102 protein-coding genes, 1 other RNA gene and 1 pseudogene (2 of these 104 running past the window's edge) are annotated in these 114,451 nt (G+C 62.1%); 55 read left to right on the top strand and 49 right to left on the bottom strand.

Annotation, left to right across the window (positions count from 1 at the left end; translation table 11 throughout):
- From OW493_RS07935 to argC, 9 genes are all read right to left on the bottom strand, one after another.
- A protein-coding gene (locus tag OW493_RS07935) for a ParB/RepB/Spo0J family partition protein (protein WP_084209564.1) crosses the window boundary here: on the bottom strand, window positions 1–800 show its 5' portion. It extends 166 nt beyond the left edge of the window; 800 of the gene's 966 nt are visible here — the first part of the coding sequence; the start codon lies at window positions 798–800; its stop codon lies beyond the left edge, outside the window.
- An 18-nt stretch (window positions 801–818) separates the two neighbouring features.
- Window positions 819–1,586: a ParA family protein gene (locus OW493_RS07930; protein WP_289863787.1), complete on the bottom strand. Its 768-nt coding sequence runs from the start codon at window positions 1,584–1,586 to the stop codon at window positions 819–821.
- A 148-nt stretch (window positions 1,587–1,734) separates the two neighbouring features.
- Complete coding sequence (gene rsmG, locus OW493_RS07925) at window positions 1,735–2,385, bottom strand: 16S rRNA (guanine(527)-N(7))-methyltransferase RsmG (protein WP_077379797.1); 651 nt, start codon at window positions 2,383–2,385, stop codon at window positions 1,735–1,737.
- Window positions 2,382–4,304, bottom strand: coding sequence for a tRNA uridine-5-carboxymethylaminomethyl(34) synthesis enzyme MnmG (gene mnmG, locus OW493_RS07920; RefSeq protein WP_077379795.1), 1,923 nt, complete (start codon window positions 4,302–4,304; stop codon window positions 2,382–2,384). Before mnmG ends, rsmG begins: the two co-directional genes overlap by 4 nt.
- A gap of 1,390 nt (window positions 4,305–5,694) precedes the next feature.
- Window positions 5,695–6,441 (bottom strand): amino acid ABC transporter ATP-binding protein, encoded by a 747-nt coding sequence (locus OW493_RS07915; protein ID WP_077379793.1) that lies wholly within the window; start codon window positions 6,439–6,441, stop codon window positions 5,695–5,697.
- Between the two features lie 94 nt (window positions 6,442–6,535).
- Window positions 6,536–7,207 (bottom strand): amino acid ABC transporter permease, encoded by a 672-nt coding sequence (locus OW493_RS07910; protein ID WP_077379791.1) that lies wholly within the window; start codon window positions 7,205–7,207, stop codon window positions 6,536–6,538.
- A gap of 157 nt (window positions 7,208–7,364) precedes the next feature.
- Window positions 7,365–8,072, bottom strand: coding sequence for a transporter substrate-binding domain-containing protein (locus OW493_RS07905; RefSeq protein ID WP_289863831.1), 708 nt, complete (start codon window positions 8,070–8,072; stop codon window positions 7,365–7,367).
- Window positions 8,073–8,332: 260 nt separating this feature from the next.
- Window positions 8,333–8,686 (bottom strand): iron-sulfur cluster insertion protein ErpA, encoded by a 354-nt coding sequence (gene erpA, locus OW493_RS07900; RefSeq protein ID WP_077379786.1) that lies wholly within the window; start codon window positions 8,684–8,686, stop codon window positions 8,333–8,335.
- Between the two features lie 146 nt (window positions 8,687–8,832).
- Window positions 8,833–9,876 carry an N-acetyl-gamma-glutamyl-phosphate reductase gene (argC, locus tag OW493_RS07895; protein WP_077379784.1) on the bottom strand — a complete coding sequence of 348 codons (1,044 nt, stop codon included), beginning with the start codon at window positions 9,874–9,876 and terminating at the stop codon, window positions 8,833–8,835.
- Window positions 9,877–10,130: 254 nt separating this feature from the next.
- Here argC and OW493_RS07890 point away from each other — a divergent pair, with 254 nt between their 5' ends.
- The 6 genes from OW493_RS07890 to OW493_RS07865 all read left to right on the top strand — a co-directional run bounded on the left by OW493_RS07890 (window position 10,131) and on the right by OW493_RS07865 (window position 17,138).
- Window positions 10,131–11,882, top strand: coding sequence for a chloride channel protein (locus OW493_RS07890; RefSeq protein WP_103751499.1), 1,752 nt, complete (start codon window positions 10,131–10,133; stop codon window positions 11,880–11,882).
- Between the two features lie 189 nt (window positions 11,883–12,071).
- On the top strand, window positions 12,072–12,503 hold the full coding sequence (gene hemJ, locus OW493_RS07885; protein ID WP_084209561.1) for a protoporphyrinogen oxidase HemJ: 432 nt from the start codon (window positions 12,072–12,074) through the stop codon (window positions 12,501–12,503).
- 14 nt (window positions 12,504–12,517) lie between these two features.
- Complete coding sequence (locus tag OW493_RS07880; protein ID WP_289863786.1) at window positions 12,518–13,357, top strand: hydroxymethylpyrimidine/phosphomethylpyrimidine kinase; 840 nt, start codon at window positions 12,518–12,520, stop codon at window positions 13,355–13,357.
- A 251-nt stretch (window positions 13,358–13,608) separates the two neighbouring features.
- Entirely contained in the window at window positions 13,609–14,901 is a 1,293-nt protein-coding gene (gene hemL, locus OW493_RS07875) for a glutamate-1-semialdehyde 2,1-aminomutase (protein ID WP_077379776.1), read from the top strand.
- Window positions 14,902–15,029: 128 nt separating this feature from the next.
- On the top strand, window positions 15,030–16,607 hold the full coding sequence (locus OW493_RS07870) for a bifunctional aminoglycoside phosphotransferase/ATP-binding protein (RefSeq protein ID WP_240499628.1): 1,578 nt from the start codon (window positions 15,030–15,032) through the stop codon (window positions 16,605–16,607).
- A 120-nt stretch (window positions 16,608–16,727) separates the two neighbouring features.
- Window positions 16,728–17,138: a hypothetical protein gene (locus OW493_RS07865; RefSeq protein ID WP_077379774.1), complete on the top strand. Its 411-nt coding sequence runs from the start codon at window positions 16,728–16,730 to the stop codon at window positions 17,136–17,138.
- A 149-nt stretch (window positions 17,139–17,287) separates the two neighbouring features.
- Here OW493_RS07865 and OW493_RS07860 read toward each other — a convergent pair whose 3' ends face one another.
- The 7 genes from OW493_RS07860 to OW493_RS07830 all read right to left on the bottom strand — a co-directional run bounded on the left by OW493_RS07860 (window position 17,288) and on the right by OW493_RS07830 (window position 23,293).
- Entirely contained in the window at window positions 17,288–18,394 is a 1,107-nt protein-coding gene (locus OW493_RS07860) for a hypothetical protein (protein ID WP_084209559.1), read from the bottom strand.
- Between the two features lie 266 nt (window positions 18,395–18,660).
- A complete protein-coding gene (locus OW493_RS07855) occupies window positions 18,661–19,149 on the bottom strand; it encodes a hypothetical protein (RefSeq protein WP_136939501.1) in 489 nt (162 codons plus the stop codon).
- A gap of 356 nt (window positions 19,150–19,505) precedes the next feature.
- Window positions 19,506–20,342, bottom strand: a complete 837-nt coding sequence (locus tag OW493_RS07850; RefSeq protein WP_077379767.1) for a CsgG/HfaB family protein — start codon at window positions 20,340–20,342, stop codon at window positions 19,506–19,508.
- Window positions 20,343–20,369: 27 nt separating this feature from the next.
- A complete protein-coding gene (locus OW493_RS07845) occupies window positions 20,370–20,783 on the bottom strand; it encodes a curli assembly protein CsgF (protein ID WP_077379765.1) in 414 nt (137 codons plus the stop codon).
- A 78-nt stretch (window positions 20,784–20,861) separates the two neighbouring features.
- Window positions 20,862–21,365: a CsgE family curli-type amyloid fiber assembly protein gene (locus OW493_RS07840; protein ID WP_077379763.1), complete on the bottom strand. Its 504-nt coding sequence runs from the start codon at window positions 21,363–21,365 to the stop codon at window positions 20,862–20,864.
- 11 nt (window positions 21,366–21,376) lie between these two features.
- Window positions 21,377–22,060, bottom strand: a complete 684-nt coding sequence (locus tag OW493_RS07835; protein ID WP_077379761.1) for a LuxR C-terminal-related transcriptional regulator — start codon at window positions 22,058–22,060, stop codon at window positions 21,377–21,379.
- A 588-nt stretch (window positions 22,061–22,648) separates the two neighbouring features.
- A complete protein-coding gene (locus OW493_RS07830; RefSeq protein WP_289863785.1) occupies window positions 22,649–23,293 on the bottom strand; it encodes a LuxR C-terminal-related transcriptional regulator in 645 nt (214 codons plus the stop codon).
- A gap of 483 nt (window positions 23,294–23,776) precedes the next feature.
- Between OW493_RS07830 and rdgB the strand changes: the two genes are divergently transcribed.
- The 4 genes from rdgB to rlmJ all read left to right on the top strand — a co-directional run bounded on the left by rdgB (window position 23,777) and on the right by rlmJ (window position 28,218).
- A complete protein-coding gene (gene rdgB / locus OW493_RS07825) occupies window positions 23,777–24,397 on the top strand; it encodes an RdgB/HAM1 family non-canonical purine NTP pyrophosphatase (RefSeq protein WP_077380010.1) in 621 nt (206 codons plus the stop codon).
- Window positions 24,397–25,596, top strand: a complete 1,200-nt coding sequence (gene hemW / locus OW493_RS07820; RefSeq protein ID WP_077379757.1) for a radical SAM family heme chaperone HemW — start codon at window positions 24,397–24,399, stop codon at window positions 25,594–25,596. Before rdgB ends, hemW begins: the two co-directional genes overlap by 1 nt.
- An 84-nt stretch (window positions 25,597–25,680) precedes the next feature.
- Window positions 25,681–26,343, top strand: a complete 663-nt coding sequence (locus OW493_RS07815; RefSeq protein WP_077379755.1) for an OmpA family protein — start codon at window positions 25,681–25,683, stop codon at window positions 26,341–26,343.
- A gap of 240 nt (window positions 26,344–26,583) precedes the next feature.
- Complete coding sequence (gene rlmJ, locus OW493_RS07810) at window positions 26,584–28,218, top strand: 23S rRNA (adenine(2030)-N(6))-methyltransferase RlmJ (protein WP_289863784.1); 1,635 nt, start codon at window positions 26,584–26,586, stop codon at window positions 28,216–28,218.
- Between the two features lie 136 nt (window positions 28,219–28,354).
- On the opposite strand, the gene OW493_RS07805 is transcribed toward rlmJ, so the two are convergent.
- From OW493_RS07805 to rpmH, 6 genes are all read right to left on the bottom strand, one after another.
- Entirely contained in the window at window positions 28,355–30,199 is a 1,845-nt protein-coding gene (locus OW493_RS07805; RefSeq protein ID WP_289863783.1) for an ABC transporter transmembrane domain-containing protein, read from the bottom strand.
- Window positions 30,196–32,094, bottom strand: a complete 1,899-nt coding sequence (locus OW493_RS07800) for an ABC transporter transmembrane domain-containing protein (protein ID WP_289863782.1) — start codon at window positions 32,092–32,094, stop codon at window positions 30,196–30,198. Before OW493_RS07800 ends, OW493_RS07805 begins: the two co-directional genes overlap by 4 nt.
- Before the next feature lie 136 nt (window positions 32,095–32,230).
- Complete coding sequence (gene mnmE / locus OW493_RS07795; protein ID WP_084209553.1) at window positions 32,231–33,649, bottom strand: tRNA uridine-5-carboxymethylaminomethyl(34) synthesis GTPase MnmE; 1,419 nt, start codon at window positions 33,647–33,649, stop codon at window positions 32,231–32,233.
- Window positions 33,650–33,864: 215 nt separating this feature from the next.
- Window positions 33,865–35,529, bottom strand: a complete 1,665-nt coding sequence (gene yidC / locus OW493_RS07790; protein WP_077379744.1) for a membrane protein insertase YidC — start codon at window positions 35,527–35,529, stop codon at window positions 33,865–33,867.
- A 118-nt stretch (window positions 35,530–35,647) separates the two neighbouring features.
- Complete coding sequence (gene rnpA / locus OW493_RS07785; RefSeq protein WP_077379742.1) at window positions 35,648–36,037, bottom strand: ribonuclease P protein component; 390 nt, start codon at window positions 36,035–36,037, stop codon at window positions 35,648–35,650.
- An 11-nt stretch (window positions 36,038–36,048) separates the two neighbouring features.
- A complete protein-coding gene (gene rpmH / locus OW493_RS07780) occupies window positions 36,049–36,183 on the bottom strand; it encodes a 50S ribosomal protein L34 (protein ID WP_043331656.1) in 135 nt (44 codons plus the stop codon).
- An 839-nt stretch (window positions 36,184–37,022) separates the two neighbouring features.
- On the opposite strand from rpmH, the gene dnaA reads away from it, so the two are divergent.
- From dnaA to gyrB, 4 genes are all read left to right on the top strand, one after another.
- Window positions 37,023–38,510, top strand: a complete 1,488-nt coding sequence (dnaA, locus tag OW493_RS07775) for a chromosomal replication initiator protein DnaA (protein ID WP_077379738.1) — start codon at window positions 37,023–37,025, stop codon at window positions 38,508–38,510.
- A 148-nt stretch (window positions 38,511–38,658) separates the two neighbouring features.
- Window positions 38,659–39,762, top strand: coding sequence for a DNA polymerase III subunit beta (gene dnaN, locus OW493_RS07770; protein ID WP_077379736.1), 1,104 nt, complete (start codon window positions 38,659–38,661; stop codon window positions 39,760–39,762).
- Window positions 39,763–39,986: 224 nt separating this feature from the next.
- Complete coding sequence (gene recF, locus OW493_RS07765; protein ID WP_077379734.1) at window positions 39,987–41,072, top strand: DNA replication/repair protein RecF; 1,086 nt, start codon at window positions 39,987–39,989, stop codon at window positions 41,070–41,072.
- Window positions 41,073–41,091: 19 nt separating this feature from the next.
- Window positions 41,092–43,509, top strand: coding sequence for a DNA topoisomerase (ATP-hydrolyzing) subunit B (gyrB, locus tag OW493_RS07760; protein ID WP_084209549.1), 2,418 nt, complete (start codon window positions 41,092–41,094; stop codon window positions 43,507–43,509).
- A gap of 150 nt (window positions 43,510–43,659) precedes the next feature.
- Here gyrB and OW493_RS07755 read toward each other — a convergent pair whose 3' ends face one another.
- The 5 genes from OW493_RS07755 to glyQ form a co-directional block, all read right to left on the bottom strand.
- Window positions 43,660–44,589 carry an alpha/beta fold hydrolase gene (locus tag OW493_RS07755; RefSeq protein WP_289863779.1) on the bottom strand — a complete coding sequence of 310 codons (930 nt, stop codon included), beginning with the start codon at window positions 44,587–44,589 and terminating at the stop codon, window positions 43,660–43,662.
- A 156-nt stretch (window positions 44,590–44,745) separates the two neighbouring features.
- Window positions 44,746–45,258, bottom strand: a complete 513-nt coding sequence (gene luxS, locus OW493_RS07750; RefSeq protein ID WP_077379728.1) for an S-ribosylhomocysteine lyase — start codon at window positions 45,256–45,258, stop codon at window positions 44,746–44,748.
- A 138-nt stretch (window positions 45,259–45,396) separates the two neighbouring features.
- Window positions 45,397–46,026 carry a D-glycero-beta-D-manno-heptose 1,7-bisphosphate 7-phosphatase gene (gmhB, locus tag OW493_RS07745; protein ID WP_077379725.1) on the bottom strand — a complete coding sequence of 210 codons (630 nt, stop codon included), beginning with the start codon at window positions 46,024–46,026 and terminating at the stop codon, window positions 45,397–45,399.
- 377 nt (window positions 46,027–46,403) lie between these two features.
- A complete protein-coding gene (glyS, locus tag OW493_RS07740; RefSeq protein ID WP_289863778.1) occupies window positions 46,404–48,473 on the bottom strand; it encodes a glycine--tRNA ligase subunit beta in 2,070 nt (689 codons plus the stop codon).
- The gene (glyQ, locus tag OW493_RS07735) at window positions 48,470–49,432 is read right to left on the bottom strand and encodes a glycine--tRNA ligase subunit alpha (RefSeq protein ID WP_103751491.1); all 963 of its coding nucleotides are present in this window, start codon (window positions 49,430–49,432) and stop codon (window positions 48,470–48,472) included. Before glyQ ends, glyS begins: the two co-directional genes overlap by 4 nt.
- A gap of 170 nt (window positions 49,433–49,602) precedes the next feature.
- Between glyQ and rfaD the strand changes: the two genes are divergently transcribed.
- The 3 genes from rfaD (at window position 49,603) to OW493_RS07720 (ending at window position 52,640) form a co-directional block, all read left to right on the top strand.
- Window positions 49,603–50,559, top strand: a complete 957-nt coding sequence (rfaD, locus tag OW493_RS07730; protein ID WP_077379721.1) for an ADP-glyceromanno-heptose 6-epimerase — start codon at window positions 49,603–49,605, stop codon at window positions 50,557–50,559.
- Window positions 50,560–50,712: 153 nt separating this feature from the next.
- Window positions 50,713–51,732, top strand: a complete 1,020-nt coding sequence (gene waaF, locus OW493_RS07725) for a lipopolysaccharide heptosyltransferase II (protein ID WP_084209545.1) — start codon at window positions 50,713–50,715, stop codon at window positions 51,730–51,732.
- Between the two features lie 2 nt (window positions 51,733–51,734).
- Window positions 51,735–52,640, top strand: a complete 906-nt coding sequence (locus tag OW493_RS07720) for a hypothetical protein (RefSeq protein WP_289863776.1) — start codon at window positions 51,735–51,737, stop codon at window positions 52,638–52,640.
- Between the two features lie 167 nt (window positions 52,641–52,807).
- Here the strand turns inward: OW493_RS07720 and OW493_RS07715 are convergent, their stop codons facing one another.
- From OW493_RS07715 to OW493_RS07705, 3 genes are all read right to left on the bottom strand, one after another.
- Window positions 52,808–53,941: a glycosyltransferase family 4 protein gene (locus OW493_RS07715; protein WP_289863775.1), complete on the bottom strand. Its 1,134-nt coding sequence runs from the start codon at window positions 53,939–53,941 to the stop codon at window positions 52,808–52,810.
- 2 nt (window positions 53,942–53,943) lie between these two features.
- Entirely contained in the window at window positions 53,944–54,801 is an 858-nt protein-coding gene (locus tag OW493_RS07710; protein WP_136939488.1) for a glycosyltransferase family 2 protein, read from the bottom strand.
- Window positions 54,802–54,957: 156 nt separating this feature from the next.
- A complete protein-coding gene (locus OW493_RS07705) occupies window positions 54,958–55,740 on the bottom strand; it encodes a 3-deoxy-D-manno-octulosonic acid kinase (RefSeq protein ID WP_354670136.1) in 783 nt (260 codons plus the stop codon).
- 4 nt (window positions 55,741–55,744) lie between these two features.
- Between OW493_RS07705 and OW493_RS07700 the strand changes: the two genes are divergently transcribed.
- The 3 genes from OW493_RS07700 to waaA are packed head-to-tail and all read left to right on the top strand — an operon-like array spanning window position 55,745 to window position 59,663.
- The gene (locus OW493_RS07700; protein WP_279855752.1) at window positions 55,745–56,908 is read left to right on the top strand and encodes a glycosyltransferase family 9 protein; all 1,164 of its coding nucleotides are present in this window, start codon (window positions 55,745–55,747) and stop codon (window positions 56,906–56,908) included.
- Window positions 56,908–58,338: a bifunctional D-glycero-beta-D-manno-heptose-7-phosphate kinase/D-glycero-beta-D-manno-heptose 1-phosphate adenylyltransferase HldE gene (gene hldE, locus OW493_RS07695; RefSeq protein ID WP_289863773.1), complete on the top strand. Its 1,431-nt coding sequence runs from the start codon at window positions 56,908–56,910 to the stop codon at window positions 58,336–58,338. Before OW493_RS07700 ends, hldE begins: the two co-directional genes overlap by 1 nt.
- A 2-nt stretch (window positions 58,339–58,340) precedes the next feature.
- Entirely contained in the window at window positions 58,341–59,663 is a 1,323-nt protein-coding gene (gene waaA, locus OW493_RS07690) for a lipid IV(A) 3-deoxy-D-manno-octulosonic acid transferase (RefSeq protein ID WP_289863772.1), read from the top strand.
- 177 nt (window positions 59,664–59,840) lie between these two features.
- Here the strand turns inward: waaA and OW493_RS07685 are convergent, their stop codons facing one another.
- Window positions 59,841–60,617 (bottom strand): DeoR/GlpR family DNA-binding transcription regulator, encoded by a 777-nt coding sequence (locus tag OW493_RS07685; protein WP_077379702.1) that lies wholly within the window; start codon window positions 60,615–60,617, stop codon window positions 59,841–59,843.
- A gap of 307 nt (window positions 60,618–60,924) precedes the next feature.
- Here OW493_RS07685 and OW493_RS07680 point away from each other — a divergent pair, with 307 nt between their 5' ends.
- Window positions 60,925–62,193 (top strand): NupC/NupG family nucleoside CNT transporter, encoded by a 1,269-nt coding sequence (locus tag OW493_RS07680; RefSeq protein ID WP_289863771.1) that lies wholly within the window; start codon window positions 60,925–60,927, stop codon window positions 62,191–62,193.
- A gap of 279 nt (window positions 62,194–62,472) precedes the next feature.
- Window positions 62,473–63,327, top strand: coding sequence for an outer membrane protein OmpK (locus OW493_RS07675; RefSeq protein ID WP_077379697.1), 855 nt, complete (start codon window positions 62,473–62,475; stop codon window positions 63,325–63,327).
- Between the two features lie 119 nt (window positions 63,328–63,446).
- On the opposite strand, the gene OW493_RS07670 is transcribed toward OW493_RS07675, so the two are convergent.
- A complete protein-coding gene (locus OW493_RS07670) occupies window positions 63,447–64,154 on the bottom strand; it encodes a DUF3157 family protein (protein ID WP_289863770.1) in 708 nt (235 codons plus the stop codon).
- A gap of 13 nt (window positions 64,155–64,167) precedes the next feature.
- Window positions 64,168–64,839: a ribose-5-phosphate isomerase RpiA gene (gene rpiA / locus OW493_RS07665; protein ID WP_077379692.1), complete on the bottom strand. Its 672-nt coding sequence runs from the start codon at window positions 64,837–64,839 to the stop codon at window positions 64,168–64,170.
- A 256-nt stretch (window positions 64,840–65,095) separates the two neighbouring features.
- Here rpiA and ilvA point away from each other — a divergent pair.
- A pseudogene (gene ilvA / locus OW493_RS07660) lies at window positions 65,096–66,631 on the top strand (threonine ammonia-lyase, biosynthetic); the annotation flags it as partial.
- A 671-nt stretch (window positions 66,632–67,302) separates the two neighbouring features.
- Here ilvA and OW493_RS07655 read toward each other — a convergent pair.
- The 3 genes from OW493_RS07655 to OW493_RS07645 all read right to left on the bottom strand — a co-directional run bounded on the left by OW493_RS07655 (window position 67,303) and on the right by OW493_RS07645 (window position 68,687).
- The gene (locus OW493_RS07655; RefSeq protein ID WP_136939481.1) at window positions 67,303–68,031 is read right to left on the bottom strand and encodes a 5-formyltetrahydrofolate cyclo-ligase; all 729 of its coding nucleotides are present in this window, start codon (window positions 68,029–68,031) and stop codon (window positions 67,303–67,305) included.
- A 22-nt stretch (window positions 68,032–68,053) separates the two neighbouring features.
- Window positions 68,054–68,236: non-coding RNA, 6S RNA (ssrS, locus tag OW493_RS07650), on the bottom strand.
- A gap of 88 nt (window positions 68,237–68,324) precedes the next feature.
- Window positions 68,325–68,687, bottom strand: a complete 363-nt coding sequence (locus OW493_RS07645; RefSeq protein WP_077379686.1) for a cell division protein ZapA — start codon at window positions 68,685–68,687, stop codon at window positions 68,325–68,327.
- 259 nt (window positions 68,688–68,946) lie between these two features.
- On the opposite strand from OW493_RS07645, the gene OW493_RS07640 reads away from it, so the two are divergent.
- The 4 genes from OW493_RS07640 (at window position 68,947) to OW493_RS07625 (ending at window position 73,822) form a co-directional block, all read left to right on the top strand.
- Entirely contained in the window at window positions 68,947–69,588 is a 642-nt protein-coding gene (locus OW493_RS07640; protein ID WP_289863769.1) for a UPF0149 family protein, read from the top strand.
- Window positions 69,589–69,743: 155 nt separating this feature from the next.
- The gene (pepP, locus tag OW493_RS07635) at window positions 69,744–71,084 is read left to right on the top strand and encodes a Xaa-Pro aminopeptidase (protein ID WP_176493868.1); all 1,341 of its coding nucleotides are present in this window, start codon (window positions 69,744–69,746) and stop codon (window positions 71,082–71,084) included.
- Between the two features lie 4 nt (window positions 71,085–71,088).
- On the top strand, window positions 71,089–72,336 hold the full coding sequence (gene ubiH / locus OW493_RS07630; RefSeq protein ID WP_289863768.1) for a 2-octaprenyl-6-methoxyphenyl hydroxylase: 1,248 nt from the start codon (window positions 71,089–71,091) through the stop codon (window positions 72,334–72,336).
- Between the two features lie 157 nt (window positions 72,337–72,493).
- Complete coding sequence (locus tag OW493_RS07625; RefSeq protein WP_271302737.1) at window positions 72,494–73,822, top strand: UbiH/UbiF/VisC/COQ6 family ubiquinone biosynthesis hydroxylase; 1,329 nt, start codon at window positions 72,494–72,496, stop codon at window positions 73,820–73,822.
- A 139-nt stretch (window positions 73,823–73,961) separates the two neighbouring features.
- On the opposite strand, the gene OW493_RS07620 is transcribed toward OW493_RS07625, so the two are convergent.
- The 3 genes from OW493_RS07620 to gpmI all read right to left on the bottom strand — a co-directional run bounded on the left by OW493_RS07620 (window position 73,962) and on the right by gpmI (window position 78,373).
- Window positions 73,962–75,359, bottom strand: a complete 1,398-nt coding sequence (locus OW493_RS07620) for a S41 family peptidase (RefSeq protein ID WP_289863767.1) — start codon at window positions 75,357–75,359, stop codon at window positions 73,962–73,964.
- A gap of 169 nt (window positions 75,360–75,528) precedes the next feature.
- On the bottom strand, window positions 75,529–76,818 hold the full coding sequence (locus OW493_RS07615) for a peptidoglycan DD-metalloendopeptidase family protein (protein ID WP_167593070.1): 1,290 nt from the start codon (window positions 76,816–76,818) through the stop codon (window positions 75,529–75,531).
- A complete protein-coding gene (gpmI, locus tag OW493_RS07610) occupies window positions 76,811–78,373 on the bottom strand; it encodes a 2,3-bisphosphoglycerate-independent phosphoglycerate mutase (protein WP_289863766.1) in 1,563 nt (520 codons plus the stop codon). Before gpmI ends, OW493_RS07615 begins: the two co-directional genes overlap by 8 nt.
- A gap of 457 nt (window positions 78,374–78,830) precedes the next feature.
- Between gpmI and OW493_RS07605 the strand changes: the two genes are divergently transcribed.
- From OW493_RS07605 to OW493_RS07555, 11 genes are all read left to right on the top strand, one after another.
- Window positions 78,831–79,250 (top strand): rhodanese-like domain-containing protein, encoded by a 420-nt coding sequence (locus OW493_RS07605; RefSeq protein WP_077379673.1) that lies wholly within the window; start codon window positions 78,831–78,833, stop codon window positions 79,248–79,250.
- Window positions 79,251–79,314: 64 nt separating this feature from the next.
- The gene (gene secB, locus OW493_RS07600; RefSeq protein WP_077379671.1) at window positions 79,315–79,818 is read left to right on the top strand and encodes a protein-export chaperone SecB; all 504 of its coding nucleotides are present in this window, start codon (window positions 79,315–79,317) and stop codon (window positions 79,816–79,818) included.
- A 194-nt stretch (window positions 79,819–80,012) separates the two neighbouring features.
- Window positions 80,013–80,759 carry a 16S rRNA (uracil(1498)-N(3))-methyltransferase gene (locus tag OW493_RS07595; RefSeq protein ID WP_141391831.1) on the top strand — a complete coding sequence of 249 codons (747 nt, stop codon included), beginning with the start codon at window positions 80,013–80,015 and terminating at the stop codon, window positions 80,757–80,759.
- Window positions 80,760–80,962: 203 nt separating this feature from the next.
- Entirely contained in the window at window positions 80,963–81,934 is a 972-nt protein-coding gene (gene gshB, locus OW493_RS07590; protein WP_289863764.1) for a glutathione synthase, read from the top strand.
- 111 nt (window positions 81,935–82,045) lie between these two features.
- Window positions 82,046–82,951 (top strand): TonB family protein, encoded by a 906-nt coding sequence (locus OW493_RS07585; protein WP_176503527.1) that lies wholly within the window; start codon window positions 82,046–82,048, stop codon window positions 82,949–82,951.
- A 15-nt stretch (window positions 82,952–82,966) separates the two neighbouring features.
- The gene (locus OW493_RS07580) at window positions 82,967–83,524 is read left to right on the top strand and encodes a YqgE/AlgH family protein (protein ID WP_077379662.1); all 558 of its coding nucleotides are present in this window, start codon (window positions 82,967–82,969) and stop codon (window positions 83,522–83,524) included.
- Window positions 83,517–83,972: a Holliday junction resolvase RuvX gene (gene ruvX, locus OW493_RS07575; protein WP_077379660.1), complete on the top strand. Its 456-nt coding sequence runs from the start codon at window positions 83,517–83,519 to the stop codon at window positions 83,970–83,972. Before OW493_RS07580 ends, ruvX begins: the two co-directional genes overlap by 8 nt.
- 82 nt (window positions 83,973–84,054) lie before the next feature.
- A complete protein-coding gene (gene pyrR / locus OW493_RS07570; protein WP_127736567.1) occupies window positions 84,055–84,603 on the top strand; it encodes a bifunctional pyr operon transcriptional regulator/uracil phosphoribosyltransferase PyrR in 549 nt (182 codons plus the stop codon).
- Entirely contained in the window at window positions 84,600–85,652 is a 1,053-nt protein-coding gene (locus OW493_RS07565) for an aspartate carbamoyltransferase catalytic subunit (RefSeq protein ID WP_077379658.1), read from the top strand. The genes pyrR and OW493_RS07565 overlap by 4 nt, the downstream gene beginning before the upstream one ends.
- Window positions 85,649–86,914, top strand: coding sequence for a dihydroorotase (locus tag OW493_RS07560; RefSeq protein WP_289863761.1), 1,266 nt, complete (start codon window positions 85,649–85,651; stop codon window positions 86,912–86,914). The genes OW493_RS07565 and OW493_RS07560 overlap by 4 nt, the downstream gene beginning before the upstream one ends.
- A 297-nt stretch (window positions 86,915–87,211) precedes the next feature.
- Window positions 87,212–87,397: a 4-oxalocrotonate tautomerase family protein gene (locus OW493_RS07555; protein WP_289863760.1), complete on the top strand. Its 186-nt coding sequence runs from the start codon at window positions 87,212–87,214 to the stop codon at window positions 87,395–87,397.
- Window positions 87,398–87,634: 237 nt separating this feature from the next.
- Here OW493_RS07555 and serA read toward each other — a convergent pair whose 3' ends face one another.
- Window positions 87,635–88,885 (bottom strand): phosphoglycerate dehydrogenase, encoded by a 1,251-nt coding sequence (gene serA / locus OW493_RS07550; RefSeq protein WP_077379652.1) that lies wholly within the window; start codon window positions 88,883–88,885, stop codon window positions 87,635–87,637.
- A gap of 312 nt (window positions 88,886–89,197) precedes the next feature.
- On the opposite strand from serA, the gene xseB reads away from it, so the two are divergent.
- From xseB to OW493_RS07525, 5 genes are all read left to right on the top strand, one after another.
- Window positions 89,198–89,482 (top strand): exodeoxyribonuclease VII small subunit, encoded by a 285-nt coding sequence (gene xseB, locus OW493_RS07545; protein WP_077379650.1) that lies wholly within the window; start codon window positions 89,198–89,200, stop codon window positions 89,480–89,482.
- The gene (locus OW493_RS07540; protein WP_289863758.1) at window positions 89,482–90,408 is read left to right on the top strand and encodes a farnesyl diphosphate synthase; all 927 of its coding nucleotides are present in this window, start codon (window positions 89,482–89,484) and stop codon (window positions 90,406–90,408) included. Before xseB ends, OW493_RS07540 begins: the two co-directional genes overlap by 1 nt.
- Window positions 90,409–90,420: 12 nt before the next feature.
- Window positions 90,421–92,343: a 1-deoxy-D-xylulose-5-phosphate synthase gene (dxs, locus tag OW493_RS07535; RefSeq protein ID WP_084209526.1), complete on the top strand. Its 1,923-nt coding sequence runs from the start codon at window positions 90,421–90,423 to the stop codon at window positions 92,341–92,343.
- Window positions 92,344–92,531: 188 nt separating this feature from the next.
- Window positions 92,532–93,155, top strand: a complete 624-nt coding sequence (locus OW493_RS07530) for a glutathione S-transferase family protein (RefSeq protein ID WP_289863757.1) — start codon at window positions 92,532–92,534, stop codon at window positions 93,153–93,155.
- 608 nt (window positions 93,156–93,763) lie between these two features.
- Window positions 93,764–95,068 (top strand): DUF4172 domain-containing protein, encoded by a 1,305-nt coding sequence (locus OW493_RS07525; RefSeq protein WP_136939470.1) that lies wholly within the window; start codon window positions 93,764–93,766, stop codon window positions 95,066–95,068.
- Between the two features lie 192 nt (window positions 95,069–95,260).
- Here the strand turns inward: OW493_RS07525 and OW493_RS07520 are convergent, their stop codons facing one another.
- Entirely contained in the window at window positions 95,261–95,959 is a 699-nt protein-coding gene (locus OW493_RS07520; protein WP_077379642.1) for a hemolysin III family protein, read from the bottom strand.
- 135 nt (window positions 95,960–96,094) lie between these two features.
- Window positions 96,095–96,730 (bottom strand): GTP cyclohydrolase II, encoded by a 636-nt coding sequence (gene ribA, locus OW493_RS07515; RefSeq protein WP_077379640.1) that lies wholly within the window; start codon window positions 96,728–96,730, stop codon window positions 96,095–96,097.
- Window positions 96,731–97,069: 339 nt separating this feature from the next.
- Between ribA and hemE the strand changes: the two genes are divergently transcribed.
- The 7 genes from hemE to OW493_RS07480 all read left to right on the top strand — a co-directional run bounded on the left by hemE (window position 97,070) and on the right by OW493_RS07480 (window position 104,531).
- Window positions 97,070–98,167 (top strand): uroporphyrinogen decarboxylase, encoded by a 1,098-nt coding sequence (gene hemE, locus OW493_RS07510; RefSeq protein ID WP_077380000.1) that lies wholly within the window; start codon window positions 97,070–97,072, stop codon window positions 98,165–98,167.
- A gap of 56 nt (window positions 98,168–98,223) precedes the next feature.
- Window positions 98,224–98,595 carry a VanZ family protein gene (locus OW493_RS07505; RefSeq protein WP_289863756.1) on the top strand — a complete coding sequence of 124 codons (372 nt, stop codon included), beginning with the start codon at window positions 98,224–98,226 and terminating at the stop codon, window positions 98,593–98,595.
- Window positions 98,596–98,866: 271 nt separating this feature from the next.
- On the top strand, window positions 98,867–99,730 hold the full coding sequence (gene speE / locus OW493_RS07500; RefSeq protein ID WP_077379636.1) for a polyamine aminopropyltransferase: 864 nt from the start codon (window positions 98,867–98,869) through the stop codon (window positions 99,728–99,730).
- A 413-nt stretch (window positions 99,731–100,143) separates the two neighbouring features.
- Window positions 100,144–101,169, top strand: coding sequence for an amino acid ABC transporter substrate-binding protein (locus OW493_RS07495; protein ID WP_289863755.1), 1,026 nt, complete (start codon window positions 100,144–100,146; stop codon window positions 101,167–101,169).
- Between the two features lie 229 nt (window positions 101,170–101,398).
- The gene (locus OW493_RS07490; protein ID WP_136939467.1) at window positions 101,399–102,589 is read left to right on the top strand and encodes an amino acid ABC transporter permease; all 1,191 of its coding nucleotides are present in this window, start codon (window positions 101,399–101,401) and stop codon (window positions 102,587–102,589) included.
- Between the two features lie 10 nt (window positions 102,590–102,599).
- Window positions 102,600–103,724 (top strand): amino acid ABC transporter permease, encoded by a 1,125-nt coding sequence (locus OW493_RS07485; protein WP_191236440.1) that lies wholly within the window; start codon window positions 102,600–102,602, stop codon window positions 103,722–103,724.
- A gap of 78 nt (window positions 103,725–103,802) precedes the next feature.
- A complete protein-coding gene (locus OW493_RS07480; protein WP_043331784.1) occupies window positions 103,803–104,531 on the top strand; it encodes an amino acid ABC transporter ATP-binding protein in 729 nt (242 codons plus the stop codon).
- Window positions 104,532–104,675: 144 nt separating this feature from the next.
- Here the strand turns inward: OW493_RS07480 and OW493_RS07475 are convergent, their stop codons facing one another.
- The gene (locus OW493_RS07475) at window positions 104,676–105,209 is read right to left on the bottom strand and encodes a hypothetical protein (protein WP_289863754.1); all 534 of its coding nucleotides are present in this window, start codon (window positions 105,207–105,209) and stop codon (window positions 104,676–104,678) included.
- 290 nt (window positions 105,210–105,499) lie between these two features.
- Here OW493_RS07475 and OW493_RS07470 point away from each other — a divergent pair, with 290 nt between their 5' ends.
- Window positions 105,500–105,928, top strand: a complete 429-nt coding sequence (locus OW493_RS07470; protein WP_077379624.1) for a host attachment protein — start codon at window positions 105,500–105,502, stop codon at window positions 105,926–105,928.
- Between the two features lie 147 nt (window positions 105,929–106,075).
- Here OW493_RS07470 and OW493_RS07465 read toward each other — a convergent pair whose 3' ends face one another.
- Window positions 106,076–107,023 carry a LysR family transcriptional regulator gene (locus OW493_RS07465; protein ID WP_077379622.1) on the bottom strand — a complete coding sequence of 316 codons (948 nt, stop codon included), beginning with the start codon at window positions 107,021–107,023 and terminating at the stop codon, window positions 106,076–106,078.
- 281 nt (window positions 107,024–107,304) lie between these two features.
- Here OW493_RS07465 and OW493_RS07460 point away from each other — a divergent pair, with 281 nt between their 5' ends.
- Window positions 107,305–108,081, top strand: a complete 777-nt coding sequence (locus OW493_RS07460; protein ID WP_077379620.1) for a ferredoxin--NADP reductase — start codon at window positions 107,305–107,307, stop codon at window positions 108,079–108,081.
- Between the two features lie 191 nt (window positions 108,082–108,272).
- On the opposite strand, the gene glnK is transcribed toward OW493_RS07460, so the two are convergent.
- The 3 genes from glnK to OW493_RS07445 all read right to left on the bottom strand — a co-directional run bounded on the left by glnK (window position 108,273) and on the right by OW493_RS07445 (window position 110,380).
- Window positions 108,273–108,611 carry a P-II family nitrogen regulator gene (gene glnK, locus OW493_RS07455; RefSeq protein ID WP_024951507.1) on the bottom strand — a complete coding sequence of 113 codons (339 nt, stop codon included), beginning with the start codon at window positions 108,609–108,611 and terminating at the stop codon, window positions 108,273–108,275.
- Between the two features lie 150 nt (window positions 108,612–108,761).
- The gene (locus OW493_RS07450) at window positions 108,762–110,009 is read right to left on the bottom strand and encodes an ammonium transporter (protein ID WP_077379618.1); all 1,248 of its coding nucleotides are present in this window, start codon (window positions 110,007–110,009) and stop codon (window positions 108,762–108,764) included.
- Window positions 110,010–110,041: 32 nt separating this feature from the next.
- Window positions 110,042–110,380, bottom strand: coding sequence for a P-II family nitrogen regulator (locus tag OW493_RS07445; protein ID WP_065392452.1), 339 nt, complete (start codon window positions 110,378–110,380; stop codon window positions 110,042–110,044).
- Between the two features lie 437 nt (window positions 110,381–110,817).
- Between OW493_RS07445 and OW493_RS07440 the strand changes: the two genes are divergently transcribed.
- The gene (locus tag OW493_RS07440; RefSeq protein WP_077379616.1) at window positions 110,818–111,192 is read left to right on the top strand and encodes an accessory factor UbiK family protein; all 375 of its coding nucleotides are present in this window, start codon (window positions 110,818–110,820) and stop codon (window positions 111,190–111,192) included.
- Between the two features lie 87 nt (window positions 111,193–111,279).
- Here OW493_RS07440 and OW493_RS07435 read toward each other — a convergent pair whose 3' ends face one another.
- Window positions 111,280–111,558 carry a hypothetical protein gene (locus tag OW493_RS07435; protein ID WP_205632716.1) on the bottom strand — a complete coding sequence of 93 codons (279 nt, stop codon included), beginning with the start codon at window positions 111,556–111,558 and terminating at the stop codon, window positions 111,280–111,282.
- A gap of 526 nt (window positions 111,559–112,084) precedes the next feature.
- On the opposite strand from OW493_RS07435, the gene OW493_RS07430 reads away from it, so the two are divergent.
- Together OW493_RS07430 and OW493_RS07425 are read left to right on the top strand one after the other, a co-directional pair.
- Window positions 112,085–112,366: a hypothetical protein gene (locus tag OW493_RS07430; protein WP_289863751.1), complete on the top strand. Its 282-nt coding sequence runs from the start codon at window positions 112,085–112,087 to the stop codon at window positions 112,364–112,366.
- 352 nt (window positions 112,367–112,718) lie between these two features.
- Window positions 112,719–114,257, top strand: a complete 1,539-nt coding sequence (locus OW493_RS07425) for a YifB family Mg chelatase-like AAA ATPase (RefSeq protein ID WP_084209516.1) — start codon at window positions 112,719–112,721, stop codon at window positions 114,255–114,257.
- A 28-nt stretch (window positions 114,258–114,285) separates the two neighbouring features.
- Here the strand turns inward: OW493_RS07425 and OW493_RS07420 are convergent, their stop codons facing one another.
- Window positions 114,286–114,451, bottom strand: the 3' portion of a protein-coding gene (locus OW493_RS07420) for a DUF4105 domain-containing protein (protein ID WP_077379608.1). It continues 866 nt past the right edge of the window; only the last 166 of its 1,032 coding nucleotides appear in the window; the start codon falls outside the window, past its right edge; it ends in the stop codon at window positions 114,286–114,288.

Below are 114,451 nucleotides of genomic sequence, written 5' to 3'. Positions count from 1 at the left end.
GGCTTGGTCTGCTCCCCTTTCTGCACGCTTTTCACCAGCGCTTCCGTCTGGCGCACGGTCAGCTCACGCTCGACCACCTCATGAGCCAGCTTGCGCTGACGTGCAGGACTGAGCCCGATCAGGGTACGGGCATGGCCCATGTCCAGCTCACCGCGTTCCAGCAGTGTCTGCACTTCCTGGTCCAGCGTCAGCAGACGCAACAGGTTGGCCACTTGCGCACGTGAGCGACCGACGGCATCCCCGACCTGCTGCTGAGTCAGTTCGAACTCGTCGAGCAGGCGCTTGAGCGCCATGGCCTCTTCGACCGGATTGAGATTCTCGCGCTGGATGTTCTCGATCAGCGCCAGAGCCAGCGCGATCTCGTCACTGATGCCTTCCCGGATGACGGCCGGAATGGTGTCCAGCTCCGCCAGCTGGGACGCCCGCCACCGCCGTTCACCCGCGATGATCTCGTAACGTCCTTCCGCGATGGGCCGCACCACGATGGGCTGCATGACCCCCTGGGCGCGAATGGAATCCGCCAGTTCTTCCAGCGCTTCCGGCTGGATGTCACGCCGCGGCTGGTACTTGCCACGTTGCAACTGCCCCAGTGGCAGGCGCTCGAGGCGCTCGCCGGACAGCACGGCTGCCTCGGCCCCGGTATCCGTCGCACCACCAGCGGCATTCCCGCCGTCGGGCGACAAGGCGTCAGTCGTGGCCGCCGGCAGGGCGCCTTCGGCATCAGATTCGGCATGGCGGCGGCGATTGCCAGCGCCGATCAGGGCATCCAGGCCCCTTCCCAGGGCACGCTTACGCGTCATGGACCTTCCTCGGTGAAGTTACAGCGAGAGACGACGAATCAATTCCTTGGCGAGCACGCGATAGGCCTGGCTGCCACGCGACAGACGCGCGTACTTGGTGACCGGCAGACCATGGCTCGGCGCTTCGGCCACCCGCACGTTGCGTGGAATGGTGGCCTTGATCAGGGTATCGCCAAAGTAATCGGAAAGTTGCTTGCTGACATCGCGGGTCAGACTGTTGCGGGCGTCGTACATGGTGCGCACGATCCCGAACACGTCGAGGGCCGGATTCACGTTGCCCTGTATCTGCTCGACGGTATCCAGCAGCGCTGACAGGCCTTCCAGAGCATAGAACTCGCACTGAAGGGGAATCAGGACACCATGGGCGGCGGTCAGGGCATTGACGGTCAGCATGTTGAGCGAGGGCGGGCAGTCGATCAGCACCACGTCGTATTCCGAGGCGATCGGGGCGAGTGCCTCGGCAAGACGCCGCTCGCGCCCTTCGACATCCAGCAGGTCGACTTCGGCGGCCGTGAGATCGCCATTGCCCGGCAACAGGGCATAGCCGGCATCCGGGCAGTCGAGAATCACGTCGCTGGCCCGCAGTTCACCCAGCAGCACGTCCAGCACGCTGCCTTCCAGGTCATGCTTGTCGATGCCACTGCCCATGGTGGCGTGGCCCTGGGGGTCGAGGTCGATCAGCAATATGCGGCGATCGAGCGCCGCCAGCGAAGCGGCGAGATTGACGGCTGTCGTGGTCTTGCCGACACCACCTTTCTGGTTGGTCAGCGCGATGATCTTGGTCACGAGCGACTTCCTTGGTTCCTTGAGAAGCGGGGCCTTTGGCACCAGCCGCATGCTCACGAGGGCAGATCATGGATCTGCCCTCCCAGAGCCTCAGGCTGCCTGCCTTTTGCGCCCGGCACAATCCCTGCACGCGCCGCGAGACGAGCGGTCAGTCGCGTTTCAAGCGCAGAAGGTGACGTTCACCTTCTTCTCCCGGGACACACAGTCTGAGCGTCTCGACCAGCGAGACACCCGCCGGCAACCGTGCGATCTCGTCATTGGGGATGCGACCTTTCATCGCCAGCCATTCGCCGCCTTCTGCCAGTACGGCGCCTGACAGATTGACGAAGGCGTCAGTATCGGCGAAGGCCCGCGAGATGATCTGCTCGAAGGGCGCGCCATCATAGGCTTCGATACGCACCTGAGTCGGGCTCAGGTTGTTCAGGCCCAGCTCGTGGCCGGCCTGAATCTGGAAACGCACCTTCTTGCCATTGGAATCCAGCGGTACGACAGCGATGTCGGGACGCATGATCGCGATCACGAGACTCGGCAGGCCCGGGCCGGCACCGACGTCCAGCAGGCGTGGCCCGCTGATGTGGGGCAGCACGCTGAGGCTATCCAGCAGATGGCGCGTCACCATCGCCTCCGGCTCACGTACCGCGGTGAGGTTATAGGCGCGATTCCACTTGTGCAACAGCACCAGCAGCGTCATCAGCTGCGCATGCTGCTCATCACTCAGCGCCACTCCCATGGCGCTGGCACCGCGACTGAGCAACTGGGCGCAACGCGCACGCTGCGTCTCGTTGAGCGTCTGACTCATTGCGCGACTCCCGTGTCAGCCGTATCGGTATCTGCTGGAGTCTCCGCCTTGATCAACTGCCGTTTCTTCAAGTGAATCAACAGGATGGAAACCGCTGCTGGCGTGACACCGGAAATGCGGCCTGCTTGGGCAAGCGTCGCCGGGCGCGCTTCATTGAGCTTCTGCTTGATCTCGTTGGACAGGCCATCGACGGAGTCGTAATCGAGACTGGCCGGCAATTCGGTGTGCTCATGACGACGCAGGCGGTCGATCTCTTCCTGCTGACGCTGGATGTAGCCCGCGTACTTGGCGGTGATCTGCACCTGCTCGGCGATGCGCCAGTCGTCGACTCCTTCCCCTTTCAGGCCTGCCACATCCGGATACTCGAGCTCCGGACGCTTGAGCAGCTCCATCAGGCTGGCTTCACGCTTGAGCGGTGAGCTGAGCTTGTCGCTCAGCGGGGCCAGCTCCGGGCTCTTCGGCGTCAGCCAGGTGCTTTGCAGACGAGCGGTCTCGCGCTCGATCGCTTCGCGCTTCTGTTCGAACGCCGCCCAGCGCGCGTCATCGATCAAGCCGAGTTCGCGGCCCTTGGCAGTCAGACGCAGATCCGCATTGTCCTCGCGCAGCAGCAGACGATATTCGGCACGTGAGGTGAACATGCGATACGGCTCGCGAGTGCCGAGGGTGATCAGGTCATCGACCATCACGCCGGTGTAGGCCTCGTCGCGCAGTGGATGCCAGGCCTCGTCGTCAGTGGCGCGCAAGGCGGCGTTGACGCCTGCCAGCAGGCCCTGGGCACCGGCTTCTTCATAGCCGGTGGTGCCGTTGATCTGACCGGCGAAGTACAGATTCTTGATGAAACGCGTCTCCAGGGAGTGATGCAGATCCTGGGGATTGAAGAAATCGTATTCGATGGCGTAGCCGGGACGCGTGATGTGCGCGTTTTCCATGCCACGAATCGAGCGTACCACCTCGAGCTGCGTATCGAAGGGCAGCGAGGTGGAGATGCCATTGGGGTACAGCTCGTGGGTATTCAGGCCTTCCGGCTCGATGAAGACCTGGTGGCTGTTCTTGTCGGCGAAGCGATGCACCTTGTCCTCGATGGACGGGCAGTAACGCGGCCCGATGCCATCGATGACGCCGGAGTACATCGGCGAGCGATCGAGATTGGCGAAGATGATCTCGTGAGTGCGCTCGTTGGTATGCGTGATGAAGCAGTTGACCTGCTCCGGATGCATTTCCCGACTGCCCATGTAGGACATCACCGGGCGCGGTGCGTCACCCGGCTGAGCTTCCATCTTGCTGAAATCGACGCTCTTGGCATCGATGCGCGGCGGGGTACCGGTCTTGAGCCGATCAACCCGGAATGGCAGCTCGCGCAGACGTGACGCCAGGCCATTGGCGGGCGGATCCCCGGCACGTCCACCGGCATGGTGATCCAGGCCGATATGAATCACGCCACCGAGGAAGGTCCCGGTCGCCAGCACCACCGTGGTGGCGTGGAAACGGATGCCGGTCTGGGTGACGACACCCCGTACGGTCTCGCCTTCGACGATCAGGTCTTCCGCACCCTGCTGGAACAGCGTCAGGTTCGGCTGGTTCTCCAGCACGTTGCGAATCGCCGCCTTGTACAGCGCCCGGTCGGCCTGTGCTCGAGTGGCACGTACCGCCGGGCCCTTGCGGGCATTCAGCGTGCGGAACTGGATACCCGCCATGTCGGTTGCCAGGCCCATGGCACCGCCCAGCGCATCGATCTCCTTGACCAGATGGCTCTTGCCGATCCCACCGATGGCGGGATTGCAGGACATCTGCCCCAGGGTCTCGATGTTATGGGTCAGCAGCAGGGTCTGACGGCCCATGCGGGCAGCCGCCAGTGCGGCTTCCGTACCGGCATGACCGCCGCCGATGACGATCACGTCAAAGCGGTTCGGGTAATCCACGTTGGCACCTCGGGGTATCACGAAACTTGGATGAAGCGCTGTTCGCATGGTGGCGAATCAGGCAAATCGGCCAGACACGACGATGACTCGATGTCTGGATGAATCCGGGACTGACGAACGTCATGGCGAAGACAAGGCGCCGCAGACGGCATGAGCTCGACCCGATGGGGAGCCTGCAAGCCAATCGAATGACGTTCGGGCCGCACAGTATAAACCGCCTGTGGGTAAGCGTCAGGAGTTTTCCACAGTGCCATGGCAGGACGTGCCATGCAGTGGACTCGCGGATGTTTCTCTCAGGGCATCAATCACGACAGTGAGTCGAGCCCGTGTCGAGTGTGTGTGGCGTAGGGGATTTTCCCGAGGACTGGGTCGGATCGTCTTGCCGTTCGTTATCCCGAACACCTCGGGAAGTGAGCTTCCTCGAACCCGGTCTTTCGGGGTGTCCGAACGTCCTTCGGGTTTCCGGATAACAAGATTATATAAAAAAAAGAAAAAGGGGTTCTGTTGATGTTGTAACTACTGTTGTGGACAAAATCAGTGGGAAATCGACTTTATTTCTTAAAAATCAGTATCTTACGATGTTGATATAGTTGGGGAGAAAATGCGTGCTACCTGAGGACGCCACCGGTGGCTTCCTGTGGATGAAACACCGCCTTGTCCACAAGCCCAGTTATCCTCGTTTTCATACCGTGCTGGTACCGGACTTTTCTGCCCTGCTGTGCACAAGTGGCCAGTTTACCCACAACCCCTAGTGCTGCAAGGGCTAACGTACAGAAGGCCGCGGATGATGCCGCAAAATGTCCACAGAGGCAAATCGTCTTCACCTCGACACGCCAACTCTGTAGATAGTACGGGGATAAGCCGTGAGTGGATGGCTACGCTGCCCAGCAGTGGTGCCCTGAGAGATACGATGATACTGCTGTGGATAGTTGTTGGCGTGATTGAGGCTTGCATACCGGTGCCTGGCCGGCCAGACGACTCATGGGCTGATATCAGGCGTGTGTTATCACCAGCCACGGCCCCTTGCAGGCGATGTCTCGAGCGCCTTTCGCGTCAGGACATGCGGTGTGAAAGACGGGTCCTTCGGCGACTGATGAAGTGAATCGAGAGCCACAGCGAGGCTGGGGGCGTGACGTGAGAGGCAGCCAAGGCGGGGCGAATCATCTGATTTCATTGCATGAAAAAAGCGCGAAATCGTCAGTCGAGATCGAAAAACTTCATTTCGAATGCCAGAAATCCCGTCATTCGGGCCACAACAGACACGTCTATCGCCAGGTGATGCTCTGGACTGGCCAGGAATTGCCTCTTCACTGCGTGGCATTCGGGCAAAAAAAAGCCCCGACCTGACGGTCGGGGCTTGGCCTCTCTCAAGAGGTGGTAGCGGGGGGAGTCAGTGCTTGAGGACGCGTGCCAGGAAGCTCTGGGTGCGCGGATGACGAGGGGTGTCGAAGACCTCGCTCGGAGTGCCTTCCTCGACGATGCTGCCCTGGTGGACGAAGACGACGCGATCCGCGACTTCACGCGCGAAGCTCATCTCATGCGTGACGATCATCATCGTCATGCCGTCGCGTGCCAGCTCACGCATCACGTCCAGCACCTCCCCGATCATCTCGGGGTCCAGTGCGGAGGTGGGCTCATCGAACAGCATCAAGCGGGGTTCCATCGCCAGTGAGCGGGCGATGGCGACGCGTTGCTGCTGGCCGCCTGACAGCTGGCCGGGGTACTTGTCGGCCTGCTCGAGAATATTGACCCGCTCGAGCAGCGTGTCGGCCTGTCGCTCGGCGGTCGCCCGGTCACTGCCGCGCACCTTGATGGGGGCCAGGCTGACGTTGTCACGTACCTTCATGTGCGGAAAGAGATTGAACTGCTGGAAGACCATGCCGACTTCGGTGCGAATCGTCTTCAGCGCTCGGTGGCTCTTGCCGTGGGGGATCAAGGACTGTCCGTCCACTTCGATGCTGCCGCCCTGGAACTCCTCGAGGCCATTCACGCAGCGGATCAGCGTCGACTTGCCGGAACCACTGGCGCCGATGATCACCACCACTTCCCCCTGGGCGACCTCGAGATCGATGTCCTTGAGCACATGCAGGCTGCCGAAGTGCTTGTTGATCTTTTGCATGTTCACGATGGCGGTCATCAGGCGCTCCTGGCCGGCGCGAAGGGCTGGCTGATCGGGAAAGAGGAAGAGGGTGTCAGCGCGGTTGTCGCCTGGTGGGAAAGCACGGTAGAGATCATTGGCCCACCAGTCCGCGACGCTCCAGCATCCGTAGCCCGAAGGACAGGCTCAGCGTGATGACGAGGTAGAGCATGGCGACCATGAAGTAGGTTTCCAGCGCGTTGAAGGTGGTGGCAATGTAGATCTGGCCCTGACGGACCAGCTCACCGACACCGATCACCGAGAACAGCGAGGTGTCCTTGATGGACACGATCCCCTGATTGCCGAGCGCCGGGATCATGCGACGCAGTGCCTGTGGCCAGATGATGTAGCGGAAGGTCTGGGGGGTGGAAAGGCCCAGTGACAGTCCGGCCTCGCGTTGCCCGCGGGCGATGGACTGCACGCCACCACGCACGATCTCGGAGATATAGGCCGCGGAATTGAGCGCGATGGCAGCGATACCGGCGGTCAGGGCATCGATGGGACCCCCGATGATCTGCGGCAGACCATAGAAGATGAACAGGACCTGCACCAGCACGGGCGTGCCGCGGAAGATCTCGATGTAGGCGGTGGCGACCCAGCGCAGTATCCGGCTGGGGGAGAGGCTCAGCAGGCCGAACAGGATGCCGAGCACGAAGCCGATGGCCAGGCCACCGAAGGAAATGGCGAGGGTCCAGGGGATCCCCTCGAGCAGGTACGGCACGGAGGAAATCGCCGCCTGCCAGTCAAACTGGAATTGAACGTCCACGTGGGGCTCCTTGGCACCATCATCTCGCGCCTCAGGACATGGTGAGGGGGAGCTCGTCAGGACAGACGCCACGGCCATTGGCATGCCGTGGCGTCCGGATGGCAGAAATCATGGTTCGTGGTGAAGAAGGCGTCAGAGAACTCTGGCGAGGATGGCGTTATTCGCTGTCGCTCGGCAGGGCGCCGAACCACTTCTGATAGATCTCGGCGTAGCTGCCATCGGACTTCATCTCGGCCAGTGCCTTGTTGGCGGCGTCGGTCCACTCACTGCCCTCGGTGAAGGCGATGCCGTACTGCTGACCTTCATAGAGCGGGCCCACTGTCTTCACGCGACCGTTGCCCTTGGTCTTGGCGAAGTAGCCGACATTGGGAGCGTCATAGAAGACGGCATCGACGCTGCCGGACATCAGTGCCATGTACATGTCGGCGCTGCCGGGATAGGGCGTGATGGTGGAGTCTTCCAGATTGGCGGTGAGGTAGTCATAGCTGGTGGAGCCGATCTTGGTGCCGATCTTCTTGCCTTCCAGCCCCTCGAAGCCCTCGATGTCGCCATTGTTGGCCGCGGTCAGGATCCGCAGGCCGGAGTCGTAATAAGGGTCGGTGAAGTCGACGATCTTCTCGCGGGCCTCGGTGATGGTGATGCCGGCGATGGCGACATCGACGCTGCCGGTCTGTACGGCCGGGATGATGCCATTGAAGTCCATGGTCTTGAGGTCGATATCGAAACCGGCGCGCTCACCGATGGCGTTGAGGATGTCGATATCGAAGCCGACCATCTTGCCGCTTTCCTGATCGAGCATCTCGAAAGGCACGAAGCTCGGGTCAGTCGCGGCCTTGAGGGTGACGGCATGGGCGGCACTGGCCATCAGGGTGGCGGCCGCGAGACCGGACAGCGAGGCCAGCAGGTGGGATCTACGCATTTTACATGCCTCTTTATATTTAGATTTTAGGATGTAGTGCGTTTTTAGAGTGACGAGAGCACAAGATCCCGTCAAGTCTGCGAGCGCCGCCGTGCGGCGGGTTGGCATTCGCAACCTGCTGAGATGGCGAAAAAAAATCGCCCCCTATCGGAAACCGATAGGGGGCGATCAGGTGGCGGCATCGCGCCGGATGTCATGCTGCGCCGTCAGACCATGAAGGACGAACCACAGCCACAGGTGCTGGTGGCATTCGGGTTCTGGATCAGGAAACGCGCCCCGGCCAGACCTTCCTCGTAGTCGATCGTCGAGCCGACCAGATACTGGTAGGACAGCGGGTCGATCACGACCGCGGCTTCGCCCAGCTCGACCACGGTGTCGTCCTCAGCCATGTCGGTGGCGATATCGAAACCGTACTGGAAGCCGGAACAACCACCGCCAGTGACGTAGACCCTGAGACGCAGCTCCGGGTTGGCTTCTTCCGCGCGCAGCGCAGCGATCCGGGCCTTGGCGCTCTCGGATAGATACAGCGGCGTGGGGATGAAGCTTTGTGCTTCGCTCATGCGGGCCTCCTCGAAGGAGTCGGAGGCCGGGCGCTGAAAACAGCGCCCGGCACGGTATAGAGAACGGAATGCTGCCTATTATCCCTATATCCGAGCAAAAGGGTCAACTTTGTCTGACGTGCTGCCTTGCTGGCGACGCTGGCGGCTCAGGGCATCATCGCCGGCGCCCCGATGCCGGTCATCTCATCCAGGCCGAACATCAGGTTGAGGTTCTGGATGGCCTGACCTGATGCGCCCTTGACCAGATTGTCGATCACCGACAGCACGACCAGGGTGTCGCCATTGCCCGGACGATGCAGGGCGATGCGGCACAGGTTGGTGCCACGCACGCTGCGCGTCTCCGGATGGCTGCCCAGCGGCATGACATCGACGGCGGGGTGATCGGCGTAACGCTGCTCGAACAGCGCCTGCAGATCTTCCAGCGTACCGCTGAAGCCGCTCAGGCGCGGATAGAGAGTGGAGTGGATGCCACGGATCATCGGCGTCAGGTGCGGGACGAAGGTGAGGCCGACCGCGCTGCCTGCTGCCATGTCCAGCCCCTGGGTGATTTCCGGCAGGTGACGGTGACCGGAGGCGCCGTAGGCCTTCATGGATTCGCCGGCTTCACACAGCAGCGAGCCGACCTTGGCACCGCGACCGGCCCCGGAAACGGCGGACTTGCAGTCGGCGATGATGTTGTCGGTCTCGATCAGGCCGGCTTCCAGCAGCGGAATGAGTCCCAGTTGCACGGAGGTCGGGTAGCAGCCCGGCACCGCGATCAGACGGGCTTCACGGATGGCGTCGCGATTGACTTCCGGCAGGCCGTAGACGGCTTCGCCGAGCAGTTCCGGTGCACCATGCGGCTGGCCATACCATTCGGCCCAGACGTCGGCGTCCTTGATGCGGAAGTCCGCGGACAGGTCGATCACACGAGTGCCACGGGCCAGAAGGTCGCCGGCCAGCGCATGAGCGACGCCATGCGGCGTGGCGAAGAACACGGCGTCACAGGCTGCCAGCACCTCGGCATCCGGCTCGCTGAACGCGAGGGTGTCATAGTGGCCGCGCAGATTGGGGTACATCTCGTCGACACGCACGCCCTTCTCGCTGCGTGAGGTGATCACGGTCACTTCCACCTGCGGGTGGCTGGCCAGCAACCTGAGGAGCTCCACTCCGGTGTAACCGGTGCCGCCGACGATACCTACCTTGATCATGCTGCCTCCCCGCTTTCGAGCGGTGTCCTGTTGATACGAATGTGACTCGTGTGTCCGGCTTGCTGATGCGACCTTTTGCGGCCTGTGCGCGAGACAGGCGTTGCGCCATGCTGTGCCGAGGTTGTCGGATTGTGCACGGTCGCGACGGTGCGCAATCGATATGATACACAGGTGTCAGGCGGGCAGTAATGTGCTGCCGACATGGATGTTCATCGTCATCGTCAGTGCCTTTCAAGGAGTCGTGAGTGTCACGCCTGTCGCGCCCGCATCTGCCTCGTCCCAGTCTCGACAATTTCCGGCGCAAGCTGGCGGCGGTCGATGCCCTTCCCCAGCTGTGTCTGCTGGGACTGATCGCTGGCCTGCTGACCGGCTCGTTGATGGTCGGTTTCCGACTGTTGCTGAGCGCGGGGGCACTCGGCTTCATGCCGGATGACAGCCCGGAAAACTTCGAGGGCCTGGCGCCCTGGGTGCGCGCGTCATTGCCCTTGCTGGCCGTGCTGGTGATCGGCATCGTGCTCGGTCGTCAGCATCCTGCTCAGCGCAAGCTTGGCATCGGTCATGTCATCGAACGCCTGACCTACCATCAGGGCAAGATGCCGCTGCGTGCCTGGCTCAACCAGATCGTGGTCGGGGTCGTGAGCGTGCTGGGTGGCCTGTCCGCCGGACGTGAAGGACCGGCCATCCACCTCGGGGCTGGCGCTTCCAGCTGGGTCGGGGAGCGTCTCAAGCTGCCCAACAACAGTCTGCGAGTGCTGGTTGCCTGTGGCACGGCAGCGGGAATTTCCGCCTCATTCAATACGCCGATCGCCGGTGTCATCTTCGCCATGGAAGTGGTGATGATGGAGTACACCCTGACAGGCTTCATGCCGGTGATTCTGGCTTCGACCGCGGGTGCGGTCGTCTCGCAGCTCGTCTATGGCGCCGAACCGGCGTTCGCGGTGCCTTCTCTGCTATTGCACTCGCTGCTGGATCTCCCCTGGGTCGTGATCACGGCACTGGTGATCGGGCTGCTGGCGGGAGGTTTCGTTCACCTGGCCCGGCAGCAGGAGCGTGCCGCGCGTCTGACATGGTCAGGACGGATGGCACTGGTGGGGCTCTCGACGGCCGCCGTGGCCTGGTGGTACCCGCAGGTGCAGGGAATCGGCTATGACAGCCTCGCCCAGCTGCTCGACGGTCAGCTGGCGCTGGATGTGCTGCTGGCGCTGGTCATCGGCAAGCTGATGCTGTCGGCGATATGCGTCGCCTGTGGAGTGCCCATCGGCATCATCGGCCCCGTCGTGGTGGCCGGTGCTGCCGCGGGTGCCCTGATGGGCATGCTGGGCGGCTGGATCTTGCCGGACCAGGCCTCGGACATCGCGCTCTACGCCCTGCTCGGCATGGCGGCGATGATGGGGGCAGTGCTTCAGGCTCCGCTGGCGGCGCTGATGGCACTGCTCGAACTGACGCATTCTCCCAATATCATCCTGCCCGGCATGCTGGCCGTGGTAGTGGCGGGGCTGACCTGCCGCCAGCTGTGCCATTGCCAGGGATTCTTCATCTCGACGCTGACGGCGCAGGGCTTGCACCCGCTTCAGCAACCCTTGATGCAGGCGCTTTCCCGAGTCGCGGTGCCGGCGGTGATGGAGCGCTCCGTGGTCAGCGTGCCGCGGCGCATCACTCGTGAGCGTGCCCGCGCCCTGCTCGAGAGCAAGCCTGTCTGGCTGGTGGTCACGCGTTCGACGCCGGAAAAGCCGATGGTGGCGCTGCCGGCGGCGGATCTGGTGAGGGTGTTGATGGATGAGCACTGGCGAGAGCAGGAAGCGCTCGACCTGCTCGAGATTCCAGCCCAGCGTCTGGATCTCGCCCCGATCCATCTGCAGGCAACGCTGTCGGAAGCCTATGAGCGGCTGCTGCCGAGTAATGTCGATGCGCTCTATGTGGAGCACACCACGGCCCCGATGATTCGCAAGATTTCAGGTATCATCACGCGTGATGCAATAGAGAGCTACTATCGATACAAGCCGTGAAAGGGGCGATCTCGACCCGAGCGTGGTTCAGGTCGTCGGTATCGGCGCTCGACATCCGGCAGGGCTTCGGGATGTGACCGGATACCGCATGTGCCCGGCGCTGCGAACATGGCACCTTGTCGGCCTGTCGAGTTGAGTGACACTGCCCCTTTCCTTGTATCTTCCGCCCCTGACTGACGGAGTTTCCCCATGTATCTGTGGATCAAGGCGTTCCATCTGATTGCCGTGGTGTGCTGGTTTGCCGCCCTGTTCTATCTTCCGCGTCTTTACGTCTATCACGCCCAGGCGCGTGATGCCGGCGACATCAAGGCCATCGAGTACTTCAAGACCATGGAGCGCAAGCTCTACCGCGGCATCATGATGCCGTCGATGATCGCGACCCTGGTGCTGGGCATCTGGCTGCTGGCACTGGTGCCGAGCTTCATGAGCATGGGCTGGATGCACCTCAAGCTGGCCATGGTCGTGCTGCTGGTCGGCTATCACCATGCCTGTGGGCTGTACCTGAAGCAGTTCGCTGCCGATACCTGCAAGCGAACCTCACGCTACTTCCGCTTCTTCAATGAAGTGCCGGTACTGATGCTGGTGGTGATCGTCATCTGCGTCATCGTCAAACCGTTCTGAGAGCCAGCGCTGCCATGACTGAGTGCCCAGCAAGACTGCCCTGTGTTCTGGTGCTGGCGGGCCATGATCCCAGCGGCGGCGCGGGTCTGATCGCCGACAGTGAGGCGATTCGGGCCGGTGGTGGCTGGGCGCTGACGGTGCCGACGGCGCTGACGGTACAGAATTCCTGCAATGTCAGCGCCGTGATCCCACAGTCGGGCGAGTCGATTCTGGCGATGGCACATGCCCTGCTCGATGATTTTCGGCCTCGGGCGCTCAAGATCGGGCTTCTCGCCAGTCACGAAGCGCTGATGGCGACGGTCACGCTGATCGATGAACTTCGCCAGCACTGGCCCGGGCTTCCGGTGGTATGGGACCCGGTGCTCAAGGCCGGCGGAGGTCATGAGCTCTCCAGTGAAGCGCTGATCCAGCAGGCGCGCGAAACGCTGCTGGCGCGGGTGGATGTCATCACGCCCAATCGTGGCGAGCTTGCGCGTCTGGCAGCCTGTCCTGCGGGTGCCGGCGAGAATGAGCTCGCCGAGCGCTTGCTGATGGAAGGTGCAGGCGCCGTGCTGGTCACCGGGACTGACCCCCTGGATCACGATGACGCCTCGCTCTCTGAGCCATCCGTCACCCATCGTCTCTATCGTCGCGAGCATCGCAGGCTGTCTCTGGACTGTCCGCGGCTGCCGGGCAGCTTCCATGGCAGTGGCTGCACTCTCGCCTCGCATCTGGCCGTGCGCCTGGCTCGTGGCATGTCGCTGGAACCGGCATGGCGTGAGGCACAGCAGGCGACCTGGCAGAGTCTGGTCGCTGGCCGGGAGCGCGAGCTCAAAGGCCTTGCGCCCGGAGCCCAGCAGCTGCCCTGGCGCTAGCGGTCCTGCTCCTTTCATGCCGGCTTCCAGGCACTGCCGCGGCTGCATCCTGCCCGTGAGTCGCGTTAAGCTGTCGCCATCAAGCGCATCAGGTTATCCACAACGGCTGATGTCTCGCGGCTGGGTGCTCCCATCCTCGGCAGTTGTGGATAACGCGATGTCTCGTTTATCCACACCGTCTTGAGTCATCAACGACTCTTTCCCATTTTTCGCGGCCGTCGTGCCGCACCGTGTCCCTCAAGAGGTATGTCATGACCACGTCCGCTGCCCAGTTCGAACGCGCCAGCCGTCACATTCCCGGTGGCGTCAATTCGCCGGTTCGCGCCTTCAAGGGACTGCATCGTCCGCCGGTGTTCATCGATCATGCCAAGGCCGCCTATCTCTTCGATGTCGAAGACAAGCGCTATATCGATTACGTCGGTTCCTGGGGACCGATGATCACCGGCCATGCCGATGAAGACGTGCTCAACGCCGTGCGTGAGCGACTCGAGAGCGGTCTGTCCTTCGGTGCGCCCACCGAGATCGAATCCGAGATGGCCGAGCTGATCTGCGAGATGCTGCCAAGTCTCGACATGGTGCGCATGACCAACTCCGGCACCGAAGCCACCATGTCGGCGATCCGCCTGGCGCGTGGTTTCACCGGTCGCGACAAGATCGTCAAGTTCGAAGGCAACTACCATGGCCACTCGGACTCGCTGCTGGTCAAGGCCGGCTCAGGTGCATTGACCCATGGCGAGCCCAGCTCCCCGGGCGTGCCGGCCTCGCTCGCCGAGCACACCATCACGCTGGACTACAACGATGCCGAAGGTGTGCGTCGCTGCTTCGCCGAGCTGGGTGATCAGATCGCCTGCATCATCGTGGAGCCGGTGGCCGGCAACATGAATTGCATTCCGCCGGTGCCGGGCTTCCTGGAGAGCCTGCGTGAAGTGTGTGATGCCCATGGCAGCGTGCTGATCCTCGATGAGGTGATGACGGGCTTCCGTGTCGCGCTGGGTGGCGCTCAGGCGCATTACAACATCACGCCGGACCTGACCTGCCTGGGCAAGATCGTCGGCGGCGGCATGCCGGTGGGCGCCTTCGGTGGCAAGCGCGAGATCATGCATCATCTCTCGCCGCTGGGCCCCGTCTACCAGGCGGGCACCCTGGCCGGCAATCCGCTGGCGATGGCTGCCGGGGTCGCGCTGCTGCGCAAGCTCCAGGCACCGGGCTTCCATGCCGAGCTGACCCGCAAGGTCGAGATGCTGTGTGACGGCCTGGAGAGTCGTGCCAAGGCCGCCGGCATCGCCGCGATCACCCAGCGGGCAGGTGGCATGTTCGGACTGTTCTTCACGGATCAGTCCGCGGTCACCGATTTCCAGTCCGCCACGCGTTGTCGCCAGGAAGACTTCGCGACCTTCTTCAACGGCATGCTGGCAGAGGGAGTCTATCTGGCGCCGTCAGCCTATGAGGCAGGTTTCATGTCCGCCGCCCACAGCGACGAGGATATCCAGGCCACTCTGGAGGCTGCCGAGCGCGTCTTTGCGCAGATGGCAGCCTCGGCCTGAGTCGGTCAGACGGTAGAAGCCGGTATCGACCCGCTCGGCAGGCTGCCGGGCGGGCCGCCATCCGGTACACTTGCCGCCAACGATAGCGATTGCGCTAATGACCCTATAGCCAGCTTGCCTTAGCGGAGATGACCTTGAGCCAGGCCCTGATTCGAGCCCTTCACACCGCCGATTGCTTCGATCACCCCGTGAAGGATATCGAAGTGCACGAGACGCACATCTCGTGGATCGTGCTGACCGGCGACTACGCCTACAAGATCAAGAAGCCGCTGGATTTCGGCAGCTTCCTGGATTTCTCCACGCTGGAGCGTCGCAAGCACCTGTGTGAACAGGAGGTGCGCCTCAATCGCCGTCTGGCACCGACGCTCTATCTGGATACCGTGCCGATTTCCGGTACGCCGGAGGCGCCACGCATCAATGATGAGAGTGCCGTCTTCGAGTATGCGGTGAAGATGCGTCAGTTCTCCAACCGGCACCTGTTCAGCGCCTTGCAGGCCAGCGGTGAGCTGTCGCTGGAGCTGCTGGACGACCTGGTCGATCAGCTGGTGGCCTTCCACGAGCAGGCTGAACGCATCCAGGGTGACAGTGATCTTGGCAGCCCGCAGATGGTCAGCCGTACCATCGACAATGAGTTCACGTTGATTCGTCCGCGCCTCGAAGAGGAGGCTGCGCTCAAGCGTCTGGCGCTGTTGCAGGAGTGGACGGAAGAGACCTTCCAGCGTCTCCAACCGGAATTCGAGCGTCGTTGGCAGGAAGGCTTCGTGCGCGAGACCCATGGCGACATCCATCTGGGCAACGCCGTACGTCACGAAGGCCGAGCCTTGCTCTTTGATGGTATCGAGTTCAATGAAGAGCTGCGCTGGAACGATGTCGGCTGTGATCTGGCCTTCCTGGTGATGGATCTGGAAGCCCGCGATGAGCCGGCCTTCGCCCATCACGCCCTGAATCGTTACCTGGAGCTTTCGGGTGATTACTCGCTGGTGCGTCTGCTGCCGTACTACAAGATCTATCGCGCGCTGATTCGGGCCAAGGTCGCGATGATTCGCTATCACCAGCCGGAGTTGAGTGACGCGGATCGCCTCGACGTGATGGCGGAGTATGAGCGCTATATCGAGCTGGCGGAGCGCTACAGCGAGATCCGCTTCCCGTACATGATCATCGGCGTGGGGGTCTCCGGTAGCGGCAAGAGTCGCTTCACCGAAGAAATGGTGCGTGAGCTGGGGGGTGTACGCATCCGCAGCGATGTCGAGCGCAAGCGTCTGTATGGCTTTGCCGCGGATGCCGACACCGGCTCGGGTCTCAATGGTGGCATCTATACGCCGCAGGCGACGCATGCGACCTACGAGCGGCTGTCGAATCTGTCAGCCACCCTGCTGGAATCGGGAATCCCCGTCTGCATCGATGCCACCTGCCTGAAGAAATCACAGCGTGATCGTCTGCGTCACGAGGCAGAAGCCCGTGGCCTGCCCGTGCTGATGATCAGCTTCGAGGCCGATGAGGAGACGCTGCGCAGGCGCATCGTCAAGCGCAGTCAGCGTAGTGGCGAGGCGTCCGAGGCGGGGCTTGAGGTGCTGGACAAGCAATTGGCCAATCGTGAGCCGTTCGCTCCTGAGGAGCATGGTCAACTGATCCATATCGACACGACAGCGCCCAACGCTAACGTAACGTTGGCACGCTTGATCCGCGAGCAGCTTAGACTGCACTGAGCCCAACGACATGCTGAAAGGAGCATGGCGAGTGATCGTCATGCTCCTTTCATTTTTGGCAAATGCTTGCACGAATCCCCGATCTGCATTTGAGAACTCTGCATCAGATAAGGAAATACCATGCGTCATAATCTTGCACCTACCGCTGCCGTCGCCATCAGCCTTGCACTGCTCGCCGGTTGCTCAAGTCAGCCTTCCACGGCGGATCTGATGCGGGGGCAGGCAGAGGAAGCCAAGGCTGTCGCCCAGGTGCGCGATCAACTGGCCGACCAGTGGGAAGAGGGCAAATCACTGGTCGCGGCAGGTGAGAAACAGATCGTCAGTGGTGAAGATCTCGTCGATGACGGAGAAGCCAATATTCGCAAGGGCCAGGCCTTGATCGAAAAGGGCAACAAGCAGATCAAGAAAGGCAAGGGCCGTATCACCAGTGGCAACAAGCAGGTCGCCCAGGGTCGCAAGATGGTGGATGAGAGCCTCTCGACCTATCGCCAGTCTTTCCCGGAACAGTCCGTGACACTGGAAAAGAAGTAACCCGCCATCGCGATAATCATTTCGCAGCTGATACTGGAAGGCCGCTGACATTCGTGTCGGCGGCCTTTTCCTTTGATGGCATCACCAGAGCTTAAAAATGAAAAACCCCGCTTGCGCGGGGTTCTGTAAGACATCTTGGCTGGGCGTGATCAGTACTGCATCACGCTCGCCACGTTGCCACCGCCGGTCTGGGTCACGCTGGCGGTGTTCATCGCACCGGACTGCACGACGTGAGCACGGTTGGCGACGAAGCTCAGGATGCCACCTGCCTGCTGAAGGACTTCGGAGCTGTGGCCAGAGCCAGTCTGTTGGACGCGGGCGTGATCGTTGTAGCCAGTCTGGGTGATCAGAGAGTCACTGTTGGTACCACCTTGCTCGACGATGGCGTAGTTGGAATATCCGCTCTGACTGTTGATGGCCAGATTCTCGCTTCCCGTCTGGCTGATGTCGGAGTACTGCAGCATGTCTGACTGAGTCACCCGCGCAGTGTTGTTCGCATTGCTCTGATTGACGAGCGAGTCATGGGAGCTGCCGTCCTGAGTGACTCGTGCGACTTGATTTGCACCGGCCTGGGTGACGGTTGAATCGATACGTGAGCCGGTCTGGGTCACGACGGCAAGGCCCAGTTCACCGGTCTGTGAAACCGTGGAGTTGTTGAAGCGTCCTTCCTGAGTGACACGTGCACGGTTGTACTCACCGGTCTGCATCACATCCGAGGCGTGCTGGTAGCCGGTCTGGGACACCCGGGCAATCGCATAACTGCCTTGCTGAGTGGCCATGGAATCATTGAATACCCCTGTCTGTGTCACGACCAGAGTATTTTCACGCCCTGCCGGCGAGCCGCTGGCACCCTGCCAGGATTCAGAGTGGTTGGCAAAACCATCCTGGGTGACGCGGGTGAGGTGCTTGTAGCTCTTCTGGTTCAGGTCAACAGAATTGTAGGCACCCGTCTGATTGACGATACCGGTGTTGGTGCTGCTGTACTGCTGTGATTTTACCTTGTTGGCACCCCCCAGCTGATTGACGCGAATCGTATGATTGACGCCGTTCTGATAGGTGTTGGCCTTGTTGAAAGCCCCTGTCTGGTCAATATCACTGTCATGTGAGCTGTTGAGCGAGCCGCCATCTCGAGACGTCTGACCTACCTTGGCCTTGTTCATGAAGCCGGTCTGGTCGACATCCGACGTGTTGTTGTCTGCCATGGCGTGAGAAGAGATGGCGATGGCAGCAGCGAGAAGGCTGATTTGAATCTTCATGGTAAGTTCCCTTGTATTGATATTGGTGTCTTCTGTTTTTTATTATGTATTACGTGTGATGCGTCCCCATGGCATGACGGAGATCATGCCGATACTGCTCGGTTGGCGCCGTACTTCAGCGCCGTGATGTCAGAGGTTGGTGATGTCATCAGTCCAGCGTTGAAGGTGACATTCCCATTGAATTCGATGCCTTTTTTTCCGGCGTTTTATTCTCGTCTGTTCATTTTCAGCGCATGCACTCGAGAGCGTGATGAACTCAATCAGGTTCATTGTTGAATGACCTGGACCTGCATACGGCCGCGTGCATGCTGGATGATGCTGACGGGCACCTGACTGCTGCCCTGTTGAAGCAGCATCGCGCCTCCCCCCAGTCCGGTCTGCTGAATCAGCGCGGACTGGGAGATGCCCTGTTGCGCGATCAAGGCATCATGACCCTGTCCTTGCTGGAGTATGTTTGCCTCATTCAGGGTGCCATCTTGCAGGATATAGGCACTGTTTCCGCTTCCCTGCTGCACACTGATCGCCGTATTCATGACGCCTTGCTGGGCGATCATCGAGACGTTGGCCAATCCATGTTGAGAGAGAGTTGCCTCATTGCGGAAGCCATACTGAGCAATGTCGGCGACGGAGCGGGATGACTCCAGTTCTGAACGGATCGCCAGGTCGCCCGCCATGGCAAGCAAGCTGAAGGTGGAAGCTGCGAATAATAATCCTGCCTGAGATAATCTCTGTCGCGGCTTGCTATCCAGACTCATGGTATCGACCTGTTTTGATCACGTTACTGATGGACTTACTATTGATCTTTACAGGAGCTGGTGCCATCAGCTGTTTTGAGGGTTATGAGAGTGAGAAGAGACTGTCTTTTATCGTCAATCTTGAGGAGGGAGTTAGTGAGTAATAATGGTGTCATTCCCAACAGAATGATGAGGTGGCTCGCTTCGCGAAGACTCAGACTATTAATACTTCAGAAATTCACTTTAATCTCATGTAATGTCAGGTGTTGTTTTTCTCAATCGTATCAATATGTTCAATGATATATAAAAAAGGCACCCTATAGAGGGTGCCTTTCATTACAGAAGAGCCAGCCGGATGTCGAGTGTCTTCGCTCGCGTTACAGCATTGGCGTGGGCGCCTGGAGATAACTCATCAGTTCCGACTTCTGCATGTCCGCCGGGTCTGCCAAGGCCCATAGCTGGCGCTCCACCCCTTGAGCAATCAGGTGAATGACAGCGGCCTCGATGGCCGACATCACGGCTAGCTGGACTGGCTCATTGTTGGTATAGCCTGTCTCCATTTCCAGCAATCGACTGAAATCGATGAAGCGATAGACGCCCGCTCGAAGCTCGCGAGAGTAGATCGTCTTGCTGGTATTGACGTTGGCGATGACCTGGCCGGTGGTGATATCCACTGCGCGCAGATTCACGGTCACCTGGTCGACCTGATACTGACCCGATGCCCCGATACCGAAGTACTCTGCCCCAGAGCCACCTGTCCTGACATTGGAATCAAAGGCGATGATGCCGCCTTCGAAAAGCAGGTTGGCTGCCTGCAATGCCTCAATATCCCCCTGGCCGGTTCTCTCCAGATTGGCCCGGATGATCTTGCGTTCCGTGAGCAGGTTCTGCAGGCCGACACGCTCCAGAGGAATGAACCAGCCGGAGTCGGAGAGAGCGGCACTCAGCATGGCCGCCCCTCCCTGGGTCACTGCCGTGGAGAAGGTACTGGCCGGAGCCGGTCGGTACTGGCCTGTCTGGTCCCGGAAATCGTAGATGGCGACGGGAATTCGCCCGGCTGGTGGCGGGAGATTGATCAGATCGTTGTAGGTGGTGGTTCTTGGCATCAAGGTGCTGGGCATCCCTGCCAGCCCCTCGGTATGCGCCACCATGGGAGCACAGCCCGCAAGCGCCAGGCCGGTCACGGCCATCAGCGAGGTAAGCATCTTCTTCATTCGCGATACCCTTCATCAGAAGTCGTGTCAGAACGCATTGCCTGAGGTGCCAAGATTGATGACGGTCGTTTCTCCGGTCGCACGATCCAGCACCTGCATGGAGAAACCGCCATTGCCGTTACTGACGACCTCGACACGCAACTGGGCGCTGTCGATCACGCTGGTACGGCCTGGCTCACTGGTATCGACGGCATCGGTGATGGCGTCGGAGACCAGGCTGTTGCGAAGGTCACTGATGAAGAGTTCTGTCTCTGAAAGACTGTCGAACGAGTAGGCATCGGGATCCTCATGGGTATCCTGTGCCTGGGCCTTGCTGAGCAGATAGCTGCCATTGAGAGGGTTGCCGCCGAAACTTGGATTGACGGGCTGATAGATGAGTTCGCCGGCATATAGCGGCATCGCCGATAACAGCAACGACACCGCGAGTGTCTGATGCTTCATGATGTTCCCCTGTTCCCTTGCACATTGTCAGGGTCTTCGTGATCGAAGCCCTTTTATTATGGATTCAACCTGTGCTTTTCAGAATTCATCGCCCGCCATGTCCGGATCGTCCTGGAGTGCTTCCAGCACCTTGCGACGCAGGAACTGGTTGGAGACGGTGGTAACGGCTGAGCTTGCGTAGAGGTCGACGTCATTCACTCTCGGGGGCAGGGTCGCCTCATAGAGAACGGTATTGCCCTCCGTGATCCAGATGAGGCTGCCCCAGCGTGCCGAAGGACGCTCGTGAATACTCAGAGAGGTGTTTCTCAGGGCTGGACTATCAAGGCGTTGCTGGCTGAATTGACGATAGAAGGTCTTGCCGATCATCGTCATGGTGCGATCTATCATCACTCCGTTCAGGCCATCACTGAGTCTGGCGCGAGGCCGCTGGATGGCGACCCCATCGTGGCCATCCGCCCGGGCCCCGCTGCCTTCGCTGGCAACCGAGACTTCTGGTTTCACCGCCTCCGGCGCTGATTGCGCGGAGGCATGCGACATCAGGGAAAGTGCCAGTCCCCATGCAAAGGCATGGTGGACAACCATGCCTGCGGCGCTCACGACATCTGTGCTCGACGAGCGATACGCGGTGTACGTGATACCGGCATGGCAAGGTTCTGGCGAGCCCAGTTCATGGCCTGGATGCGATTGTGCACCTTGATCTTGCGGAAGATGTTGTAGAGGTGTGACTTGACCGTATGTTCGCTGACGAACAGCTGGTCTGCTATCTCGGTATTGGAGGCACCCGTGCCCAGCAGGCCGATGATCTCTACCTCGCGCTGCGTCAGACCGCAGACGGGGCGATAGGCGTTCAGCTGCTGACGACGGTAGAAGTCCAGCAAGCGAGTCATCAGCGGGCGGGACATCCACATGTCGCCTTCCAGCAATTTCGCGATTCCCTTGCTGATCAGCGACAGACTGTCCTGACGATAGAAGACACCCTGCAGGTGCGTGCTGACCAGCAGGCTTGCGGCCTCTTCCTCATCACTGATGTTGATCGCTGCCAGCTCGGCACTGGCATCCTGACTGGCATCAGCATCCCAGCGTTGCATCGTGGTCTCGTCGACGTGGTCGGTATCGAGAAGCACGATCGTCCTGTCTGCCTGCCCTGGGGTGTAATCCTCGTCGGGGCTTGCGGAAGCCACCTGACACTCAAGCTGCTGGCGAATGTAATCCATGAACAGCGCTGACTGCGGATTGCAGTCAGTCACCAGCAGCACCATTGCATTCCCTGTAATCATGGTGCGAGACCTCTGAGTTGTCTTACCGATTTTCTTGGCGGAGCCATTGCGAAAGTGGTTGGAGATGTTGCTGTGACGAGTGGCACTCCTCTGCGTCGGGCATTACGCATCGGGCACCCCTTTATATTTGCCTGATAGGCACGATAAGGCAACCTATATTCAGCACTTGCTAAACTATTAGATTTGTTATTGCTAAATTTGATATGGCGGATTCTGGAAAATAACAACGAAAACAGCACCTAATCCATGATAGGGGTATCTGTCGCCTGACCTTCATCCTGGTGAGTGCAATAAAAACCAGACCATTGCGCTTTTAGGGTTAGGGCTTCTGTTGGTACGAAGGTACCACAAGTCTGGTACCTTCGTGCATCGCTTCCATATCGTTGTGTAATAGGCCTTGTCTTTTTGTAACTGAAGGGTGCGGCCGTGACTGAAAAGCGACGCACTCTGCCAGGATTTCAGAACTAGATCACTCGAATGGAGTGCTTACTACCTGCAAGAGCCCTGCAGGAGTGCTGGTAGTCACTGTGTGATGCGTCGGTCTGGCCTACGCCAGTCGCTCGTATCAGATCGCCCCGAATTTCAGGTTTACGGGTTCGGTGAGCGATGGGGGGCGTGCTGCGGGAGGTAGAGATTGAGATGCTCGTGCGCCCATTCGATGGCCTGATGCCGGTTGTGAACCCTGATTTTACGAAAGATATTATATAAATGAGACTTTACCGTGTGCTGACTGAGGTTCAAACGTTGAGCAATATCGACATTACTCTGTCGAGTGGCGATAAGGGATAATATTTCCAGTTCCCTTTGCGTCAATCCCATGACAGGTTGGAAGGCGATCTGTTGTTGTTGACGATAATGACGAATCAGCGATTGCATCAGTTTTCGCGATAACCATATCTCCTCGTCCAGCATCGCCTTTATACCCTGACTTATCTGAGAAAGATTATCATGTCGGTAGAAGATGCCGTTCAAGGGAACATGCAAAAGCAGGGCGATGGCAGCGTCCTCATGCTCGACATTGAATGCGGCTGACCTGGAAAGCGAGCTCCAGTGGGTCATCTTCGCCAGGTCGCATTGTGCGCTGTCGATCAGCACCAGATTCGGCGTGGCAGGCGTGGCGGCCTCCCTGTCGCAGGCTTCCACGGAGCATTGAAGCTGTTCATGCAGATAATCGACAAACAGCTCAGTCTGTGGAGACAAGGCGGTCACGAACAGGACTTTGGTCGTTTGCATGGGGCACTCCTGCCGTGGTGTCAGAACCTGATGGAACGGTGACAGACCGAAGGATGTAGTGCTTGCCAGGTCAGCGAGTCATCACTCTCAGTCTAGACAAGCGAGATGAGGCGATGCCGTCCTTGGATAGTGCCAGATGGCATAAGAATCTCTTCTTGTTATTCTTTGGATTAGCCCTTTGAGATCAGTGGGTTGGGAGGAGCCCTGGGAAGGTGTCAGTCTTGGTGGGTAACAGGCATAGTGAAATCCCGTGTTGGGATGAGTGGAGATTGGTAAGACATCGAGCATCCGGGGGCAGACGAGCTCAAGTGAGCCGGGTGATTTTCGTGAGGCTTCAATACCAGTTTGCTCAGTCAGAATGAAAGCTGCCCCGCGTGTACCTATCGGACTCACACGATAGAATGTGTCTTGTACCCTCTGCCTGTTTTCATGATGTTCTCGCAGGGTCGCACGTTTCTTCTGACACCACCCCCGGAGATGTTCATGTCTGCCTCATCACTTGTGCTGGCCAGCGGCAATGCTGGCAAGCTGCGGGAATTCGCTCGCTTGCTGGCTCCACTGGGTATTGCCCCGATTCCTCAGAGCCAGCTGGGTGTCAGTGATGCCGAAGAGACCGGGTTGACCTTCGTCGAGAATGCCTTGATCAAGGCGCGTCATGCCGCCGCCATCACCGGACTTCCGGCACTGGCCGATGATTCGGGGATCGAGGTCGATGCGCTGGACGGCGAGCCCGGTATCTACTCGGCACGTTTCGCCTCGCGTCGTCAGCAAGGCCAGGGAGATCAGGACAACAATGCGGCCTTGCTGTCAGCGCTGGAAGGTGTGCCGGAGGAGGCGCGTACGGCGCGCTACTGGTGTGTGCTGGTCTACCTTCGGCATGCGGCAGACCCTGTCCCCATCATCGTGCAGGCCAGCTGGGAGGGCCGGGTGCTGACCGCTCCGAGTGGTGATGGCGGTTTCGGCTATGACCCCCTCTTCTGGTTGCCAGAGCAGGGCATGAGTGCGGCACAGCTTGAGGCATCCACCAAGAATCGACTCAGTCACCGGGGCCGTGCCATGCAGCAGCTGCTTCAAGCATTGACCGCTGCAAGTGAGAGCGCTTGATGTCCGTCGAGTCGTTGCCGCCGTTATCCCTCTATATTCATGTGCCGTGGTGCGTGCGCAAATGTCCTTACTGTGATTTCAACTCCCACGGTGTGGGCCGCGATGCCCATCTGCCGGAAGTGGAGTACATCACGGCACTGCTGGCGGATCTGGACCAGGATCTCCAATGCCTCCAGGGGCAGCCTGAGCGTGAACTGCAAAGCATCTTCATCGGTGGCGGGACCCCGAGCCTGCTGAGCGGGCAGGCCTACCAGCGGCTGTTCGATGGCATTCGCGAGCGCGTGGCACTGTCCGAGGGATGCGAGATCACGCTGGAGGCCAATCCCGGCACGCTGGAACAAGGCCGCTTCGCTGCCTATCGCGCTGCCGGCATCAATCGGCTGTCCATCGGGGTACAGACCTTCCAGCCGGAACAGCTCAGCGTACTGGGGCGTATCCACTCCGCACAGGAGGCCGAACGGGCGGTTGCCAGCGCACGTGCTGCCGGTTTCGACAACTTCAACATCGACCTGATGCATGGCCTGCCGGGGCAGACATTGGAAACGGCACTGGATGACATCCAGCGCGCACTGGCGCTCAAGCCCACTCATCTCTCGTGGTATCAACTGACGCTGGAGCCCAATACCGAGTTCTACTCGCGCCCCCCGGTGCTGCCGGAAGATGATCTGCTGTGGGACATTCAGGATCATGGTCACGAGATGCTGGAAAGCGGCGGATTCCGTCGCTATGAAATTTCCGCCTACGCCCTTGAGGGGCGAGGGGCACGCCACAACCTGAACTACTGGAAATTCGGAGATTATCTCGGCATCGGTGCGGGCGCGCACGGCAAGCTGACGCTGGCGAAGACGGACAGCAGCGGGAACTTCACTGGCGAGCTGCAGCTCCAGCGACGCTGGAAGAGCCGGCAGCCCCAGGCCTATCTGCGTCGCATGCAGGACCCGCGTGGCTTCATTGCCGGTCAGCAGGAGATCGCCCCGGAAGAGCTGGCACTCGAGTTCATGATGAATGCGCTGCGTCTGACGGATGGCGTCAGCTTCGAGGAGATGCGCCGCACGACCGGGCTTGAGCGCGAGGCCTTGGAGCCGGGGCTGAGTCTGGCGCGCGCGCGCGGGCTTATCGTTGAGGATGACGCGCTGTTGCGTGCCTCGCCGCAGGGCTTATTGTTCCTCAATGACCTGCTGGCCATGTTCGACACCTGAACGATCAGGCATGATCACACCAGAATGTGGCACTACGCCGATGTCGTCTTGCCATCCATGAGAGTGAAGATAGGGAGCGTTACCATGAAGAAGTCCGTACTCCTGGCCCTGCCGCTGGCAGCTGCCGTCGCGATGGCGGGTTGCACCACGACCAACCCGTATACCAATGAGCAGCAGACCTCCAGTACGGCCAAGGGTGCCGGTATCGGGGCTGTCGTTGGTGCCATCGCCGGGGCGACCAAGAGTGGCAACCATCGTCTCGACAAGGCGCTGATCGGCGCGGCAGCCGGCGCGGCAGCCGGTGGTGGCATCGGGTATTACATGGATGTCCAGGAAGCCAAGCTGCGTGATCAGCTGCAGGGCACCGGCGTCAGCGTGACCCGTGTCGGCGATCAGATCATCCTCAACATGCCGTCCAACGTCACCTTCGGTTCCGATTCCAGCACTCTGTCCGGCCAGATTCAGCCGGTCATGGATGGTGTGATCACGGTCCTCAAGGAATATGACGAGACTCGCGTCAACATCGCGGGCTATACCGATTCCACCGGTGCCAGCAACTACAACCAGAATCTGTCCGAGCTGCGTGCCCAGGCGGTCGGCAACTATCTGGCCAGTGGTGGCATCGCCTTCAATCGTCTGAACATGCGTGGTTATGGCGAAGCCAGCCCGGTGGCATCGAATGATACCCAGTCCGGTCGTGCACAGAACCGTCGCGTCGAGATCACTCTGACTCCGCTGGAAAGCTGAGTCTCAGCCAGCTGTCCTGACGGCAGCGGGTCGCATCGATGTTTCAGACAAGGCCTGCGCTTCGGCGTGGGCCTTGTCGTCTGTGAAGGACGGCTTTTGGGGTGACAAGTGACCATCTCTGCTATCCTTCAGCCCCTTCAGCGGTCTTCATCCATCGGTCACTTTGGCTGAAGCCACCGCCCCCAGATTTCTGTCCAGCCGGCATCATGCCGCTGACATCGCCGTATCAAGGAGGCGCATTTGCTCGCCTATCAGCACGCCTATCACGCCGGCAACTTCGCCGATCTCCACAAACACCTGCTGGCCAATACGCTCGCCGAGCATCTATTACGTAAAGAGTCGCCTGTTACGTTCATCGATACCCATGCCGGACGCGGCTGGTATCCCCTGGCGGCACGTGAAACAGAGCAATTGCGCGAGTATGAGCAGGGCGTGTTGCCAGTGTGGCAGGTGCGCGATCGCTGGCTGACGGACGCGGGCGAACCTGCCCCGGGTGCAACGGACAAGCCACTGGCACGCTGGTTGGCCAGGCTGGCCGACATGCAGCCCGAGAGTGGCAAGGGAGCGCCGTCCACGTTGAGCGTCTATCCCGGCTCGCCCTGGTGGTTGAGCCAGGCGTTGCGTCAGGGGGACAGGCTGCTGGCGTATGAACTGCATCCGGGTGAGATCTACCACTTCGACCAGGCGCCGGTGCAGCGTGACAGTCTTGGCAAGGTGATGCGCCGCCAGCAGGACGGGCTGTCTGGCCTGTTGGCAGCAGTGCCGGTCACCACGCCGCGTGTCGCGGTGCTGATCGACCCCAGTTACGAGCTCAAGAACGATTACCGTGATGTGGCGGATGTCGTGGTCGAGACGCTGCGCAAGTCTCGTCATGCCACCATCATGATCTGGTATCCGCTGCTGCCGGCCGGTCGTCAGCATGACCTGCTCGAGCGCCTCAAGAAGCAGTCGCCCGCGCCGATGTGGCGCAGCGAGCTGGTGATTGACTCGCCCGAGGGCGATCACGGCATGTATGGCTCTGGCATGCTGGTGATCAATCCTCCGTGGCAGTTCGATCGTCAGTTCTCTGATGCCATGCAGGAGGTGGTCGAGGTGCTCAAGGGCGCACTGCCGGCTCCGCAGTCCGTTGCCGTCGAGCACAAGGGCCTGTGGTGGTTGACGGAAGAGGTCGCACGAGCGCGCAGCGAACCCAAGCCGATGCCGCGTGAACGACTGCTGGCGCTGCGCAAGCTCAACCAGAAGGTCAAGCGCGACGCCGACGTGGAAGTGACTCAGGCCAAGCCCAAGCGTGAGAAGCTCAAGCGCGGAGAAGGCTGGGCCAAGCCGCGCGTCCGCAATGACAGCGCGACGCCCAAGGCCAAGGGCAAGCGTCATTCCGCGACGGCCAAGCCGAAGACCAGCATCAAGGCGCAGATCAAGGACCAGGTGCATGGGCATTCCGCCCCCAGTGAGAAGCGGGTCAGCGAAAAGCCCGCCGAGCGCAAGTCGACGTCACGCCCCGAGCCGGCACAACCGCGTGGCAAGGGCGAGATGGCGGGCAAGGCTGCAGGCAAGGATTCTGCCAGCTGGAGCGACTGGTCTTCCAGCATGCCGGGCAAGGGGCGCCGTGAAGGCTCTACTCGCGTCAGCAAGCGCAGTACGCCGGCGATTGGCCGCGATGGTCAGGTCAATTCTTCCAGCACCACCAAGTTGCCCAGGAAGTATGCCGCCAGGCAGCGTCCTGAAGACACCAGCGACGTCGGCAAGCCGCTGGATGCCCGTGAGGCGCGTGCCCTGCGTGAGAAGCAGGAACACAATGCCATGAAGGGCAAGGCGACCAAGGGAAGCCCCGACAAGGGGCAGGGCAGCAAGCCGCGCGGTCCGCGCAAGCCCTGAAGGCCGGCGTGAGAGCTGAAGGCGGAAGCCCGTCACTCAGGCTTCGCAGAACAGACGCCCCCACAGGCTTCGCCTGTGGGGGCGTCTTGCGTGATCCAGTTCCCGTTCACATGAATGATCAAGGCGACGCCTCGCGTCAGTGGGGAATATCTTCCTGCCACAGGCGCTGGTAGAGGCCGGGCGTCGTCATCAATTCTTCGTGTGACCCCAGCTGCGTGACGCGCCCCTGTTCCAGCACCAGCAATCGATCTGCGTCCCGCACCGTGGCCAGACGATGTGCCACCACGATCAGGGTCACCTCGCCGCGCAACTCCTGCAGCGCCTGCTGCAGCAGCGCCTCGGTATGGCTGTCGATGCTGGCGGTGGCCTCATCCAGCAGCAGGACGCGTGGGGTGGCCACCAGAGCACGGCCGAGCGCCAGCAACTGCCGCTCCCCGGTGGAAAGGCTCAGGCCTCGCTCGCCCAGCAGCGTGTCGAGGCCCTCCGGCAGTCCGCGGATCAGCGGCGTCAGGTGTGCCTTGTCCAGCACCATGTCCAGCCGTGAATCGCTGATCTCGCGTCCCAGCAGCAGGTTGTCGCGCAATGTCGTGGCACGGATGAAGGGCTCCTGGGGAACGATGGCGATGGCCGCTGCGCGTTGGTGTGCTGACCACTCTCCCAGTGGCCGTCCATCCAGCCGGAGTTGCTCGCGGTGAGCCGGGCGCTGACCACTGAGCAGGTCGAGCAGGGTGGACTTGCCACTGCCGGTCGGGCCGACGACCCCCAGAAATTCACCACTTTCGATCGTGAGCGTGATGCCATCCAGCGCAGGGGCTTCTGCTCCCTGGTGCCAGTGGGTCAGATGCTCGAGCTGATAGTGACCACTCGCCAACGTCGTGATGGCATCTGTCTCGCTCGCTCGTGCTGACGCCGGCGTGGAGGAGGGGGCAGCCTTTGCCCCGGACTCCATCATTGTCCCCGCCGCTTCCCCTTCCCGTGGAGTCTCCAGCACTTCTTCCAGACGTCCGGCGGCTACCAGCGCTGACTGGAAGACCTGCAGGCGTTGGGTAATCTCGATCAGCGGTTCGCTGATGCGCCCCAGCCAGGCGATGAAGGCATACAGCACGCCCAGCTCAGCGCCTCCGCCCAGTTCACGCAGCCCGAAGACCGCGACCAGTGTCAGCGTGATCAGCATGGCCATCAGGTCGATGGCGGAACGCAGCAACAGGCCCGAGACGCGTACCGTGCGCATGCGCGCTGAATATTGCGCGAGATTGAGGCGATGATAGCGCTCGCCGAAGCGCGTCGTCTGGTGGCTGGCCTGCAGGACACTCATCCCGCCGATCGCCTCGGCGATACGTGCATTCTGAAAGGCGCGCAGTCGGCGTACTTCACTGGCAGCACGACCGGAGAAACGCTGATAGAGCCAGATCAATCCGACGGAAAGCGGAATCAGTGCCATCGCGATGAGCGCGAGGGTGCCATCCATCAACGCCATGGCGGACAGTATGCCAATCAGCAGCACCACGTTGCCGACCAGCGTGGCCAGCACTCCGACATACAGCTCCTTCAGGGACTCGGTATCGTTGGTCACGCGTGCCACCAGTTCACCGGCCGCCAGAGTATCCAATGTCGTCAGTGGCTGATGGAGCAGGTGATTGAAGACTCGCTCACGCAGATCGCGCACGCTGGCGAGGGCCAGGCGTGCGAAGCGCAATTGCTGCAGATAGCGCCCGGCGGCTGCCCCACCCTGGGTGATCAGGTACAGACCCATCAGCCCTGCCAGTGCCTCGGGGGCCAGATTGCCGGGAATCAGGTGCTCATCCAGGTAACGCTGTGTCAGCCACGGGCCGAGGACGTCCAGCGCCGTGGCCACGATCAGGATCGACAGCGCGCGCAGGACATCCCCCAGGCGCTGCCTCAGCGGTTGCCACAGCAGTATCAGGCGGCGACGGCTGAGCAAGCGTGATGTCACGGGAGCCTTGGATTGCGTGTGACTCATGAGCGCACTCCCTGCGGTGCATCGCTGTCCCGGTCTGCCTGCTGGGCCTGCCAGAGTCGCCAGTAGGCGCCACGTGCCTCGAGCAGCGTCTGGTGATTGCCCTGTTCGAGAATGCGCCCGTCCTCGAGGACCAGAATGCGCTGACAGCGCTGGACGGCTGACAGACGATGACTATTGATGATCAGCGTGCGCTGTCGTCCTTGGCGCTCAGAGTGTTGCAGACGTGCCAGCGTGGTCAGCAGGGTGCGCTCGGTGACCTGATCCACGGCGGACAGGGTGTCATCCAGCAGCAGGATGGGAGCCTCGGTGAGCAGACTGCGCGCCAGTGCCAAGCGTTGACGCTGACCGCCGGAGAGCGTGATGCCACGCTCGCCGATCATGGTATCGAGCCCGGCGGGAAGACGCGCGAGATCATTGTCGAAGGCGGCGGCGCTCAACGCCTGGTGTATCCGCGCATGGCTGGCCTCGGGACACGCGAGGGCGACATTGTCGGCCACCGAGAGCGCAAACAGGAAGGGATCCTGCGGGACGAGCGAGAACTGGTCGCGCCATGCGCGAAGTGTGTACTCACTTTCGGGGTGACCTCCCAGTGTCAGCGTTCCCTGGTCGTCTGACAGCGGCCAGCTGCGAGACAGCAGGCGCAGCAGCGTGGACTTGCCGCTGCCGGTCGCACCGACGATTCCCAGGCTTTCCCCTGCCGCCACCTCAAGCGAGAGCGGTCCAAGAGAACGCTGCTGGCTTCCGGGGTAGTGGAATTCCTTGACCTCAAGGCGGAGTGAGTGGTCGCTCACCTCATCCCGTGTGCCGGTATCCTGCAGCGCTTCCGGGGCCGCATGGAAGATGGCCAGGCGACGAGCGGCCGCCGCACCACGCTGCAGGATGTTCAGGCACCAGCCGAGCGCGAACATCGGCCAGATCAATTGAGCGAGATAGAGCGAGAAGCTGGTCAGTTGTCCAAGCGTGATGGCCTCCTGGAGATAGCGCCAGCTGCCGATGCCCAGCGTCAACAAGGTGGCCATCGAGAGCGAGAGAAACACCACGGGGCTGAAGGCGGCCTCGAGTGTCTGGACGCGATAATCCACGCGTTCGGCGGCCGCGGCGCGTTTCGAGAAGGCGCGGGCTTCGTCATCGAGCAGCGCATGACTCCTGAGCATGCGAATGCCGGCGAAGGCTTCCTGGGTCTGGTCGTTGAGGTCCGAGAAGCGTTCTAGCGATTCGCGAAAACGCAGTCCGATACGTCGGGAGATTCGGGCAAAGGCCCATGCCATGAAGGGGAACGGCAGCAAGGCAAGCAATGTCAGCGGCACATCGATCGCGAACAGCATGATGCCCAGCACCAGTACGAAGGTCATGGCGCCATCGACGCTGGACAGCACACCTTCTGCGGCGGCCATCTCCACGGCATCGATGTCCTGACTGGCGTGCGCCATCAGGTCTCCGGTGCGATGACGCTGATAGAAGCCGGGGTCCAGGCGTGTCAGCTTGGCGTGAAAGGCATCACGCTGCTCCGTCCCCAGCCGATAGGCGGTCCCGAACAGCGCCACGCGCCAGGCATAGCGCAGGGCGTAGAGCGCGAGGCCCGCTGCCACCAGCCACCACAGGCGGGTCAGCAGGGCATCATGATCCAGACTGCCATCACGCAGGGCATCGATGGTGGCGCCGATGGCCCACGGCAGCAGCAGATTCAGCCCCGCGACCCCGATCAGGAACGCGATGGCCAGCAGGTAGCGGGGCCAGTGGCGGGTGAAGAAATCGAGCAGCAGATGTCGCAACGGGGCCTCGGGAAGAGGCCCTGTGCTCAGCTCGGCGGCGGGGTTCGGCGGGAGTGAGGTGCTGGAGTCACGGGACTCGCGATGGGAATCCTGCGGCCTGTTCGATGTTGCGCGTCCCGCCATGTCGACTCCCTGTCTGCCCCTGCCCATCTTCGCCACTCGGAGATGTTCGGCAGAGGCAGTATAACGAGAGTCTGTCCGCCAGACGCAAGCGCTGGCGGCGGGAGGCTTTCGGGAGGAGAAGGTCAGTCCGGCGGGATCACTTGCCGATGCAGAAGCTGCCGAAGATTTCCCCGAGCAGATCATCGGCCGAGAATTCACCGGTGATCTCGGACAGCGCCATCTGGGCAGCACGCAGGTCTTCGGCCAGCAGCTCCCCCGCCGCGGCGCCAAGCAGCTGGGCCTCGCCATTGTCGAGAGACTCGCCGGCACGCTCCAGCGCATCCAGATGACGACGGCGGGCGCTGAAGCGACCTTCGGCCGTGCCGGTGAAGCCCATGATGTCCTTGAGATGATCACGCAAGGCATCCAGACCCTGATTGTCGCGCGCCGAGATGCGCACCACGCTGGCCTGATGACGTGCCTGCTCGGCATCGCCATCTTCGATGGCAGTGACGTTGGTCAACCCGGGCGTCTCGCCGCTGGTGTCGATCTTGTTGCGGACCAGCGTCAGGCGTGACGGATCCGGCAGGCGTGCGACGAATTCCGGCCAGATCTCCATCGGGTCGGTGGCTGGCGTGGTCGCGGCATCGACCAGCAACAGGACGCGATCCGCCTTCTCGATCTCGTCCCAGGCGCGCTGCACGCCGATGCGCTCGACGGCGTCCGGGGTGTCTCGCAGGCCGGCGGTATCGATGACATGCAGTGGCATGCCATCGAGGTGGATGTGCTCACGCAGCACGTCGCGCGTGGTGCCTTCGATGTCCGTGACGATGGCGGTGTCCTGCTCGGTCAGCGCATTGAGCAGGCTCGACTTGCCGGCATTGGGGCGGCCGGCGATCACCACCGTCATGCCCTCGCGCATCAGGGCACCCTGGTTGGCGGCGGCGCGCACGCCCATCAGCTCGGCCTTGACCTCATTGAGGCGCGCCGCGACATGGCCGTCGGCCAGGAAGTCGATTTCCTCTTCCGGGAAATCGATGGCGGCCTCGACGTAGATGCGCAGCTCGATCAGGCGCTGTACCAGCGCACTGACACGCGTCGAGAACTCGCCCTTGAGCGAACGCAGCGCATTCTCGGCCGCTGCGCGTGAGCTGGCATCGATCAGGTCGGCGATGGCTTCGGCTTGGGCGAGATCCAGCTTGTCGTTCAGGAAGGCACGCTCACTGAACTCACCGGGGCGTGCCAGGCGTGCGCCCAGCTGCACGCAGCGCTCCAGCAGCAGATCCATGATCACCGGGCCACCATGCCCCTGCAGTTCCAGCACATCCTCGCCGGTGAAGGAATTCGGGCCCTTGAAGTAGAGCGCGATGCCTTCGTCGAGGGCGATGGGGTTGCCCTGGGTGTCCAGTCCCATGAACGGGCCATAGTGGGCATGACGCGGCGGGGGGCACTGGCCCAGCATGGCCTGGGCGATGGCCTGGCAGGCCGGCCCGGAGACACGGATGATGCCGACGCCACCACGGCCGGGCGGAGTGGCCAGTGCCGCGATGGAGTCAGGCTGGTAGGCGGTAGACATGCAGAAACCTCGGGCACGAAGCCGGAATGAAGGTGTAGGGGATGGGCGCTATTGTCGCGGCTGACGCCCCGCGACAGCAAGCGAGGGTGTGTCTGGAAGCATCAGCTGGCAGCAGGGCGGTCACGATCGCTCGAGAAAACAGAGGCCTGAAACGCCACGACCCCCGCCAGAGGCGAGGGTCGTGGGTGAGTCATGTCAGGCGAACCTGAAAGGTATCATGCGCCTTTCTTGGTCGGCTCGGCATTCTCGATCTGACGGGTGATGACGTACTGCTGAGCGATCGACAGCGTGTTGTTGACGATCCAGTACAGCACCAGACCAGCCGGGAACCACAGGAAGAAGAAGGTGAAGACGATGGGCAGCATCTTCATGATCTTCGCCTGGGTGGGGTCCGGAGGCGTCGGGTTCAGCAGCTGCTGGATGAACATCGTGAGACCCATGACGATGGGCAGGATGAACAGCGGATCCTTCACGGAAAGATCCTGAATCCACAGCATGAACGGCGCGTGACGCAGTTCGACGGACTCCATCAGCATCCAGTAAAGGGCGATGAAGACCGGCATCTGGATCACGATCGGCAGACAGCCGCCCAGCGGATTGATCTTCTCCGTCTGGTAGAACTTCATCATCTCCTGGGAGACCTTCTGGCGGTCGCTGCCGTACTTCTCCTTGATGCGCTGCATCTCGGGGCCCATCTTGCGCATCTTGGCCATCGAGCGGTATGCGGTCGCGGAGAGCGGGAACAGCACGACCTTCACCAGCACGGTCAGCAGGATGATGGAGGCACCCCAGTTGCCGACCAGCGCGTGGATGTGCTCCAGCAGCCAGAACAGCGGATTGGCCAGGAACCACAGCCAACCGAAGTCGACCACCAGTTCCAGATAGGGCGCGGTCGCTTCCAGCTGGTCCTGATCCTTCGGTCCGACGTACAGGGTGGCGCCGAGCTCAGCCTGCTGACCGGCCGCGACCTGAGTGGTCGGGCTGGCGAAGGCCGCCACGTTGCGGTTCTGCTTGTCGACGCTGGTGTAGTACAGATTCTTCTGATTGTCAGCCGGCACCCAGGCAGACACGAAGTAGTGCTGGATCATGGAGACCCAGCCACCCTGGATGTCGACATTCTTGAAGCTGCCGTCCTGGATATCTTCGAAATCCACCTTCTGGTAGTGGTTCTCTTCTGACGAGAAGGCCGCACCCAGATAGGACTTCATGCCCATGCCGCCACCGGTGGACGGGTCGGCACTGTTGTCGCGAGCCAGCTGACCGATGAAGCGTGCACCGACCGGCTGCTGGGACTGGTTGTCCAGCAGATAGTCAACCTTGAGCTGGTAGCTGTCCTTGCTGACGGTGAAGCGCTTGATGATCGCGACGCCGTTGACGTCGGCCTTCAGGTCCACCTGCAGGCTATCGTCATTCTCGCCCATGAGGTAGCTGTTGCTATCGGCGGAGAAGGCGATACGTCCCTTGTGACCATCCAGCTGCAGGCCGGACTTGGCCACGTAGCTGCGTGACTGATTGTCAGACAGCAGGACGAAGGGGGCTTCAGAGGTGTTGTTCTGCTTGTGCTCGAGCAGGGCGGCATAGACGACGTCGCCACCCTGCGGGTCGATACGCAGGTCCAGCACGTCGCTCTTGACTTCGATCAGGCTGTTGCTCGGAGTACTGGTCGCACTGTCCGGCGTTGCAAGACCGGTATCGCCGCTGGAAGCATTGCTGCTGCTCGGAGCCTCAAGGCCCTGGGCAGTGGCGTTGGCAGCCTGAGAGGCCACCTGGGGAGCCTGTGTCTCTGCAGCGGGCTGGTCGTAATCCTTGTTCCACTGGACGACCAGCAGATAGGCGACAACCGCAAGCGGAATCACGAGGAGTAATCGTTTGACATCCATTGTGTATACCCGGTGGAGGGTGAATCAATCTGGCGGGAGTCAGATGAGTCCGGGTACGAACGGTGGGGCGCATAACGGAAAAAACGCCACATGCCGGACGCACCGGAGAGGTGTCGCGTCAGGCAGGTGGCGTTGACTTGGCCGCTTTCAGACGTCTGGCATCCTTCTCCAGACGAGCCCACATGCCGTCAAGCTGGCGATGTAGTGTCTCGTTGTCCAGCTCATTCACACCTCGCTTGGCCAATACGACGATGTCGACGGCCGGAAGGCGATGCTGGCGGAGGCGAATGGATTCGCGTGTCAGACGTTTGAGGCGGTTGCGATCTACGGCACGGCGCACGTTCTTCTTGCTGAACACCAACCCCAGGCGGGCATGTCCCAGGTCGTTCGGACACGCCAGAGCCAGAAGCCCCTTGCCGTGTACCTTGAGGGTGGTGTGATCGAAGACGTGCCGGTAATCCCCGGCAGTCAGCAAGCGAAGCTGCCGGGGAAATCCCTGACGGGACATCCGGGCCTCGATCAGGCGCTCAGACGCTTACGGCCTTTCGCACGACGACGCTGGATGACCTCACGGCCACCTTTGGTCGCCATACGAGCACGGAAACCGTGTGTGCGCTTGCGCTTCAGGACGCTCGGCTGAAATGTGCGTTTCATAGCTGCTTCTTCCCACGTGGTTGTTTGGAAAAGGTCAACGAATGTTGCCCTGTATCCACATGAGGACAGGGCAGATTGGTCAGGGGCAGGGATTCTAGTGAATCTGCAAGTCGCTTGCAATGTCGCGTGAGAAGTTGTCCACAGCCGTTTCCCGACATTTCACTGCTGATTCGTGCCACGCCGCCCGTCAGCTGGCGTTTCTCACGGCTATCGAGCCAGCCACGGAGCACGTGTGCAGGGCCAAAAAAATCCTTGTCGAGAAAGGAGAGGAGAAACTGCGCCTCATGCTGACCGAGGGGAAGACTTGCGAAGGGGGGGCGGCGACTCGTGCATCGGGTCCCGCTCTTTCAGGGGATAGCCCCTGCCTCCCGGGCTGTTTTGCCCGACCAGCGAATGACAGATTCGCGGCAGGAAAGCACCGGTGGATAACCTTGCCTGTGCGTGCGTCGCCACCTCCTCGAGAGGGAAAACGCATTCCCGAGCAAGGCCCTCGCTATCATTACTACAGAAAGATAGTTCTGAATATACAATAACTATAAAGGAGGGAAGATTCTGTGGATAACCTGTTTTTGTCGAAGAAGTTCAATCTACTGCCCTCAGGATATCCCTGATGATAAAGGGTGAAGAACCTGAGTTCAGCCTGTGCATGACACTGTGCATAAGTATCGCCTTATCCCCAGCGGTCCAGATGGCCTCCATCACTCCCCAGAATGTCCAGATGGCAGAAGAATCTTGATACCCAGGTTGTCCACAGTGGATTTCCCTGCCGATGTCGTGTGGATAACTCGTGGCTTGGCCTATACAATGGCCGCCCCTTTGATCACTGGATGTGAGGTCGCGTGTCGCTCGCACTTTGGCAACAATGTCTTGACGCCCTGCAAGACGAGCTGAATTCACAGCAGTTCAACACCTGGGTTCGTCCCTTGCAGGCTGAGGAAGGTGACGGCGGAGAGCTGTGCCTGCTCGCCCCCAATCGCTTCGTACGCGACTGGGTCAATGACAAGTACCTCAAGCGGATTCATGAGCTTCTGCGTGAGCTTGCTCCGGGCAAGCCGCCCAAGGTCGAGCTCAGCGTGGGAAGCCGCCGCACGGTCTCCAATCCGCGGCCAGAGGGGGCATCGACTTCATCGGTGTCCGCTCAGGCCCCTGCGCCCGGCCAGATGCCGAGCCCGCGTGCGCCGTCAGTGCATACGCCCCCGCGTGGCAATTACGCAGAAGAGCGTGAGATGGCGGGTGACGGTGCGCAGGAGGCGGCACCGCGTCGCAATGCGCGGCAGGTGCAGGTAGAAGGCAGCCTCAAGCATTCCAGTGGCTTGAATCCGAATTTCACCTTCGAAACCTTCGTCGAAGGCAAGTCCAACCAGCTGGCGCGTGCCGCCTCCCGTCAGGTCTCCGAGAACCCGGGTGGCGCCTACAACCCGCTGTTCCTCTATGGTGGCGTTGGTCTGGGCAAGACCCACCTGATGCATGCGGTGGGCAATCATCTGGCCAAGCAGGGTGGCGAGAATGCCAAGGTGGTCTATCTGCACTCCGAGCGCTTCGTGGCTGACATGGTCAAGGCGCTGCAGCTCAATGCCATCAATGACTTCAAGCGTTTCTACCGCTCGGTGGATGCGCTGTTGATCGATGACATCCAGTTCTTTGCCGGCAAGGAGCGTTCTCAGGAAGAGTTCTTCCATACCTTCAATGCCTTGCTGGAAGGGGGGCAGCAGATGATCCTGACCTCGGATCGCTACCCGAAGGAGATCAATGGTGTCGAAGAGCGCCTGAAGTCCCGCTTCGGTTGGGGGCTGACAGTGGCCATCGAGCCGCCGGAGCTTGAGACTCGTGTCGCGATCCTGATGAAGAAGGCGGACCAGGCGAAGGTCGACCTGCCTCATGATGCCGCCTTCTTCATTGCCCAGAAGATCCGTTCCAACGTGCGTGAGCTCGAGGGTGCCCTGAAAAAGGTCATCGCGGACTCCCATTTCATGGGGCGTGCGATCAACCAGGACTTCATCCGTGAATCCCTGAAGGATCTGCTGGCATTGCAGGACAAGCAGGTGGGTGTGGACAATATCCAGCGCACCGTGGCCGAGTATTACAAGATCAAGATTTCCGATCTGCATTCCAAGCGTCGCTCGCGCTCGGTGGCACGTCCGCGTCAGGTCGCCATGGCACTTGCCAAGGAGCTGACCAATCACAGCTTGCCGGAAATCGGCGATGCCTTCGGTGGACGCGACCACACGACGGTGCTGCATGCCTGCCGCAAGGTGGCCTCACTGCGCGAAGAGAACGCCGACATTCGCGAAGACTACAAGAATCTGCTGCGTCTTCTGACCAGCTGATTCAGTTGCCACGCAGCGCCGAGAGGGTGAGGTCAACCTGTCCGGCGCTTAGTGCACCGGGCCCTGTCGTGCGACGGCCCGGAATATTTGATGAGTGTGTGCTGGTCACCGGCAAGCACTTCTCCCGTTTCCAGAGAGTGGAGTCTCCATGAAATTTGCCATTTCGCGTGAAGCCCTGCTGCGCCCGCTGTCCCTGGTGGCGGGTGTGGTCGAGCGTCGTCAAACCCTGCCGGTGCTGTCCAACGTGTTGCTGGAGGTGTCTGATCAGCAACTGTCATTGACGGGGACCGACCTGGAGGTCGAGCTGATCGGGCGTGTCGAGCCCAGCCGTGTCGATGAGCCGGGTTCCGCGACGGTACCAGCGCGCAAGTTGATGGATATCTGCAAGTCGCTGCCGGAAGGCAGCGAGATCATCCTGGCGCTCGAGGAAGGCCGTGCCATCCTGCGCAGTGGTCGTTCGCGCTTCACGCTCTCGACGCTGCCGGTCGCGGAATTCCCCAACATCGATGATGGTCAGGGTGATATCACCATCAGCCTGCCGCGCGGCACGCTCAAGCATCTGATCGATGCCACTTCCTTTGCCATGGCGCAGCAGGATGTCCGTTATTATCTCAACGGCATGCTGCTGGAACTGACCAGCAATCTGGTGCGCACCGTGGCCACTGATGGACACCGCCTGGCGGTATGTGAGCAGGCCGCTGACATCAGTGTTGCCGAGTCCCAGAAGCTGATCATTCCCCGCAAGGGCATTCTGGAACTGACGCGTCTGCTGGACGGCAGCAATGAGCCGCTGACGCTCACCGTCAGCGGGACTCACGTCCGGGCGCAGACCGGCGACTTCACCTTCACTTCCAAGCTGGTGGACGGCAAGTTCCCGGATTACGAACGTGTCGTGCCGCGTGGCGGTGACAAGGTCATCGTGGCGGAGCGTGCCGAGCTGCGACAGGTACTGTCACGTACCGCGATTCTTTCCAACGAGAAGTATCGTGGTGTCCGCCTGTACCTGGAGGCCGGCAATCTGCGCGTGCTGGCCAACAACCCGGAGCAGGAAGAAGCCGAAGAGAACATCGCACTGGATTATCAAGGCGGTGGTCTGGAGATCGGCTTCAATGTCGGCTATCTGATCGACGTTCTGGGCGTGCTGGATTCGGATCGTGTCCAGTTGACGCTTTCCGATGCCAACAGCTCTGCACTGCTGGAAGAGCCGGGCGGCGGCGATGCGCGTTACGTAGTCATGCCGATGCGTTTGTAATAGTGTAAAATCGTTAAAAATCATGTGCTTGATTCGTAATCATCGCAAAGTTTTCGCGAATTTCTTCAACACATGACCGACGACACCCGCCATCCTCTCCCGTGAGGTGGCGGGTGTCGTCACATTCAGGGCCAAGAGATGATGGCACGGCAAGCATCGTGTCGATCACAGGCTGAACGTGCATATCGTCTTCGTTTTCTTCATTTGTCCTGACTGAGGTCGCCATGGCGCTTGAACGTCTGCAGTTCCAGAACCTGCGTAACCTTGCGCCTGTCGATATCGCGCCGGGTCCGAGGGTCAACCTGGTGAGCGGCGCCAACGGCAGCGGGAAATCGAGCCTGCTGGAAGGTGTGCATGTGCTGGGACTGGCACGTTCCTTCCGCACTCACAAGCTGAAGCATGCCATCGCTCACGATACGCCCGGCATGACGCTGTTCGGTCGGTTGGCAGGGGATCCCCCTCGCCCGCTGGGAGTGCGCCGTGAGCAGGCTGCAGATGGCCTCGAGATGCGACTGGATGGAGAGAAGGTCGAGCGTGTGGCGCAGCTGGCGCAGGCGCTTCCCTTGCAGCTGATCAATCCGGATGCATTCCGGCTGCTGGAAGGCTCGCCATCGGCACGCCGCGAGTTTCTCGATTGGGGCGTGTTTCACGTGAAACATGATTTCTTCGATGTCTGGCAGCGGGTTCGCCGTGCGCTCAAACATCGGAACGCGTTACTCAGACATGGTAAGATGGACGTTCAGGCATTGAACGTCTGGGATCGTGAGTTTGCTCATTGGAGTGAGCGTCTCGATGCCCTGCGCATGGAATATATGCAAGCGTTGGCCCCCCTGTTTCAGGCAACTCTCGCTGAGCTGATCGAGCTGCCGGATCTCAGTCTGCGTTATCAACGTGGCTGGGATGCGAAGCGCTCTCTAGGAGAGGTGCTGGCAGCAGGGCGTGACAGCGATAGCCACATGGGGTTTACCCAGACCGGACCGCAGCGCGCTGATCTACGCATTCGTCTCGGGCGCCGCCCTGCGGTAGAGGTGCTGTCCCGTGGCCAGCAGAAATTGGTCGTCAGCGCACTCAAGCTGGCCCAAGGGCGGTTGCTTGAGGAAATGAACGGACGTACCTGTGTTTATCTGATCGACGACCTGCCGGCAGAACTGGATGGCGAACATCGCCGACTCTTCTGCCAGTTGCTGGCCAGCCTCGAGTGTCAGGTCTTCGTGACCTGTGTCGAACCCGAAGCATTGGATCGGGTCTGGCTGCCGGGCACGGATGTCAGAATGTTTCACGTGGAACACGGGCGACTGCACACGGAATGACTTCACGACGGAGAAGCCAATGAGCGAACAGGCTTACGACTCATCGAGCATCAAGGTCCTCAAGGGCCTGGATGCCGTACGCAAGCGCCCCGGGATGTACATCGGCGATACCGATGATGGCACGGGGCTGCATCACATGGTGTTCGAGCTGGTGGATAATTCCATCGACGAGGCGCTGGCAGGGCACTGTAGCGAAGTCCGCGTGGTCATCCACGCCGATGAGTCGGTCTCCGTCAGCGACAACGGCCGTGGCGTGCCGACCGAGATTCATGAGGAAGAGGGCGTCAGCGCAGCTGAGGTCATCATGACGGTGCTGCATGCTGGTGGTAAGTTCGATGACAATTCCTACAAGGTCTCCGGCGGCCTGCATGGCGTTGGCGTATCCGTCGTCAACGCGCTGTCCGAAGAGCTGAAGCTGACCATCTGGCGTCAGGGCAAGGTCCATGAGCAGATCTATCGTCACGGCGTGCCAGAGGCCCCGTTGGCAGTGGTCGGCAACACCGAGAAGTCCGGCACCCTGGTGCGCTTCAAGCCCTCACCGCTGACGTTCGGCAACATCGCGTTTCACTACGAGATTCTGGCCAAGCGTCTGCGGGAACTCTCCTTCCTGAATTCAGGTGTGGCGATTCGTCTGATCGACGAGCGTAGCGGCAAGGAAGAGCTCTTCCACTATGAGGGCGGTCTCAAGGCGTTCGTGGATCATCTCAACACCAACAAGGCAGCCTTGAATCCGGTGTTCCATTTTGAAATGGAGCGCGAGGACGGTATCGGTGTCGAGGTGGCGATGCAGTGGAATGATGCTTTCTCCGAGAACATCTTCTGCTACACCAACAATATCCCTCAGCGGGATGGCGGAACTCACCTGGCGGGCTTCCGTGCAGCCTTGACCCGTACCCTCAACAGCTACATCGAGGCGGAAGGGCTGCTCAAGAAGTCCAAGGTCGGCACCACCGGGGATGATGCCCGTGAAGGCCTGACCGCGATCATCTCGGTCAAGGTGCCGGATCCGAAGTTCTCCTCGCAGACCAAGGACAAGCTGGTGTCCTCCGAGGTCAAGACAGCGGTCGAGCAGGAAATGGGCCGTCTGTTCTCCGAGTACCTGATCGAGAAGCCCAACGAAGCCAAGGCCATCGTCAACAAGATGCTGGATGCGGCACGTGCGCGTGAAGCGGCCCGCAAGGCGCGTGACATGACGCGTCGCAAGGGCGCACTGGATATCGCGGGGCTGCCGGGCAAGCTGGCTGATTGCCAGGAGAAGGACCCGAGTCTTTCCGAACTGTATCTGGTCGAGGGTGATTCTGCCGGCGGTTCCGCCAAGCAGGGTCGTGATCGTCGTACCCAGGCGATCCTGCCGCTGAAGGGCAAGATCCTCAACGTTGAGAAGGCGCGCTTCGACAAGATGCTGTCATCTGCAGAAGTCGGCACGCTGATCACGGCGCTGGGCTGCGGTATTGGTCGGGAGGAGTTCAATCCTGACAAGCTGCGTTACCACTCCGTGATCATCATGACGGATGCTGACGTCGATGGTTCGCACATTCGTACGCTGCTGTTGACTTTCTTCTTCCGTCAGATGCCGGAGCTGATCGAGCGTGGTCATATCTTCATCGCGCAGCCACCGCTCTACAAGATCAAGCGTGGCAAGCACGAGCAGTATCTGAAGGATGAGCAGGCGCTTCAGGATTACCTGACAGCCACGGCGCTGGACGGCGGCAAGCTGCACGTCAATGCCGATGCGCCGGGTATCGCTGGCGCTCAGCTCGAAGCACTGGTCAATCAGTATCGCGGCGTGATGAAGCGTATCGATCGTCTGGCGCGCGTCTATCCGTCTGCCGTGCTGCGCAAGATCGTGCATGCCCCGCATCTGGATGAGTCGGCACTGAAGGATGAAGCCATGGTGCAGGGCTGGATCGATGGTCTCCAGAAGGAAATGGATGACCTGATCGCCTATGAGGGCGGCCCGCACTACAGCTTCAGCCTCAGCCATGACAGTGAGCGCAACCTCTATCTGCCGGCAGTCACACTGACGGCGCACGGTGTCAGCAGTGACTATCTGTGGGACGTCGATTTCTTCAAGTCCGCGGACTACCGTGAGATCAGCGAGCTGGGCTCCATGCTGGAAGGCTTGCTGGAGGCGGGCAGCTATGTCTCACGCGGTGAGCGCAAGAAGGAGGTCGTCACCTTCTACGAGGCACTTGACTGGCTGATGAAGGAAGCGGCGCGTGGCTTCAGCATCCAGCGCTACAAGGGGCTGGGAGAAATGAATCCGGATCAGTTGTGGGAAACCACCATGGATCCGGAATCACGCCGCATGCTGCGTGTGACGGTCGAAGACGCGATCGGTGCCGATCAGATGTTCAACACCCTGATGGGAGATGAGGTCGAGCCGCGTCGTGACTTCATCGAGCGCTTCGCCCTGGTGGCCAATCTCGACGTCTGATGTCGTGATCGTCGTCAGCTGAAAAAAAGCCCTGATCCTTGATCAGGGCTTTTTTATGCCTTGCTGCCAGAGCTGGAGCGTGTAGAAGGCGGCACAAAGGAGAAATGAGAAAGGGAAGAGGGGGATGACAGAATGAGGCCCGGGGCCGTCTCAGGCTGCCGGATCGCTTGTCAGCCATTCAGCGATACGCTCTGCCGTGACGGTTGCCGTCGCCAGCCCCAGATGATCCACGTCCTCGAGTATCGTGACGTGCGCGGCGGGATGTTGCGGCTGCAGGCATTCCTCGAGTCGGTCGGCGTGAAACGCCTCATCCTGATCACCGATCAATGCCAGCAAGGGCACGTGATGCCGTGACAGATTCTCGAGATCTCGTTGGTAATGGCGAGGATTGAGGCCTGTCATCAAGCGCCAGGAGTAAGCGCTCGTGGTGTTGGCATCGCGATATTCAGCGGGAATGTTGAAGGTGAGTACCTCGAGATGATCCATGCGATGGATGGACAGCTTGTTCAAGAGCATGCATGTCAGCATGCGTGCTATCCGCGGTTGTGCCCAGCGGGAATCGCGACGCATGTTGGGGGCGAGGTGATCCAGATAGGGAGCCAGCAGAATGAGGCCAGCCAGCGGGATGCCGGCAAGCCCGTGTTCCAGAGCGGATGCCGCGAAACGCAGTGCCAGGCCGCCTCCCGCAGAGTGCCCGGCGATCCACAAGCTGGCGTCGGCGGGGAGATCCAGTGAGCGGATCAGATCTTCAATATCCTCCTCGAGCTGCAGCGGGTGATCGATATCGCCGCGCCGGGCAGGCGTCGGGCCATGGCCACGCAAGTCAGGCGTGTGGACGTGATACCCCTCAGTGGCCAGATGCGTTGCCAGTGAGGCGAGGTAGCGACTGTCAGCACTGGAACCATGCAGCAGGATGAGGTGTGTCGTGCTCGCTGGAATCCGCGTCGGGTAGTAGTGACGACAGCCCAGGCTGCTGCCATCGCGACAGCGGTAGGGGACGAGTTCATTCGGTGCTGACCACGCTTCCTTGTCTGCCAGGAAAGTCGTGAAATCAAAGGCATGGCTGTTGGAATCGGGCATTCGCGTCACTCGCTCGGGATGTTGTGGCATGAAAAAAGCCCGCTATCTGATCAGGTCAGATAGCGGGCTTTTTCGTTCAAGGACCCGGCGCACTCGACAGGCTGATCAAGTCCGGTGCCTCAAGGCTTGGTATCTCAAGACTTGGTGTCTCAAGACTCAATGCGCCTGATTGAGGAAGCCTTCGTCCAGCTTCAGCTCATCATTGCGATTGATGCCGATATCGCGTGACAGGATGTTGCTGGCGATCTGCTTGGCTTCTTCCAAAGAATGCATCTGTGCAGTACCGCACTGATAGACGTTGAGCTCCGGAATCTCTTCTTGGCGTGCGACGTTCAGCACGTCCTGCATGGCGGCAGACCAGGCAGCGGCAACCCGGGCTTCGTCCGGCTCGCCGATCAGGCTCATGTAGAAGCCGGTACGGCAACCCATCGGCGAGATGTCGATGATCTCGACGCCATCACCATTGAGGTGTTCGCGCATGAAGCCGGCGAACAGATGTTCCAGCGTGTGAATGCCCTTCTCGGAGAGAATCTCTTCATTCGGCACGCAGAAACGCAGATCAAAGACGGTGATGTTGTCGCCCTTGGGGGTACCCATCTTCTTGGCCACGCGCACGGCAGGGGCTTTCATGATGGTGTGGTCGACTGTGAAGCTATCCAGCAGTGGCATACGAGGCCTCCAGCATGAGGGAGTGAGATGGGCAGGCCGTTGCCTGCCCGGATTCATGTCTGAAGGGTAGCATATCGCCGCTATTGAATAGAGGGGCAAGCACATGCCGGCGCAGGGAGTGCGCGCAGCATGTGTGTCTCACAGATAGCTCTCGGCAGCGGCTTCACAGCTCACGCAGCGGCGCTGGGACTTTCCCGGCTCACCATCCGACATGGCATGGTTGAGCTCGCCATCCAGCAGGCGGTTGGTGAAGTCGGCCAGGTTGGCGACCACCAGCACGTCCTTGAGGCCCTCGCCATCGGCCAGTGTCTTCTGGCCCTTGCCGGTCATCACCAGCGCGGCGCGACAGCCGGCCTTCTGGCCAGCGACCAGGTCGCGCAGACTGTCGCCCAGCATCCAGGCGCCTTCGAAGTCCGGAATCTGCAGAGCGTCCTGAATCTGGTGCAGCAGGCCGGGTTCCGGCTTGCGGCAATCGCAGCCATCATCCGGGCCATGCGGGCAGTAGGCGATGTGGGCGATATCGCCACCGGCTTCCTTCACCAGCTGCATCATCTTGGCGTGCATCTGGTCGAGTTCCCGGTGACCGAAGTGGCCGCGAGCGATGCCGGACTGATTGGTCGCGACGGCCACGGTATAGCCCGCTCGCGTCAGGCGAGCGATGGCCTGAATGGAGGTGGGGTATTCGATCCACTCCTCGGCATTCTTGACGAAGGCATCGGAGTCTTCATTGATGACACCATCACGGTCGAGCACGATCAGTTTTTGCATGGTCAACTCTTCACCTCAGGGCAGTCAGGGGCGTCAGCCGGGCTGCTTGTCAGGGGGTCGCCGCTTTGCCTGGGAAATTGTGAGCCAAGTCACAAGATGACGCTCGCACGGGGATTGGGCAAATGGCGCCGAGTGACCGAAGAGCGTGGGTGCGACAGGCTGTCACGCTTTTCGAACACTGTTTCTATACTGGATTCTAGTGCGACCTAGGTAGGGGATCAAGGCAGAATTTGTGACATCGCGGCCACATTGCGTGTAATCCTGTCACGCAATACGTCATTTCGAGGAGGCTGGATGCAAAAGAACCCCGCCGTGGCGGGGTTCTTTTGCAGAGACTGCCATTTACCGATGTCGGGGACACCGTGGGCCGGCAGCCCTTATTGGGTCAGCAGGCTGATGTCGGCCACACCCATGAACAGGCCTTGCAGACTGGCCAGCATCGCCAGGCGATTGGCGCGCACGGCGGCATCGTCGGCGTTGACCATGACCTGATCGAAGAAGGCATCGACCGGCTCGCGCAGGCTGGCCAGCGTATCGAGGGCTTCCTGGTAGCGTGCCGCCGCGAACAGCGGTGCCACTTCCGCGCCACGTGCCTTGAGGGCCTCTGCCAGTGCCTGCTCGGCCGGCTCACTCAACAGGCTCGTGTCCACCTCGGTGCGGCCATCGTGCTCGGCCTTGGCGAGGATGTTGGAGACGCGCTTGTTGGCGGCTGCCAGAGCGGCGGCTTCCGGGCGTTCGCCGAAGGCGTGCACGGCACGCAGACGACGCGCGAAGTCCAGCGGGTTGCTGATCTTCAGGGTACGCACGGCCAGGTACAGTTCGGCACCCATGCCCTCGTCATTGGCCCAGGCGCGGAAGCGATCGAGCATGTACTCGAGCACGTCCTCGACCAGTCCTTCGGCCTTGGGCAGGTCACGATGCTGCTCGGCGCTGACGGTCAGCAGCTCGCGCAGGTCGAGGTCCAGTTCGCCCTTGATCAGGATGTTGAGCACCCCGATGGTGGCACGACGCAGCGCGAACGGGTCCTTGGCGCCGGTCGGACGCTGACCGATGCCGAAGATGCCGGTCAGGGTGTCGAGACGGTCCGCCAGGGCGATCGCCATGCCGGCCTTGGTCGTGGGGATCGCATCGCCGGCGAAGCGCGGCAGATACTGTTCTTCCAGCGCACGCGCGACGGTGGCATCTTCGCCATCGTGACGGGCGTAGTAGTGGCCCATGATGCCCTGCAGTTCCGGGAACTCCAGCACCATCTCGGTGACCAGGTCGGTCTTGGCCAGCTGTGCGGCGCGTGCGGCGTGCTCGACATCGGCACCGATGCGTTCCGCGATGTGGCGGGCCACAGCTTCGCTGCGATGGGCCTTGTCGGCCATGCTGCCCAGCTTCTGCTGGAAGACGACGCTCTCGAGCTTCTCGCGACGCGATTCCAGCGTGCTGCGCAGGTCGGTCTCGTAGAAGAAGGCGGCATCGCCCAGACGCGGACGAATCACCTTCTCGTTACCGGAGATGACCTGTTGCGGGTCCTTGCTCTCGATATTGGAGATGGTGATGAAGGCCGGCTTGAGCTTGCCGTCGTTGTCCAGCAGGTGGAAGTACTTCTGGTTGGCCTTCATGGAGGAGATCAGACACTCCGCCGGCACTTCCAGGAAGCGCTCATCGAAGGTGCCCGTCAGTGCGACCGGCCATTCCACGAGACCGTTGACCTCGTTGAGGAGGGCTTCCTCGATGACGGCATTGGCGCCATAGACTTCCGCCTCGGCCTGGACCTGTTCGCGGATGCGCTCACGGCGTACTTCACGGTTGGCCAGCACGCGGGCATCTTCCAGCGCGTCGAGGTAGTCCTCGGCGTGCGCCAGCGTGATGGCCTGCGGGGCATGGAAGCGATGACCGAAGGTGGTGCGGCCTGCCTCGAGGCCCAGCACGCTGGCCTCGATCACTTCGCTGCCGTAGAGCGCGACCAGCCAATGCACTGGACGAGAGAATTCGATGCGTGAGGCACCCCAGCGCATGTTCTTCGGCACCGGCAGGCGGGCGACGACCTGTTCCAGCATGGCCGGCAGCAGGGCGGAAAGATGCTCGCCCGGCTGGGTATGACGATAGCCGAGCCAGGTGCCCTTGTCGGTTTCCAGCTCGATCAGATCACTGACCTCGACACCGCAGGAGCGAGCGAAGCCCTGCACGGCGCGGGTCGGCTCACCATCCTTGAAGGCCGCAGCCTTGGCCGGGCCACGCTTCTCGATCTCGCGGTCCGGTTGACGCTCGGCCAGCGACTCGATCATCACCGCCAGGCGACGTGGTGTGGCGTAGGCGCGGACCTGACCGAAGGCGACTTCGGCCTCACGCAGGCCATCGGCCAGGCCATTGGCCAGGCCGTCGGCGAGGGCATCGATGGCACCCGGCGGCAGTTCTTCGCAGCCCAGTTCGATCAGCAGGGTATTCACGGAGGTCATGCTGACGCGTCTCCCTCGGTAGTGGTGTCATCGGCGGCGAGCAGCTCGTCACGCAGTGCCTGTGGTGCCAGCGGGAAGCCAGCGGCCTTGCGCGAGTCGTAATAGGCGTGGGCCACGTCGCGGGCGAGGGTGCGCACGCGCAGGATGTAACGCTGACGCTCGGTGACGGAGATGGCGTGACGCGCATCCAGCAGGTTGAAGGTGTGGGAGGCCTTCAGCACCTGCTCATAGGCCGGCAGCGGCAGGTTGGCCGCCAGCAGCTTCTGACATTCGCTCTCGCAGTGATCGAAGGCAGCGAACAGCTCCGGCACGGCAGCGTGCTCGAAGTTGTAGGCGGACTGCTCCTTCTCGTTCTGCAGGAAGACATCGCCGTAGGTGACCACGGAGCCGTCCGGTGCGGTGGTCCAGATCAGGTCGTAGACGCTGTCCACGTCCTGGAGGTACATCGCGATGCGCTCGAGACCGTAGGTCAGCTCGCCGGTGACCGGGAAGCACTCGATGCCGCCTGCCTGCTGGAAGTAGGTGAACTGGGTCACTTCCATGCCGTTGAGCCACATTTCCCAGCCAAGTCCCCAGGCGCCCAGCGTCGGGGATTCCCAGTTGTCCTCGACGAAGCGGATGTCGTGGACCAGCGGGTCAATGCCCAGACGCTCCAGCGAGCCCAGATAGAGCTCCTGCAGGTTGGCCGGTGACGGCTTCATCACCACCTGGAACTGGTAGTAGTGCTGCAGGCGATTGGGATTTTCGCCGTAGCGGCCGTCGGTGGGACGGCGGGAAGGCTGCACATACGCAGCGTTCCAGGTTTCAGGACCGATGGAGCGCAGGAAGGTCGCCGGGTGGAAAGTCCCCGCGCCAACCTCCATATCCAATGGCTGCAGGATGATGCAACCCTGTTCGGCCCAGTATTGCTGCAGGGCCAGAATCAGGCCCTGGAAGGTTTTCACGTCTGGCTGTGTCATTGGTGAAGCCCGTTGGCCCATGAATTCGAGAACTGCCAAGTATACAATCCCCGCTTATCGGGTTATAGGCCGCAGACGTAACCGAGTGCGTGCCATTTCCAAATTCTGATGCGTCGCGTCCCTGCACGCGCGTATTGCCTACAAGCCTCTGAGAGGCTCTGGGAGCTCAAATGATCGTCGTTACCGGAGGCGCCGGCTTCATCGGTGCCAATATCGTCAAGGCACTCAATGATCGCGGCCGTACCGATATCCTGGTGGTGGATGACCTGAGTGACGGCACCAAGTTCGTCAATCTGGCGGATCTGACCATTGCCGACTATCTCGACAAGGACGATTTCCTGATTCGCGTCCAGTCGAGCCTGATGGGGGAGTATGCCGAGCTGCCGAAGATCGAGGCGATCTTCCACGAGGGCGCCTGCTCCGATACCACCGAGTGGGACGGCCAGTTCATGCTCGAGAACAACTTCGAGTACTCCAAGGTGCTGCTCAACTTCTGTGAGGCGAATCAGATTCCCTTCCTCTACGCGAGCTCCGCGGCGACCTATGGCGACAGCCAGGTCTTCAAGGAAACACCGGAGTTCGAAGGGCCGCTCAACGTCTACGGCTACTCCAAGCTGCTGTTCGATCAGCACGTGCGCCAGCGTTGGGACAGCCTGACCACCCAGGTGGTCGGCTTCCGCTATTTCAATGTCTATGGCCCGCGTGAGCAGCACAAGGGCAAGATGGCCAGCGTCGCCTACCACCATCACACTCAGGTGAAGGCGGGCGAGAACCCGAAGCTGTTCGGCGCCTACGATGGCTATGAAGCCGGCATGCAGAGCCGTGACTTCGTCTACGTCGGTGATGTGGTCGACGTCAATCTGTGGTTCCTCGATCACCCGGAAGCCTCCGGCATCTTCAATCTGGGCACCGGCCGTGCCGAGCCGTTCAAGGCGATCGCCGAGACCGTCATCGAGTACTACGAGAAGGGCGAGATCGAGTACATCGACTTCCCGGAAAACCTCAAGGGCCGCTACCAGAGCTTCACGCGTGCCGACATCGGCAAGCTGCGCAAGGCCGGCTGCAACGTCGAGTTCAAGACCGTTGCCCAAGGCACCCGCGCCTATCTCGAATGGCTGAATCGCTGAGTCTGAGCACGTGTGGACTGAGCACGTGTGGACTGAGCACGTGTGGACTGAGGGTAAGCGCGTGTGGAATGAGCATGGGCGCCTGCATCGCAAGTGCGATGGGGCAGGGCAAGCGCATCCGCAAAGAGGGTTGGCCGTGAAGAGGAGCAAGGCATGAGTGAGCGCATTCTGGTGGTCGGGCCCAGCTGGGTCGGCGACATGGTGATGGCGCAGAGCCTGTTCATGACGTTGAAGCAGCGCTCGCCCGGCTGCCGGATCAGTGTGCTGGCGCCCGCCTGGTCGCAACCGATCATCGAGCGCATGCCCGAGGTCGAGGAAGCGCTGGCACTGCCGGCGGGGCATGGCGACTTCGCCCTCAAGGCGCGCTGGCGACTGGGGCGCTCGCTGCGCGGGCGTTTCGATCGCGCCATCGTGCTGCCGCGCTCCTGGAAGTCGGCGCTGGTGCCATTCTTCGCGCGTATTCCAGTGCGGGTCGGCTTCACCGGTGAGCAGCGCCACGGCCTGCTCACCGAGTGCCGCAAGCTCGACAAGTCGATTCTCGATCAGACCGTCAAGCGCTTCACCTCACTGGGCCTGCCGCTGGACGAGGCCAACCCGCCGCAGCGCATCCCCGAACCCTGTCTCGTCACCGACAGCGCCAATCAGCGGCGTCTGCGCGAGGAGCTGGGCCTGAGTGCGCCACCGGCCCCCATCATCGGCATGATGCCGGGCGCGGAATACGGGCCGGCCAAGCAGTGGCCACTGGCGCACTTTCGCGAGCTTGCCGAGTCACTGACGCAGGCCGGGGCGGAGGTGCGTATCTTTGGCGGTCCCAAGGATGTGGCGGCCGGTGAGGAGATTGCCCAGGGGCTGGCCGGCGTCCACAACCTGTGTGGCAAGACGCGACTGGCGGATGCGGTGGATCTGATCGCCGAGTGCCGGGAAGTGGTCAGCAATGATTCCGGCCTGATGCATGTGGCGGCCGCGGTAGGGGCCCGTATCCAGGGCATCTACGGCTCCTCGTCACCACATTACACGCCACCGCTGACGGCCAATCGCGAGATTCACTGGCTGGCGCTGGAGTGCTCACCGTGTTTCAAGCGCGTCTGTCCGTTGGGGCATACCAACTGCCTGAATCACATCGCGCCTGAGCGATTGCTGACGGCGATCGCGCTGGATGAGGATGAGCGGTGAGCTTGCCGAAGAATCGTACGACGGATGATCTGATCCATCCGCGGATGCGCGGGGCGATGACGCGTGCACAGCGTATCGAGGCGTGGCGTGCCTGGTGTGAGCAGCACCTGGTACTGCCGTTCAGCCGGGCATGGCTGGTGCGCTGGTGCCGGCATCGCTCGCGCCATCAGGGGCTTGAGCAGCGTGGCTTGCCGCGACATGCCGTGGAAGACGTGATGGGACCAGAGGCGCTGACACTGTGGATCAATCCGCGTGAACTGGTGCGCGACGTCAACTTCGGGCGTGACAAGCGCAAGCGGCCTTCCTCGAATGCCTTCATCTGGGAGGGTGACTGGGACCTGCGGCGTGGCGCCTTCCGCTTCGGCTCACGCTCGCGCCTGATGCGTGACCTGATCGAGCATGGTGATGATCTGACGGTGACCGAGCGTTATCAGCAGCTCAAGGCCTTGCTGGAGGCGGGCAAGCCCTGGGCATCGCCGCGTGATGGCCTGCTGATGGACAGTGAGGAACAGATTCTCGGTTACCTGCGCTGTTATCGCGGTTATCTGCAGGACATGGCCGCCAATGGCTTCCGCCAGGGCATCACCAAGGATGAGATGGGCGTCGCGGTGACGCGTGATGGCCGTCTGCTCAAGATCAATCGTGGCCTGCATCGCCTGGCGATGGCGCAGCAGGTGGGAGTGCCCCACGTGCCTGTCGTCATCAAGGCGGTACATCGTGAGTTCTGGGACAAGGTGACCGCCGGTGCCGAAGGTGATGAGGCTCTGCGGCGTCTGCAGGCTGCGCTGCAAGAGTGTCGTCCCGAAAGCGAACCCGGCCCGCTGGACCCCAAGACCTATCCCGTGATGGGAGTGGATGAGGGGTGGCCGGATCTGCGTGGACTCGAGGATGCAAATTCCGGTAGTTGAGCCGATAACCTGTTGTTTATAAAAACGAAAAAGCCCTGTTTCATCGTGATGTCTCACATGAAACAGGGCTTTTTTCGCTCTCTCTGTTCGAGCGACAGCAGGTACTTGGGCGACAGGTACCTGGGCGATAGATGCCTGGGCGATAGATGCCTGAGGCGAGAAGCGGTCTAGCGTGCCAGCCGCTGATAAAGCCCCAGATAGGCCTCGCCCATGGCGCTGGGGGTGAAGCGTGCCAGATGCGCCCGCGCGCCCGCGACCAGCCGCTCTCGACGTGGTGCGTCATCGCCGAGTGCCACGATGGCGGCAGCCAGCGCGGGTGCATCGTCGGTGGGCACCAGCACGCCGGTGGCATCGTCATGCACGATATCGGGGATGCCATCCACCTCGCTTGCGATGATCGGGACGCCGTGGTCCATCACGTCGAGCAGGATCGAGCCAAGTCCTTCATTGCGTGACGGGAAGGCGAACAGATCGAAGGCCTCCAGATAGTCGCCGACATTGGTGTGGAAACCCTCCCAGACAAGATTGTCCAGATCGGCGCTCTCCGCCTTGAAGGCGGCTTCATCCTCTCCCGCGCCCAGGCAGACGAACAGCAGCTGCGGGTGACTGTCGCGCAGCTGACGGGCCGCCTCGATCAGCACTCGCTGGCCCTTGTGGCGGTCCACCAGCGCGCCGACATGCCCGACGACGAAGCGACCCCCGGCGGGCGTATTGCCGAAGCGCTCCCGCAGTCTGCCCACGGCTGTCTCATCGCTGGGCAGGTGGGCGAGGGTGCTGGGAATCAGAGCCGTCTCCCCCCACTGGCGCTCACGCAGGTGTGACTCGATCACCGAGGAAATCGCCACCCGGCAGGCAGCGGCGCGATAGGTCAGACGATTGAACCACTTGTCCTTCACCGGCTGAGGCACCCGGCGGGTCAGCAGATAAGGCGTGCCGGTGAGGCGCTGATGCAGCCACGCCCAGTGCACGGCCTTGGCTTCGTGAGCATGCACGATATCGGCGCGAGGCTGACTGAGATGGCCCTTGAAGCGCCCATGGATCTCGATCACGTCCACCGTGACGGCAAGCTCGAGCGCCGCCAGTTCGGTGATCAAGGGCGAGCCTTGCAGGCACACCAGCGACTGACGGATGGGCGTACCAGGCTCGCCGTTCTCTCCCGGGCTGGCGCGTCGCGCCAGGTCCGCGATCAGGTTGAGCGTCTGGCGCTCACCGCCGCGAAAGCCGCGGGCCAGATTGACGTGGCGCACGTGCAGCGGCCGAGACGAAGCTTGCGACGCCGCCTGCTCACAAGCAGAGGTCATGGTCACCATACCTTGTTGAAGTCTTCCGCCTCACGCACCTTGGCGTCGCGCTGGAATTCCAGCAGCTTGGCGTATTTCAGGTAGGCATTGACGCTGGCGGACAGCGCCACCGAGAAGCCATCGACGCCATCGCGGAAGCCGGCCTGGAAGACGAACTTGCGCATGAAGGCATTGCTGGCATGCAGGAAGGGCGTGAAGGCGTTGGCGCGTTTTCCCTTCTGATACATGATCTTGGCGGCGCGATTCGAGAAGCGACCACTGGCCTTGACGAACAGCTCACCCAGATTGGCGAAGCTGTAATGCTCAAGGTCCGCATCCAGCTCGCAGGGGTGGCTGGCCTGAACGGAGCTGTGCTGGCGCGAATCGCGGAAGGCGAGCTTCTCGCGGTCATACAGGCGCAGGCAGTAGTCGGGATACCAGCCGGCATGGCGCACCCAGCGCGAGCCGATGAAGTTGCGACGCCGCAGGGCGAAGCCATCATGTGGCGTGCTGTCGAGTGCCAGTTCCCGGATGGCGCTGACGGCCCCGTCGGTCAGGCGTTCATCGGCGTCCAGTGACAGCACCCAGCGGTGGCTGGCATGGCTCGGTCCGACGTTCTTCTGCGGCCCGTCGCCCAGGTAGGGCTGGTCGATCACCACGGCGCCCATGGCGCGCGCCAGCTCGCAGGTGGCATCCGTGGAGCCGGAATCGACCACGATCAGCTCATCGCAGACCTGGGCCAGCGAGCGCAGGCAGTCCTCGATGTTGTGGGCTTCATTGAGAGTGATGACGCAGCCGGTGATGGGCACGGCGGTGCGCAGCTTGCCATCGGAAGGAGGGGCGGTCGGGGTGACGGCCGGGGCCTCGTCGCTCGGGTTCATGACGGTCTCTGTCTTGAGAGCGCCTGGCTCACGTGTGTGACAGGCGCCGATGGGACGCAGTGGCAGGCGGGAATCGGATGATGCGCCTGCCGACGATTCATGTCGCTATCGTACACTGCATGGGCACCGATGCCTGCAGGGCGATACGCTGAAGCGTCAGGCGTGATAGGCGCTGCGAATGGCGGCCAGGCACGCCGCATGATGTGTCGGCGTGAAGCGCGCCAGCGAGCGCCCCAGGCGTGAGAGGTTGTTCTCGCGCCAGCGTGCGTCAGCGGGAGCCTCGTCATGCAGCTGGCAGCGATCGAGATCGATCACGTAGACGCGTCCGCCTTCATCGACCAGCAGGTTGCGTGCATTGAGATCGACATGCTCGAGCCCGGCGTCATGTACGGCGCGAATGGCGCGACCTGTCGTCTCCAGCACTGCCAGCAGGGATTCGGGCAGCTCGGCCCCGGCAGGCAGGCGCTGTGCTTCGAGAGCGATCAGGTCATCGGCGAAGGCACGCGCGCCGGGTATCAGCACCGTGATCAGGGCGGCCTCGTAGCTCAGGCCATGCCGCCATACGCAGGCGCCGACCGGCTCTGGCACCGGCAGCCCCTGGCGATGCAGCGTTTCCGTCAGGCGCAGCTCGGCGAAGGCGCGGGTGCGCTCAAGGCCGGTGTAGAGGTAGCGCTGACGAGCGATCTTCGCGATCAGACCACCGCGTCGATAGGGGCGCAGCGCCCAGCGTTGAGACGGGGTTCCAGTGGCATGGACGGGGTGCAGCTCAGCGGGCAAACGACAGACATCGAGGAACAGACTCGCCCCACGCCCCGGTGCTTCTCCGGTCACGGCGCCGTGTTCGCGCCAGAACGATGGCATGAACCAGTCCGGCGTCATTTGTGGCGCTGTTTCGCCATCATATAGAATGTGGGCATTCTCATTTCGGAAAACTGCCATCCGCATGAAGCATCCTCTCCCTGCCCAGCCCGCACATATCTGCGTGCTCCGGCTCTCCGCTCTCGGCGATGTCTGCAATCTTGTGCCAACGGTACGCGCCTTGCAGCGTCAGTGGCCTGAGGCCCGCATTACCTGGATCGTCGGCAAGGGGGAGCACAGTCTACTGTCCGGCCTGACCGGGGTCGAGTTCGTGGTCTACGACAAGTCCACCGGCCTTGCGGGCATGCGCGCCATCTGGCGTCAGCTCAAGGACACGCACTTCGATGTGCTGTTGCACATGCAGCAGGCGCTGCGGGCCAGCGCCCTGTCGTTGGGCCTCAAGGCCCGAGTGCGCATCGGTTACGACCGTGCGCGCGCCAAGGACTGGCAGTACCTCTTTACCTCCCATCAGCTGGCCCCGCGCGAGCGCGCTCACGTGCTGGAGTCGTTCATGGACTTCGCACGTGCCCTGGGTGTCGAGGACTGCCGGCTCGACTGGCGTCTCGATGTGCCGCCCGAGGCCTATGGTGAGGCGGCGCGCGTGACCGGTGAAGCGCCCTATCTGGTCATCAGTCCGTGTGCCAATCCGCGCCTGCGCAACTTCCGCAACTGGTCGGCCGAGGGCTATGCGGCGGTCGTCGATCATGCCTGGCAGCAATACGGCATCCGCAGCGTGATGACCGGCGGCGGCAGCCCGCAGGAACGCGAGATGGGCGCGCGCATCAAGGCGCTGGTCAGTGAAGGCGCGGTCATCGATGCCATCGGTGGTACCTCGCTCAAGGGCCTGCTGGCGCTGATCGATCGCGCCGTCGCGGTGATCGCGCCGGACTCCGGCCCCGTGCATATGGGCAATGCGCTCAATACACCGGTGATCGGCCTGTACGCCACCACCAACCCCGAGCGTGCGGCGCCCTATTGCTGGCAGCATCTGGTGGTCAATCGCTATCCGGATGCGGTGGAAACCTATCTGCACAAGCAGATGGACGAGATCCACTGGGGCCAGCGCGTACGCCATCAGGACGCCATGAGCCTGATCCGCGCCGAGGATGTCATCGCGCGCCTCGGTGAGCTGCTGGCGGACACCGATGGCGTCATTCGCGGCCAGAGTTGCGAACGTCTGCCGGTCGCGGCTGTCTCGTCTACTGACACCTCTTCTTCTGAATTTCCCTCTGCACGCGGAGACGCCTGATGAAGCTTGATCTGACTGCGCTTGAACAGGCTCGCCTGCTGGTCGTGGGTGATGTGATGCTCGACCGCTACTGGCACGGTGGCACCTCACGCATCTCGCCGGAAGCCCCGGTGCCGGTGGTGCGCGTCGGCGAGAGTGAAGACCGCCCGGGCGGTGCCGCCAACGTCGCGCTCAACATCGCATCGCTCGGTGCGCATGCCACCCTCGCCGGTGTGGTCGGTCAGGATGACAACGCCGCCATCCTGACCCGCGCACTGGAAAACGCCAATGTCATCACGCGCTTCCAGGCCAGTGACAGCGTGCCGACCATCACCAAGCTGCGCGTGATGAGCCGCAATCAGCAGCTGCTGCGCCTTGATTTCGAGGAGCCGCTGCACGAGGTGGATACCAGCGCGCTGGTGCGCCATGTCGAGGCCGAGCTGGCTGCGAGTGGCGTGATGATTCTCTCCGACTACGGCAAGGGCTCGCTGAATCAGGTCGAGGTGCTGATCGCCGCGGCGCGCGCGGCGGGCAAGCGTGTGCTGGTGGACCCCAAGGGCAGTGATTTCTCGCGCTATCGTGGCGCCAGCATCATCACGCCCAATCTGACCGAATTCGAGACCATCGTCGGGCCATGCCGCAGCGATGAGGAACTGGCCGAGAAGGGCGAGGCGCTGCGTGCCGAGCTCGAGCTGGAAGCCCTGCTGGTGACGCGCAGCGAGAAGGGCATGACCCTGATCCGCGAGGGCCATCAGCCGCTGCATCTGCCGACGCATGCGCGTGAGGTCTATGACGTCACCGGTGCCGGTGACACCGTGATCGGCGTACTGGGTCTGGCGCTGGCGGCTGGCCATGCCTTCCCGGAGGCCGTGATGCTGGCCAATCTGGCCGCAGGCCTGGTCGTCGCCAAGCCGGGCACCGCGACCCTGTCGGTCGCCGAGCTCTACACCGCGCTGCATGGTGACAAGCTGGCGGAATTCGGCGTGATCCAGGAATCCGCGCTCATCCCGGCAGTGAAGGCCGCTCAGGCACGCGGCGAGCGCGTAGTGATGACCAATGGTTGCTTCGACATCCTGCATGCCGGTCATGTGGCCTACCTGCAGGAGGCGGCACGTCAGGGCGACCGTCTGATCGTGGCGGTCAATGACGATGCCTCGGTGGCACGCCTCAAGGGGCCGACGCGTCCGATCAACCCGGTACTGCGTCGCATGCAGGTGCTGGCGGGCCTCGGCGCGGTCGCCTGGGTCGTGCCCTTCAGCGAAGACACCCCGGCACGCCTGATCGAGGCCGTGCTGCCGGATGTGCTGGTCAAGGGCGGTGACTATCGTCCCGAAGAGATCGCCGGGGGCGAGGCGGTGATCGCCAACGGTGGCGAGGTGCGTGTGCTCGGTTTCGAGGATGGCGTCTCCACCACGGCGATGATCGCCACCATTCTCGATCGCGAGGACTAGGTGTGAGCCTTGCCCGTGGCCTCTACAGCACCGCACTGACCCTGCTGTCTCCCCTCATCTGGCAGCGGGTCTGGCGCGAACACGATGATCGGCACTCGCGCCTGGAGCGGCTGGGCATCCTCCCTGCCACGCCTGCCGCCGCGCCGGACCGCGAGCGCCCCATCTGGCTGCATGCGGCCTCGTTGGGCGAGATGGTCATGATGGCCAGCGCCATCGAGGCGCTGCGGCGCCGCTATCCCCTCCGCCCGCTGATCGTGACCACCATGACCGCGACGGGGGCTGCCCAGGCGGCTCGCCTGTTGCACACGCCTGAGGGAACGCCCGAGCTTGCCCCTGCGCGGCATCATTATCTGCCACTGGACTTTCCCTGCAGCGCACGTCGCTTTGTGTCTCGCCTGCGGCCGGCCCTGGTCGTGCTGGTGGAAACCGAGCTGTGGCCGAATCTGATCGCAAGCTGTGCGCGCCAGAGGATACCCGTGAGCGTGGTCAATGCGCGGCTGTCACCGCGCGCCTTCACACGCTACCGCAAGGTCGGGGCCTTGATGCGCGAGACGTTGTCGCAGGTGAGCGCGCTGACGGCCAAGGCGCCGGAAGATCTCGAGCGTTTCATCGCGCTTGGGCTTCCTGCGGCGCGGGGGAAGACGGTCGGTTCACTCAAGTTCGAGCTCGAGATACCGCCACAGGCCGTCGCGGCAGGCAAGGGACTGCGCGAGCAGTTCCAGGGGCGGCGGGTGTGGATCGCCGCCTCGACACACGAGGGGGAAGATGCCCTGATGCTGGACGCCCACGCAGCCGTGCGTGCTCGGCATCCTGATGCCTTGCTGCTGCTGGTGCCGCGCCATCCGCAACGCTTCGAGACGGTCGCCGCACAGAGTGCGAGCTGGTGTGAGTCACGCGGGGAAACCTGCCTGCGTCGCAGCCACATGCATGCGGAAAGCCGCCTCGAGCAGAGCCGTCTGTCGGTGCTGGTCGGCGATAGCCTGGGCGAGCTGCTCGCCCTGTATGCGGCGAGCGATGTCGCCTTCATCGGCGGCAGCCTGGTGCCCATCGGCGGGCATAATCTGCTCGAACCGGCCGCGCTTGGGCTGCCACTGTTGAGTGGCCCATCGCTTGAGAACTTCAGTGAGATCGCCGAGGTGATGACGGCGGAAGGAGCTCTGCAGGTCGTCGATGATGCCGAGGCGCTGGCCGAGGCCGTCAACACCCTGCTGGAAGATGAATCGCAGCGCCAACGGGCAGGGCAGGCGGCGCGTGAACGGGTAGCCCGCAATCGCGGGGCGCTGGCAGGGACACTGCGGCAGCTGGAAGACCTGTTGCCGAGCTGAGCCGACGAGAGACGGAGGTGATCTCGCCATGCCGGTTTCGGTCGTGGGGGATGCACGCCACTGGGGCATCAATGGGAAGATCATGCGCAGAAACGCCGCACCATCGTGCGGCGTTTCTGCGTATGGACCTCGCGTGGGGCGAGGTCAGCGCTCACTCACCGAAGCGCAGGCCCTGTCTCAGCACTCGATGAGCTGCGCCGTCACGCCCATGTCGGCATCCAGACCCTCCAGGCAATCGCGCGCTGCGGCGCTGGCATTGCTGATCACCACATCGAAGCTTTCCAGTGGCGCGATGAAGGCCGGGCGTACCATCTCGAACTTGCGGGCATCGATGATCAGGAAGCGCTGCATGGCGCTTTCCAGCGCGGCCTGCTTGGCCGCCACCTCATGAAAGTGGAAGCAGCTGACGCCGCGCTCGGCGTGCACGCCACCGGCCGAGAGGAATGCCTTGTTGATGCCCAGACGGCGAATGGCTTCCGGCATGTCGGTGGCGGTAAAGGACTGGGTGGCCGGATGAAACAGCCCGCCCAGCATGACCAGTCGCACGCCGGGCAGGTGGCCGACGGCGTTGGCGACATTCAGGGCGCAGGTCACCAGGGTCAGTGTCATCTGACGGTCCAGTGCCGCGGCCAGGTGGACCAGGGTCGTCCCGCAATCCACGTACAGGGTATCGCCGTCCTCGATGTGACTGGCCAGTCGCTGGCACAACGCTTGCTTGATAGGAGCGCTGGCATCGATCTCGCGGTCGAGACGATAGACGCTGCTGGCGGAAGATTCCGCCAGCAGCAGGCGTCCCCCCAGTATCTCCAACAGCCCGTTGCTGTGAGTGACATCACGACGAATCGTCATCTCGGACACGCCGCAGAGCTGCGCGGCGTCGCTGAGCTGCAGTGGGCTGCCCTCGCGCAGGATGGCCTGCAAGCGGTCAAGGCGTGCAGCGCTTTGGTTGTTCATGCGGCAGGGTCCTTTTTTGCCGATGGCGGTGAGAAAGCGTTGGAGAAGCCAACATGCCCTCGGGTCATGGTGTGATGATAACTCACTGACTGGCAGGGATAACTTTTCTCGCGTGAGAGATCCGCGCGGGCGTTGCAGGAAAGCAAGGCCCGAATCGCTCAAGCGTTTGCATTGACTCCTTGGTCAGATTGTGACTCTTTTAACATGCTGAGAAAAAATCATAACACCGTGTCCCGTTGAGAATCGCGGCGACATCGCGCACAAGCGCATTCCATAACAAGCACAAGAACACATCAGGACCTTCCCAATGAATCCCCTCATGAGTCTGGTCGGGATGGCATCGCTCATCCTCATCGCCGTGGCGTTGTCATCGAATCGACGCGCCATCCGCCTGCGCACCGTCGGGGGTGCCTTTGCCATCCAGTTGGCCATCGGTGCCTTCGTGCTCTACACCTCCTTCGGCCAGGGTGTGCTGGCCGGTGCCTCAGGCGCCGTCAGTCAGGTCGTCAATTATGCCGATCAAGGCATCAGCTTCCTGTTCGGCAGTCTGGCTAATCCGGGCAGCGGTGTCGGCTTCATCTTCGCCATCAAGGTGCTGCCGATCATCATCTTCTTCTCGTCGCTGATCGCGGTGCTCTACTACCTCGGCATCATGCAGTGGGTGATTCGCCTGCTGGGGGGCGGCCTGCAGCGCGTGCTGGGAACGTCGCGCACGGAATCCCTCTCCGCGACCGCCAACATCTTCGTCGGACAGACGGAGGCACCGCTGGTGGTCAAGCCCTATCTGGCGAGCATGACGCGTTCCGAGCTGTTCGCCGTGATGTGTGGTGGTCTGGCATCCGTCGCCGGCTCCGTACTGGGTGGCTACGCGGCGCTGGGCATCCCGATGGAGTATCTGGTGGCGGCGTCCTTCATGGCAGCGCCCGGCGGCTTGCTGTTCGCCAAGCTTCTGTTCCCGGAGACTGACAAGCCGGATGACTCGATCGCCGTGGCGGATGCCTCGCTCAAGGATGACGACGCACCGTCCAACGTGCTGGACGCTGCGGCATCCGGTGCGTCTTCCGGCCTGAAACTGGCCGCCAATGTCGGCGCGATGCTGCTGGCCTTCATCGCCTTGATCGGGCTGATCAACGGCATTCTCGGTGGTGTCGGCGGCTGGTTCGGCATGGACACACTGAGTCTCGACATGATTCTCGGCTGGCTCTTCGCGCCGTTGGCCTTCCTGTTGGGCGTGCCATGGAGCGAGGCGACGCTGGCGGGGTCCTTCATCGGTCAGAAGCTGGTGGTGAACGAGTTCGTCGCCTACATCAATCTGGCGCCCTACCTGAGTGGCGACAGTCTCGTGGCTGCCACGGGTGCGGTGATGACGCCCTACACCATGGCCGTGCTGTCCTTCGCGCTGTGCGGCTTCGCCAACCTGTCGTCCATCGCCATTCTGCTCGGCGGGTTGGGCAGCCTGGCCCCGACGCGCCGGCATGAGATCGCCAGTCTGGGTCTCAAGGCGGTACTGGCCGGTACGCTTTCCAATCTGATGTCGGCGGCGATCGCCGGCTTCTTCCTGGCGCTGGCGGCCTGATCGGGATGTCGCCCATCTCACAGTGGATGGGCGATTCGAAGAGGTGTCGCCTTCGGTGTGTAAATGTTCACAAACCGGCCGTTGGTGACAGGGAAATCCGCCAAACGTCGCCCTATCGTTTTTGCGAGGAAGTGCTAACATCGCGCCCTTTGCAAATCCGGCGCAGCCCGACGACGAAGCGGGCGGCATGGGGCGACGCTGATGGCAGACGTCGTTCATGACGGGCAATAACCACAACAATTCAGAACAGTTGATTACTCAAGACAGGATCATTTCGCGATGACTATGCTCAAGACCGTCGCGGCCAGTGCACTGGCCGCCACTACCCTCCTGACGGCTGCCGCGCCAGCCCAGGCCACCGATTTCAATGGCGACATCCACGCCAATGACTACAAGTGGCTGACCTTCAATCTGATGCGCAGCGAGGACAACCGTCTGCCGTTCCGCAACAGTGAAGATACCTATCTGGAAATGGAATTCGGAGGCCGTTCGGGCATCGTCGATCTCTACGGCTATGTCGATTTCTTCGACATCTTCGATGACAGCTCGGATGACCTCAATGGCGGCGACAACTTCTTCGCCAAGCTGGCCCCGCGCTTCTCGCTGGACGCCATGACCGGTCACGACCTGTCCTTCGGCCCGGTGGACGAGCTTTACATCGCCACCGTCACCAACATCGGTGACAACGGCGCATTCGGCGGTCTGTGGGAGCACTATGTCGGTCTGGGCAGCGATGTGCAGGTGCCATGGTTCGGCAAGATGGGCTTCAACCTCTACGCCCGCTACGTGCGTGAGAACTACGGCGGTGAAGACGAGAGCAAGTGGGACGGCTACATGGCGTCCACCAACTGGTTCAAGCCGTTCGTCAACTTCGAGGACGGTAGCTTCATCGCCTATCAGGGCTATCTGGACTACAAGTTCGATGCCGATGAAGTGGGCAGCCAGGACGGTCGCAGCATCAACAGCATGGAGTGGTTCAACGGCATCTACTACCACACCCAGCGTTTCGCGGTGGGTTACGGCCTGAAGTACTACAACAACATGGCGTTCTTCACCGATGGCTCCACCGCCACTGGCGTGCGTCAGGACACCACCGGCTTCGGCAACTACTTCAGCATCAACTACAAGTTCTGATCACCGCTTCGCTCTCGATGAGCGACCGGCGCGCAAACAGAAACGGGAAGCCCCTCAGGGCTTCCCGTTTTTCGTCTGGCTGCTCTGGCGTCTGACACCTAGAAGCTGACACCTGGTGATCAGCGGAACTCGACCTCGCTGACTTCCACGCGCACCAGCTGGCGGGACCAGCTGTCGTCCGGCAGGGCGATGCGCACGCTGCGTCCCTCACGGGTCTGGCCGGGGCGCAGGTAGGTCTCGGGCAGCCGGTACTCGCCGACCCACAGCGGCGCCTCGCGTGTCGCCAGCAGACGGCCATCGTCGCCATATAGACGCAGTCTTGCCCGGGTGGCGATGACGTTCTGCCCGGCGGTGTTCTGGATCTCGAAGCGCAGCACGGCGTCGTCATCGTCGATGTCCACGGCGGTCAGTCGTGCGACGACCCCATCGCGATGTCCCTCGCTCAGCAGCGTCGGATTGGCCAGTGCGCTGGCATTGAGGCGTGCCTGGGTCGGAGCCGGAGCCGGAGCAGAGGCGCTGGCGCGGGCCGGCACTGGTTGCCCTGCATCACCAGCGGCGGGCGTATTGGCGGGTACGACCGGCAGGGCGGACGAGGTGGGTATCGTCGCGCTGCCGAGCGTCGAGCGTGGGCTCTGCTCGTCGGAGACTTCCAGCAGATACTCCCAGCTGTGGTCCGGCTTGAGCAGCACCTTGACGCCACTATCCAGCGTGATGGTCGTCGGAGAGCTGATCGGCAGGCTGTCTGCCATCAGCACCGGGCTGAGCAGGGCAGCGGCCAGAAGCGACAGGCCTCGGGTGCCAAGGTGGCGCGTGATCTTCCATGTCATCAGGCGAGCCTCCTCAGGCAGTGATGCGCTCGACACCTGTCTCGCGACCGACCAGCAGTACATCGGCGCCACGGGCGGCGAACAGACCATTGGTGACGACGCCGACGATGGCATTGATGCGGGCTTCCATGGTGATCGGGTCTTCGATCAGGAAGTTGTAGCAATCGAGGATGCGGTTGCCGTTGTCCGTCAGAACGCCTTCACGATAGACCGGGTCCGCGCCCAGCTTGACCAGTTCGCGCGCGACGTAGGAACGTGCCATCGGAATGACTTCCACCGGCAGCGGGAAGCCACCGAGGATGTCGACCTGCTTCGAGCCATCGGCGATGCACACGAAACGCTCAGCGCAGGCCGCGACGATCTTCTCGCGGGTCAGCGCCGCACCACCGCCCTTGATCATCGCCAGACGCGGATCGATCTCGTCGGCACCATCCACGTACACCGGCACGGTGCCCACATGGTTGAGCTCGTAGACGTCGATGCCGTGGCCCTTGAGGCGCTGGGCAGTGGCTTCGGAGCTGGCGACGGCGCCGGCAAAGTCGTGGCGAACCTCCGCCAGAGCATCGATGAACAGGTTGGCGGTGGAGCCGGTGCCGACGCCGATGATGGTGTCGCGGTTCAGCAGCGGGCGGATCTCATCAAGGGCAGCGCGGGCCACGGCTTGCTTCAGCTCATCCTGGGTCATGTCATACCTCGGGTCGGTGGGGCAGGGGTGGAGAGTGGCGGTCATCGCGTCGGCAAGGGAGCCTGGCGCGTATCCCGACGTGTCTGTGCCTCATGCTGCTGCACGGCAACCAGATGCGCAGACAGGAAGCGAGTCGGGCGACGCAACGCGAGAAAACGCCACATTATAACGGCAAACGTCGCGATGGCGCTGGACGCTCTCGCCGGCGGTCTGATAACAATGGGGGTTCGGTCGCACCCATGCGGCCCGCGCTGCGACACATCAGGACATTCCTATAATGCTCGAACACTACGTCAAGAAAATCCTGTCGGCTCGTGTCTATGAAGCCGCCCATGAAACCCCGCTCTCGTCAGCCCCGATGCTGTCACGTCGTTTCAGCAACCAGATCTTCATCAAGCGGGAAGACCTGCAGCCCGTCTACTCCTTCAAGATTCGCGGCGCCTACAACAAGATGGCGCAGCTGAGCGATGAGCAGAAGGCCTGTGGCGTGATTGCCGCCTCGGCGGGCAACCATGCCCAAGGACTGGCGATGGCAGCCAAGCTGATGGGCGTGAAGGCCGTCATCGTCATGCCGCGCATCACGCCGGAGATCAAGGTGCAGGCGGTGCGTGAACGCGGCGCACGCGTGGTGCTCAAGGGCGATGCCTTTCCCGAGGCGCTCGCGCATGCCCAGGCATTGATGCAAGAGCATGGCTACACCTTCATTCCGCCCTTCGATGACCCGGACGTGATCGCCGGGCAGGGGACGGTGGGCATGGAGATCCTGCGTCAGCACCCGGGCAAGATCGATGCGATCTTCGTGCCGGTGGGCGGCGGTGGCCTGATTGCCGGTGTCGCGGCCTACGTGAAGTATCTGCGTCCGGACATTCGTGTCATCGGTGTCGAGGCTGAGGATGCGGCCTGCCTCAAGGCGGCCATGGAGGCCGGCGAGCGTGTGGTGCTGGACCAGGTCGGCGTGTTCGCCGAGGGAGTGGCCGTGGCGCAGATCGGCGAGGCGCCGTTCGAGATCATCCGCCATACCGTCGATGAAGTGATCACCGTCAATACCGATGAGATGTGCGCGGCGGTCAAGGATATCTTCGAGGACACGCGCGCCGTGTCAGAGACCAGCGGCGCTCTGTCGCTGGCGGGCCTCAAGAAGTACATCCAGCAGACTGGCGCGGAAGGGCAGACGCTGGTCTGCATCAACTCCGGGGCCAATACCAACTTCGATCGCCTGCAGCACATCGCCGAGCGCACCGAGCTCGGCGAGCAGCGGGAAGCCATTCTGGCGGTCACCTTGCCGGAGCGCCCCGGGGCCTACAAGCAGTTCTGCAAGGTGATCGGCAAGCGCATGGTCACCGAGTTCAACTACCGCTATGCCAACCCGGAGGAGGCGCACGTCTTCGTCGGTGTCCAGGTCAAGCCGGGCGGAGAAGACCGCGCAGCGGTGGTCGAGAAGCTGCGTGAGGCGGGCTACGCGGTGGAGGATCTCACCGACAACGAGCTGGCCAAGCTGCACACGCGTCATTTGGTCGGGGGGCGCACCAGCAGCGACCTCGAGGAGGAGGTCTATCGCTTCGAGTTCCCGGAACGTCCTGGTGCCCTGATGAACTTCCTGACCCATCTGCCTGCGGACTGGAACATCTCGCTGTTCCACTATCGCAATCACGGCGCGTCCCATGGGCGAGTCCTGATCGGCATGCAGGTGCCCAATGGGGATCGCGCCGAGGTCGAGAAGTATTTCGCGGAGATCGGCTATCGCTTCTGGAAGGAAAGCGACAATCCGGCCTATCGCCTCTTCCTGTCGTGATGTCGGCCAGGCCTCGCCTGCCTGGATGAGGTCGCTCTGAATCAAGTGGGCATCAGGCGGATGGCATTCATGATTGGCAGTATGAAAAAGCCCCTGTTCTCGCCTGAGAGCAGGGGCTTTTCTCGTCATGATGGTGAATGGCATGACTGATGACTTGTACTCAGGTGTGGCGTCAGAGATATCGAACGTTGTTTTCCCTCCAGGCCTTGCCAGCCCTCGCCTGCAGCGCGAAATGCAAGCGTGGAAAAACGTTCATTCATACGGCTGCATGGTGATTGTCATACGCAGGTCAGATGCCTATCATCGTGGGCACTGTCAGGAAGACAGTCATCGACAACCGTCACGCGAAAGCCACTGACGATATAAGAAGAAGCCCGCTCTCATGAAACGCAAGCCCGATCTGGTCATGGCCCTGGTATTCATTTTCGGGATTGGTGTCGTCGCCACCGGCTACGCCCAGACCGTCATGGGTTCCTGAATCGTGCACTGCCGCCTTCGGGCGGCAGTGGCGTTTTCAGAGGGAGAGTCGTTCTCGCGCTCTGCCTTTCTGCCCTCATTTCCCCCCGCTCTTCTCCTTGATCTCCAGGCACGTCTGCTCCCCCTCAAGTCCGAGCACGCCCGCGACATGCTGGCGCCATTGACCGCCCCTGCGTGACTGCCCTGCGTGAGCATCATGACGATGCGTTCCCATGCCTGCGGCCTGGGCGCACGATCTCGCGATCACTGACGATGGCATCCAGTGGTATGTCCCAGGCTTGTACCGGCAAGGCCGGCACCTTCTGACAGTGATGGGCGAGGCCGATCAACCTCGGTCTCGGCCCGGCGCGACGGGTGAAGGCGAAGCTGCGGTCATAGAAACCGCCCCCCATGCCGATCCGTGCGCCAGCCTCATCGAACCCCACCAGCGGCATCAGCACGATATCCAATGCCCAGGCCGGCAGGCGGCGGCCCTTGTGGGCTCCGAAGCGCGTGTCAGGTTCGGCGATGCCGAAGCGATTGCTCACCAGTGGGGTATGGTCGTCGTAGCGGACGAACCAGAGTGAGTTGACCGCGAAGGGTCGCAGGACCGGTAGATAGACGCGTGCTCCCCGACGTTGCAGCCATCGGCACAGACGGGTGGCGTCGATCTCGCCATCATTGGGCAGGTACAGGGCGATGTCCCGGGCACGCAGCAGTTCCGGCAGACGCTTCAGTCGTCGCAACAGGGCCTGCTCGGCATTACGGCGCTCGGGGGCCGTCAACTGGCGTCGCCGTTGGCGTAGCAAGCGTCTCAGGGCGCGGCGATCCGCAGTGGGGTGATCAAGCTCGCTGGACAATGGCCAGAGCGTGACATCACGTGAAAGCGAGGGAGGCGAATAGTGATTCGCGAGGGCGGCGCGAGCCGCAGGGGGTTTGAGCATGCCTGACATTCTCCGTCAGACAGGGTTCTCCAAGGTGCCGGTGTTACCGGGGGCCCTTGAACCCAGCGGTTCAAGGTGGGTAGTCCCGCGCAGCGCATCAGGCTTTCCGACGCACGGACATGCACACAGCACTGCGCAGTGGACTCCCTGGGAATAGCTTATAAGCTCGAGGGACATCGGCAACTGTCGTACACCCCAGAGAACTCCTTCAGTCTACCAAACCCCGTCTGCCGGCCCAAGGCTTAATCCTGTCGGGAACAGACTGTTGCTGAAATTTATCAGTTGTTTGATTCTCAAGCGTTTTTTGCTTCATCAGCACGCGCCTTCGCACGTTGGACAGACTCGGCTGGTACCTGCTTGAGGGCCGCATCCAGCTGGCGATCCAGCGCCGTGAGGCGTGTCTCGAAATCCTGCTGCATGGCGCGTTCGCTGTCGCGGCTGTTGATCAGTTCGTGAGAGATGTTGAGCGCGGCCATCAGGGCGACCTTGTCGGCACTGATGGTATTGCCACGTTGCTGGATGCCTTGCATGGCGAGATCCAGGTAGGCCGCCGCACGGGTCAAGCCATCTTCCTCGCCGGGTTGGCAGCTGACGGTATAGCTGCGGCCGAGCAGGCTGATCTCGGTGGTATTGCGGGGAGTCGTGGAGTCGCTCATGTCAGTCCTCTCGGGCCATGTCCGGCGTCGTCCTGATTGACGGCGGCGTCCTTGACTGGGCGTCACCTCGCAGTGAGGACGGCAAGCCAGAAGGAGGGCCAGTGCGGTAAGATGGGGGCATTCTCGAGCCACTATAGAGAGCCGCTTCTGGAGGGTCAACGCGCTGCGCAGTGCGGCTGTCACCCAGCATGGCGCTCAGGGTTCGAGCGGTAATCGTCGATTGCCGATGCCTTTCTCACCGACTCAATGGACCCGCACCATGGCCATCATCAACGATACCTTCGACTTCTCTCTCGTCGCGGACCAGTTCCTGGTTCACGGCAGCCTGAACAACCCTTCCTTCCTTGATGGACAGCTGGTCGCTGCCCTGGCGATGGATGACATCAGCGCAGAAGACTGGTTGAGCCGCGTCTGTGCCGCATTGGGAGTGGAGCAACCGGCCACCCGTGAAGCGGGCGAGGTGTTCCTCAGCTGGCGCACGCGCAACCAGGAGCGCCTGGCGGCCAGCGAGATGAGCTTCGAGCCGCTGTTGCCGGACGACATGTACTCCCTGGCCGAGCGTGGCCAGAGCCTGCGTGAGTGGACGCTGGGCTTCCAGGAAGAGCTGGCAGGCGTCGATGGCGAGGTCCGCAAGGGCTGGAGCCAGGCATTGCGTGATGCGCTGAGCGATGTCGAGGCCATCTCGAGCGGTCTGGCCAACGCCGAGGACCTGGATGACGACAATGCCGAGGACGAGGCGGATCTGTTCGCGCTGGCCGACCACGTGCGCATGGCGGCCCTGCTGCTGTATACCGAGCAGCACCCGGGCAACCCGGACGTCGAGAAGCCCAGTGACGATCAGTTGCCGGAAGGCGGACTTGAAGGCAGTCTCGGGGTCAGCTCGCGCAACGACACTCACTGAGTGAGGCAGTTTGCCGCTCGCAATACCCGGCGGCCGACCCCATTTCGGGAAGGATTGTCCCTTCGGGAGCCTCGTCCTTTCCCGCCACATTCTGATTCGTGTCGGGCAGGCCATGACTTGCCTGCCCGACACGGACCCCGACGGAGAACGCCATGATCGTCCCTGAAATCCTGCCTGCGCCGGCGGCGCTGACTGCTGATGACTTCTCGGCGCGTCGCCAGCGTCTGATGACGCAGCTGCCTCGTGATGCCGCGGTACTGGTGTTGTCGTCCGGCCTGGCACAGCGCAATCGTGACAGTGAGTTCACCTTCCGTCAGAACAGTGACTTTCATTACCTGACCGGCTGGCCGGAACCGGAAGCGGCATTGTTGCTGTTGCCGGGGCGCGCGGAAGGCGAGAGCGTACTGTTCTGTCAGGAAAAGGATCCGCTGGCGGAAGCCTGGACCGGTATCCGTATCGGTGCCGAAGGGGCCGTGACGCAGGCGGGATTCGACCAGGCCTTCACCAATGATCAGCGTGAGGATGTCATGGCCGGTCTGCTGGATGGCCGTGGGCGTCTCTTCGTGCTGTTCGAGGACGACGAAGCATTGGCGCTGGCGCAATCGCTGCGCGAGGAGCTGGCCGCGGCCGTGCGTCGTGGTGCCCGCCCGCCGGTCGCCTTTGAAGACCTCGCCCCGCTGTTGCATGAGCAGCGCCTGATCAAGGATGAGCGTGAGCTGGCGCTGATGCGTCACGCGGCGGAGATTTCCGCTCGCGCCCACATCCGTGCCATGCGGGCCAGCCGCCCCGGGCTGCACGAGTATCATCTGCAGGCCGAGATCGAGCATGAATTCCAGTGGCAGGGCGCCCCGGCACCCGCGTATACCAGCATCGTCGGTGGTGGCGTGAATGCCTGCGTGCTCCATTACATCGAGAACCGTGCTCCGCTGATCGATGGCGAGCTGGTGCTGATCGATGCTGGCGCGGAGTACGCACTCTATGCCGGCGACATCACCCGTACCTTCCCCGTCAATGGCCGCTTCAGCGAGCCCCAGAAGCGTCTCTACGAGATCGTGCTCAAGGCCCAGGAACGTGCAGTGGCCGCCGTGGTGCCAGGGGCGACGTTGGTGGGCATTCACCAACAGGTGGTGCATGACCTGACCGCCGGCCTCGTCGAACTGGGCCTGCTGCAAGGTGAAGTGGAGGCGTTGATCGCCGATGAGGCCTATCGCCGCTTCTATCTGCATTCCACCTCGCACTGGCTGGGACTGGATGTGCACGATGTCGGCAGTTACCGCGAGAACGGTGAGCCGCGTCCGTTGCTGCCCGGCATGGTGCTGACGGTCGAGCCGGGGCTTTATGTGCCGGACGCCAGTGACATTCCAGCCGAGTATCGGGGGATCGGGATTCGCATCGAGGACGATGTGGTGGTCACCGCGGACGGGCACGAAGTGCTGAGCGCCACGGTTCCCAAATCCGTCGAGGCCATCGAGGCACTGATGCGCGAAGGAGCCTGACATCATGAGTGAGCCAGCGGCAGTATCCCCGGTAACGTCTGCGCCGGAGCGATTCGATGTCGTCATCATCGGTGGTGGCCTGGTGGGCGCGAGCCTGGCCTGTGCCCTTGCACCCTTGATGAACGGGCAGCAGGAGGATGGGCTGCGCGTGGCGGTGGTCGAGGCCAACCCCTTGCCTCCCGCGGAGGATACCGGGCGTTTCCAGCCCAGTTTCGATGCGCGCGCCAGTGCCATCGCTGCCGGTTCACGCCAGCGCTTCATCGCCTTCGGGCTGTGGGAGGCGATGCGTGAGCACGCCACGCCGATTCGTACCATCCATGTCAGCGAGCGCGGCCATCTCGGGGCCACACGCATGCGGGCCGAGGAACTGGGGGTTCCCGCGCTGGGGCATGTGATCCCCAATGCCTGGATGGGGCGCGTGCTCCATCGGCGTCTGGCGGAACTGCCGCTGACCTGGTACTGCCCGGCACGCGTGGCGCAGATCAGCGTCAGCGCGCAGGGGCACCGCCTGCTGCTGGAGGATGGCCGCCTGATCGAGGCGGGACTGACCGTATTGGCAGATGGCGGGCGCTCGGGGCTCAAGGAGCGTCTCGGCATCCATAGCGAGACGCATGCCTACGAACAACAGGCGCTGATCGCCACCGTCGAGATAAGCCAGCCCCACGCAGGGGTGGCCTATGAGCGTTTCACCAGCGAGGGACCGATGGCGCTGCTGCCGCTGGGTGGCCGCCGAATGGAGTTGATCTGGACGCGTTCTCCCCACGAGACGGCTGCGCTGATGGACATGCCGGAGCCCGAGTTTCTCAAGGCGCTTCAGGCTGCCTTCGGCGAGCGGGCCGGCCGTTTCCGGCGGGTCGGGCAGCGCCATGCTTATCCCCTGTCGTTGATACGTGCCAGCGAGGGGACACGTCCCGGACTTGCGGTGCTCGGCAATGCCGCTCACTCGCTGCATCCGGTGGCAGGGCAGGGCTTCAATCTGGCGCTGCGCGGCGTGACGGATCTGGTGGCCGCCATCGCGGCGGGACAGGCACGTGGTGATACCGCTGGCGATGTCAGCGTGCTGAGTGACTTCGAGTCGCGGCGCGGTGCGGACCGCGACAATGTCGTGCTGTTCAGTGATGGCTTGATCCGCCTGTTCGGCGTCGAGAGTCGTTGGCTGGGGCATGCTCGGGCGGCAGGGCTGATCGGCCTGAATCTGGTGTCACCGCTCAAGCGCCTGCTGGCAAGGCGCTCGATGGGCATTGAGCGATAGGCGTAGCGAGTACTTGCCAACGGGCCAGGCGATGTCGTGAGTTGCGCCACAGGCTTGCGCCCCAGGATGGTGTCGATAAGTGACCAAATCGCCGCCGGATTCACGAGACTCTCGCCAGGAGAGCGACGCGCGACAGGCGTCATACAAGGGAGCAGGCATGAACGAGCATCGGAGATTGGATGCACCGCATGAGGTGGATGTCGCCATCGTGGGCGCCGGTATCGTCGGCGCCACGCTGGCGCTGCTGTTGGGGCAGGGCGGCCTGCGCGTCCTTCTGATCGAGGGTCGCGAGGGCATCGTCGACTGGCAGCCGGCGCTGGCACCGGAGCCGCGTGTCAGTGCGCTGACGCCGGTTTCGCGTCAATTGCTCAGCGGCCTGGGGGTCTGGAAGGACATCGCACAGAGTCGTCTGATGCCCTATACCGGCATGCAGGTCTGGGATGCCGAAGGCAATGGCGAGATAGGCTTCAGTGCCGAGCAAAGCGGCGTGTCGGAGCTTGGGCACATCGTCGAGAATCGGGTCACTCAGGCCGCGCTTGAGCAAGCGATTTCCCGGTGTCCCTCGATCACGCGCCGTTATGGTGTCCGGGTCAGCGGTCTGGGATTGCCCAGGACGGGGTCAGCCTCGGTGGTAAGTGCTTACCAACTTGAGGGGGCCGAGGCAGCAAGCCTGACACTGAGCGACGGTAGCAGCGTCGCGGCGGGGCTGGTGGTGGCGGCTGACGGGGCGCGTTCCCGTCTGCGCGAGCTGGCGGGCATCGAGACCCGTGAGCACGATACCGGCCAGGTGGCGTTGGTCACCACGGTGCGCACGGCGCATTCGCATCAGGGCGTCGCCCGCCAGCGCTTTCTGCCCACCGGGCCGCTGGCCTTCCTGCCGCTGGCGGTCAATTCCGCCCTGGCACATCCCGAGGGCGAGGCATCCGGCGCTCAGCGCCATTGCTCCATCGTCTGGTCCACCACTCCGCAGGAAGCCGAGCGCCTGCTGGCATTGCCCGAGACGGACTTCTGTCATGAGCTCGAAGCAGCCTTCGAGGGAAAGCTCGGCACGGTGGAATACAGTGCCGAACGCTTCAGCTTCCCGTTGCATCAACGTCATGCGCAGGAGTATGTGCTACCGGGGCTGGCGTTGGTGGGGGATGCCGCGCATGCCATTCACCCGCTGGCGGGGCAGGGGGTCAATCTTGGCCTGATGGATGTCGCCGTGCTGGCGGAAGAACTGCTGGCTGGACACCGCCGCGGCGTGGCACTGGGCGATGAGCGCTGGTTGAAGCGCTATCGTCGACGCCGGCGCAGCGACAATGCCGTGATGCTGAAGATGATGGATGGCTTCCGCCTGCTGTTCGGCAGCCGGAAGCCGGGGGTACGCCTGGTGCGTAACCTGGGACTTGGCTGGGTGGATGGCAGCGTCGAGCTCAAGCGCCTGCTGATGCGCCAGGCGATGGGGGAGCGTGGGGAGTTGCCGGAGAGCTGCCGACCACGGTGACAGTGAGCGCTCACCTCTGGGCGTGACAGTTAGCACGACGACAGGCCAGGCGGGAGATGGCAGACCTGCCGATTGGCGCGCGAAAGACGACACGACCCCGCCAGTTGGCGGGGTCGTGTCGTTTACGGCGAAAGAGAGACTATTGCTCCGAGGTGGCGGGAAGCGTGGCCTTGAGAGCGGCGCTGCGACCCAGCACGTTCATGCCCTTGAGCAGGTTGAGTGCTTCCCCCAGCTGGTAATCACTTTCGGCGACCACCGGGCTGTCCGGTGCCTTGCTGGAAGGCGTCGATGAGTCGCCATTGGCATTGTCGAGACGCCCGTCGAGATCCGCCTCGCGTACGCTGAAATCACGCCGCGTGTCCCGCTCCAGTCGTCCGCGCACCACCTCGACATCCGGGCGGATGCCCTCTGCCTGGATCGAGCGCCCGTTGGGCGTGAAGTAGAGTGCCGTGGTCAACTTGAGGCCGTCGCCGTTGCCCAGTGGCATCACGTTCTGTACCGAGCCCTTGCCGAAGCTCTCGGTGCCCATGATGATGGCGCGGCGCTGGTCCTGCAGGGCACCTGAGACGATTTCCGCAGCGGAGGCCGTCCCGCCGTTGATCAATACCACCAGCGGCGTATCACCGGCCGGTGTCTCGGCTCTGGCCGAGAAGGACAGCTCGCTGTCCGGCAGGCGCCCCTCGGTATAGACGATGCGGCCGCTCGTGAGGAAGAGGTCGCTTATCTCGACGGCCGCTGACAGCAGCCCCCCGGGGTTGTTGCGCAGATCCAGCACCAGGCCCTTCAGCGCGACATCGCCGCTTTCCTCGCGCAGCTCCGCAAGGGCGCGTTTCGCCTCATCGCCCGTCGCGCTCTGGAACTGGCTGACGCGCAGGTAGCCATATCCCGGCTCCAGCAGGCGCTGACTGACACTGCTGCTCTTGATGATGGCCCGCTTGAGCACGACCTCGCGGGGCATGTCGGCGCCTTCCGAGAGTACCAGCAGGCGAATGGTCGATCCTTCCTCGCCACGCATCAGCTTGACGGATTCCGTCATCGACAGACCCTCCATCGGCGTGTCATCGATCTTGAGGATCACGTCACGTGGTTGGAGGCCGGCACGTGAGGCCGGGGTGTCGTCGATGGGGGCGATGATGGTCAGCTGGCCATCCTCCTCCATGCCGACCTCGATGCCGATACCGCCGAATTCCCCATCGGTGTTCTCGCGCAGGTCCTGCCAGTCATCCTGATCCAGATACGCCGAGTGCGGATCCAGCCCTGCCAGCATGCCACGCATGGCATTCTTGAGCAGCGTGCGGTCATCCACTTCATCCACATAGGTGCGCTTGATGCGCTCGAAGACTTCGGCAAAGGTGCGCAGTTCCTCCAGCGGCAGGCCATTGGCCGATTCGCTGGAGGAGGCAGGCGTGGCTCCCTGCCGCGCATCTTCAGCATGGGCCGGCACTCCGCTGCCCAGCAGAACAAGGCTCAGCGGCACGCTGACCGCCAGCTGACGCAGGCGACGCGGGGCAGGACGGAATGACGACGATGCGGACATGCGATTTCCTTCTCGACGGAGACTGGCTCGACTGATGCCGAAGCGCCTGGCAGTTCAGCCAGAGGGGAAGAGGCGACCCCGACGCTCGCAGTCACGGATGACTGCGAGCATATCCCGCCCGGGTACCTGCCGCCTAGCCTGTCGCCATGTTGCGCCATGGCTGACTGGCTCAGCGGCTCGACAGCCAGCGTTGCGGGTTGACGGGCTTGCCGGCGCGGCGTACTTCGAAATACAGCGCGGCACCGTCACGGCCACCACTGCTGCCGACACTGCCCAGCTGCTGGCCGCGTGACAGGCTGTCACCGGGGCCGACGCTGAAGCTTGCCAGATGTGCGTAGAGCGTCAGCACGTTGTCGCCGTGGTCGATGATCAACAGGTTGCCGTAGCCGCGCATCCAGTCCGCGAAGACGACACGACCGGCATGCGGCGCCGTCACAGGCGTGCCCTGGGACGCCTGGATCAGCACGCCATCACGATTGACGCCTTCTCCCCCGCCGTAGGCCGAGATGACCCGCCCGGGGGCCGGCCAGTCCATCTTGCCCATCGCACGTGTGATGCGTGTCCTGGGGGGCGGGGCACTCTTGATGGCCTTGAGGCGCTTCTCGAGCGTCTGGATCATCTGGTTGGCATGGGCGCGGTCCTGATCCAGCTCGGCGATCTTCGCCTCATGGCTGGCATAGCGGGCATCCAGGGTGCGCAGCAGGGCGGCGCGCTCATTCTGCTGAGCCATCAGTTTGCTGGCTTGCTGCTTGAGGCCTTGCTGCACCTCCTCCAGTCGTGTCTGGCGTGCCAGCAGACTGGCGCGGGTACTGGCCAATGAGGCATCCAGTCTGGCGAGACGCTCAAGCGCCTGCCGGCGCGAATCGCTCAAGTGATTCAGATAGACCTGCAGGCGTTCGAGGCGCGCCGGATCATCCTGATTGAGCAGCAGCTTCAATTCGGGTTGGCGACCCAGCCGATACAGGGCGGCCATCTCCTCGGCCACGGCAGCCTTCTGCGCCGTCTGCTGCTGGATCAGGGTCTCACGCTGGCGCGTGAGCCTGGTCAGTTGCTGCGTGATGTCGTCGCGCTCATCCTCGAGTCTGCCGGTCTGCTGGCGAGTCTCGTTGAGCTGGCGCTCGATCTTCTCCAGGCCATTGCGCGTATCGCTGCGCCGCGCGGCAGTGGCCTTCAGCTCGCCCTGCATCGCCTGTATCTCGTGCTTGAGACGCTTGAGGTCGGCTTCGGAGGCTTGCTTCTTCTGGGTTAGGGTCGCGCTGCTGTCCGCGGCCAGTGCCGAGGAGGGGGCCAGCAGCGGAGTCATGAGCAGCAGGCAGGCAGACAGCACAACGCCGGAGACAGGGCTCCGGCGTTTGAAGAATCGGTAGCGCCTGCCCGGTCCGGATGCCAGACAGGCATCCGGACCGGGGGAGGCGCCGGGCACGCCACTCGGCGCGCCCTGCAAGGGGCTATCAGGCACCGGCATAATCGACCAGCACGTTGCCGTCCATTTCCTCGGGGACAGCCTGCCCCATCATGGTCAGCAGGGTCGGGGCGAGGTCACACAGGCGTCCATCGGAGGCCAGCTTGACGTCACGCTGGGTGACGTAGATCAGCGGCACTTCAAAGGTGGTGTGTGCCGTCTGCGGGTTGCCGGTCTCCGGGTGCACCATCTGCTCGGCATTGCCGTGGTCCGCGGTGATCAGGCATTCGCCACCGACCTTCTCCAGCGCCTCGACCACGCGGCCGACGCAGCCATCCAGATATTCGATCGCCTTGACGGCCGCATCGAACTTGCCGGTGTGTCCGACCATGTCGCCATTGGCGTAATTGCAGACGATCAGATCATAGCGGCCGGATTCGATGGCCTCGACCAGCTTGTCGGTGACCTCCCCGGCGCTCATTTCCGGCTTCTCGTCGTAGGTCTTCACGTCCTGCGGCGAAGGCACGAGGATGCGGGTCTCGCCGTCGAATTCGTCTTCGCGGCCGCCGGAGAAGAAGAAGGTCACGTGGGCGTACTTCTCCGTCTCGGCGATACGAAGCTGAGTGAGGCCGCGATTGGAGACCACTTCCCCCAGGGTATTGGGCAGGTCGGAGGGCGGGAAGGCAGCCGGCGCCGGAATGTCGGCGGCGTACTGGGTCAGCATCACCAGACCGTCATGGGCCAGCTTGGGCGGCGTGCGCTCGAAGCCGGAGAAGTCCGGCTCGACGAAGGCGCGGGTCAGCTCGCGGGCACGGTCGGCACGGAAGTTCAGGAACAGGGCAGCATCGCCTTCCTGCATGGGGACGGCGTCGCCGATACGCGTGGCGCTGACGAATTCGTCGGTCTCGTCACGCTCGTAGGCGGCGGCAAGTCCTTCCACACCGCTGGCGGCTTCGTGGAGGCCCTGCCCTTCGGCGATCACGCGATATGCCTGTTCGACACGGTCCCAGCGGTTGTCACGGTCCATCGCGAAGTAGCGACCGACGAGGGTGGCGACACGGCCTTCCTCGAGTCCGAGACCTGCCAGGTGTTCATCGGCACGCGCGATGGATGCCTCGGCGCTCTTGGGCGCGGTGTCGCGGCCATCGAGAATCGCGTGGAGGTAGATGCGCTTGGCGCCCCGCTCGGCGGCCAGATCGGCCATGGCGAGGATGTGGTCTTCATGGGAGTGCACGCCCCCGGGAGACAGCAGGCCGATCAGGTGCACGGCACGGCCAGCCGCGATGGCGGCATCGAGAGGCGCGGTCAGGACGGTGTTGTCCTTGAGGGCATTCTCGCGCACGGCCTTGGTGATGCGGGTGAAGTCCTGGTAGACGATGCGCCCGGCCCCCAGGTTCATGTGCCCGACCTCGGAATTGCCCATCTGGCCATCCGGCAGGCCGACATGGCCACCGTCGGTATGGATCAGATCGCTGGGATACTGCTGGCGCAGGCGATCCATGACCGGCGTGTTGGCGGCAAGAATGGCGTTGTCCTTCTCTTCCTCGCTGTGGCCGTAGCCATCGAGAATGATGAGGGCGACGGGACGCGGACCTTGTGCTTGAGCTGCCATGACTTCCTCGCTGTGATGACGAATGAATCCTCTGGAGCAGGACGGCAGGGGCAATCGCGCAGGGTGGCTGTCAGGCGATCACGTGCCTGTCATGTCCTGCGGGCATCCTCTGCCGTCTTCCTCATCCGGTGCGTTCACCGCTTGCTGCACGGGTGAGGCAAGATGTAGTGATAAAACTACCTGCTCATTCTGACCTCTATTAGAGAGGCGGTAAGGTGCCGAGTGCAAGTGCTGGAAGCGTATCGGCAAGATTGGATTCCCCTATCGCGGGCAAGTTCAGTGCGTCCCCGTGGCGCAGGCGAGGGCAGGGCGGCGTTACGCCTTTTTGATGCCATGTCGCGGGCATTCATGACAGGGGCTGTCATGTATAATGCTGGCTCCGTTACCTCGGGTAGCGGTCTATTTCCTTTGCCGCGTACGTACCGGCATGCACGTCACAGCGGAGTTAGCCCGTCTCATGATCGAACAGCTGCTTCAGTTCGCGCAGAATCATCCCTTGCTGGTGGGCGCCTTCGTCGCCCTGCTGGTCGCCCTCATCGTCATGGAAACCATGCGTGGCAACCACGGGGTCAGCGTCAGCGAGGCCACGCGACTGGTCAATCGCGAAGAGGGTGTCTTCATCGACATCCGCGACAGCAAGGAATACAAGGCCGGCCACATCGCCGGTGCCGTCAATGTTCCCAGCAGTCAGCTTGCCAGCGCGACCACGCCGCTGGACAAGTACAAGGACCGTCCGGTGATCATCGTCTGCAAGCATGGTCAGACCGCTGGACCGCTGGTGGCGCGCCTGGAGAAGGCCGGCTTCAAGCAGGCGGTCAAGCTCAAGGGTGGCATGGGTCAGTGGGAAGCCGACAGTCTGCCGGTCGTGACTCGCTGAGCGACCTGCGGGAAGCAGGCCGATGGCCCAACAATAATTCTCCGTACATTCAAGGATATGTCTCATGGCTGAAGAACAGAACGCACAGGCGGCACAGGGTGCCGAACAGGCTCAGGATCAGCTCCAGTTCGCCCTGCAGCGCATCTATGTGAAGGACGTGTCCTTCGAAGCGCCGAATTCTCCGGCGGTCTTCTCCCAGCCGTTCCAGCCGAAGGTCAGCCTGGAACTGGATACCGAGCACCAGCAGGTCGGTGAAGAGCTCTTCGAGGTGTCCATCAAGGTCACCGCCCAGGTCTCCAACGGTGAAGATCAGACCACCGCCTTCCTGGCCGAGGTCGAGCAGGCCGGTCTGTTCCGCATCGCCGGTCTGTCCGCCGAGCAGCTGGATCACACCCTGGGGGCCTTCTGCCCGAACGTGCTGTTCCCGTACGCGCGTGAAGCCGTCGACAATCTGGTCAATCGTGGCAGCTTCCCTCCGCTGATGCTGGCACCGGTCAACTTCGAAGCCATGTACGCTCAGCGCAAGCAGCGTGAAGCGCAACAGGCGGGTGAAGCCACCGCTCACTGATCCGTGAGACGGCCAGCAATGGCCGTGAGATGGCAATGACAGTGACGGGCCCCAGTGGCCCGTCACTGCGTTGGTGGCCACCATGATGGCCGTGCTTTCCTGAACCTATTTCTCTTTCCCTTTCATCTTCGTGTCGGCGTGCTGAGTGTCTCTCATGGCGCTGCCGCGCGGCGCATTGCTCGTGAGACTTTCCCATGGCCATTCGTCTGCACTGTCCCGATCTTGATCTCCATGTCAGCGCCGGGGCGACCTTTGCACTGCCCGAGGGGCCTGCACGCCATCTCGGTCTGGTGTTGCGGGCCCGGGTGGGCAGCGAAGCACAGCTGTTCGATGGACACGGGCAGGAAGTGCGCGTGTCGCTCGAGGAGGTGTCCCGCAAGGGGGTCAGCGTGCGGGTGATCGAGGCGGTCGCCAACGACAGCGAGTCGCCACTGGCGGTGCATCTGGGCCAAGCGATCTCCAAGGGCGATCGCATGGATTACGCCATCCAGAAGGCCTGTGAGCTAGGGGTCGCTGCCATCACCCCGCTTTACACCGCGCGTGGCGACGTCAAGCTCAAGGGCGAGCGCGCCGACAAGAAACTCGCGCATTGGCAGGGCGTGGCGGCAAGCGCCTGCGAGCAGTGCGGTCGCAGCGTGGTGCCGGTGGTGCATGCGCCGATTTCCATGGCCCAGTGGCTGGATGAGCGCGATGAGCCACTTCGCCTGATATTGCAGCCGGGCGGTGCCGAGGCGCTGAATGCCGCCGAGAGCGAGGGCGGCGTGACGCGTGCCAGCCTGCTGATCGGCCCTGAGGGCGGCTTCACGCCGGAAGAGGTCACCCAGGCGGCTGGCGCGGGGTGTGACGTTCTGGGGCTGGGCCCACGGATACTGCGTACCGAGACGGCGCCGGTGGTCGCGCTGACGCTGTTGCAGCAGCGCTTCGGCGATCTGCCGCGCTAGGCAGGATGACACCAGCATTGTTGAAGCCCCGGCAACACTGCGTGAGGCCTTGAGCGTCCTCATGTCAGTGGTGGGCAGCGTGGTGCTGCTGCATACTTGTCCCATCTTCCCGCGCAACCCGTTTCGGGGTATCGCGCCGGGTAACATCCGCTTTTCTCATTGCCGGCCGGCTGGGTCGGCAGTGTCGTCAGAAGGTTGCCTCGATGACTGCTCGCAAGCTCAAGATCGGCGTGGTGATGGACCCGATGTCCAGCGTCACCTACAAGAAGGACACCACCCTGGCCATGCTGTGGGCCGCCGCCCAGCGTGGCTGGTCGTTGCATTACCTGGAGCAGGAAGATCTCTATCTCGAGAATGGCCGTGCGATGGGACGGATGCGGGATCTCGAGGTCTATCGGGATCCTGATCACTTCTATCAGCTGGGCGAGGTCGTCGCGACGCCGCTGGCCGAGCTTGACGTGATTCTGATGCGCAAGGACCCGCCCGTCGACGAGCACTTCCTGAACGCGGTCCACCTGCTGGGCTTCGCCGAACGTGAAGGCGTGCTGGTCGTCAATCCGACGGCCGCGCTGTTGACCTGCAACGAGAAGCTGTTCGCGCAGCAGTTCACCCAGTGCATTCCGCCGACGACCGTCTCGGCCAATGACAAGGTGTTGCGCGCCTTCCACGCGGAGCATGGCAATGTCATCTTCAAGCCGCTCGATGGCATGGGCGGCAGCGGTATCTTCCACGTCGCCGAAGATGGTCGCAATCTGGGATCGGTAATCGAGCAGCTGACCCTGCGTGGCCAGCGTCAGATCATGGCACAGCGTTACGTGCCGGAGATCAGTGCCGGCGATACCCGCATCCTGCTGGTCGATGGTGAGCCGGTGCCGTTCGGTCTGGCGCGCATTCCCAGCGCCGGAGAAACGCGTGGCAATCTGGCGGCTGGAGGACGTGGTGAGTCGCGTGAGCTGACGGATCGCGATTACTGGCTGGTCGAGCAGGTCAAGCCGGTGGTGAAGTCGCTGGGACTGATGTTCGTCGGTCTGGACGTGATCGGGGATTACATCACCGAGATCAACGTCACCAGCCCGACCTGCGTGCGTGAAATCGATGACCAGCGCGGTACGGACATCGCCGGGCTGCTGATGGATGCCATCGAGGCACGCTTCACGGCGCAGCAGTCCGCTTGATTGCCGTCGTCAATAGCGTCGGTGGCGTCAGATGGCGGCCAGCAAGTTCGCAGTAAACGGCAGGGATGCCGAAGCTGACACGACAGCGGTTTCGCAGACAGGGAGTGGGGCATGGCAGCACCCGTGGAGTGGTGGGGAGTCAACCATAGCGTGACCGATCCGATCACCTACGTGCCGGTGACCCGGATGCATCGTCGCGTGGTGGCCTGGGGCGCGGCACTGGGGGTGCATGCGGTGGTCGGCTGGTGGCTGCTGGGGAGTGGCCTGATGGTGCCCCCTCAGGTGCCGCCATTGCCTGACCCGGTGATGCTCGACGTCACGCTGGTCAGCCAGGCCAGCTCACGTGCCGTCACATCGGATGTCGTCGCCGAGCAGGATCAGCAGGCCAGTGGAAGCGGGCGTGAGGCGGCGGTGCAAGCCGGGCCAGCCAGTCAGACGCCCCCCCGGGCGGGTGAGCAGAGTGCTCCCGTCAGCGGCGAGGCCCCGGTGCCCGAGGCAGCTGCCGTGCCCCTGGTGTTGCCGGAGCGCATCCCGGAGGTCATCGCGACCCGCAATGATTCGCCACAGCAGGTCTCGCATTCCGAGATCCTGCCGGATACGCCGGACAATGAGCAGGAAGCCATCGAGCAGGATGTCGGGGCGATCCAGGCCTCGGGCCAGACTCGCGAGGTGGCCGGTGATGTGGCCTCGCGCAAGGCGGCACGCGCCTCGGCGCGGGCTCGCTACATCAATGACTGGACCGGCACGGTGCAGTCCTTCGGCAATCTCCACTATCCCGCGCCCGCCAATCTGAGCGGGGAGCTGCGCATTCGTGCCGTCGTGTTGCCCAGCGGTCAGCTTGAGTACGCGGAAGTGTTACAATCCTCGGGACATGCCGAGCTCGACCAGGCGGCTCTGGATACGGTCTATGGCGCGGCCCCCTATGCTCCCTTCGATGAGAGTCTCAGGGGCATGAGCCAACTGACCATCACCCGCATCTGGCGATTCGGCCCCGGCAACGATTCTGGCGCGCCCTGACGCCTCGGGAGGACCATGCAAAGTCTGCGAGACCATTTCCTGCTGGCGATGCCTCATCTCGATGATGACAACTTTTCCGGCTCGCTGAGTTACCTCTGTGATCATGATGAAAAGGGCACCTTGGGTGTCATCGTCAACAAGCCCATCAAGCTGACCATGCGTGGTCTGTTCGAGCAGCTCGAGATCGCGGCGGACAGCTGCGAGTGCCTGGAAGACGTCGTCTATTATGGCGGCCCCGTGCACAAGGACCGCGGCTTCATCCTGCACCGTGGCCAGGCCGCGGAATGGGATTCCAGCCTGCAGGTGACGGATGAGCTGGCCCTTACGACCTCGCTGGATATTCTCAAGGCGATCGCCGACAACAAGGGGCCGGAAGATTTCATGGTCTGCCTCGGCTGTGCTGGCTGGGAGCCTGACCAGCTGACGAATGAGCTCAAGGAGAACAGTTGGCTGATCGTCGAAGGCGACAGCGGCATTCTCTTTGATGCCGACAGCGAGTCGCGCCTTGATGCAGCGGCCCGCAAGCTGGGTGTCAACATGAGCCTGATGTCACGGGAGATCGGGCATGGCTGAGCGGGTCGTCAGCCGGACGGTACTGGCCTTCGATTTCGGTACGCGCCGTATCGGGGTGGCAGTGGGCACCGAGATGCTGGGCACGGCCTCACCGCTGGTGCCCCTGCACGTGCGTGACGGCATCCCGGACTGGAATGTGGTCACTCGTCTGATCGAGGAGTGGCAGCCGGATCTGTTCGTGGTGGGATTGCCACTGGAGCTGGACGGCACCGAAAGCCTGATGTGCAGCCGTGCCCGCAAGTTTGGCAAGCGTCTGTACGGCCGATATGGCAAGCCGCTGGAGATGTGGGATGAGCGTGGTTCCACCAAGGCGGCCAAGGGGCTGGCACGTGAACGCGGTCACCGCGGCAACTATCGTGATGATGGCGTGGATGGCCTCGCCGCTCAGCTGATACTCGAGAGCTGGTTTGCAAGCCAGCGAGGCGAGGGCGACCTTGTCGGTTACTGAATACCCCACCCGCTTCCTTCACGGAAGCGGGTTTTTTTTGTCTGTCTGCCGCCGCTGGCGGAAGTATGAGGATGCGATACCCATGCAACATTCCGAGGTACACGACGACCACGAGACGCTGCCCGATGTGGAAGCGCTTCTCGAGGCGATGACCGAAGAGCTCGAGTTGTTGTTCGAGCGTCGTGAGATCGAGCGTGAGCGGCTGATTCCTGTCGGCATTCATACCGGCGGGGTATGGATCGCCCAGGCACTGCGTGAGCGTCTGGGGCTCAGCGAAGCGTTGGCGACGCTGGACATCGGTTTCTGGCGAGATGATTTCGGGCACAAGGGGTTGCCGGACGCCGGCAAGGGCTCACAGCTGCCGGATATCGAGAATCGCGATCTTCTGCTGGTCGACGATGTGTTGATGAGTGGTCGCACCGTGCGTGCTGCGCTCAATGAACTGTTCGATTACGGGCGTCCACGACGCGTATTGCTGGCCTGCCTGCTGGAGCTGCCGGGGCGTGAACTGCCGGTTCAGCCGGATGCGCTGGGCGCCAGTCTGGCCCTGGCGCCCGGCAAGCGCATCAAGCTGGAAGGGCCGGATGCCTTGCGTCTGACGTTGGTGGATACCGGGGAGAGTGCGGCATGAACCTGTTCGATCTCACCCAGGCCAGCGCAGAGGTGCGTGCGGCCTCCCCGTCGCAGGTCCAGCTTGACGAGCAGGGGCGTCTGCGCCACTTCCTGGATATCGAAGGCTTGCCGCGTGCAGTCCTGACCGAGATTCTCGACACGGCGGATCACTTCCGCGGCATCGGTGATGCGGAGGTCAAGAAGGTGCCTCTGCTGCGGGGGCGTACGGTGGCCAATCTGTTCTTCGAGAACTCCACGCGTACCCGGGCCACCTTCGAGCTCGCCGCCAAGCGCCTGTCGGCGGATGTGCTCAACCTGGACATCAAGACGTCTTCCGCAGCCAAGGGCGAATCACTGATGGACACGCTGGTCAATCTCGAGGCCATGCAGGCGGATGCCTTCGTGGTGCGCCATGGTGACTCGGGCGCGGCGCACTTCATCGCCAGCCAGATCACGCCCCATGTGGCGATCATCAACGCCGGTGACGGGCGTCATGCCCACCCGACCCAGGCGATGCTCGACATGCTGACCATTCGTCGCCACAAGGGCGATTTTGCCAACCTGCGCGTCGCCATCGTCGGTGACATCCTGCATTCGAGAGTCGCGCGCTCGCAGATTCTGGCACTCAACACCCTGGGGGCAGCCGAGGTGCGTGTCGTGGCCCCCAGGACACTGCTGCCCGTGGGCGTCGAGACATTGGGCTGCCAGGTGTTCACCGAGCTTGAAGCCGGGCTCAAGGATGTCGATGTCGTCATCATGTTGCGTCTGCAGAAGGAGCGCATGGATGGCGCGCTGCTGCCCTCGGAGTCGGAATACTATCGTCGCTACGGCCTGACCCGCGAAAGCCTCGCCCACGCGCATCCTGAGGCGGTAGTGATGCATCCGGGACCCATCAATCGAGGTGTCGAGATCGAATCCGCCGTCGCGGATGGTCCGCGCTCGCTGATCCTCGATCAGGTCACCAATGGCATCGCCGTCCGGATGGCGGTGCTGTCGATGGCGGTATCAGGCCAGATGAAGGCGCGCGCAGAGCGCAGAAATGAACGTTCTCGAGGAGCTGGAGCATGAAACTCAGCCTCATCAATGCTCGGGTCATCGACCCCTCCAGTGGCCGCGATGGCCAGTATGACCTGCACCTCGAAGAGGGACGTCTGGTCGCGATCGGTGCGCCACCGCGTGGCTTCGTCGCGGATGAGCAGCAGGACCTCTCGGGCAAGCTTGTCGTGCCGGCCTTCGCTGACCTGGGGGCCCATCTGCGTGATCCCGGACCGCGCTACAAGGGCAGTCTGGCCAGTGAATCGGCCGCGGCACTGGCAGGGGGATACAGCGTCATTCTGCCTCGTCCGGATACCAGTCCGGTGCTCGACAGTGCCTCTCACGTGCGCACCCTGCTCGATCGCGCTCGCGATGTGGCAGGTGTCAGGGTGGCCCCCCTGGGAGCGCTGACTCAGGGGCTGGAAGGGGAGCTGCTCGCCAACATGGCCGCACTCAAGTCCGCCGGTTGTGTTGCCTTAACCAACCTGCGCAGGCCGATCCGTGATCTTGGTGTGCTGCGACGTTGTCTGGAATATGCACGCACCTTCGATATCACGGTGGTCTTCCAGGCACAGGAAGCCACCTTGGCGGGGCAGGGGTGCGCGCACGAGGGGGCCATCGCGTCACGCCTCGGATTGGCAGGAATTCCCGAATCGGCAGAGACCATCGCGCTGACCCAATGGCTGCTGCTGATCGAGCAGACCGGCGTGAGGGCGCATGTCTCGCTGCTTTCCAGTGCTCGCGCGGTGGAGCTGGTACGTGATGCCAAGGCCCGAGGGCTGGATATTACCGCGGATGTCTCGATCGCCCAGTTGCATTGGACCGATGAGCAGCTGGAAGGCTTTGATGCCAACTTCCATCTTCAGCCGCCTCTGCGCAGTGCCGATGATCGTGAGGCACTTCGTGCCGCTGTCGCGGATGGCACCATCGATGCGATCATCAGTGACCACCTGCCACATGAGGCAGCCGCGAAATGTGCGCCTTTCGCGGTCTCCGAGCCCGGCATGACCAGTCTGGAAACCGTGCTGCCGCTTGGGCTGACGCTGGTCAAGGCCGGGATGATCAAGCTGCCGCGCCTGATCGAGACCCTGACGTTCAGCGCCCGGCGCTTCGGGCTCAAGGGGGGCATGCTGAAGGAAGGTGAGTATTGTGATCTCGCGGTGATTGATATGGAGCAGAAATGGCGTGTCTCCAGCGAGACGCTGGCAAGTGCTGGACATAATACGCCACTGCTCGGCATGCAGTTGACCGGGCGTGTCGAACGCGTGCTGTTGGGCGATACGCGCTACGCTTGAAAGATGTTTCACGTGGAACATCCATGTTTCACCAGGAGGCCGGTCTCTTGAGGTCAGTCTCCGGGTGGCTGGTTACAACTTGCTGATAAGCCAGCGATTTCATGGCTTGTGGTGCTGGGGAGCTATTGGTTGCTTCGCAGAGAAGCCAGTGCCAGCCTGGGCAACATGTCCGCCACGATCAGCAGATGTTTCACGTGGAACATCGATGCCCGGCATCACGCCACATGGCCAGCATGTCGTTGCGCGAGCCTCGAGTGCTGGAAAAGAGAATGTTGGAATATATAGGAAGTCGAAAGCATGCCCATGATTCGTGCGGAATTCATCAGCGGCAAGACAGAGGCACAGAAACGGGAACTGGTCGAAGCCTTGACCCGTGAGACGGCTCGCGTACTGGAGGTGCGCAAGGAGTCGGTATGGGTCGTACTGCAGGAAGTCGAGCCGGAAAACTGGGGGGTTGCGGGTACGCCATTGTCAGACCGCTGAGTGCAATGGCCGCGATGGTCATTGCTGTTCACAAGCGTCGTGTCGTGACACAAGTGGTTGAATATATTTGGTTTTACCAAAAAATCGAAGATGTTCCACGTGAAACAGTCAGTGCGTCATCGCCTCTCTGTTCCGAGTCGTATTGAAAAAAACGCCGCAGCCTGATGGCTGCGGCGTTCTTGTATCAGCGACTTCCCCACGGCCATGGTTCCGTCACTGTGACGTGCACTGTCGGATTCACCCTTCGAAATCAGCTTCCGAGTAGAGAGTACGAATGCGCAGCGTATGGTCGACGGTCTTGAGGGCCTCGAGTGCCTTCTTGCCGTAGGCCTTGTCGACATCGATGACCACGTAACCGACGGTATTGTTGGTCTGCAGGTACTGACCGGAAATGTTGATGCCTTCCTCGGACAGTACGCGGTTGATGTGGGACATCACGCCCGGCACGTTGTCGTGGATGTGCAGCAGACGGTGCTTCTCCGGGTGGGCCGGCAGCGCGACCTCCGGGAAGTTGACGGAGCCGATGGTGGTGCCGTTGTCGGAGTAGGTCACCAGCTTCTCCGCCACTTCCACGCCAATGTTTTCCTGAGCTTCCATGGTGGAACCACCCACGTGCGGCGTCAGAATGACATTGTCGAACTCGCGAAGCGGGGAGACGAACTCTTCACCATTGCCTTTCGGTTCGACCGGGAAGACGTCGATGGCCGCGCCCAGCAGCTTGCCGCTGGAGAGGGCTTCGGCGAGGTCCTCGATCACCACGGTGGTACCGCGAGCGGCGTTGATGAAGACACTGTTCTGCTTCATCAGCGCGAACTGCTGCTTGCCCATCATCCACTTGGTGGAGGGGATTTCCGGGACGTGCAGGGTGACGATGTCAGCGCGCGCCAGCAGCTCTTCCAGGCTTGCCACCTGGCGGGCATTGCCCATGCCCAGCTTGGTGACCGCATCGTAGTAGATGACATCCAGACCGAGAGACTCGCTCAGTACGGACAGCTGCGAGCCGATGCTGCCGTAGCCGACGATGCCCAGTGTCTTGCCCCGGACTTCATGGCTGTTCTTGGCAGTTTTCATCCACTGGCCACGGTGCGCCTTGGCGCTCTTTTCCGGCACGCCACGCATCAGCATGATCGCTTCTGCCAGTACCAGCTCAGCGACGGAGCGGGTATTGGAGTAGGGCGCATTGAAGACCGGGATGCCGCGCTTGAGTGCAGCTTCCAGGTCGACCTGATTGGTGCCGATGCAGAAGCAGCCGATGGCGGTGAGCTTCTCGGCAGCGCTGATCACGCGCTCGTTGAGCTGGGTGCGGGAGCGGATGCCGATGAAGTGCACATCACGGATCTTCTCGATCAGTTCGTCCTCGGCGAGCGAGGTCTGAAGCAGCTCGATGTTGGTGTAACCCGCGTTGAGGAAGTTATCCACGGCGGATTGGTGGACACCCTCGAGCAATAGAATCTTGATCTTGCTCTTGTCCAGGGACGTCTTGGCCATTGTCGAATCAACCCTCTCGCCGGTCATGCCGACGTTTCTGTTCGTTTGGTCTTTTTCATGTCCTGCTGGCGTGTCACGCCTTTAGAAAATGCCAGAAAAACAGCGGGGCGTGCTGTCAACAGGGGGGCAAAGAATATCACAGCTGGTGCGGGCCCCGGTTGAAATGTCCAATCGGTCAGCATGAAAAATGCACAGCTTGAAACGAGTGGTCACGCCGGTCTCGGGTGGGCAGCGTCACAGGGCCCATCAGGTTATACTGGCATATCACATGGACATCCCGGGTTCAGCCCGGTCTGATCAGCGAGAGCACTCATGGCCGAACAGGAAGCGCCGCAGGATTTCGCCGCCACCCTTGCGCGTCTCGAGGGATTGGTGACGCAACTGGAAGCCGGCGACATGTCGCTGGAAGCGTCATTGGGCGCTTTCGAGGAGGGAGTGCGTCTGGCACGTGAAGCACAACGACGGCTCGACGACGCCGAGCTGCGTCTGCAGGCCTTGGTCGAAGGGCCTGATGGCACGCTGGTGTCCACTGCATTCGAAGCGCCCGAGATGCCCGGCAGTTCCGTCGGTGCAGGGGATGAGGAGAACGATTGGTGATGTCAGGTGCATCGACGACGCAAGCCATGCCGTCCGCGCAGGCAAGCGAATTGATTCGTGGTGGGCAGGCGCGTAGCGAGGCCGTGCTCGAGACATTGCTCAGTCCGGCGGGGGCGGTCAGTGATCGGCTGGAAGAGGCCATGCGTTACAGCGTGCTGGGAGGTGGCAAGCGATTGCGGCCTGTCCTGCTGTACGCTGCCGGACGTGCGCTGGGAGGCGATGAGGACGAGGCAGGGCGTGCAGCGCTGGATGCCACTGCGGCCGCTCTGGAGCTTGTCCATGCCTATTCACTGGTTCACGATGACCTGCCGGCGATGGATGACGACGACCTGCGCCGTGGCCAGCCCACCGTCCATCGCGCCTTCGATGAGGCGACCGCGATTCTGGCGGGCGATGCCCTGCTGAGCCTGGCCTTCGAGGTCATTGCCGATACCGCACATGCGAGAACGCCAGCCCTGATACGCACCCTCGCGGAGGCTTCCGGTCGACGTGGCATGGTGGCGGGGCAGGCGCTGGATCTCGAGGCGGTGGGGCAGTTCCGAGAGGTCGAGGCACTGTCACGCATGCACGCCTACAAGACTGGCGCGCTGATTCGCTCGGCTGTTCGTCTTGGCGGGCTGGTGGCGGTCGAGGAATCGGATTCGCGTCTTGAGGCTCTCGAGCGCTACGCTTCTGCCATCGGCCTGGCTTTCCAGATTCAGGATGACATCCTGGATGTGACCGGCGATACCGCCACGCTGGGCAAGACCGCCGGTGCGGATGCTGCACGCGACAAGCCGACCTACCCGTCATTGCTTGGCCTGGAAGGAGCCCGAACCCGGGCAGGTCAGTTATTGGACGAGGCCCTGGATGCCCTGGCACCGCTGGGAGAGGCCGCAGAGCCTCTCGCGGTGCTGGCGCGCTACATGATCGAGCGAGACCACTGATTCCTGACGCCTATGAAGCTGTTTGACGAGATACCTGAGGCGCGCCCCGCGACGCCATTGCTCGATGCGGTCGAGACACCAGACGCACTGCGGGCCATGAGTCCGGCACAGCTGCGCCAGCTGGCCGATGAATTGCGCGCCTTCCTGCTTTACAGCGTCGGCTGCACCGGGGGGCACTTCGGTGCCGGCCTCGGTGTCGTCGAGCTGACGGTTGCCCTGCATCATGCGCTGGAAACCCCGCGTGATCGCCTGGTGTGGGATGTCGGTCATCAGGCCTATCCCCACAAGATCCTGACCGGCCGGCGCGACGCCATGCACAGCATGCGTCAATACAACGGCCTGTCTGCCTTCCCCAAGCGCGCCGAGAGTGACTACGACACCTTCGGGGTGGGACATTCCAGCACCTCGATCAGTGCCGCGCTGGGCATGGCACTGGGCGCGCGTACCGCGGGAGAATCCCGTCGCGCCTGTGCGGTGATCGGTGATGGCGCCCTGACGGCCGGTATGGCCTTCGAGGCGCTGGCGCATGCCGGGCACGTCAAGGCCAACCTGCTGGTCGTGCTCAACGACAACGAGATGTCGATCTCGGAAAACGTCGGCGGTCTGGCGAGCTATCTGGCGCGTATCCTGGCCAGCAAGCCCTATACCCAGATGCGCGCCAACGGCAAGAAGCTGCTGTCGCCGCTCCCGGGGGCGCTGGAGCTTGCCAAGCGTACCGAAGAGCACATGAAGGGCTTCATCAGCCCGGCGACGTTGTTCGAGGAGATGGGCTTCAATTACATCGGTCCCATCGATGGGCATGATCTGCCGACACTGGTCCAGACACTGCGCAACATGCGCGATCTCGAGGGCCCGCAGTTCCTGCATGTGGTGACGCGCAAGGGCAAGGGCTTCCTGCCGGCCGAGCGCGACCCCATCGGCTACCACGCGATCACCAAGCTGGAGAAGGCCTCGTCGGAGCAGGCACGGCAGGCGCCTTCCGTGACGGATGCACCGGCACCCAGGCCGCAGAAGTACTGCAGCGTCTTCGGCAACTGGATCTGTGATGCCGCCGCGGCTGACCCTCGTGTCATCGGTGTCACGCCTGCCATGCGGGAAGGCTCGGATCTGGTGCGTTTCTCGAAGGAATATCCTGATCGCTACTACGATGTCGCCATCGCGGAGCAGCATGCCGTGACGGTGGCGGCCGGCATGGCCTGTGAAGGCATGAAGCCGGTGGTGGCGATCTATTCCACCTTCCTGCAGCGTGGCTATGATCAGTTGATCCATGATGTCGCGGTACAGAAGCTGGATGTCACCTTTGCCATCGATCGCGCGGGACTGGTGGGTGAGGATGGACCGACCCACCACGGCAGCCTCGACATGTCCTTCCTGCGTTGCGTGCCGGAGCTGGTGGTGATGGCGCCGGCGGACGAGAGCGAGTGTCGTGGCATGTTGAGTGCGGCGCTGGCACATCCCGGTCCGGCGGCCGTGCGTTATCCGCGTGGCACCGGACCCGGCGTCGCCACGGGCCATGACCTGACGCCACTGACGATCGGCAAGGGCGAATATCGTCGTCGCATCAGTGCCAGTCCCGACGTGCGTATTGCCATCGTTGCCGTAGGCAGCATGAACACGCCGGTGGCGGAGGTCGCCGAGGCGCTGGACGCGACCCACTTCAATCTGCGCTCCATCAAGCCGCTGGATCGCGAGGCCCTGCTGGAGATTGCCGACGAGCATGACCTGGTCGTCACGGTGGAAGAGAATGCCGTGGCCGGCGGTGCGGGTGCCGGCGTGGCAGAGCTCTACTTGAATGCCGGTCTCGCGCAGCCGATGCTGCTGCTGGGACTGCCGGATGACTTCGTCGAGCATGGCAAGCCGGCAGAGCTGCTGCGTGATTGCGGGCTGGATGCGGCTGGCATTCGCGCCAGTATCGAAGGGCGTCTCGCACGCTGAAGTTGCCACCTGGCTCACAGGAACGCCTGTGGATGATTCGAACATTCGAGTTGTCCACAGGCGTTTTTTCTTGCGTGAAAAACGCGTCTGATGCGCCGCACTCTGCTGGCATGATCGACGCTGGCGCGCCATGCTGGGACGGACTGCCGATCCCCTTTTCGCAATGTTGCCAAGGAACGCCCGCCACGATGCTGACTCTCTACAGCTACCCCAATTCCCGCTCACTGCGCGTCGCCTGGACGCTGGAAGAGCTGGAACTCGACTATCGGATCCACAGCCTCGATCTCAAGGCGGGAGAAGGACGCAGCCCCGAGTATCTGGCCATTCATCCCGACGGCAAGGCGCCCGCCATCGTCGAGGGGGAGTTGGTACTGTTTGAATCCAGTGCCATCTGTCGCTATCTCGCCGCCCGTGAAGGCCGCCTGATGCCGTCTTCGCTGGAAGGTCAGGCGCAGCTAGACCAGTGGCTTAGCTTTCTGACCACCGAACTTGAGCAGCCGCTGTGGACGCTGGCCAAGCACACCTTCGCATTGCCGGAAGAACGACGCTGTGAAGACGTGAAGCAGACCGCGCAGTGGGAATTCCAGCGTGCATTGGGAGCGCTCCAGCGCCGCTTCGAGGGACAGGGCTGGTTGTTGGGCGACGACTTCACCCTCGCTGATCTTTTCCTCGCTCAGGTATTGGGCTGGGCCCACAAGGCGCAGCAGCCGATCCCCTCGTCGCTTGCGCGCTGGATGCAGGAAGCTCTTGCGCGCCCGGCCTGCGCACGGGCGCGTGAGCGTGAGGCCCAGGCTGCCGCCAATCGCCCCTGATACATATGAGACATCCACATCGAGAGATGCCTCTCGCTCTGTCACAGCCATGAAATAAGGCGCGTGAGACAAGGCCTCTGAAAGCTCGCACAAGCGTCAAGGCGCCACCCTGATATCAGGGTGGCGCCTTTTTTGTTTCCAGGCCTCAGGCGGGCTCTCCGGGCGTTCTGTCGCGTCCGAAATCGTGGGGGCCTGGCGAAGCCTCACGACAGCGGGGCGGGCCACGTGCCGCGGGTGGGGCTGCAGGCGAGGCCGCGGCATCCGAGACCTGTCAGGCGTCATCCGCACTGCCGGAATGGCGGTTGATCCGATCTTGAGCGCTTTTCGTATCTAAATATGATGCGTAATCATCAATATAATATTGAGTTGATTGGTTGTTGATCGGTCGTGAGGTCTGAGAGGGCCAGGGAGTCCGGTGCAGCCGCTAAAACGCCATGTGAATCAGTCGCTTGCCTATGACGTGGCGATTGTCAGACATGGATTTGAGTAAAAGTTGATCGGATATCGCAAATTATGATTATTTCGCATCATTTATTGATTCGATATATCGTTAATTGCGAATCCTCGTGGTATGATTTGCACAGAAACCTCAATGGGGATAACGACTTATGTGGATCTGGCAGCAGCCTGACTGGCCGCAGGGACGACTGGCGATCATGCCGCTGTTGAGCGAGATGAGCGCAACGCAGGCGGTGATGTCACCGTTGGTGGCGCAAGGGCAGCAATTGAAGGCTCGCCAACGTCTGCGCCTCGAAGCCACCTTGCTCAGTGAAGAGATGGAGGCCTGTGCCCGCCTGTCCGGCGTGGTATTTGGCAGGGCCGCATTGCGCGATGCCCTTTACCAGGCATTGGGGCTGGAATCCGGACAGCTGGAGGCGCCCCGTGGGCAGGTGCCGGGGATTGATGTCTTCGTGGATGTCATGCTCGAAGTGGTGCGGACGGCCTTCCAGCCGCTGGCGCGTGAGCAGGTACTGGAATGGCATCGCCGGCTGGGCCCCTTCCTGCCGCGCAGCAGTGGTCAGCGTCTCGGTGAATGGCGTGATGGGCCCCATGAAGCGGTCAGCGGACGTTATGGCCTCAAGCGATTGCGCTACCGAGCGCCTGGCATGACCGGTGATGAACTTGCGGATGAGCTGGAGCGTTTCTGGCAGCGTCTGGAAGAGGAGGAGCCGGAGGCTGGCAATCCCGGAGTGATCAACGCCCTCAGGCTGCATGCCCACTGGCAGGCGCTCTCACCACTGGCGCTGGGCAACGGGTTGATCGGACGCTTGCTGCTGACTCGCTGGTTGACGCGCGTCGATACGCTGGCGGCATTGCAGCAGCAGGGAGAGTGGACGGGGCAGGTGGCGAAACACTGGGAAGCAGAGGCGTTGGAGCAGCTCTGCTGGCGTCGCCAGACATTGTTCACGGTGGTGGCGGAGCGTCAGGAGGAGCTGCGTGAGCTCGAACAGCATTGTCTTGGTACGCCGGGCACCTCGCCGAGTGGGCAAGCGCTTCCGCCTGAGCTCAACCGTGCCTTGAATGGCGATGCGGCCGATGAGGTGCTGCCGGGCGACATGAATGCCTGGGTCGCGTGGTGGCTGAGACAGCTGCGCGATGGCGGACGACGGACGGCATCCCACTACCTGAGAGTGCAGCGTGCCGAGCGCCTGTGGATGGAACATGCCAGAACGCCACTGAATTCCCGTCAGCGCGAACTGGTGTTGACCCTGCTGGAGCGTGATGACGACGAGGGTATCGGGCGTGCGGAGTATCGCGCGCTTGTCGAGACCTCAGACCCGACGGCAGCGCGAGATCTCGCCGATCTGACCGCCAAGCAGGTGCTGGAAAGCTATGGTGTCGGGCGCGGCACGCGCTATCGGCTGCCGGTCTTCGCGCCGCAGGAAGACAGCGCCGTGAGAAACGAGTCCTGAAAAGCGCGCCTTGAGAGCGCCTTGAAAGCGCGCCTTGAGAGCGCGCCTTGAAAGCGGAAACATCGCGAAAAAAAGCGGGAAGGGTCATGACGACCTTTCCCGCTTTTTTTCATCTGGCTTGCCAGTGCTCTCAAGTCAGTGCTCTCAAGTCAGTGCTCTCAAGCCAGTGTGCTCAAGAGAGCCGGCCTCGTGTCAGACCTCATACGGCAGCACACCTGTGTAGATCGCGAAGAAGTGGCAGGTGCTGCCGCCGAGCACGAACAGATGCCAGATGGCGTGGTGATAGCGCAGGCGTGTCATCAGGAAGAAGATGACGCCCAGGGTATAGGTGATGCCTCCGGCCACCAGCAGGATGAGCCCCGTCTCGGAGAGCTGCTCGACCAGCAGGGGTGACGCGAACACGATCAGCCAGCCCATCAATAGATAGACGGTGACGCGCAGCGCACTGAAACGCGCTGGCCAGCGCAGCTTGAGAAAGATGCCGCCCAGCGCGAGGGACCAGATGATGGCAAACAGTGTCCAGCCTGTCGGACCCCGCAGATTGACCAGCAGAAAGGGGGTATAGGTACCAGCGATGAGCAGATAGATGGCGCAGTGGTCCATCAACTGGAAAGCGGACTTGAGGCGTGGGTGGCGGATGCCATGATAGAGCGTCGAGGCAGCGTAGAGCGCGACCAGGGTGGTGCCATAGAGGCTGATGCTGATGATCTTCCAGGGATCGGCCTCTGCCGCCAGACAGGCCATCACGATCAGCACCACGGTGCCGATGAGCCCCATGACAGCGCCGAGACCGTGGCTGGCACTATGTAGCCATTCTTCAAACCGGGTATAGAGAGCGGGACGTGACGATGTCTCGGAAGACGATGTCGGCGAGGGAGAGGGCTTGCGCATGGTGATGTCTCCGGCGCGGATTCCTCTCAAGCCTACTCTCTATAGGATGACGCCGTCATGTCACGCTCTTTCGCCGCCTTCATGGGCTCTCGATGGGCGGGAGCACATCAGTGCCCCCCTCCCGCATCTCGATCTCTACTCGCTGCGCTCGATATCCACGTCGCTGGCGTGGGTGAAGTCATCGAGTGCCATCATGTGGCCAAGCTTGCCGGCCTTGGTCGAGAGGTATTGCTCGTTGTGCGGGTTCAGACCGGTGGTGATCGGCTGACGCTCGCTGATGGTGACGCCATCGCGGGTGAGCGCATCGACCTTGCGCGGGTTGTTGGTCATCAGCTTGAGGGTGCTGACCCCGAGATGCTCCAGCATCGGGACGCAGATATCGTAGCGGCGCATGTCAGCGCCGAAGCCCAGGCGCTCATTGGCTTCGACGGTATCGGCACCGCCATCCTGCAGCTCATAGGCGCGAATCTTGTTGAGCAGGCCGATGCCGCGCCCTTCCTGACGCAGGTAGAGCAGCACGCCACGCCCTTCGGCGGCAATGCGCTTGAGCGCTTCCTGCAGCTGATAGCCGCAGTCACAGCGCATGGAGAAGAGGGCGTCGCCGGTCAGGCACTCGGAATGCACACGGCCCAGCACCGGGGCACCGTCATCGATGTCGCCCAGGGTCAGAGCGATGTGGTCCTTGCCGGTGGTTTCGTCCTCGAAACCGTGCATGGTGAAGGTCGCCCAGGGGGTTGGCAGCCGCGAGGCGGCGATGAATCGAATGGTCACTGTTCACCTCGAACGCCCGAACAATCGCCGGGCTGAAAAAGCACGGGCATGCGGGGACTCGGCAATGTCTCGATGAGTGATTCACGTCATTGGCGGCCAGCATGCAATCATCAGGCGAGTTTACCAGTCTGAAGCGTGCGACTCATCGCCTGCGATGGAAAAGCGTTGTTGCCGACACCACCACAATCCGTGGAAGCACTTCAGGAGGAGAGGCCGGGCGGGTGTCTGGGCGGAAAGCGAGGGGAAAGCCAATGCATTTGTTGCATCGTCGCGATGGGCGGGATTTTGCTCAGGCTCTGATAGAATGCCGGGACATTCCCGAGCTGATGTGTGATTCCGATGACCCTGAAGAATGATCGCTTCCTGCGCGCGCTGGCCCGTCAGCCGGTTGACCGTACCCCTGTCTGGATGATGCGCCAGGCGGGCCGTTATCTGCCGGAATACCGTGAAATCCGCGGTCAGGCCGGTGGCTTCATGGACCTGTGCATGGACACCGCGCGTGCCTGCGAGGTGACGCTGCAGCCGCTGGAGCGTTTCCCGCTCGATGCCGCCATTCTGTTCTCCGACATCCTGACCATCCCGGATGCCATGGGCCTCGGGCTTTACTTCGAGACAGGTGAAGGTCCGAAATTCCGCAAGACGGTGCGCACCGCCGCGGAAATCGAGGCGCTGAGCGTTCCGAACGTCGAGCGTGATCTCGATTACGTCATGCGTGCCGTCTCGACCATCCGCCGCGAGCTGAACGGTCGCGTACCGCTGATCGGGTTCTCCGGCAGTCCCTGGACACTGGCGACCTATATGGTCGAGGGCGGTTCCAGCAAGGACTTCCGCCATGTGAAAGGCCTGATGTATTCCAGCCCCGAAGCCATGCATCAGTTGCTCGACACCCTCGCTCAGGCCGTCACCGATTACCTGAACGCCCAGATCGCGGCGGGTGCCCAGGCAGTGCAGATCTTCGATACCTGGGGCGGCACCCTGTCCACACCGGCCTATCTCGAGTTCTCGCTGCGTTACATGGAGCAGATTGTCGCTGGCCTCAAGCCTGACAGCGAAGGCAATCGCGTGCCGGTGATCCTGTTCACCAAGAATGGCGGCCAGTGGCTCGAGCACATCGCCGCCAGCGGTTGTGACGGTGTCGGCCTGGACTGGACCACCGAGATGTCGGATGCGCGCGCGCGCGTCGGCCATCGCGTGGCCTTGCAGGGCAATCTGGACCCGAATGCGCTGTTCGGCACTCCCGCCGCGATTCGTGCCGAAGTCGGCCGCATTCTCGATAGCTACGGTCAGGGGCCTGGCCACATCTTCAATCTGGGGCATGGCATCAGCCAGTTCACTGACCCGGGCAATGTCAATGCTCTGATGGACGCTCTGCATGAGCTGAGCCCCGCCTATCATCAGGATGACACCGCCAACGCCACGCCGCTGGCGCGCGATTGAACCATGTCACTGATGGCTGACAGCCCCGCCGTGTCTTTCATGGCGGGGTATCACGCATGACGCCGCTGGAGCAGCGCCTCGCGCCGAGGCGAGGCTGGGCGTGCGTGGCACTGTTCTGTCTGCTGCTGATCCTGTTCGGCACGCTCTCGCCGGGCGAGCCTCACCCGGAGCAGACCTTCCCCTGGGACAAGCTGCAGCATTTCTCCGCCTTCGCCTTGCTGGCACTGACCACGCGGCTGGCCGGGGTGAGCAGTCTTGTCATCCTGCCCGCCTTGCTGCTGCTGGGCGTTGGCATCGAGGGGCTGCAGCTGGTGATTCCCTATCGCGGGGCAGAAGTGCTGGATGCGCTGGCGGATTTCCTCGGCATTCTTGCCGGGCTTGGCTGCCACCTGGGCGGACGTCTGATCGCGCGCCTGACCCGCCTGTGACGGGCCGTGTGCCAGGCCTCTACCCGCCAGAAGAGGCCTGGCGGGTGAGTCATTGGTCATCGCGCGTCAACCCCAGTGCCTCGAGATCGTGCACAAGCTCTTTCCACTCCGCGTGTCTTTGGCTATGGTGCTGCGCCTGAGTCCTGTTGATTGATCAGGACTGCATCGCCCGATGACGCGTGCGTCGATGATTCAGGCCTTGAGGGTCTGATGTCCCGTCCTCTTATTCATACCTTGATATCCGACTCCGATATCCCTTGTGAGGGTTCTCATGACCGAACATCTCGATGGCTCCTGGTTCACCGAAATCTTCGACCGCCACGGCAGCGCCTTCTCGCTCAAGGTCAGCCACAAGCTGCATGACGAGCAGACGCCTTATCAGCACCTTGAGGTCTATGCCACCGAGACCTACGGCAATCTGATGGTGCTGGACGGCTGCGTGATGCTGACCGACCGCGACAACTTCCTCTATCACGAGATGATGTCGCATCCGGCGCTGTTCACCCACGCGGCCCCCAAGCGTGTCGTCATCATCGGGGGGGGCGACTGTGGCACCCTGCGTGAGGTGCTCAAGCACCCGGGCGTGGAGAAGGTCACCCAGATCGACATCGATCCGGCGGTCACGCGGGCTTCCGAGCAGTTCTTCCCGGCACTGGTCGAGTCCAATGATGACCCGCGTGCCGAGCTGCTGTTCGAGGATGGCGTCAAGTGGGTCGACAACTGCCCGGACGAGAGCATCGACGTGCTGATCGTCGATTCCACGGATCCGGTCGGTCCGGCGGAAGGTCTGTTCAAGACCGACTTCCTCAAGCGCTGCCACCGTATCCTCAAGCAGGGGGGGGTGATGGTGCAGCAGAGCGAGTCGCCGCTGTATCACACCGACTCCATCATCAAGGACCTGCGCAACGACATGGGCGAAGCGGGCTTCGACAGCGTCGCGACCCTGCCGTTCCCGCAGCCGGTATACCCGTCCGGCTGGTGGAGCTGCACCCTGGCGGGCAAGGGCTGTGACGTGAAGTCCTTCCGTGAGGAAGACGCGGCTGCGGCCAGCTTCGCGCGCGATTTCTATACCGTGGAAGGCCATCGTGCCGCCCTGGTACTGCCTCCCTTCATGCAGCGTCTGCTGGAAGACTGAGTCATCCAGAAGCGCATCGGGGCGTGAAGAATGCGTTTCAGTGCGCGGTAGCGTTGAGTCAGGGTGGCTGCGACATTGGTCGCAACTCCCCAGACCGGAGCGCAGGAAAGTTCAAGAACGGCCGTTTCGTCATGAAACGGCCGTTTTTATTTTGCACCGATATGAAGCGAACGAGGCGTCAGACGCCACTATCTGCACGCTTGTCTCGCCATATGATCGACGGTTGGCATCGGGAGGTTTGGCCGTTTTCACTGCCGTTCGGCTGTTTTTTCAGCGTTGAACGCAGCGGATCACACGATAGGCGGAAATTGGAACGGAGCTTGCTATTGTCGAGGGGTGCCATGCACAGCATTGCACCATCACCGTCTCGGGGTGTTTCCGAGCGGATTCCAGACATACGCGAGGGATTCAAGATGCATAACAACAAGAAGCCACTGCTGATCGCTAGCGCCGCCCTCCTGGCTGCCTCGGTAGCCAGTGGTGCCAGTGCCGCGACTCTGGATAGCGTCAAGGAAAAGGGCTTTGTCCAGTGTGGTGTCAGCACCGGTCTGCCGGGCTTCTCGGCGCCGGATGACGCCGGCAACTGGCAGGGCCTGGATGTCGATGTCTGCCGTGGTGTCGCGGCGGCTGTGCTGGGTGATGCCAGCAAGGTGCGCTACGTCCCGCTGACGGCCAAGGAACGCTTCACCGCGCTGCAGTCCGGTGAAATCGATGTCCTGTCGCGCAACACCACCTGGACCGCCACGCGTGACACGTCTCTGGGCCTCAACTTCGCCGGCGTGAACTATTACGACGGCCAGGGCTTCATGGTCAGCAAGGACCTGGGGGTCTCCAGTGCCAAGGAGCTGGATGGCGCGGCGGTCTGTATCCAGTCCGGTACCACCACCGAGCTGAACCTGGCGGATTACTTCCGCCTCAACGAGATGTCCTTCGAGCCGGTCGTCTTCGACACCTCCGACCAGACCGTCAAGGGCTTCGAAGCGGGCCGCTGTGACGTCCTGACCTCCGACCAGTCCCAGCTCTACGCCCTGCGCATCAAGCTCTCCGATCCGGCGTCCGCCATGGTACTGCCGGAAGTCATCTCCAAGGAGCCGCTGGGCCCCGTCGTCCGTCAGGGCGATGACCAGTGGTTCAACATCGTCAAATGGACCCTGTTCGCTCAGATCAACGCCGAAGAGATGGGGCTGTCCTCCGACAACATCGAAGCCAAGAAGTCGGATACCAATCCCAATGTCGCGCGTCTGGTCGGTGCCGATGGCAACTACGGCGAAGCCATGGGGCTGCCGGCTGACTGGGCCTATCAGGTCATCAAGCAGGTGGGCAACTACGGGCAGATGTTCGAGCGCAATGTCGGCACTGGTTCCGCTCTGGGGATCGAGCGTGGTCTGAACGCGCTGTGGACCGACGGCGGCGTCCAGTACGCACCGCCCGTTCGCTGATGCCTCGGCTCGCCTGGAGGTCCAGCGCGAGCCGGGTGAACCGTGACGCAGGCTGAGCAAGGACGCTGGCCAGGGAGAAGTGGCCATACGGTCATTTCCCCTGGCCAGCGTCGTGAGGGGCTTGGTCTGTTCCCCGTGATCCTTTCCTCGAGTGCCGAGAGATAACTGATCTGCCGTTCGATAGGGCGGCAGGCGGAAGTCGCATAGCTTTCCGGCGGAGATTGCCTGTATGACACAACCTGCTTCTCGCCCGCCGGCCACGGTCAAGCCGCCATTCTGGCGTGACCCGGCCAAGCGAGCACTGATATTCCAACTTCTGATGCTGGCAGGCGTGTTCGGCGTGTTGGCGATCATCGTCAGCAATACCCTGACCAACCTCGAAAGCCGTGGCATCACCACCGGCTTTGCCTTTCTGGACAACACCGCAGGCTTTGGCATTCTGCAAAGTCTGATCGACTATTCCGAGCAGTCCACCTATGGCGATACCTTCATCGTCGGTCTGCTCAACACCCTGCTGGTATCCGCACTGGGCGTCATCGCGGCTACCGTGATCGGCTTCATCATGGGGATCGCCCGTCTCTCCCCCAACTGGCTGATCTCGCGGCTGGCGGCGGTCTACATCGAAGTCTTCCGCAACATTCCCCTGCTGCTGCAGATCTTCTTCTGGTACTTCGCCGTTCTTCGCACTCTGCCGAGTCCGCGAGGTTCGCTGTCGCTGGGCGAGGCCTTCTTCCTCAACGTGCGCGGTCTGTTCGTGCCGGCACCGATCACCTCCAGCGGCTTCTCGGTGGTGATTGCCGTGTTCGTGCTGGCCGTCGTCGCCAGCGGCATCTTCAGCTACTGGAACCGCCAGCGTCAGGCCCGTACCGGTCAGCGCTTGCCGGCGGGCTGGATCTCGCTCGGTCTGATCATCGTGGCGCCGCTGCTGGCCTACTTCGCGATGGGCATGCCGCTGAGCTGGGAGCTGCCGGAACTCAAGGGCTTCAACTTCCGTGGCGGCATCACGGTCGTTCCCGAGTTCCTCGCCCTGTGGGTCGCGCTGTCGGTGTACACCGCGGCGTTCATCGCCGAGATCGTGCGTTCCGGCATCGAAGCGGTACCGCACGGCCAGACGGAAGCCTCACGGGCGCTGTCGCTGACCGGTGGCATGACGCTGCGCCTCGTGGTGGTGCCGCAGGCACTGCGCGTCATCATCCCGCCGCTGACCAGCCAGTACCTGAACCTGATCAAGAACTCGTCGCTGGCCACGGCCATCGGCTATCCCGATCTGGTCTCGGTCTTCGCGGGTACCACGCTCAACCAGACGGGTCAGGCCATCGAGGTGATCGCCATGACGATGCTGGTGTATCTGACCATCAGTCTGCTGGTCTCCATGTTCATGAACTGGTTCAACGCCCGCATGGCGTTGGTCGAGCGCTGAGGGTCTGCCCATGTCGATTGAAAAGACCCTGTCACGGGTTACCGAGAAGATGATCGATTCCCGCCCGGCGCCAAGCGACAGCATCGGTGCGGTGGCCTGGCTGCGAGCCAATCTGTTCGCCGGACCGATCAATACGCTGTTCACGCTGTTCGCGCTGTATCTGGTCTACCTGCTGGTGGTGCCCAGCCTGCAATGGGCGCTGATCGATGCCGACTGGAGTGGCACATCGCGTGCTGATTGCACGGGTGAGGGGGCCTGCTGGGTCTTCATCAGTGCGCGCCTCGATCAGTTCATCTATGGCTTCTATCCGAGTGAGGAGACCTGGCGGGTCGATATCGTGTTCGCCATCTTTGCCGCGCTGATCGCCTGGCTGGCGATTCCGAAACTGCCGGCAAAGGGCTGGGTCGCCATCGTCACGCTGGCGGTCTTCCCCTTCATCGCCTACTTCCTGCTGCATGGTGGCAGCTTCGGGCTCGAGGTCGTCGGCACCCACGAGTGGGGCGGCCTGATGCTGACACTGGTGCTGGCGGTGGTGGGCATCGTGGCGGCATTGCCGCTGGGGATCCTGCTGGCGCTGGGACGGCGTTCCGAGATGCCGATCGTGAAGAGCATCTGCGTCGTGTTCATCGAGTTCTGGCGCGGGGTACCGTTGATCACCGTGCTGTTCATGGCCTCGGTGATGTTACCGCTGTTCGTGCCCGGTGAGGTCAATCTGGACAAGCTGGTGCGTGCGCTGATCGGCATCACCCTGTTCCAGAGTGCCTACATGGCGGAGGTGGTGCGTGGTGGCCTGCAGGCGATCCCGAAAGGGCAGACCGAGGCCGGCATGGCGCTGGGGCTGGGCTACTGGCGCAACATGGGGCTGATCGTGCTGCCCCAGGCGCTCAAGATGATGATCCCCGGCATCGTCAACACCTTCATCGCCCTGTTCAAGGACACCTCGCTGGTACTGATCATCGGGCTCTTCGATCTGCTCGCCATCGTGCAGGCCGGTCTTGCCGACCCCAAATGGCTGGGCTACTCCATCGAGGGCTATGCCTTCGTGGCACTGGTCTTCTGGGTCTTCTGCTTCAGCATGTCGCGCTACAGCCAGTATCTCGAGCGCCTGCTGCATACCGGTCACAAGAAGCGCTGATCACGGCGCCAAGGAATCTTCATCATGACAACGACAACATCCGCCTCGCAGGGCAACACCGGTGCCGATGAGCGCCCGATGATCGAACTCAAGGGTCTCAACAAGTGGTACGGCGACTTCCACGTGCTGCGTGACATCAACCTGAGCGTGCGCAAGGGCGAACGTATCGTCATCTGCGGGCCTTCAGGGTCCGGCAAGTCGACGATGATCCGCTGCATCAACCATCTCGAGGAGCATCAGGAAGGCGATATCGTGGTCAACGGCATGCCGCTGACCCAGGACATCAAGCAGATCGAGGCGATCCGTCGCAACGTCGGCATGGTCTTCCAGCACTTCAATCTGTTCCCGCATCTGACGGTGCTGGAGAACTGCTGTCTGGCGCCGATCTGGGTACAGAAGCGGCCACGCCGCGAGGCGGAAGCCGAAGCCATGAAGTACCTGGAGCGGGTGCGCATCGCCGATCAGGCCCACAAGTTCCCGGGGCAGCTGTCCGGCGGCCAGCAGCAGCGTGTCGCGATCGCACGCTCGCTGTGTCTGAGCCCGGAGGTGATGCTGTTCGATGAGCCGACGTCGGCGCTGGACCCGGAGATGATCAAGGAAGTGCTGGATGTCATGGTCGAACTGGCCAATGAAGGCATGACCATGCTGTGCGTGACCCACGAGATGGGATTCGCCAAGACGGTGGCGGATCGTGTCATCTTCATGGATCAGGGGCAGATCATCGAAGAGAACGCGCCGGAGCCGTTCTTCAACAACCCGCAGTCCGAGCGGACCCAGCTGTTCCTCAGCCAGATACTGGGGCATTGAGGCCACGGACTGATCGGATGATGTGAGCCGCAGAAAAGACAACGCCCTGTGTGATGACAATCACGCAGGGCGTTTTCGTATGTCTTCCACAAGGGCGTCAGTGAGTGCTTGCTTCGCCCTAGCGTCACCCATCGTGACATGTCATCAGAGGCTGGGCTCCGTCCTGCGTGCCTCGGTGCTGCTGGTGTCCGGAAGCTCATCGTCGCCGCCCAGGCTCGGTTCCTGCGGCTTGGCGGCGGCCTTGGACGATGCTTCGGCAGGCGTCGTTGCCGCCGGTGTGGCAGCTGATGCCTCGCCCTCGCGCGGCCAGGTGACACTGCGCGGCTTGCCGACCCAGCTGTCGTCATCGTCATGCACGGCAGGGCGACGTGAGATGGAGCGCGTGACAAGTGCGGCCGCATCCAGCGAGTGGTTGGCGCCACGTACGCTCATCACGTGATGCGGTGCCATCAACAGCTCGAACAGCAGACGCGTGAGAACGAAGGCCAGCAGGAAACCGCCGACACCCTGAGACAGGACTGGCCATTGTGCCAGCAGTGAATTGTCCGGCCCGATGGGCGTCAGGTGCTGCAGCGTCCAACCGGTAGCCGCGACCAGAAGGCCCAGCTGAATCGACAGGTGAGCGGTGACCAGCACACGGCGGGGCAGTGGGCGGCGCATCAGGAGCAGATCGCGCATCGAGACATCTCCGGAACAGAGCAAAAGAGTGAGAGGGCGAGAAAGAGGACAGAGCGGGCCCTGTGTGCAGCGGATGTTAGCACGCACTTCGCCAGCCGCGTCATGTCCGGGAGTGGCGACGGCCATGTCGTCATGTCGGCGATTCTCCTCGCTTGGGTATGGAAAAATTACCCCCACAGTCCGGTAAGGGTTGAATGTTCACTCCGCTGCCAGCATGTCCTCTGATGAACGCAGAAGATGATCGTCAATATCTGATCAACGACGCCTCACGAGAGACAGGGAGTGTGTAAATGGTTACTTACATCGTTGCTGCTGATGCCGCCCGCGCTCGTATCTTTGCCCGTGCTGCCGGCAAGGTCACTGAAGTGGACAGCCTCGTACATCCTGAAAGCCGTCAGCATACCGGTGACTTGAGAACCGGTGGCAAGGGCGAGTCCAGTGGTGGGCACGGTAGCCTGCATCAGACGGGAGATGATGGCGCGACCTCGGACAAGCATCAGGACTTCTTCGCCAAGGAAGTGGCGCAATATCTCAAGCAGGCGGCCAACGACGGCAAGTTTGATCAGCTGATCATCGCTGCCGCACCCAAGTTCCTCGGTGCGCTGCGTGACAAGCTCGACAAGCCGGTGGCCAAACTGGTCAGCGAGACCGTCGACAAGGATCTCTCCCATGAGAGTGCCGACGACATCAAGCAGCGCTTCACTGGCCTGAATCACTGAAGTCGGTGACATGACGGCAGGGCGTTACACGGCCTGCTGAATCTGAAAGCACCGTCAGCGGACTCGCTGGCGGTGCTTGTGCGTTGGCGTCATGCAATATGGAGGGTAAGTGAGTGCTTGCGTACCTGTGGCCATGCTGCTTCATAGTCACGGTACCTGATGCATCTCGATCTCGTCGCTGCGTGAGGCGGAGCCACTCAGGGTGCGGCAGCTCGTCACGAACTCGCGCATGGCCTGGGTAATGAAGCGGTCGCGATGATGGACGAAGCGATAGGCGCGAGTCAGTTCCAGCCATGGGGTAGGCAGCTCGACCAGGCTACCGCGCCGGAAGGCGTCTCGCAGCGCCAGTCGTGAAACGCAGCCGATTCCCAGGCCGGCCTCCACCGCGCGCTTTATCCCCTCGGTGTGCTCCAGTTCCATCATGATGTCGAGTCGCTGGGCCACGCTGTCCGAGGGGCTCTCGAGGTGTGGGCGCAGTGCCTGCTCGAAGGTGCTGCGGGTGCCAGAGCCCCGTTCACGCATGATCCAGCGCGCCTCCAGCAGGCGTGCGAGCGTCACCTCTCCTCGGGCCAGAGGATGCGAGGGAGCGCAGAAGATGCTCAGGCGATCACTTACCCAGTGCGTGGCTTCCAGTAATGGGTGCTCCACCTCGCCTTCCACCAGCCCGATATCGAGCTCGAAATGCGCCAGCTTCTCGATCAGCTGGTGGGTGTTGAGGACATGCAGCTCCACACGGCTGGCCGGATGATGCTCAAGGAAGCTGCCGACGATCTGGGGAGCCAGGTAGTTGCCGATGGTCAGGGTGGCGCCGATTTCCAGTGAACCGGTGGCATCCTGCTGGCCGAGCAGCTGCTCGAGTTCTTCCGCCTGATCCAGCAAGGCGATGGCCTTGGGAAGCAGTTCGCGCCCCAGACCATTGAGGCGCAGGCGTTTGCCATGCCGGTCGAACAGGCGGCAGTCGAACTGGCGCTCCAGTTCGGCCAGGGCCGTGCTGGCGGCGGACTGTGACATCGCGAGGCTTTCGGCTGCCAGCGAGACGTTGTCGTGGCGTGCCACGGCAACGAAGACCGCCAGTTGTCGCAGGCTGTAACGCATTCCGCCTCCTTGTGCATGCAGGCAGTGTCGAGAGGAGCTCGCTGGCCAGCGCAACACCCGGTTCGCGCTGCAATGTGAAGCAGGCCATTGCCGGGCTTGTAATGCGATTCATTCGCAATCAATATTGATAGTCTGGATAACCTATATCCAGATAAACCATTTAACGCATAACCCAACAGTGACTACAATCGCTGCATAGTTCATTGGGTCATAAGCTGTTATTTGCTTATTCCATAATAGAATGTTTGATTTCAAGGGGCGCGACCCCGGGAGGCCACCAGGTGAGCAGTCTGACCACTACCGAAGTCATCGACGTCCATCATTGGAACGACTCGCTGTTCAGCTTCCGCACCCAGCGGGAAGACAGCCTGCGCTTCAAGAATGGCCAGTTCGTGATGATCGGCCTGGAAGTCGAAGGCAAGCCGCTGATGCGCGCCTACTCGATCGCCAGCCCGAACTACGAAGAGCATCTGGAGTTCTTCTCCATCAAGGTGCAGGACGGCCCGCTGACCTCACGCCTTCAGCACCTCAAGCCGGGTGACCAGATCATGGTCTCGCGCAAGCCCACCGGAACGCTGGTGCTGGACGATCTGCTGCCGGGCGAGAATCTTTACCTGTTCTCCACCGGAACTGGCCTGGCGCCCTTCCTGAGCGTGATTCAGGACCCGGAGACCTATGAGCGCTATGACAAGATCATCCTGATGCACGGTGTACGCCATGTCTCCGAGCTGGCCTATGCCGACATGATCGCGGAAGAGCTGCCCAAGCACGAGTACCTTGGGGAAGAGATCGCCGAGAAGCTGATCTACTACCCGACCGTGACGCGCGAGGAGTTCCGCAACCAAGGCCGCATCACGGATCTGGTCGAGAATGGCAAGCTGTTCGAGGACATCGGCCTGCCGCCGCTGGACCCGAAGCGTGACCGCGCGATGATCTGCGGCTCGCCGGCGATGCTCGACGACATCAGCGCCATGCTGGATGCCCGTGGCTTCGCCATCTCGCCGAAGATGGGTGTGCCGGGTGACTATGTGATCGAGCGTGCCTTTGTTGAGAAGTGAGCGTGTTGAGAAGTGAGCGTGTCGAGACGTAAGCATGTCGAGACGTGATGCCCTGAGCATGAACCACGAGCATCACGCATGAACGGCACGTGCTGAAACGAAAAAAACCGCAGGCCAATGGCCTGCGGTTTTTTGTGTGCTCATGTCACCCGTCGGGGCAGCACGTCATCGCCAGGGCTTGCGCCAGGGGCTTAGACGGCGTCCTTGCCGGTCTCGCCGGTACGGATGCGAATGACCTGCTCCAGCGGCGAGACGAAGATCTTGCCGTCGCCGATCTTGCCGGTGTTGGCGACATTGGTGATCGCCTCGATCACGGAATCGATCATGGCATCATCCACGGCGACCTCGAGCTTCACCTTGGGAAGGAAGTCGACCACATACTCGGCACCCCGATACAGCTCCGTGTGGCCCTTCTGGCGGCCAAACCCCTTGACCTCGGTCACGGTGATACCCTGGACGCCAATCTCGGACAGGGATTCGCGAACGTCGTCGAGCTTGAATGGCTTGATGATGGCAGTGACCAGTTTCATCGTCTCTCTCCTTGGGTGATGGTGCGGGTGGCGTTGCTGCTCGCCACGCCAGCCCCTATTGCTCAAGCATACACCGCTTATCCGGTCAGGAAAAAAGACTCCCGCCAGGTGGCGGGAGTCTTTGGGTGTCGCGTGAGTCTCGATCCTTGATTACTTGCGGCTGGAGGTGAATTCCGGATACGCCTCCATGCCACATTCCGCCAGATCGACGCCTTCGTACTCTTCCTCTTCGCTGACGCGAAGTCCCATGATGGTCTTGATGACCAGCCAGACCACGAAGCTTGCGATGAATACCCAGGCGAAGATGGACACGGCGCCCAGCAGCTGTGCGGAGAAGGTGGCATCGTCATTGGTCAGCGGCACTGCCATCAGGCCCCAGAGACCGACCACACCGTGGACGGAGATGGCACCGACCGGGTCGTCGAGCTTGAGCTTGTCGAGGCCGACGATGGAGAACACCACCAGCAGGCCACCGACGGCGCCGATCAGGGTGGCAGCACCGACACTCGGTGCCAGCGGACCAGCGGTGATGGCGACCAGGCCAGCCAGGGCGCCGTTGAGGGCCATGGTCAGGTCAGCCTTGCGGAACCACAGGCGGGCGAGGATCAGGGCGGCGATGACACCCCCGCAGGCAGCGGCGTTGGTGTTGACGAAGACCTGAGCGACCGCGTTGGCTTCATCGATATTGGACAGCACCAGCTCGGAGCCGCCGTTGAAGCCCAGCCATCCCAGCCACAGGATGAAGGTGCCCAGGGTCGCCAGCGGCAGGTTGGAGCCCGGGATGGCGTTGATCTCACCGTTCTTGCCGTACTTGCCCTTGCGAGCCCCCAGCAGCAGCACGCCAGCCAGTGCGGCGGAAGCGCCTGCCATGTGCACGATGCCGGAGCCGGCGAAGTCACTGAAGCCCGCTTCGCTCAGGAAGCCGCCACCCCAGGTCCAGTAACCCTGGACCGGGTAGATGACGCCCGTCATGACCACGGCGAAGGCCAGGAAGGCCCACAGCTTCATGCGCTCGGCGACTGCACCGGAGACGATGGACATGGCGGTCGCCACGAACACCACCTGGAAGAAGAAGTCGGAACGCGCGCTGTAGTAGATGTCGCCACCGGAAGCGAGCGCTTCCTCAGCGGTATTCTCGGCGCCGATCAAGAAGCCCAGGCTCGGCAGGAAGCCGCCTTCGGCGCTTGAGTACATGATGTGGTAACCGACCACCATGTACATGGTGCAGGCGATGGCGAACAGCGCCACGTTCTTGGTCAGAATCTCGGTAGTGTTCTTGGCGCGTACCAGGCCAGCTTCCAGCATGGCAAAGCCGGCAGCCATCCACAGCACCAGGGCGCCACAGACCAGGAAATAGAAGGTATCAAGTGCGTACTTGACCTCGATGATCTCGTTCATGCGGGATTCTCCTTTATTATTGTGCGCGGGGCTCAGACAGCATCGGCGCCGCGTTCACCGGTACGGATACGGATCACGTCATCCAGCGGGGTGACGAACAGCTTGCCGTCGCCGATCTTGCCGCTGTTGGCTGCCTGGGTGATGGCGTCCAGCACCGTTTCCACGCTGCTGTCATCAACAGCCACTTCAATCTTGACCTTGGGAAGGAAGTCGACGACATACTCGGCGCCGCGATACAGCTCGGTGTGGCCCTTCTGTCGCCCGAAGCCCTTCACTTCCGTGACCGTGATGCCTTGCACGCCGTTGTCGGCCAGCGCTTCACGCACGTCGTCCAGCTTGAAGGGTTTGATGATGGCGGTGATCAGTTTCATGTGCTGCCCCCGTTTGCTACCGCAATGATCTGTCATGTTGAGTGCGGCCAATCAGACACTGCTGGTGGCCTGTTCCTGACAAGTGCATCGCACGAGGTATGCCATGAGGTTAAAAAATCTTTAAATTCATCTAGTTGTGCTGAGGGAAAAAGCAGCTCCGCAGCAAGGCCAAAAATGACGGCAAGGAGAACGCCATGGCGATGCACCGCTTTGGTGCCTGAATTGCGGCTTTCGAGGTAGGAGATAGCGCTAATATGGTGCACAAGGGCCGGTGCCTGCCGTCGGTTGTGAGAGATTCGGGGTCGAGACATGCGTCAGGCCAGCGGGTTGCGTATCCTTGCAACATGACATGATGTCCCCCACGTTTCGGGGAGATCCTTTTCTCTGACCGACAGTCCCATGATGGGCCCGTCGGCTTGCAATGGCTGAGGTGGAGCATGTTCAAGAACGACGTCATCGGGCGTATGGCCCAGCAGATCGGTGAGCGCCTCCAGGACGCCTCGCACGGCCCGGAAGAGCTGCAGAAGTCCGTACAGGGCGTGATGCGCAGCGCCTTTGATCGCATGGAACTGGTGTCGCGCGAGGACTTCGACATCATGATGGATGTGCTGACGCGGACTCGCGGGCGTGTGGAGTCGCTGGAGAAGCAGGTCATCGCACTTGAGGCGCTGCTGGAGAAGCAGGGACTGGTGGCGGGTGCTGCGTCGACCACCGAGCCTGCCGTGGCGGTGGACGATGAGGGAGAGGCCGCGCTGGCAAAGCGGGAAGCCGCCAGCCACGCCGAGGAGATCGAGCGTCAACGCGACGCCTGAATGGCATGCTGGCAAAAAAAAACCGCCACACCCGTCGAGGAGTGGCGGTTTTTTTGTGTCCGTCGCATGAGGCGGGTGCCGGGTAGGTCAGACCGTCTGTGGACGAGACCCCATCAACCAGCGAACCAGGCCCACCAGAGATGCCACGATCCAGAACACCTCGATCACGAAGCTGGCGAGATTGAAGTTGATGCACAGGCTGATCAACAAGAGTATCGCCCCGCTCAGATTCATGAGGTTGTAGGTCAGGCTACGTGCATCGAGTCTGCCAATCTGCAGCAGAAAGAAGGCACCGACCACCAGAGAGGTGCCGAGCATGCCGATGATGTCCGCCATGGGTGCCAGCGAGGCAAGCATGTCTTGCATGGGGTGTTACTCCTGAAACAAGCCGAAGTCGTCCTGAATGGCTGGCCCTTTCCGTGGGTTGGACGATTCTCTGCCACCCTTGGGTGGCCTCCTTGAGACAGCTTGGCGGTTGTATCAGCAGGGCCGAGACAACCGATCAAATATACCAGCAGTCCCCCTCTTGAGGCACTCCTGTAGCGCCTGGAGTACCGCCTTGCATGTTCCATCAGCACTCTTCTGGTGCAGGCCCGAGGGCTTGTGATCAGCCAAGTGTTCCATGTCGCCAACTTCGTGAAATATCTGCTAGAACGCGCGTTATTTCATGGAAAAAGCCGGTTGATGGGCTATTTTCAACGTTCAGTCCGCATGAATGTCTCGAGCTGAACAGACACGGCAGCCAGTCCGGCGCATCGAAGGAGGCTGGCATTGGGTGGGGCCTGCGCGACTCTCGGGAAAGGCACTCCCTTCCCCCGCGCCTCTTCTCTTGAGCCCAGCCTCCTGAGTCATGCCAGGGCGTTTCTCCATTCACTTCTTCATGAACATCTCCGTGAACTACTTCGTGAAGCTCTTCATGAAGCTCTTCATGAAATTCATGCCGCGATGTCGACGGGAAACGCTGCCGTTGGTTCATCGTGCGGGTGCCTTGCCCGTTCTGGGTGACGATATTGCCTCTCTGCCGCCTGTTTCGCCGGTCTGGCCGGGTGCTGGAGGAGGGCTGATGTCGCCCTCAAGTGTTGATTCAGAGTGTAATGCGTCACGCTTCGATGAGGTGGTGCGGCTCGGTGTCCATATCGATAGGGTTTGGTGTTGCCAGATGATGGATATTTGAGCGCTGGGAAATGTCCTGTCGAGGGGGTTATGTAATGTTATCCACAGTCGGTATTTTCCTTACGTATCCAGTAATTCTAGGGGTTGGTGGCGTAATGAAAATTATGAAACGGGTGGCTGGAATTGTTGATAATACCGTTGCGGTGCAGTGAGGACATGCCGTGTCCGGCAGCGCGAGTGACATTTGAGGAGTGCCGTATCGCCAAGCGTTGAGTCGTATGCACGCTGGCAGGTATGAGATTTGCCATGCTGGAGGAGATGGCACCGGTATCGTGCCCTCGCGCTCATGGCAGGCGGGTGCCTGCTCCGATTGCGCCGTGCAGCAGAGAGGCGGCATCACGCAGGGAAGACTCATGTCATTGGCAATGTTGCGCACGCGCGCATCTCTTGGTCTTGAAGCTCCGGAGGTGCAGGTAGAGGTACACCTCTCCAACGGGCTGCCGGGGCTCTCCATCGTTGGCTTGCCGGAAGCGGCGGTGAAGGAAAGTCGTGAGCGAGTGCGCAGCGCATTGCTCAATGCAGGCTTCGAGTTTCCAGCGCGCCGAATCACCCTCAATCTGGCCCCGGCTGACCTGCCCAAGGAGGGGGGGCGCTTTGATCTGCCGATCGCACTGGGCATCCTGGTGGCATCCGGTCAGGTGCCGGAAGAGGCCGTGGCGCAGATCGAGTGTCTGGGCGAGTTGGCACTCGATGGCAGCATTCGCTCTGTCACTGGCGTGCTGCCTGCTGCGCTCTGCTGTCGCAAGGCCGGGCGCACCCTGGTGGTGCCGCGTGGCAATGCCGATGAGGCCGCGCTGGCGGAACAGCTGGATGTGCTGTCCGTGGGCCATCTGCTGGAGTTGGTGGCGCACCTTCTCGGGCGTGAGAGGATCATGCCGCATGTCTGTTCCGTCACTCCTCAGGCGCGACTCCCGGAGCCGGACCTGAGCGAGGTGCGTGGCCAGCATCAGGCGCGGCGTGCGCTGGAGATTGCCGCTGCGGGAGGCCACAACCTGCTGTTCGCGGGGCCGCCGGGTACGGGCAAGACGATGCTGGCCAGTCGCCTCTCCGGCATTCTGCCGCCGCTGGGGGAGGCCGAGGCCCTGGAAGTCGCGGCGGTACGCTCGGTCTGCGGGATGCCGATCATGGAGCGCTGGGGCCAGCGGCCCTTCCGGGCGCCGCATCATACCGCCAGTGGTGTCGCGCTGGTCGGGGGTGGCTCCAGACCGCGTCCGGGAGAGGTGTCGCTGGCCCATCATGGCGTGCTGTTTCTGGACGAGCTGGCGGAATTTGATCGTGGTGTGCTGGAAGTGATGCGTGAGCCGCTGGAGAGCGGCCGCATCCTCATCTCGCGTGCCAGCCACCAGCGGCGCTTTCCGGCACGTTTCCAGCTGGTGGCGGCGATGAACCCCTGCCCGTGCGGCTATCTTGGTGACAGCCGTCGCAACTGCAGTTGCACGCCGGCCCAGATCCAGCGCTATCAGGCGCGCCTATCTGGCCCGCTGCTGGACCGTATCGATCTGCAGGTCGAGGTACCGGGACTGCCTGCCGAGGAGCTGACGTCCGCGACACCTGGTGAGGCCTCGGACGCAGTGCGCGAACGAGTGCTGGCGGCTCGCGCTCGCCAATTGGCCCGCGGCGGGCTCAATGCCCATCTCGATACCCATGCCCTGGAAGCCGCCTGCCAGCTGGAGGACGGCGAGCGTCAGTGGCTGGCCGGTGTGCTGTCACGCCTCAATCTCTCGGCGCGTGCCTATCACCGGGTCTTGCGTGTCGCGCTGACGTTGAGCGATCTCATTGCGCAGGATGGCGTGCAGCGGCCCCAGCTGATGGAAGCCATCGGCTATCGTCAGCTGGACCGAATGATGGGGAGAGATCCGGCCCGCCCGGGAGCGGAACAGCGCAGCGCCTGAGCACTGCCTGTCGGGCCGCGTCGCCCGTTCAGAAGGACGGGCTGTCCGCGCCGGGAATGCCCTCACGGATCAGGCGCGAGAAGTCGCCGTCCGGGTGCTCGTCGGCGGCGATGGCGGCAGGGTTGATCAGACTTCTGGCCTTGAGCTCGGCGAAGGGCGCGGCGTCACTGAGGGCATCCTGGTCCGCGACATAT

It is taken from the genome of Cobetia sp. 14N.309.X.WAT.E.A4 (assembly GCF_030397495.1).
Taxonomy (GTDB): domain Bacteria; phylum Pseudomonadota; class Gammaproteobacteria; order Pseudomonadales; family Halomonadaceae; genus Cobetia; species Cobetia marina.
Note: the sequence above shows the minus strand (reverse complement) of the source record. Positions and strands in the feature narration are given on the sequence as shown.

Coding starts and splice junctions, on each gene's coding strand:
- gmhB (WP_077379725.1), bottom strand. CDS start 46,026: ATGCAAAAACTGATCGTGCTCGACCGTGATGGTGTCATCAATGAAGAC.
- glyQ (WP_103751491.1), bottom strand. CDS start 49,432: ATGACACAGCCAGACGTGAAAACCTTCCAGGGCCTGATTCTGGCCCTG.
- OW493_RS07605 (WP_077379673.1), top strand. CDS start 78,831: ATGATCGAACAGCTGCTTCAGTTCGCGCAGAATCATCCCTTGCTGGTG.
- hemJ (WP_084209561.1), top strand. CDS start 12,072: ATGTATCTGTGGATCAAGGCGTTCCATCTGATTGCCGTGGTGTGCTGG.
- OW493_RS07560 (WP_289863761.1), top strand. CDS start 85,649: ATGAAACTCAGCCTCATCAATGCTCGGGTCATCGACCCCTCCAGTGGC.
- gyrB (WP_084209549.1), top strand. CDS start 41,092: ATGAGCGAACAGGCTTACGACTCATCGAGCATCAAGGTCCTCAAGGGC.
- OW493_RS07905 (WP_289863831.1), bottom strand. CDS start 8,072: ATGGCCAGTGCCGCCCATGCCGTCACCCTCAAGGCCGCGACTGACCCG.
- OW493_RS07565 (WP_077379658.1), top strand. CDS start 84,600: ATGAACCTGTTCGATCTCACCCAGGCCAGCGCAGAGGTGCGTGCGGCC.
- OW493_RS07465 (WP_077379622.1), bottom strand. CDS start 107,023: ATGCGTTACAGCCTGCGACAACTGGCGGTCTTCGTTGCCGTGGCACGC.
- OW493_RS07830 (WP_289863785.1), bottom strand. CDS start 23,293: ATGCAAACGACCAAAGTCCTGTTCGTGACCGCCTTGTCTCCACAGACT.
- gshB (WP_289863764.1), top strand. CDS start 80,963: ATGACTGCTCGCAAGCTCAAGATCGGCGTGGTGATGGACCCGATGTCC.
- OW493_RS07870 (WP_240499628.1), top strand. CDS start 15,030: ATGACCTTGAGCCAGGCCCTGATTCGAGCCCTTCACACCGCCGATTGC.
- OW493_RS07645 (WP_077379686.1), bottom strand. CDS start 68,687: ATGAGCGACTCCACGACTCCCCGCAATACCACCGAGATCAGCCTGCTC.
- hemL (WP_077379776.1), top strand. CDS start 13,609: ATGACCACGTCCGCTGCCCAGTTCGAACGCGCCAGCCGTCACATTCCC.
- OW493_RS07425 (WP_084209516.1), top strand. CDS start 112,719: ATGTCATTGGCAATGTTGCGCACGCGCGCATCTCTTGGTCTTGAAGCT.
- xseB (WP_077379650.1), top strand. CDS start 89,198: ATGGCCGAACAGGAAGCGCCGCAGGATTTCGCCGCCACCCTTGCGCGT.
- glnK (WP_024951507.1), bottom strand. CDS start 108,611: ATGAAACTGGTCACTGCCATCATCAAGCCATTCAAGCTCGACGACGTT.
- OW493_RS07525 (WP_136939470.1), top strand. CDS start 93,764: ATGTGGATCTGGCAGCAGCCTGACTGGCCGCAGGGACGACTGGCGATC.
- OW493_RS07435 (WP_205632716.1), bottom strand. CDS start 111,558: ATGCAAGACATGCTTGCCTCGCTGGCACCCATGGCGGACATCATCGGC.
- OW493_RS07595 (WP_141391831.1), top strand. CDS start 80,013: ATGGCCATTCGTCTGCACTGTCCCGATCTTGATCTCCATGTCAGCGCC.
- OW493_RS07480 (WP_043331784.1), top strand. CDS start 103,803: ATGATCGAACTCAAGGGTCTCAACAAGTGGTACGGCGACTTCCACGTG.
- OW493_RS07495 (WP_289863755.1), top strand. CDS start 100,144: ATGCATAACAACAAGAAGCCACTGCTGATCGCTAGCGCCGCCCTCCTG.
- rsmG (WP_077379797.1), bottom strand. CDS start 2,385: ATGAGTCAGACGCTCAACGAGACGCAGCGTGCGCGTTGCGCCCAGTTG.
- rpmH (WP_043331656.1), bottom strand. CDS start 36,183: ATGAAACGCACATTTCAGCCGAGCGTCCTGAAGCGCAAGCGCACACAC.
- OW493_RS07445 (WP_065392452.1), bottom strand. CDS start 110,380: ATGAAACTGATCACCGCCATCATCAAACCCTTCAAGCTGGACGACGTG.
- speE (WP_077379636.1), top strand. CDS start 98,867: ATGACCGAACATCTCGATGGCTCCTGGTTCACCGAAATCTTCGACCGC.
- OW493_RS07625 (WP_271302737.1), top strand. CDS start 72,494: ATGAACGAGCATCGGAGATTGGATGCACCGCATGAGGTGGATGTCGCC.
- erpA (WP_077379786.1), bottom strand. CDS start 8,686: ATGAGCGAAGCACAAAGCTTCATCCCCACGCCGCTGTATCTATCCGAG.
- OW493_RS07700 (WP_279855752.1), top strand. CDS start 55,745: ATGAAGCATCCTCTCCCTGCCCAGCCCGCACATATCTGCGTGCTCCGG.
- dxs (WP_084209526.1), top strand. CDS start 90,421: ATGAAGCTGTTTGACGAGATACCTGAGGCGCGCCCCGCGACGCCATTG.
- secB (WP_077379671.1), top strand. CDS start 79,315: ATGGCTGAAGAACAGAACGCACAGGCGGCACAGGGTGCCGAACAGGCT.
- OW493_RS07705 (WP_354670136.1), bottom strand. CDS start 55,740: ATGGCAGTTTTCCGAAATGAGAATGCCCACATTCTATATGATGGCGAA.
- recF (WP_077379734.1), top strand. CDS start 39,987: ATGGCGCTTGAACGTCTGCAGTTCCAGAACCTGCGTAACCTTGCGCCT.
- rnpA (WP_077379742.1), bottom strand. CDS start 36,037: ATGTCCCGTCAGGGATTTCCCCGGCAGCTTCGCTTGCTGACTGCCGGG.
- OW493_RS07805 (WP_289863783.1), bottom strand. CDS start 30,199: ATGAGTCACACGCAATCCAAGGCTCCCGTGACATCACGCTTGCTCAGC.
- serA (WP_077379652.1), bottom strand. CDS start 88,885: ATGGCCAAGACGTCCCTGGACAAGAGCAAGATCAAGATTCTATTGCTC.
- OW493_RS07475 (WP_289863754.1), bottom strand. CDS start 105,209: ATGCGCGATCTGCTCCTGATGCGCCGCCCACTGCCCCGCCGTGTGCTG.
- OW493_RS07800 (WP_289863782.1), bottom strand. CDS start 32,094: ATGGCGGGACGCGCAACATCGAACAGGCCGCAGGATTCCCATCGCGAG.
- pyrR (WP_127736567.1), top strand. CDS start 84,055: ATGCAACATTCCGAGGTACACGACGACCACGAGACGCTGCCCGATGTG.
- waaF (WP_084209545.1), top strand. CDS start 50,713: ATGAGTGAGCGCATTCTGGTGGTCGGGCCCAGCTGGGTCGGCGACATG.
- ubiH (WP_289863768.1), top strand. CDS start 71,089: ATGAGTGAGCCAGCGGCAGTATCCCCGGTAACGTCTGCGCCGGAGCGA.
- OW493_RS07835 (WP_077379761.1), bottom strand. CDS start 22,060: ATGATTACAGGGAATGCAATGGTGCTGCTGGTGACTGACTGCAATCCG.
- OW493_RS07555 (WP_289863760.1), top strand. CDS start 87,212: ATGCCCATGATTCGTGCGGAATTCATCAGCGGCAAGACAGAGGCACAG.
- OW493_RS07710 (WP_136939488.1), bottom strand. CDS start 54,801: ATGAACCCGAGCGACGAGGCCCCGGCCGTCACCCCGACCGCCCCTCCT.
- OW493_RS07585 (WP_176503527.1), top strand. CDS start 82,046: ATGGCAGCACCCGTGGAGTGGTGGGGAGTCAACCATAGCGTGACCGAT.
- OW493_RS07685 (WP_077379702.1), bottom strand. CDS start 60,617: ATGAACAACCAAAGCGCTGCACGCCTTGACCGCTTGCAGGCCATCCTG.
- OW493_RS07850 (WP_077379767.1), bottom strand. CDS start 20,342: ATGAAGAAGATGCTTACCTCGCTGATGGCCGTGACCGGCCTGGCGCTT.
- hemW (WP_077379757.1), top strand. CDS start 24,397: ATGTCCGTCGAGTCGTTGCCGCCGTTATCCCTCTATATTCATGTGCCG.
- OW493_RS07540 (WP_289863758.1), top strand. CDS start 89,482: ATGTCAGGTGCATCGACGACGCAAGCCATGCCGTCCGCGCAGGCAAGC.
- OW493_RS07530 (WP_289863757.1), top strand. CDS start 92,532: ATGCTGACTCTCTACAGCTACCCCAATTCCCGCTCACTGCGCGTCGCC.
- OW493_RS07845 (WP_077379765.1), bottom strand. CDS start 20,783: ATGAAGCATCAGACACTCGCGGTGTCGTTGCTGTTATCGGCGATGCCG.
- OW493_RS07580 (WP_077379662.1), top strand. CDS start 82,967: ATGCAAAGTCTGCGAGACCATTTCCTGCTGGCGATGCCTCATCTCGAT.
- ruvX (WP_077379660.1), top strand. CDS start 83,517: ATGGCTGAGCGGGTCGTCAGCCGGACGGTACTGGCCTTCGATTTCGGT.
- gpmI (WP_289863766.1), bottom strand. CDS start 78,373: ATGGCAGCTCAAGCACAAGGTCCGCGTCCCGTCGCCCTCATCATTCTC.
- OW493_RS07620 (WP_289863767.1), bottom strand. CDS start 75,359: ATGTCCGCATCGTCGTCATTCCGTCCTGCCCCGCGTCGCCTGCGTCAG.
- OW493_RS07450 (WP_077379618.1), bottom strand. CDS start 110,009: ATGAACGAGATCATCGAGGTCAAGTACGCACTTGATACCTTCTATTTC.
- OW493_RS07490 (WP_136939467.1), top strand. CDS start 101,399: ATGACACAACCTGCTTCTCGCCCGCCGGCCACGGTCAAGCCGCCATTC.
- rfaD (WP_077379721.1), top strand. CDS start 49,603: ATGATCGTCGTTACCGGAGGCGCCGGCTTCATCGGTGCCAATATCGTC.
- rpiA (WP_077379692.1), bottom strand. CDS start 64,839: ATGACCCAGGATGAGCTGAAGCAAGCCGTGGCCCGCGCTGCCCTTGAT.
- OW493_RS07860 (WP_084209559.1), bottom strand. CDS start 18,394: ATGAAGATTCAAATCAGCCTTCTCGCTGCTGCCATCGCCATCTCTTCT.
- OW493_RS07640 (WP_289863769.1), top strand. CDS start 68,947: ATGGCCATCATCAACGATACCTTCGACTTCTCTCTCGTCGCGGACCAG.
- OW493_RS07675 (WP_077379697.1), top strand. CDS start 62,473: ATGACTATGCTCAAGACCGTCGCGGCCAGTGCACTGGCCGCCACTACC.
- OW493_RS07815 (WP_077379755.1), top strand. CDS start 25,681: ATGAAGAAGTCCGTACTCCTGGCCCTGCCGCTGGCAGCTGCCGTCGCG.
- OW493_RS07715 (WP_289863775.1), bottom strand. CDS start 53,941: ATGACCTCTGCTTGTGAGCAGGCGGCGTCGCAAGCTTCGTCTCGGCCG.
- OW493_RS07485 (WP_191236440.1), top strand. CDS start 102,600: ATGTCGATTGAAAAGACCCTGTCACGGGTTACCGAGAAGATGATCGAT.
- hemE (WP_077380000.1), top strand. CDS start 97,070: ATGACCCTGAAGAATGATCGCTTCCTGCGCGCGCTGGCCCGTCAGCCG.
- OW493_RS07505 (WP_289863756.1), top strand. CDS start 98,224: ATGACGCCGCTGGAGCAGCGCCTCGCGCCGAGGCGAGGCTGGGCGTGC.
- mnmE (WP_084209553.1), bottom strand. CDS start 33,649: ATGTCTACCGCCTACCAGCCTGACTCCATCGCGGCACTGGCCACTCCG.
- OW493_RS07670 (WP_289863770.1), bottom strand. CDS start 64,154: ATGACATGGAAGATCACGCGCCACCTTGGCACCCGAGGCCTGTCGCTT.
- OW493_RS07470 (WP_077379624.1), top strand. CDS start 105,500: ATGGTTACTTACATCGTTGCTGCTGATGCCGCCCGCGCTCGTATCTTT.
- argC (WP_077379784.1), bottom strand. CDS start 9,876: ATGATCAAGGTAGGTATCGTCGGCGGCACCGGTTACACCGGAGTGGAG.
- dnaN (WP_077379736.1), top strand. CDS start 38,659: ATGAAATTTGCCATTTCGCGTGAAGCCCTGCTGCGCCCGCTGTCCCTG.
- OW493_RS07755 (WP_289863779.1), bottom strand. CDS start 44,589: ATGCCCGATTCCAACAGCCATGCCTTTGATTTCACGACTTTCCTGGCA.
- yidC (WP_077379744.1), bottom strand. CDS start 35,529: ATGGATGTCAAACGATTACTCCTCGTGATTCCGCTTGCGGTTGTCGCC.
- OW493_RS07520 (WP_077379642.1), bottom strand. CDS start 95,959: ATGCGCAAGCCCTCTCCCTCGCCGACATCGTCTTCCGAGACATCGTCA.
- OW493_RS07855 (WP_136939501.1), bottom strand. CDS start 19,149: ATGAGTCTGGATAGCAAGCCGCGACAGAGATTATCTCAGGCAGGATTA.
- OW493_RS07440 (WP_077379616.1), top strand. CDS start 110,818: ATGTTCAAGAACGACGTCATCGGGCGTATGGCCCAGCAGATCGGTGAG.
- OW493_RS07915 (WP_077379793.1), bottom strand. CDS start 6,441: ATGACCGCCATCGTGAACATGCAAAAGATCAACAAGCACTTCGGCAGC.
- OW493_RS07880 (WP_289863786.1), top strand. CDS start 12,518: ATGACTGAGTGCCCAGCAAGACTGCCCTGTGTTCTGGTGCTGGCGGGC.
- luxS (WP_077379728.1), bottom strand. CDS start 45,258: ATGCCACTGCTGGATAGCTTCACAGTCGACCACACCATCATGAAAGCC.
- OW493_RS07865 (WP_077379774.1), top strand. CDS start 16,728: ATGCGTCATAATCTTGCACCTACCGCTGCCGTCGCCATCAGCCTTGCA.
- OW493_RS07655 (WP_136939481.1), bottom strand. CDS start 68,031: ATGCTCAAACCCCCTGCGGCTCGCGCCGCCCTCGCGAATCACTATTCG.
- glyS (WP_289863778.1), bottom strand. CDS start 48,473: ATGACCTCCGTGAATACCCTGCTGATCGAACTGGGCTGCGAAGAACTG.
- rdgB (WP_077380010.1), top strand. CDS start 23,777: ATGTCTGCCTCATCACTTGTGCTGGCCAGCGGCAATGCTGGCAAGCTG.
- OW493_RS07840 (WP_077379763.1), bottom strand. CDS start 21,365: ATGGTTGTCCACCATGCCTTTGCATGGGGACTGGCACTTTCCCTGATG.
- hldE (WP_289863773.1), top strand. CDS start 56,908: ATGAAGCTTGATCTGACTGCGCTTGAACAGGCTCGCCTGCTGGTCGTG.
- OW493_RS07680 (WP_289863771.1), top strand. CDS start 60,925: ATGAATCCCCTCATGAGTCTGGTCGGGATGGCATCGCTCATCCTCATC.